Origin of the sequence: Nocardia vulneris, assembly GCF_001613425.1 — a bacterium.
In the GTDB taxonomy this organism is placed as follows: Bacteria; Actinomycetota; Actinomycetes; order Mycobacteriales; family Mycobacteriaceae; genus Nocardia; species Nocardia vulneris.
Window position 1 is genome coordinate 114,945 of record NZ_BDCI01000042.1, and the last position, 115,343, is coordinate 230,287.

Below are 115,343 nucleotides of genomic sequence, written 5' to 3' on the forward strand. Positions count from 1 at the left end.
CCCCGAGGTCACGATGCCCTCCGTTTCTCCGCGCAAAGCCGGGTACTTCCCCGGCAGCGACGACAAACATCCCGTCCTGATCACCGAGGCGCAGCCGTCGCTCGAGGATCAGCACCGCGCCCGGGTGCGCCGCTACACGATCATCATGGCGTTCCGTATCCCCTGCCTGGTGATCGCCGCGATCGTCTACAGCTCGTTCCACAGCGCACTGCTCGCGATCCTGGTCATCGCGGTGTCCATCCCGCTGCCCTGGATCGCCGTCCTCATCGCCAACGACCGCCCGCCGCGCCGCAAGGACGAACCGAGCCGCTGGGACCGCCCCCGCACCGCCATCGAATCACGCCCGCACAACGCCATCGACGGCTGACCTCAGGCATCTCGGCCCCGCTCTCGCCCGCGGAAGCCCGTTACGAAACTGGAGCCCGCCTGCGTCGACCCAGCCGCGGCCGCGCTCCGCCGGCACCGACCGCCCGACCTCCCCGGGACCGCCACCGCACCATCAGCGCCGATCGCCGACCACGTGAGAGTCACCGCCGCATCCCTCTCACGCGGGGACAGCGACCGCTTCGCTCGGGCGGTGGTTGACGAAGGCGGACATCACTGCGGCGGCGGCGCAGAGGGCACCGGCCAGGTACCAGGCGAGGTCGTAGTTTCCGTGGAGGTCGCGGATCACGCCGGCGCCGGTGGCGGCGATCGCGGAGCCGATCTGGTGGGAGGCGAAAACCCAGCCGAAGGCGACGGGCCCGTCGGCGCCGAACAGTTCGCGGCAGAGCAGCACCGTCGGCGGAACAGTTGCGACCCAATCCAATCCGTAGAAGATGATGAACACCCACAGGCTGGGCTGGGTGTGCGGACCGAGCAGCGACGGCAGGATCAGCAGCGACGCGCCCCGCAGCACGTAGTAGCCGACCAGCAGATAGCGCGGGTCGACCCGGTCGGTCAGCCAGCCGGAGAAGATGGTGCCCGCCACATCGAACACCCCGACGACGGCGAGCAGGCTCGCGGCGGCCGTCGGCGGCATGCCGTGATCGTGGGCCGCGCTGACGAAGTGGGTGCCGACGAGTCCGTTGGTCGACGCGCCGCAAACCGCGAATCCCCCGGCCAGCAACCAGAATCCAGGCCGCCGCGCGATCGCGCCGAGCACGGTGAGCGCCCGCCACGCCCCCGCACTCGCCGGCGTGCTCAAACCGACGACGCTGCCTTCTTCCGCGCCGTACGCGGTGACCCCGACATCGCTCGGGAAGTCTCGGATGAACAAGAGCACCAGCGGCACTACGGCCAGCGCGGCCCCGGCGACGATCAGCGACGGCACCCGCCAGCCGTGCGCGTGCGCCAGGGCTGACACGAGCGGCAGGAACACCAGCTGACCGGTCGCGCCCGCCGCGGTGAGCACCCCGGTGACCAGGCCGCGCTGCCGCACGAACCAGCGCCCGGTGATGGTGGCGACGAACGGCATCGACATCGATCCGACCCCGATGCCCACGAGCAGACCCCAGGTGAGCATCAGATGCCACGCCTCGGTCATGAACACGGTGAGCCCGCTGCCCAGAGCGATGAGGACCAGCGCGCACGCCACCACCTTGCGGATGCCGAATCGGTCCATCAGCGCCGCCGCGAACGGCGAAATCAGCCCGTAGAGCAGCAGATTCAACGACACGGCCGCACCGATGGTGCCGTGCGACCACCCGAACTCCGCGTGCAGCGGATCCAGCAGCACGCTGGGTACGGAGCGGAACGCCGCCGCACCGATCAACGTCACGAACCCGACCCCCGCGACCACCCAGGCCGGGTGTAGCCGCCGGCGCTGGATCGAAGCGGTCGGCGGCGTCTGGAGTTCGGTCATCCGCTGAGCGTGCCGGAATTCTGCCCGGGCAACGAGTGGCCGGGAAGCCACAAAACACCAATATCGTGCCACTTCCGACGACACGCCAATGTCCTCGACAGTGGGTGCCGCTTTCCCTAATGTGTCCCGGGGAACAAGACAGGAGAGAACATGATTCGGTGGGTCTGGGCCTTCCTCGACCGCCCCGCACAGCGTTTCGACGACTGCGCCAAGTTCTGGTCCACGGTCACCGGTACCGAACTCTCCGCCCGCCGCGGCGAGCACGACGAATTCCTCACGCTGCTACCCGATCCCGCGCTCTTCGCCGCCGCGGGCGTGAAGATGCAGGCGGTGACCGGACTCGGCGGCGTACACCTCGACTTCGATGTCGATCACATTCCCACCGCGGTGCGCACCGCGCTCGATCTCGGCGCGGATCTGGTCGCGAACCACCCCGACTACGCGGTGCTGCGCTCCCCCGGCGGCCAGACCTTCTGCCTGACCCCGAGCGGTCGCGCCACCAGCACCCCCGCGCCCGCGGTGACCGCCCCCGACGGCACCCTCAGCCGTCTCGATCAGGTATGCCTCGACATCGGCCCCGCCGATCACGCGGTCGAGACCGAGTTCTGGAAGTCGTTGACCGGCTGGACCTTTCAGCAAGGTCGACTGGCGGAGTTCGCCCGGCTGCGCGCCGAACAGCACCTGCCGGTGCAGTTGCTGCTGCAACGCCTCGGCGAAGACCGCACCACCAGCGCACACATAGACCTCGCGTCCAACGACATCGAGGCCACCGCCACCTGGCACGAATCCCTCGGCGCGACCATCGTGCAGCGCTACGACCACTGGATCGTGATGGCGGATCCGGCGGACGCCACCTACTGCGTCACCGCCCGCAACCCGACCACCGGCCTCCTTTAACCACCCGGCCGCCCCCTCAGCTCCCGACACCGGAGCGCAAGCCAACCACGGCCACGTCCCACTCGTCGCGCCGTCCCCGCCCCGTCGTGACCTCTCGCACCCCTTCCGACACTTCGCACGCTCTGTGGCAAGCCACAACGAGTGCGAAAGCACAGAACGGGTGCGAGAACCCATCTCGCATGCTTCCGGCGTGCGTATCGGCACAGCGGACGTGTGCGCGAGTTCGACATTGCGACCACCTCACCGGTTCGGCGCCGGCGCGGTGGCAGAGTACCGAGGTGCCCACGAACCGATCGACCACCACCGAATCCCTGCTCACCGCGCTGTGCCCGGACCTGCGGACGGCGCTGACCCGCGTCCGCTACGACGCCGACACGCTGCTCGAGGTGCTGGGCGAGGACGCGCACGCGGCGCTGGGCCGTTCCGAACCGGTACCGGTGCGCCGCGCGGCCCGCGACGCGGGCGAGCTCGGCACGCTGATCCGGCTGCTGCTGCTCGGCGACCCGATGCCGGAACGCGACGTGGCCGCGGCCCTGGCGCCCGTGGACATCGATCGCGCGATCGCGGCGGGCCTGCTGCGCCGGGCCGGAGACACCGTGCTGGCCGTGCTGGACCTCCGTCCGCTCGACGCGGGCGCGGGCACCCGGTGGATCCTGTCCGATCTCGACGATTCGATGCGCAAGCGCACGCTGAGCGAGGACCACGTGCTCGGCGTCGGCCACGCCTCCCTGTCGCTGTTGCGCGCCACCCCGACCCGGCCTGTCGGTTCCGTGCTGGACCTGGGCACCGGCTGTGGGGTGCAGGCCGTCCACGCGACGTCCTATGCCGACCGGGTGACCGCGACTGACGTGAATCCGCGCGCGCTCTGGCTCGCCGCAGCCACCGCCGCGCTCAACGGCCTGGATCTGGAACTGGTCGAAGGCTCCTGGTTCGAGCCGGTCGCGGGACGCCGCTTCGATCAGGTGGTGGCGAATCCGCCGTTCGTCGTCGGCCCGGCCAGGATCGAGCACACCTACCGGGATTCCGGATTGGCGCTCGACGGTGCGAGCGAGCTGGTGATCGGTCAGGCCGCCGATCTGCTGAACCCGGGCGGCACGGCCGCGATGCTCGCGGCATGGGTGCATGTCGAGGGTGAGGACTGGCGTCACCGCGTCTCGTCCTGGCTGCCCGCGCACGGCATCGATGCCTGGGTCGTGCAGCGCGACGTCGCCGATCCCGCCCTCTATGTCGGCACCTGGTTGCGCGACGCAGGTCTGGACCCGCGCGACACCGCCGCGCAGGCGCGCGCCGATCAGTGGCTCGACGCGTTCACCGCGGCGCAGGTGGAGGGCATCGGGTTCGGCTTCGTCTATCTGCGCGCCATCGACGGACCGACCGAACTGCTCGCCGAAGACCTGACGCACGGTTTCGAGGATCCGCTCGGCGACGAGGTGACGCAGTACTTCGAGCGGTCGGCCTGGCTGCGGGCGGTCGCGGGTGACGAAAACCTGGCCTGGACTTCACGATTCGTGGTGGACCCGGCGACGGCGCTGGAGCGCGTCGCGCTGCCCGGCCCCGAGGGCTGGACGCCGCGGGTGGCGCGGGTGCATCGCGGCGACGGCCCGCGCTGGCAGCACGAGGTGGATGAGACAACCATCTCCCTGCTCGCGGGAATGCGTGCCGACGGCCTGCCGTTGTACGAGCTGATCGAACTGCTGGCGGTTGCCCACGGAGCTGACGACGTGACCTCGGAGTTCGCGGCCGAGGCACTGTCCGTGGTGGCCGGACTGGTTCGCCACGGACTGGTACGGCCGGTGTAAAGACAGCAATCGCGGGTAGGTCGGTGCAGGCATCGGACAGCGACAGTTCCACAACGGCGTGCTTCTCAGGAACTTCTCAGACGAGAGTGATGAAAACCGCACGTCAGAGCGGTTTATCTCAGCCGAGACGGGGAACTTTCTCCCTGTCGGGTCCGTTGTTCGGAGTGAGACACCACCGACAGGAGGCAAGTCATGACAAGCCCCGCCACCACTCGTGTGCGCACCAGCGATCAGGACCTCGACGCCCAGAGCCCCGCAGCCGACTTGGTACGCGTGTACCTGAACGGGATCGGCCGCACCGCACTGCTCACGGCTGCCGACGAGGTCGAGCTGGCCAAGCGTATCGAGGCGGGCCTCTATGCCCAGCACCTGCTGGAGACCGGCAAACGACTGTCGGCCACCCGCAAGCGCGATCTGGCCCTCATCGTTCGCGAAGGCCAGGCCGCCCGGTCGCATCTGCTGGAAGCCAACCTCCGCCTCGTGGTCTCGCTCGCCAAGCGCTACACCGGCCGCGGCATGCCGCTGCTCGACCTGATCCAGGAAGGCAACCTGGGCCTGATCCGCGCCATGGAGAAGTTCGACTACGCCAAGGGCTTCAAGTTCTCCACCTACGCCACCTGGTGGATCCGCCAGGCCATTACCCGCGGCATGGCCGATCAGAGCCGCACCATCCGGCTGCCTGTCCACCTGGTCGAACAGGTGAACAAGCTGGCCAGGATCAAGCGTGAACTGCACCAGCAGCTCGGTCGCGAAGCCACCGACGCGGAACTGGCCAACGAGTCCGGCATCCCGGTCGACAAGATCTCCGATCTGCTCGACCACAGCCGCGACCCGGTAAGCCTGGACATGCCGGTCGGCAACGACGAAGAGGCCCCGCTCGGCGACTTCATCGAAGACTCCGAGGCCACCTCGGCCGAGTCCGCGGTGATCGCCGGCCTGCTGCACCACGACGTGCGCAGCGTCCTGGCCACCCTCGACGAGCGCGAACAGCAGGTCATCCGCCTGCGCTTCGGACTCGACGACGGCCAGCCGCGCACCCTCGACCAGATCGGCAAGCTGTTCGGGTTGTCCCGCGAGCGGGTCCGCCAGATCGAGCGTGAGGTCATGTCCAAGCTGCGCAAGGGCGAGCGGGCCGACCGCCTCCGTGCCTACGCCAGCTGACCCGATATGCCTGGTGCCGAACAGGTTTCGGCACCCGACGACGGCGCGTACCGTCGTCCGACCAGGTGACCCTCGGGGTCACCTTCCAGCGCCGGCCGGTGCCGCGCATCCCCGCCCCCTCCGGGAGTTCGCGCGAGCCGGTCGGCGCGAACTCCACTCCGTGCGGGCCCGCCGATCCGGTCAGGACGCGGCGTAAAACGTTGCGAGCGTGGCGAATGCGGCTTTCGGTTCCCACGGCAGATCCGGATAGGTGGGTCCACCACCGGATTCGAAGGTCTTGACGATGCCGTAACTGGCCAAGTCCAGGTCGTCGCGGGGATCGCCGCCGGGGCGATGCACGTGGTCGTAGAGGGCGAAGACGAAGACGAACGTGGCGGCTACGCCCTCGGCGTCGAAAACCTCCAGTAGTTCGTCGAGGTACGCGGCTTGGCCCGCTTCGTCGCGTTCGTAGTCGCCGTTCAAGCGGACCGGGCCTTGTGAGTCGTACTCGACGATGTCCAAGCCCTGCGCACCGCGATCCCCCGCGCCACGGTAGGTGGCGGAGCCGAATTCGGTGATGGCGACCGGTTTTCCGCACTCCACCAGCGCGCGCACACCATCCTGGAACCGATCTGCGACCTCCGCCGAGCGGTAGAGATCCACCGAGACGATGTCGAACAGGGTCCAATCAATGCGCTCGAACTGGATCGACGCATAGGTGACCGGGCCTTCGAACCGCTCTCGAACCAGTGCGACCGCCTTGCCGAGCACCTCGTTGACGGCCTCGCCTGCCGCGCGCAGCCGTTCGGCTCGCCCCTCCGGTCGCAGCAACGCGGCCAGACGTTCCTCGACCGTGTCGCCGGGCAGGAAACCCGGTGCCATGAGACTCAATTCGGCGCCGGTGACGAAGACCACCTCGGCACCGCCGCGTCTGATCCGCTCTGCGCGTTCGGCGCAGTCGGCGAACAACGCCAGCATCTCGTCCACGGACGATTCCAGCGGATACGGGGAGAACCACACGATCAAGCCGAGCTCGGCCGCGACGGTCGCGGCGAGTTCGAGACGTCCGGCATCGCCGCCGATCAGGCGTACCGCGTTGCAGTGCAGGTCGTCTCGGATGATGCGCAACTCCCGCTCGACGATCACCGGATCGAATCGCGTGCGCGAGAACTTTCCGTCACGCAGAAATCCGGTGTCGTAGCTGATGCCTTTGACCCGCATGGGAACCACCCTTTCGATGCTTAAGGTACAACACGTACCTTAAACATCGATGCGGTGGGCAGGCAAGTATGTTGTTTAGGGTACGATTCTGCGTGTTGATACACGAAGCTTGAGGGAGGACAGGATGCGGCAGCCGCAGGAGCAGCCGATGCGGCGCCGGGGTGCGGCCCTGGAGGAAGCGCTCTTGCGCGCGGCCGCGGACGAACTGCTCGAATCCGGATACGCCGGACTCACCATGGACAAGGTTGCGGTCCGCGCGGGCACCAACAAGAACGCCCTGTACCGGCGCTGGCCGAACCGGCTCGCGCTCGGCATCGCCGCCTACCGGCAGCTGACCACGGCGGTGCCGGCTCCCGACACCGGTTCGCTCCGGGAAGACGCGCTGAGCCTGCTGCGCGGCGCCAACCGCCACTGGAGTTCCCCGCTCGGCGGCATCCTCCGCGACCTCATGGCCGCCGCCGGTGGGGCCACCGAACTCCTGTCCCAGTTGCCTGATCAATCCGGCGACGCCACCGCCGCGCTCTGGCTCACTGTCCTGGGCCGCGCGGTCGCCCGCGGCGAAGCGGCTCCCGAGGCCCTGCACCCTCGCGTCGCCACCGTCGCAATCGTCCTGCTGCGCAACGAGTTCGTCACCCGCGGCGTCCCCACCGCCCCCGACGACATCCTCATCGAAATCGTCGACGAAGTCTTCCTCCCCCTCATCCGGCACCGCGGCCCGTCGCAGACCTGACCCCGGCACCTGCCCGCGGCTCGACGCGACGGGCCCGGTTTTCCAGCGCGACTCGACGGTCAGCCAACGCGACGGGCCGCGCTGTCGCGGCGCGGCTCGACGGGTCAGCCGAGGCGGCGGGGCCCGCGCTGTCGCGGCGCGGCTCGACACCGCGGGGCCCGGTGTCCCAGCGCGACTCGACGAGTTAGCCAACGCGACGGGCCCGCGCTGTCCCAGCGCGGCTCGACACCGCGGGGCCCGGTGTCCCAGCGCGACTCGACGAGTTAGCCAACGCGACGGGCCCGCGCTGTCGCGGCGCGGCTCGACGCGACGGGGCCCGGTGTCCCAGCGCGGCACGGCGAGTCAGCCAACGCGACGGGCCCGCGGTGCCGCGGCGCGGCTCGACGCGGCGGGGGTCGGTGCTTCAGCGCGGCTCGGCGGGTCAGCCGAGGCGGCGGGGGCCGGTGTCGAAGCGGCTGGGTTCGGGGCCGATACGGCCGCGGGCGTACAGGATTTCGGCGGAGTTGGTGGAGGCCAGGACCGGGTCGAAGGCGAGTTCGCGCATTTCGGGGAGGTCGTCGAAGAGGGCCGAGATGCGTTGGGCCAGTTCGGCCAACGCGGCCTTGTCGACGCGCGGACTGGCGGGGGTGCCGGAGAGCAGCGGTGCCGCGCGCGGGGCGTCTATGAGTGCGGTCGCTTCGTCAGAGGTGAGCGGTAGCGCGCGGTAGGCCCGGTCCCCGAGGAGTTCGATGATCAAGCCGGAGAGGCCGAATTCGATGACCGAGCCGAACGACGGGTCGTCCTGCACCCGCAGCACGCAGCCGACGCCCTTGGTCGCCATCTTCTGAATGTGCTGCACCGGATCGCCGCACAGCTCGGCGAGATCGGCGTAACCCTGCCGGACCGCCTCCGGCGTCCACAGATCCAGCCGCACACCGGTGAGATCCGGGCGCCGCCGCCACATTTCGCCGGTCGCCTTGGCCGCCACCGGATAGCCGAGTTCCTGGGCGGCCGCGACGGCCTCCTCCGCGCTGCGCACCTCCCGGAACTCCACGACGGAAATGCCGTAGCAGTCCAGCAGTTCGACGGTTTCCAGGTCGGTGAGCCTGCGGCCGCCCGCCTCGGCCATCCACTGCGCCACCAACCCACGCGCCCGCTCGGTGTCGATCCGATCCGGACGCTGCACCGGCGACACCGGCCGGTTACGCCATTGCGCGTAACGCCGGACCCGGGCCAAGGCACGCGCGGCTCGCTCCGGATCGGGATAACTCGGAATCGAGCCACGGACCGCCGCGGCGCCGTGCCCGCGCACAGCGAGCAGGTTCGGAATACCTTGCTCGGCAATAAAGGTCGTCAGGATCGGCTTGCCTGCGTCGGGCACGGCGGCGGCCGCCGCCCGGATCGCATCGGCGAATCCGGCCATCGGCACCGGCACCGGCGGCGCGAAAACCACCAGCACGGAATCGATCTCGTCGGACCGCAAGGCCGCGACGGTGGCGTCGAGATAAGACCCCGGCGTCGCCTGCGGGCCCAAATTCACCGGGTCCCCGACGGCCAGGCCTTCGGACTGCGCGGCATCGACTGCCAGCCAGTTCAACGCCGCACTGTTGCCGACCACCGCCAAGCGAGAGCCACCGGGCAGCGGCTGATAGCCCAGCAGCGCGGCGCAGTCGAACAGCTCCGAAATGGAGTCGACCTGCACGATGCCCGCCTGCGCGAACAGGTCTCGCACGATCGAGCGATCCATGTCCCCGCCCGGCTGCGCGGCGTGCCTGCCGCTGCTCACCGCGACGATCGGCTTGGTCCTGGCCACCCGGCGCGCGATCCGGGAGAACTTGCGCGGGTTACCGAACGACTCCAGGTAGAGCAGCACCACGTCGGTATCCGGGTCGGTGTCCCAGTACTGCAACAGGTCGTTGCCGGAGACGTCGGCGCGGTCGCCCGCCGAGACGAACGTCGACAGGCCCAGGTTCCGGGCCGCCGCCTCACCGAGGATGGCCGCGCCCAGCGGACCCGATTGACAGAAGAACCCGATTCGTCCCCGGCCGGGCAGCACCGGCGCCAGGGTCGCGTTCAGTGCCACCGCGGCATCGGTGTTGGCGATGCCGAGCGCGCTCGGCCCGACCACCCGCATGCCGTGTCCCCTTGCCGCGGCGACCAATTCGCGTTCGGCGGTACCGCCGCCCACGCCGGTCTCATCGAAGCCGGCGGTGAGCACGACGAGTCCCTTGACCCGCTTGGCCATGCAGTCGTCGAGCACCGAGGCGATCTCGCCGGGCGGCACCGCGACCACCGCGAGATCCACCTCGTCCGGGATCTCCCGCACTGTCGCGTAGGCGCGCACGCCGCGCACCGAGCGCCGATTCGGATTCACCGGGAACACCGGCCCCTGGAACACCCCGGACAGCAGATTGTGCAACACCGCGCCGCCGACCCGGCCGGCACTGGGCGTCGCGCCGATCACCGCGACCGAACGCGGCGTGAGCAGATTGCCGACGCTGCGGGCCTCCGAGGCGCGCTCGCGCGAATCCCGCACGGACAGCAGGGCTTCGGTGGGATCGATGGCGAACTCCAGGTGCAGCACCGAACCGTCCCTGCTGCGTTCGACCTGGTAGCCCGCGTCACGGAATACCGTCACCATGGTGGTGTTCTCGGCGAGCACCTCGGCGACGAACGTCTCGATCTTGTTCTCGGCGGCCGCACCGGCCAAGTGCTCCAACAGGATCGAGCCGAGCCCGCGTCCCTGATGCTCGTCGGCCACCACGAACGCGACCTCGGCGGCACGCCGCCCCACCCGGTCGAGCAGCTCGTAGCGGCCGACCGCGACGATCGCCGTGCCGAGCACCAGCACCAGGCCGACCCTGTCGTGATAGTCGACGTGGGTGGTGCGGTAGAGGTCTTTCGGCGAAATCCGCGGGTACGGACCGAAATATCGCAGATACCGGGTGCGATCGGAGAGCGCGCCGTGGAATTCCTGCAACCGCTCCGCGTCGTCGGGCGTGATCGGCCGCAGCCGCACCACCCCGCCGTCGGAGGCGAGGACGTCGGCGAACCAGTGCTGCGGTGGCGGAGGCGGGACCGCCGGGGTGTCCGGTGTGTCGGCGGGGTCAGTCACGAGGGTCCTCCGGATCCAGGCCGAGCAGTCCGAAACTCGCTCGGCGGGTGGCAAGCACGGCCGTGTCGACGGCGCGTTGGGCGCGGTCGAGGCGCGCGTCCCCAGTCTCCCCCGTCCCGCCGGGGCCATCCCACGGGCGGTAGTCGATGTCGCCACCGTCACCCATGGTGCGCGGCGGATCCGCCTGCGGCGCCACGGCCCGGACCAGATCGATCCAGTCCTGGGGAATCGCGGTCTCCGGCGCGATGGTCCGGTCCAGCGCCGTGGCCAGCAGATGTGTCCAGGCGCGCGGCACCACCCGGACCAGTCCGTAGCCGCCGCCCCCGACCGCGAGCCAGCGCCCTTCGGCGTGGTGGTCGGCCAGATCACGCATCGCGCGGAAGGCGGCGCGCTGGCCGTCCACCGTGAGCTCGAGATCGGCCAGCGGATCATCGCGATGGGTGTCCACGCCGCACTGACTCACCACGATCTGCGGCCGGAACGCCGCCACCGCGCCGGGCACCACCGCGTGGAAACCGCGCAGCCACTGGGCATCTCGGGTGCCGGGCAGCAACGGCAGATTGATCGAGGAGCCTTCCCCGGCACCGGCCCCGGTCTCCTCCGGCCACCCGGTGTTCGGCCACAGCGTCGCCGGATGCTGGTGCAACGAGATGGTCAGCACCCGCGGGTCGCCGTAGAACGCGCGCTGCACGCCGTCGCCGTGGTGCACGTCGACGTCGAGATAGGCGATGCGATCGAAGCCGTGGTCGAGCAGCCAGGAGATGGCCACGGCCGCATCGTTGTAGACACAGAACCCCGCCGCCGAGTCGGCCATCGCGTGATGCATGCCACCGCCGATGCTCACCGCCCGGTTGCTCCGCCCCTCCGCGATGGCCCGCGCCGCGGCCAGCGTGCCACCGACGATCACCGACGCGGCCTGATGCATGCCGGGGAACACCGGATTGTCCGGCGACCCCAGGCCGTACGGCGGCGCGAGCGGGGCGCCTTCGGGCGCTACGGCGTGCTCCACCGCGTCGATATAGCCCGGGGTGTGGATGCGCAGCAGGTCGGCGCGCTCGGCCGCGGCCGGCGCCAATAGTTCGACACCGTCGAGTAATCCGAGACTTTCGGCGAGCGCCATGGTGAACTTCAGACGCGCCGGTTTCATCGGATGCTCCGGAGTCCAGGTGTAGTCGAGGAACCGGTCGGTCCAGACGACGGTTCCGGTGCTGCGCTCTGCGCCGGGTGGCGCCGGGTGTTCGCTGCGCGGTGCAGTGGCCATGGTCGCCACGCTACGCGGGAAGGTACCGACCCCGTTGAACGTTGCTATGCAGTAGAAATACAAGCAAGTGCGATAACGGCGGCTCGCCGTGCGCCGACCGGAATTCCGCAATGCCGCGTCCGATGCGGCGCGACACCATCCGGCGCACGGTCGTGTCGCTGTGCGTAGGTAGAATTCGTGCCGACGAAGGGGTAACAGGTGAAGGATCTTGTCGACACCACGGAGATGTATCTCCGTACCATCTACGACCTCGAGGAGGAGGGCGTGGTGCCCCTGCGCGCCCGGATCGCCGAGCGCCTCGAGCAGAGTGGACCGACGGTGAGCCAGACCGTCGCGCGGATGGAGCGCGACGGCCTGCTGCTTGTCGCCGGAGACCGCCACCTGGAGCTCACCGAGAAGGGCCGCAGCATGGCGATCGCCGTGATGCGCAAGCACCGCCTCGCCGAGCGCCTGCTCGTCGACATCATCGGCCTGGACTGGCAGAACGTGCACGCCGAGGCCTGCCGCTGGGAACACGTGATGAGCGAGGACGTCGAGCGCCGCCTGGTCGAGGTGCTCAACCACCCGACCACCTCCCCCTACGGCAACCCGATTCCCGGTCTGGACGAGCTCGGCATCGTGCCGCCGACCTCCGCCGAGGAGACCCTGGTCCGGCTGACCGACCTGCCGCACGGCCAGGTGCACGCCGTCGTCGTGCGCCGGCTCGCCGAGCACATCCAGACCGATCCCGAGGTCATCGGCCAGCTGCGCGAGGCGGGCGTGGTGCCCGATGCCCGCGTGACGGTGGAGAACAAGCCGGGCACCGTCGTCATCACGGTGCCGGGGCACGCGGGTTTCGAACTGTCCGACGAGATGGCGCACGCCGTCCAGGTGAAGCTGGTCTGATCCGTGAAACTTCTGGTCACCGGCGGTGCCGGGTATGTCGGCGGCGTCTGCGCGCAGGTGCTGCTCGAGGCGGGGCACGAGGTCGTCGTCGTCGATGATCTGTCCACCGGCAACGCCGACGGTGTCCCCACCGCGGCCCGCTTCGTCGAGGGTGATGTGGCGCAGGCCGCGCCGACGCTGCTCGCCGCCGAAACCTTCGACGGTGTGCTGCATTTCGCCGCGCAGTCGCTGGTCGGCGAGTCGGTGCAGCATCCGGAGAAATACTGGCACGGCAATGTGGTGAAGACCTTCGAGCTGCTCGAGGCGATGCGCCACACGGGCACACCACGATTGGTGTTCTCCTCCACCGCCGCGGTGTACGGCGAACCGGAGCAAGTGCCGATCACCGAGGACGCCCCGACCCGGCCGACGAACCCGTACGGCGCGTCGAAGCTCGCCATAGATCACGCCATCACCTCCTATGCGATCGCGCACGGGCTGGCGGCGACCAGCCTGCGCTATTTCAATGTCGCCGGCGCCTACGGTGGCCTCGGCGAGAACCGGGTGGTGGAAACACATCTCATTCCGCTGGTGTTGCAGGTCGCGCTCGGGCACCGCAAGGCCATCTCGGTATTCGGCACCGACTGGCCGACGCCCGACGGCACCGCCGTGCGCGATTACATCCACATCCGTGACCTCGCCCAGGCCCATCTGCTGGCGTTGACCAGCTCCGAGGCGGGCACGCACCGCGTGTACAACCTCGGCAGCGGCACCGGTTTCTCGGTCCGCGAGGTGATTTCGGCCTGCGAACGCGTCACCGGTCTGCCGATCGCCGCCCAGGACGCGCCGCGCCGCCCCGGCGACCCGGCCACGCTCATCGCCTCCAGTGCCCGCGCCATCGCCGAACTCGGCTGGCACCCCGAGCACCACGATCTGGACGAAATCGTTTCCGACGCTTGGACATTCCTCCAGTCACTCGGCTCCCGCGCGCACAGCGCCAAGTAGCCCGCGAGGCCGAGCGCCCGACCTGAACGACTGGTCCGGATGCCCGATCACGGCACCGGGTAACGATCGCCCCACACGCCGTGCTGCCCCGGTGGCAGCACGGCGCACTCCCCGACCGCCCCCGGCGCCGGACCCGTCGGCATCCCGCACCGCTACCCCGGACCGCGAATCATGCACCGCGGCAGGGCTTCACATCGGAGGTTCGCCGAGGTCTATGCCGAGGTCCGCGGCGGCGTGGTAGCCACTGCGGGCGAGGCGGCGCATCTGTTCCGGACGCATGCCGAGCGACAGCGACGTCTCCAGCAGCAATGCCATGGGGTGGTCGGGATCAGCTGTCAGTGCTGCCTCCAGCGCGATCCCGGCCAGTGGACCGTCGCCCCTGGTGTAGGCGCTGTAGCCGAGCAAGGCGGCGGCCTCCGCGCGGTCGCGTCCCCGCAGCGCGCGGGTCAGGACGGCCCACAGTCCTTCGGCCGCCGCGGCATGGTCGCCGACCGCGAGCGCGAACATGGCGTCGCGCACGGACCGATCACGCAGTGCGGCAGCGAGTTCGGCCAGTTCCCGGGCCATCGGCTCGTTGTCGGATTCGAGGTTGGCGACCTGCCACAGCACGTATTCCAGGGCTTGCCTGCTATAGGCATCCGGCTCGCCGCGGCGCACCGCGCGGGCGTACCGATCGCGGGCGATAGCGAGCGCGGTGTCCAGCAGCGCGGCGACCTCGTCCTGGAGCGCGACGTCCTCGGTCACCATCGCGGCCAGCTCGGCGCGGGAGCCGAGGACCGGCCGCCCGTCGAGCACCTGCGACAGCGCCACCGCGGAGGTGGCCGGATCCGCCAGCAGTCCACTGCGTTGCTCGCCGAACAGACTCCACCACCGCTCACCCGGTCGGATCGCGCGCACGGCCCAGGCGCCGGCGAGCGCGATGTCCTGGGCGGCGAGCCGCCGGGCGAGGGCGGCGACCAGCATGTCGAATCGCCCTATGCCGCAACGCTCGACGATGTCGGAGCCGCACAGATCCGGCTCGACGGACCGATCGTCGACCACCACCGCGAGCACCTCGGCCACATCGTCGTGCGCGGATACCTGGGCCACACACCGTGCCACCTGTTCGGCGCGCAGCCGTCCGCGCCCGCCCTCCTGGTCCAGATCGAACCGCATGACCGCGTCGATGATCGCGCCGTCGTCGCGATCCGGCACCGCCCGCAGCACGAGCACGACGAGCGAGCGCTCCGGCGCGAACCCGATCATGGCGGGCACCCCCGCGATCAGATCCCCCGGCTCGTCCACGTGCACCACACACTCCGGTGTCTCGACGCCGAAAGGCGGTGCGGGCTCCGCACAGACCAACGCGAGATCGGCCTCGATATCCGCCGCCCAGTCCGCTCCCTCCGAGCCCGCGGCCCCGTCGCGCCCCGTTGCGTCCTCGCGCCCCGCCAAGTCCTCGCGCCCCACCACGGCCTCGCACCCCGCCAAGTCCTCGCCCACCTCGACGGCGCACTGATCCGCGCCCAGCACCACCTCGTCCGAGCGGGACGGAGGGTTCCCGTCACCTGCCATGCTCACGCCCACCTCGGCAGCGCTCTGATCCGCGCCCGGGACCACCTCGTCCGAGCGGGAACGCGAGTCCTCACCACCCGCCACGGACACGCTTTCGTCCCGCGCGCCCGCCACCGCGCAATCGTCCGGCTGCACACACGTCCCAGCTCGCGCACAGTCGTCCGGGCGCGCGCAGTCGGCCGAGCGCACGGCAGCGTCCGGCAGCGGCCGCCGCTTCAGGAAGCTGCACGAGCGCAGCGCGACAGCGAGACTCACCGGTGCACGAGATGTACTGCTGCGCAACGTGGGACGGGAGCAAGGCCCGCCGGGGACGGCGCCGGGCACCGAATCGGACGCCAGGACGGTGAGGTACGGGTTCACGGGAGTGGTCATGGCAGCGAGCCTGCCCGCGCACCCCGTCGAACGACCCACGCCGACCAGGCAATTCACCGCGCCTGTGGATTCCGCCGAATTGTGGACAACCGCACGCACCGCCGCCGCGCGAGCACTCCCGCTTGTCACCGGACGGTGCTACGACCCCTGTTCGACCCGGTGGGCGGTCGTCACGAACAGCTCGTTCACCGCCGCCGTGTCGGGCTCGGACGCGGAAAAGGACAGATAGGTCACGGTGATTCGCACATCACCGATCTGCCCGGTCACCGCCCGCATCGTCTGCGTCAGACCGGCGCCCGCGACGTCCGGCAGGACCGTCCGCCGCAACCCCAGCGCATCCTCGGCCTCGGACTCCGGGGCGGCGACGAGTTCGGTCGTCACGGTCGTCCCGGCCCCGCTCTGATTCACCCGCATCGACCTGCACTGTGTCAGCTGGCTGCGCAACGCCGCCAGCGGCTGGCGGGTCCGCGCCAGCTCGACGGTGACGGTGGCCCGGGTGGCGTCGTCGGTGCCGACCACGACCGCCCGCTGATCGGCGCCGAATTTCGGTTCCGGCGGTGCGCATTCCGGTGGTTGTACCCGAGCGCCGCGCCCCACCCCGGTGAGGTCGCCCGCGGCCTGCGCGGCGGCCTCCGGCGGCAGCACCACCGCCGGGTAGCGCTTCGGGAACTGCGCAGGTTCGGGCAGCAGCATGGCCAGGGGGCTGCTGATCTGGCGGGTCACCGACGTCTGCTCGGCCGACACCGGATGCCCGGTCACGGTCGACCCGCAGCCGGCGAGTAGCACCGCACACGCCGCGGGCATGGCGAAGCGCACCCGCTTGCGCGTCGAATCCGCCACAGTCACCCGATCCACTGTGCCAAACTCCCGGTGCCCGCCCGCGGTGCCACGCCGCGCGCCGGGAATGCACGGCACACCGGAACTGTTGGCTCGTCGTATGGGTCGGTGTCCGACCGTGCACGGTGGCGGTCACCGGCATGGGGGACAATGGACATGGTCCCGTCCCGGTCGACCGCTCTCGAACGACATCCCTGTCGAGCGCCGAGCGTCGCCGGTGCAGGAACCGCGCAGGAAGGAGTACGCGATGGAGCACGAGTCGCGAATGTACGAACTGGAGTTCCCCGCTCCCCAGCTGTCGTCCGACGATGGCGCCGGTCCCGTCCTGGTGCACGGGCTGGAAGGCTTCACCGATGCCGGGCACGCGGTGCGGCTGGCCACCACGCACCTGCGCGAGAGTCTCGAAAGCGAACTGGTTGCCTCGTTCGATGTGGACGAGCTGCTGGACTACCGCTCCCGCCGCCCGCTCATGACCTTCAAGACCGACCACTTCTCCGAGTACGCCGAGCCCGAGCTGAACCTCTGGGCCCTGCGCGATACGGCGGGCACCCCGTTCCTGCTGCTCGCGGGCATCGAACCGGACCTGCGCTGGGAGAAGTTCACCACCGCGGTGCGCCTGCTCGCCGAACAGCTCGGCGTGCGCCGCAGCATCGGCCTCAGCGCGATCCCGATGGCGATCCCGCACACCCGCCCGCTCGGCGTGACCGCGCATTCCTCCGACCGGGATCTGATCCCCGAGCATCAGCGCTGGCCGGGCGAGCTGCAGGTGCCGGGCAGCGCGTCCTCGCTGCTCGAGTACCGGATGGCCCAGCATGGTCACGAATCGGTGGGCTTCTCGGTGCACGTGCCGCACTACCTGGCCCAGACCGCGTACCCGGAGGCGGCGCAGACGCTGCTGGAGAACGTCGCCGACAACGCGGGCCTCGACATCCCGCTCGCCGCGCTCGGCGAGGCCGCCGCGCGCGTGCGCGAGCAGGTCAACGAGCACATCGCGGGCAACTCCGAGGTGGAGACCGTGGTGCACGCGCTGGAACGCCAGTACGACAGTTTCGTCAGCGCGCAGGAGCGCCAGTCGAGCCTGCTCGTCGGCGACGGCGAGCTGCCCAGCGGTGACGAGCTGGGCGCCGAGTTCGAACGGTTCCTCGCCGAACAGGGCGGCTACGAGGGCGGCCCGGAAACAGACGAGCAGCGGTAACAAGCCTCCGCACACCGGCACGTAGGGTGTGCGGAGTGGATTTGACCGAGCTGCTGGAGATACCGGGAACCGACGCCGACGCGTTGTACGAGTCCTTCGGGGCTTGGGCCGCCGAGCAGGGCACCCCGCTGTATCCGGCGCAGGACGAGGCGCTGCTCGAATTGGCGTCCGGTGCCAATGTCATCCTCGCGACGCCGACCGGTTCCGGTAAGTCGCTGGTCGCCGTCGGCGCCCATCTCATCGCGCTCACGCAGGGCAAACGCACCTACTACACCGCCCCGATCAAGGCGCTGGTCAGCGAGAAGTTCTTCGCGCTCTGCGACGTATTCGGCGCCGAGCGGGTCGGCATGGTGACCGGTGATGCCGCGGTCAACGCCGACGCCCCCATCATCTGCGCCACCGCCGAGATCCTCGCGAACCTCGCCTTGCGCGAGGGCGCGGCCGCCGATGTCGGCCAGGTCGTGATGGACGAGTTCCACTTCTACGCCGACCCGGATCGCGGCTGGGCCTGGCAGGTCCCGCTGCTCGAACTGCCGCGCGCGCAGTTCCTGCTGATGTCGGCGACCCTGGGCGAGGTCGATTTCTTCGCAAAGGATCTCGAGCGCCGCACGGGCCGATCGACGGCGGTCGTCGCGGGCACGGAACGTCCGGTACCCCTGACCTTCTCGTACGCGCGCACACCCATCACCGAGACGCTGGAAGAGCTCGTCACCACCCACCAGGCTCCGGTCTACGTGGTGCACTTCACCCAGGCCGCCGCGCTCGAGCGGGCGCAGGCGCTCACCAGTGTGAACTTCGCCACCCGGGCCGAAAAGGACGCCATCGCCACGGCGTTGGGCGAGTTCCGGTTCGCGTCCGGTTTCGGCAAGACGCTCTCGCGGCTGATCCGCCACGGCATCGGCGTGCATCACGCGGGCATGCTGCCGAAGTACCGCAGGCTGGTCGAACGCCTCGCCCAGGAAGGGCTGCTGAAGGTCGTCTGTGGCACCGACACCCTGGGCGTCGGCATCAACGTGCCGATCCGCACGGTGCTGCTGACGGGGCTCACCAAGTACGACGGCGTGCGCACCCGCAGGCTGAAAGCCCGTGAGTTCCATCAGATCGCGGGCCGCGCCGGGCGCGCGGGCTACGACACCATGGGCACCGTGGTGGTCCAGGCGCCCGAGCACGAGGTGGAGAACACCCGGCTGCTCGCCAAGGCCGGCGACGATCCCAAGAAACAGCGAAAAGTGGTGCGCCGCAAGCCGCCCGAGGGTTTCGTCTCGTGGAGCGAGGAGACCTTCGACCGGCTGATCGCGGCCCAGCCCGAGCCGATGGTCTCCCGCTTCACCGTGACGAACTCGTTGCTGCTCAACGTGATCGCGCGGCCGGGCAACTGTTTCGATGCGATGCGACACCTGCTCGAGGACAACCACGAACCGCGTCCCGCACAGCGCAAACACATCCTGCGTGCCATCCGGCTCTACCGCGCGCTGCGCGACGCCGGGGTGGTCCAGCAGCTCGACGAGCCCGACGCACAGGGCCGGCGCGCCCGGCTCACCGTCGACCTGCAACGCGACTTCGCGCTGGACCAGCCGCTGTCACCGTTCGCCCTGGCCGCCTTCGACCTGCTGGACAAAGACGCGCCCGGCTATACCCTCGATGTGGTGTCCCTCATCGAATCCACGCTCGAGGATCCGCGCCAGCTGCTGATGGCTCAGCAGCACAAGGCCCGCGGTGTGGCGATCAACGAGATGAAGGCCGACGGCATCGAATACGACGAGCGGATGGAACTGCTCGAAGAGGTCACCTGGCCCAAGCCGCTGGCCGAGCTGATCGAGCCCGCCTTCGAGACCTATCGCACCGGGCATCCCTGGGTGTCGGAGTTCGCGCCGTCGCCCAAATCGGTGGTGCGGGACATGATCGAGCGATCGATGACCTTCGCCGAGCTGATCTCGTTCTATGAGCTGGCGCGCTCGGAGGGCGTGGTGCTGCGCTATCTCGCCGACGCCTACCGCGCGCTGCGCCGCACCGTGCCGGATGCCGCGCGGACCGAGGAGCTCGAGGACATCACCGAGTGGCTTGGCGAGCTCGTCCGGCAGGTCGATTCGAGCCTGCTCGACGAATGGGAGCAGCTCACCAACCCCGGCGCCGAGACCGACGCCGAGCAGCTCGCCTTCGGCGCGGAGACGGTCCGGCCGATCTCGGCGAACGAGCGCGCCTTCCGCGTGATGATCCGCAACGCCATGTTCCGCCGCGTCGAGCTGGCCGCGCTGCGCCGCTGGGACCTGCTCGACGAGCTCGGCACCGGCCCGGACTGGGCCGCCGAATTGGCCCCGTACTTCGCCGAATACGAGCGCATCGGCACCGGGCCGGACGCGCGCGGACCGCAACTGTTCCAGATCGAACGAAGACCCGGATTCTGGCAGGTGCGTCAGGTTCTCGACGACCCGGCGGGCGACCACGGCTGGTCGATCGTCGCGCTGGTGGACCTGGCCGAGTCCGATGCCGCCGGTGAGATCGTCTTCGATGAACTCACGGTGTCCGCGGGCTGATCCGCACCGCCGCTCGGCTCCGATCTCTACAGAATCCATACAGGTCATCGACTACTTCGCGCCGCTTTTCGAGGGCAGAGTCGGCCTGTGGTCACCGTGAGGTTTGACGGATTCGTTTCTGGGTAGGGGCCGCTGCTACTCTTCCCGCTGCTGCCCGAGCGAAAGATCAACTATGCCCGAATCACCGTTCCTTGTCATCTACCCCGAGCGAGTGCGCGAGAACTACCGCGCGCTCCGTGCCGCCATGCCCACGGCACGAATTCGCTTCGCGGTCAAGGCAAGCCCGGTGCCGGAGCTGATCCACGTGCTCGACGAGGAAGGCGCCGAATTCGACGTCGCCAGCATCGGCGAGATCGAGCTGTGCCTCGCACTCGGCGTCGAGCCGCAGACGCTCTGCTACGGCAACCCGATCAAGAAGGTCGCCGACATCGCCCGCGCGTACACGCTCGGCGTGCGCCGCTACGCCTTCGACACCGAGGACGACCTGCTGCGCATCGTGCAACACGCGCCGGGCTCGGAGGTCGAATGCCGTTTCCTCGCTGCGGCTCCCGAGTCGCGCACCCCGTTCGGCACCAAGTTCGGCTGCGCGCCCCATGAGGCGTTGCGGCTGCTGGTCCGGGCGCGTGACCTCGGATTGACGGTGGCGGGACCGTACTTCCACGTCGGCTCCCAGCAGCTCGACCCGAACGCCTGGCGGATCGGCGTCGAACAGGCGGGCCACATCGTGCAAGCCTTGGCCGACAAGGATATTCACGTCTCCTCGGTGAATATCGGCGGCGGCCTGCCGATCGCGTACGCCGACCCGGCGCCCGCGCTCGACGAGATCGCCACGGTGGTCGGCGCCGCCGTGGCCGAATACCTGCCCGCCACCGCCGGTTTGGTGGTCGAGCCCGGCCGCGCGCTGGTCGGGTCGGCGGGTGTCATCCACGCCGAGGTCGTCGGCGTGCGCGTCGCGCCGGACGGCCGGCGCTGGGTGTATCTCGACATCGGCCGCTACAACGGCATGGCCGAGACCGAGAACGAGTACATCGCCTATCGATTCGTCACGGATCGGGACGGCGACCCTGTCGACGAGGCAGTGGTGGCCGGTCCGACCTGCGACGGAGACGATGTACTGTATCAACGCACGCGGGTCCTGCTACCGACCACGTTGCGAGCCGGTGATCGCATCCAGATCCTCGACACCGGCGCCTATACCGCGAGTTATTCGTCGGTGTCCTTCAATGGTTTTCCGCCCTTGACCGTGCACGTCTCGGGCGCTGAACCTACCCGCCCCGCCGGCTGACGCCGGCTGCCAACCCCTAGGCGAGAGTGAGTATGCCCATGACGGCAGATTTCACCGGCTGGCATGTGCTGGCCGAGTTCGGTGGTGTCGACGCGGCTCTTTGCGACGACCTCGAACAACTCGAATCGGCGTTGCGCGAGTCTTTGATCGCCGCGGGCGTCACCATCTGCGATGTCGTACACAAGAAGTTCGATCCGCAGGGGGTGACTGTCCTCGCGCTGTTGTCGGAGTCTCACGCCTCGATTCACACCTATCCCGAGTCCGGCGACATCTTCGTCGACGTCTTCACCTGCGGCAGTATCGGCGCCGGCGCGTCGAAAGCCGTCGAACTCCTGCGAGACAAGCTCTCTCCCAAGGATGTTCGCATGCAGGTGATCCGCCGCGGGCACGGCTCGCAGCGGATCGAGGAGCCGGTCGGCGCGGGCCTGACCCGCATCTGGGACCTGCACGAGGTGATCGTCGACACCCGTACTCCGTTCCAGCACATGGTGATCGCGCGGACCGAGCAGGGCATCAGCCTGTTCTCCGACGACGATCGCCAGTCCACCGAGTTCTCCCAGCTGACCTACCACGAGGCCATGATGGTGCCCGCCTTCGTGCTCGCCGAGAAGCTGGACAAGGTACTGATCATCGGTTCCGGTGAGGGCGTGGCCAGTCAGATGTCGGTCGCCGCGGGCGCGAGCCTGGTCGATCACGTCGACATCGACCAGCTCGAGGTCGAGCTGTGCGCCGAGCACCTGCCCTACGGCTACACCAGCGACGAGCTGGCCACCGCGGTCAAGGGCGAGGGCCCGGTCAAGGTGCACTACGCCGACGGCTGGGACTTCCTCGCCGATGCCGCGCAGGCGGGCACCCGCTACGACGTCATCGTGATCGACCTGCCCGACGAGCGGGTGGAGGACGCGCAGCACAACCGCCTGTACGAGGCGGAGTTCCTGTCCCGATGTCGGGCGCTGCTCGCGCCCGGTGGCGTGCTCACCGCGCAGGCGGGCTGCGCGACGATGTGGCGCAACGAGACGCTGAAGCGCTCCTGGGCTCGGTTCCACGAGCAGTTCGGCACCGTCGTCCAGTACGGCAGCGACGAACACGAGTGGACCTTCCTGTTCGGCCTGAACGAGCGCGTCGACGATCCGGTCCAGGGCATGACCGATCGTCTGGTCACCCTCCCCTACCGCCCCGAGACCATCGACGCTCGCGCGCTGGTCCGCGGCGCGATCGAACCGCACGCGCTGCGCGTGTAGCTCGTCACGAACGCCCCACCGGCCGGGAAATCCGTTGGCCGGTGGGGCGTTCGGCTGTTCAGGACCGACCGCGCCGGTACTCCTCGACGTCGACGCCGCCCACACCCCAGTTGGCGAGCGCGACTTCGTCGATCACCACGAACGTGGTGGCCGGGTCCTTGCCGAGGACCTCACGCAGCAATTCGGTGACGCCCGCGATCAGCCGGGACTTCTGTTCCCGGGTGACGCCCTCGTCGGTGACCTTGATGTTGACGTACGGCATCAGGCAGCCCGCCCCGACAGGTAGCCGCCGTCGACGGGGAAGATGTGTCCCGTGGTGAACTCGGCGTCGGCGAGATACAGCACAGCGGCGGTGGTTTCGGCGACCTCGCCGATCCGGTTCAGCAAAGCCAGCCGGGCAGAGGCGGATTCGTCGCCGTCGCCGAAGAGCGGGGTACGGATGACGCCCGGGGCGACGGCGTTGACGCGGATGCGGTCGGCGGCCAGTTCGGCGGCCAGGCTGGTGGTGAGCGCGTGCACACCGCCCTTGCTGACCAGGGCGGCGGAGGCGGGCAAGCCGGCCAGCGCGTGCTCGACCAGCACCGTCCCGATGTTCACGATGCTGCCACCCGTCTGCTGCTCGCGCAGTCGGCGAACCACTGCTTGGGTGGTGAAATAGGTGCCTTTGAGGTTGCCGTCGATGTAGCTGTCGAGTTCGGCCTCGGTGACGTCCACGAACGGCGTCGCACCGAAGATGCCCGCGTTGTTCACCAGCACGTCCACCCCGCCGAACCGGTCGACGGCGGTCCGCACCAGCGCCGAACCCGTTGCGGGGGAACCGATGTTGCCCGCGACGGTCGCCACGTTGGCCGGGGCGCCGAGCGTCGCGGCCACCTCCGCGAGTTTGCCCGCGTCGCGGCCGTTGAGTACCACGTTGTCGCCGCGCGCGATGAAAGCGCGCGCGATGTCCTGTCCGATCCCGCTGGAGGATCCGGTCACGATCACCGTCTTGGTCATGTTCTTCCTCATCTCTCGATACGACCGGTCGTCTTGGAATAGATATAGTGAGACCACCGGGGATTTCTCGCGACCATCAGGGTCGGAAGTAGTCGTCCAGCAGCCGGTTCAGGCACTTGTGCAGCGGGTCGAGCGTCCGGTCGATCTTCATCCGGATCACCGCGCCCTCCCAGGATTCGAGCAACAGATCAGCCAGTTCGGTCGCGTCGATATCGGCGCGGATCTGCCCCGCCGCCTGCGCCGCGCGCAGCTGCTCGGCGACCCGATCCCGCCACGCGCCCCACGCGCTCGACAACGACTCCCGCAGCAGCTCACTGCCTTCCAGCTCGCCGCCGAGATTCGCGATCAAGCAGCCGCCGGTGAAATCCGCCGCGACGAACTCGTCCATCAGACGGCCGAAGAACGCGCGCAGCCCACTGATCGGATCCGCCGCCGCCCCGAACGCCTCGGTCAGGTTGCGCTGCACGCACAGTGAGTGATGCTCGATCACCGCCCGCCCGAAACTCTCCTTGCTGTCGAAATAGTTGTAGAACGACCCCTTGGGCACCCCGACCTTGTCCAGCACCTGCTTGATCCCGGTGCCGTGATACCCACTGCTCAGAAACCCCGCAGCCCCCTCCTCCACCAGCAGCTGCCGAGTATCTCCACTCCGTCGAGGTCGCGCCATGCGCCCAATATACGACCGGTCGTCTACAAACGCCAACTCGGGTTGGAGGTGGGTATTGCCCACTTGGTTCATCGGTGACAAGATGGGCGCGGAGGTAAATGCGATGACAATGTCCTTGGACCTGAGCCACTTCGAGATAGTCGGTGAGAGCGAGGCCGATTCCCGGGGGCGCGTCGCACTGGGACGTGCGGGCGCACGCCCCGGCCGCCGATATCAGGTACGCATCAACAGCGACGGGGTGGTGGTCTTGGTGCCGGTGGTCTCGATTCCGGAACGCGAGATGATGGTGTGGGAAAACCCTCATCTCGCCGAACAGATCCGGCAGGGTGTCACCGACGCCGAGTCCGGAAGCACGGTCGACCTCGGCGATTTCACGCGGTACGCCGACGATCCCGAGGACAAGGACTGACCGGGTGGCGTACGAACTCCGCTTCGCCCGTGCCGCCGCCGACGCATTGCAGAAATTGGCCGAAAAGCCCAACACGGCAACAAAACTGAAGAAGGTACGCAAGGCCTTGGGTCTGCTACAGACAGATCCGCTGTACCCCGGCCTGAATTCGCATCTCTACCAGAACTTTCCAGGTCTGGAGAAGAACAAGGTCTGGGACTCCTACGTCGAGAATCACACACCCGGAGCCTGGCGCGTCTATTGGATGTACGGCCCCGACATCGAACGCGACGGCGAACTCGTTTCCATCATCACCGTGCTGGCGATCGGTCCGCACCTCTGAATCGCGGGAGGATCACTCGCCCAACACGGGCGAGGTCGCGGCGCGCCAGGCAAGGGTGTGCGTGACGAAGGAGGCGAGGTGGGGGCGGGCGAAGGTGGGGGCGTCCCAATTGTCTTGGGCGGCAGGGCCGGTCCACACGTAGGTCCAGGGGGTGGCGGGTGGGTGCGATAGGGGGATGGGGCGGAGGTCGTATTCGTCGTCTTCGAAGGTGTCGAGGATGTGCCACTCCCCCGCGGTGAGACCGGTGATGAGGACCCCGGGGGCGACGGCGTCGGGGTGTGGCACCAAACCGGGGTAGAGCAGGCCGGGCAGGGCGGCGGCCCGCCAGCCGACCGCGGCGGCCGGTGTGAGCGCCGGTACGCGACCGAGCAGCACCTCGAGCATCTCCGGGAACTGCAATGTCCCGTACGCGAACAGCGCATGCCCAGCACCGTTCACCGCAGACAGTCGACCAGCTCCGGCATCCCGCGATCCCATGCAGGGATCGTCTCCCGCATCCCCCCTCCCCGCCAGTCGAAACAGTCCGCATGCACCAGCAACGCAGCTCCGGCGGCGAGACGCACGCCGATCACCGCGGTCATCAGAGACTCGATCAGGAGGAAAGATCTAACAGAACCGCTGCACCGCAGCGGCTTTCGCGGGGTCGGTGCGAGCTACCCCGGGCGCTGGGTAACTACGCCGGGCGCTGGGTGCGGATGATGGCGGCCAGGTATTCGTAGTCGTCGGCGCGGGCGGTGGAGGTGCGGTAGGCGAGGCCGATGGTGCGGCCCGGGGCGGGGGTGGCGAAGTGGGCGGTATCCAGTGTGCCGCGGGCGGTTTCGGCGGCGACGGCCATTTCCGGGATGAGGGTGACGCCGAGACCGCCTGCGACGCATTGCACCACCGTCGCCAAGGACGCGGCGCGGGTGTCGCCGACCGCCGCCGGATGGATCTCCGCGGACCGGCACACATCGAGGGTCTGGTCGCGTAGGCAGTGCCCCTCGTCGAGCAGCAGCAGCGGTAGCGAGTCCAGGACCGCAGGCACGAGATCCTTCCGTCCGGCGAGTTCGTGACCGCGCGGCGTGACCAGCACGAATTCTTCGGTGTACAGGGGTATTTCGACCAGTCCGGGCAGATCGGCCGGTAACGCGAGCAGCGCGACGTCGAGCACGCCGGTGCGCAGCCCGTCCAGCAGCCGCGCGGTCTGATCCTCGATCACCTGCGGGTGCAGCGCGGGTAACTTCTTGCGTAACTCCGGAAGAAGGCCGGGTAGCACATACGGGGCAACCGTCGGGATGATCCCCATCCGCAGCGACCCGCCGAGCCCGTCGCCGGTCGCCGACGCGACGAACCGGTCCGCCGCCTCGAGTGTCGCCATCGCCTTGGGCAGCAAGCGCATCCCCGCCGCGGTGACGAGCACCCGCCGCGTGCTGCGCTCGATCAGCTGCAGCCCCAACCCGTGTTCGAGGGCCGCGAGCGCCTGCGATAGCGTGGGCTGGCTCACACTGAGCCGCGCTGCGGCAGTGCCGAAGTGGCGGTATTCCGCGACCGCTACGAACGCACGCAGCTGTGACAGGGTCGGCTGATAAGTCTGATCGGTCACGGCTATCAGTGTAGTGCGACTGATCACCTTTACCTTTCACTAGCCCTTCGGCAAGATCGAAAGGGAGCTTTTCTGCTTTTCTGCACAGTGCTAGCAAACCCACCCAGAACTGAGGAGATTAGGCATGGCCTTGCTGACCATCGGCGACCAATTCCCGGCATACAACCTCACCGCCGTCATCGGGGGTGACCTGTCCAAGGTCGACGCTCAGCAGCCTGACGATTACTTCACCACCATCACCAGCGACGATCACGCGGGCAAGTGGCGCATCGTGTTCTTCTGGCCGAAGGACTTCACCTTCGTGTGCCCGACCGAGATCGCCGCGTTCGGCAAGCTCAACGAGGAATTCGCGGACCGCGACGCGCAGGTGCTCGGCGCCTCCGTGGACAACGAGTTCGTGCACTTCCAGTGGCGGGCCCAGCACGAGGATCTGAAGACCCTGCCGTTCCCGATCCTGTCGGACCTCAAGCGCGAATTGGCCTCCGCCACCGGCGTTCTCAACGCCGACGGCGTGGCGGACCGGGCCACCTTCATCGTCGACCCGAACAACGAGGTCCAGTTCGTCTCGGTGACCGCGGGTTCGGTCGGCCGCAATGTCGACGAGGTGCTGCGGGTGCTCGACGCGCTGCAGTCCGACGAGCTGTGCGCCTGCAACTGGAAGAAGGGCGATCCGACCATCAACGCGGGTGAACTGCTCGCCGCGAGCGTCTGACGCCACCCCCGCAGAACTACGAAACTCAGTGAACCAGAGAAGGATTACGACATATGAGCATTGAGAACCTGAAGAACTCCCTCCCCGAGTACGCCAAGGACCTCAAGCTCAATCTGTCATCGCTCGCGCGCACCACCGTGCTGAACGAACAGCAGCTGTGGGGCACCCTGCTGGCGTCGGCGGCCGCGACCCGGTCGGCGACCACGCTGCGCGAGATCGCCGAGGAAGCCGCCGACGTGCTGTCCGAGCAGGCCTACAACGCCGCGCTCGGCGCCGCCTCGATCATGGGCATGAACAATGTCTTCTATCGCGGCAAGGCGTTCCTCGACGGGCGCTACGACGACCTGCGGGCCGGCCTGCGGATGCAGATCATCGGCACGCCCGGGGTCGACAAGGCCGATTTCGAGCTGTGGTCCTTCGCGGTCTCCTCGATCAACGGCTGCCAGCACTGCCTGGAAGCGCACGAGCACACGCTGCGTGAGGCGGGCGTGTCCCGTGAGGTGATCTTCGAGTCGCTGCGTGCGGCCGCGATCGTCGCCGGAGTCGGCCAGGCTGTGCAGTCGACCGAAGCGCTGGCCGGCGCCACGGTCTGATCGCTCGGGTACCGGAGGCCGCCGTTTCGCTCACCGAAACGGCGGCCTTCTCGTTCGCAGGCCACTGACCAGCGCCGATTCGCCGCGGAACGCGTGGTGTCCGTCACGCGACCGGTCGCTGTCGCCGGTGCCGAGTAGGCTCGGCGCTCATGGGGACACAGGTAGATGTTGTGCGAGTGTTCACCGACAGCGCGGGGCGTTTCGGGAACGAGCTGGGTATCGCGCGGGCCGCCGACGTGGCCGCCGCCGAGCACCAGGCGCTCGCGGCCAAGGCCGGGTACAGCGAGACCGTCGTGGTCGAGGACGCGGTGAACGGTGTCGCCCGGATGCGGATCTACACGCCGACCGTCGAATTGCCCTTCGCCGGACACCCCAGCGTGGGCACCGCCTGGTGGTTCGCCGAGCAGCACACCCCGATCGAGCGACTCGAGGTCCCGGCCGGGCCGGTCGCGGTGGAACTCGCCGAGGGTCTCACCTGGATCACCGCCCGCGCGGAGTGGACACCGAACTTCACCTTCCACGAACTGCCCGACGCCGCGGAACTCGCCGCGCTGCGACCGGACGACTTCACCGGCGGCCCGCACTATCTATGGACCTGGACCGACCAGAACCGCGGGACGTTGCGTTCGCGCATGTTCGCGCCCACCCTCGGGATCGCCGAGGACGAGGCGACCGGCGCCGCCGCCGTCGCCATCACCGCGCAGCTGCGCCGCAGCCTGATCATCACCCAGGGCCAGGGTTCCCAGCTGTTCACCGGCTGGGACTCCGACGGCTGGGTCCGCCTCGGCGGCCGAGTAGTCGCCGACCAGACCATAGAGATCTGAACCGCTTCCCGCCGGTCCCGAGTCTCGTTGCGCACCAACGGGTATCCGCACGGATCAACGCGCCCGACTCCCCTACCCCCGGCGCGAACATCCGGCATCAACCATCAGGAGCAACACCACCCCGATCGGAGTCGCCGGCACGGCCGACCCATCCGCCAGGGTTCCAACGGAACGCAAGCGACTCCTCGGCGCGCACATGCTGGGCCGTGCGCACCTCCTCCGAGCACGGATATGGTATCCAACGTCGTTGCCGCGAAAGGCGATTCGGCGCGCACATCAACAAAGCGCATCGTCGCGACAGACGCCCCTGCGCGCGACTCAGGGCAGTACCACCCCCGCGATAGGGTCTGTTGTCGGCGCGGGCGATCCACCCAAGGGTTCCACGCTGATCGCGAGTTGCTCGCCTGGGGCGAATGCTGTGACGAATGGTTTTGTGGTGGAGGGCAATTCGGCAAGCACGCCGGCTGAGCGGGGTTGAGTTCCCGCCAGCAACCACACCTGGTAGACGTGGTCGGCGGGGGGTTGCGCTACCCCGTCGAAGGCGACGCGGGCTACCCGCTGCTGGGGTGAGATCTCTACGACGAGCGAGCCGCCGCCGGTGACCGGCCCGGCGAGGGTGCGGGTCGTCTGCTCCGCGCTCGGCACTCGTGCGGGCGTGTCGTTGATCCGGTCGGCGACCACCACACCACCGATCACCAGGCACGCCGCAGCCGCGACCGGGACCGCCCAGCGCATGCGCCGCGACCATCCAGCGGACGGACCCGTCCGTTCATCCGGCAGCGCGGCCAGGATCCGGGCCTCCAGTTCCGGCGGCGGTTCCTGTGCGTCGAGGGCGGCGACCCGCGCCATCACCTCGCGCATCCGCCACACGGTGTCCAGAAAGGCTTGCCGCACAGCCGGATCGGCGGCTTCGAGCCGTTCCTCGATATGTCTGCGCTCGATCTCGGCGACGGCGTCGAGCGCGCACGGATAAGCGAGGTCGAGCAGTTCCGCGTCCGAGCGCGGCGGGACCTCAGCCATCGGCGCCTTCTCCGGACAAGCATTTCTCCAGTCTCTTCAGCCCGTCACGGATGCGGGTTTTCACGGTGGGCAACGGTACCGAGAGATGATCGGCCACTTCACGGTACGTCCGCCCGGAGTAGTAGGCGAGGGCGATCGCTTCCCGCTGGGTCGGGGTGAGCGTATCCAGGCAGTCGGCGACGGTCTGCTCCTCCATCCGCTGTGTCACCGATTCGGCGACCACATCGTGATCGCGGCCCGCGTGCGCGTGCGCGAACGCCAGCTCGCGCCCGGCCGCGGCGGCCTCGGCGCGCACCCGGTCGACGGCGCGGCGATGCGCGAGCATCATCAGCCAGCCGATCGGGCTCGACAGTGCCGGGTCGTAGCGTGCGGCGTGCGACCAGACCTGTAGGTAGACCTCCTGCGCGATTTCCTCCGCGGTGGCGTGGCTGCGCAGGATCCGCACGGCGAGCCCGAACACCCGGGCGCTGGTGCGCCGGTAGAACTCGGTGAACGCGGCCCGATCCTCGGTGCCGATCGCGGCCAGCAGGGCGGTCAGTTCGCGGCTGACGAGCGCGGATCGCTGTCGAGCAGCGACGCTCGGCCGTGGGCACGCGACGAACGCCGCATCTTCGCCGATACCGTCCGGCACCAGGTTCCCGAACCGGTACCAGGGCGCAGAACCGGGCTTGCCGATGGCCGAATCACCTGCCTGCATAGACAGGGGTTCGGTTTGCGATGGCGCGCGGATTGGTCTGCGGCGCCGGTCAACTCGAAACCGCGGCGATCAACATGTACGCGGTGCCCAGGTCCATCACCACGTGCGGCACCATCGCCCAGCGCCGGCGCGGACCGGACAGCACCGCGACACACCCACCCGACCTGAGCACAATGCCCAGGTAGCCAGGCGTGTCGGCACCTGGACGGCCGAATGCGCCCAGCACCGTGACGAGCAGTGCGTCGGCGGCGAACAGCCCGGCGAGCACAAGCGCGGGTACCGGAGCGGGCCCGTCGGCGTGTCCGGAAGGGATATGCCCGGACATGGCGTAGAGCATGGCCGCGGCGGTCACCGTGTGATACCCGAGCGGAACCAGTCGGTCGGTGGCCGGTGACCGCTGCTCCTCGGTGCGCGGTTCCGCGAGACGCGCCAGCAGCAACGCCGCGAAGACCACCGTCAGCGCGGTCAGCACACTGCGCAGGGCGATCGGGCTCGCCTCGGCCGGGAACACCAGCATCGCCAGCATCACCAAGCACATGATCAGGTGCGCGGCGTCGGATTCGGCGTACCCACCGCGCGGCAGCGGTCCCGGGGCACCGTGCTGCCGAACGTGTTCCGGCACCGCGACCGGTGCGACCATCCGCCCCACCACGATTCCCGCCGTGAGCAGGAAGGCCACGACCACCGCCCACCGCAATGCGGCGTACTGCTGCACGAACTGCGCCACACCCCACCACCTTTCGCCGCGGCGACCGGGGATCTGTCCCTCTCCATGCTCGCATTGATCGGAACTGGGGAACGGCGAACAACGTCAGTGGCTCACCGACGTCCGGTACCGATCGGCGGCGGTCCGCGCGAAACGCCCCGGCGACACACCCCGCCACTGTTTGAACGCGTTCGAAAAGCTCGGTGCGCCCGAATATCCCATCCGATAGGCGACGTCCTCGACGGTCAGTCCCGTCGCGAGCAACTCCTCGGCGAGGGTGCCGAAGGTTTCCGCGCAGAGCCTGCGATAGGAAGTGCCTTCATCGGCCAACCGGCGGCGCATGGTGCGCAGGCTCATGTGCAGCCCGGCCGCGACCTCCTCCTGGCTGAGCCGCCCGTTCATCCGGTGCATCAGGACCGAACGCACCGAACCGGCCACGCCTTGGCGCAGGCCGCGACGCTGCAGCAGCTCGTCGCACTGCTCCTCGAAGAGCTGCGCGGTGAGCGGACTCGCCTGCGGCATCGGCGCGTCCACGTCGGCGGCGTCGAATACGGCCAGTTGCAGTTCGGCGGATTCGGTGCTCGGGATCTCGAACTGTGCCAGGATCGGCGCCAGGCGCGGACCCAGTCCCCCCGCGATCTCGGCACGCAACACCGGCGGCGGTACGCCGAACACCAGGAACCAATTCGTCAGCAGCGCTGAGACATCCCGTTCGGCGAGGAACGCGCGCAGATCGGCGGGCAGGTCACGGTCGTCGCCGTAGAGCCAGATCTCGTCGTCGCGGTACACGTGCCAAGCGCGCGCGAAAGAGGTCATCAGGCTGAAGTAGCGCATGGCGACGTCGATGGCCTGACCCATGGTCGGGCTGCTGAGCACCGCGAGCGCGAACACCCCGAGGGTGGTGATGTGCGTACGGGAGCCGGCTTCGAGGCCGAGGCCCGGCGGATCACCGAGCCGGGTGACGAGATTGCGGACGATGCCGAGCTCTTGTGCCGCGGTGATTTCCGCACCGGGCGTCTTCAGCAGGCGGGGGTCGACTTCCGTGCCGTGCAGGCACTGCGACTGGGTCAGACCGTGATCCTCTCCGAGCTCGACGAGGATCACCGCGTGTGTCACCGACCGCCGCCACTCCCATGAGGCCACGTATCCATCGTTGCTTGCTATGGCCGATATGCGCAAGGTTTTTGGCCGGAGATCGTATGTTCCGCTGCCCCAAGGGCATTGGTTACCGGTAACAAAACCGTCCGACCGGTTCTGCATGCGGCACAGCGGTGGCCGCACTTCGCAACCAGGTCGGCCGGTGTCGGCATGGACAACAGCCGCCCGGCTTGCGCTGGCCGGTTTACGCAAACTCATGACCCGATATCGCATGGAACGCCACCCAGCGACACCCTAGCGTTGGACAGAGACAAAGGTGGGCAGAACGAAATGTCTCGAAAAACACTCGCTGGCAAACGGATCGCGATCACCGGGGGCGCGCACGGCATCGGGCGCGAGACCGCACTGGCTTTCCTGGCGGAAGGCGCCGACGTCGTGATCGGGGACGTGGATGTCGGCTCGGTGCGCGCGGTGGCCGACCAGCTCGCCAGGATGCACGGCGGGACCGTGGTGGGGCTGGCCCTCGATGTCACCGACAGCGCCCGGTTCGCGAGCTTTCTCGGCTACGCCGAACGCAAGCTCGGCGGGCTCGACGTCGTGGTGAACGCCGCCGATGTGATGCCCTCGGGCCCGTTCCTCGCCGAGACCGAGGCCGAATCCGATCACCAGATCGATATCAACCTGCGCGCGGTGATCACCGGAACCCGTTTGGCCGCTGAACGATTCGCCGCCCGCGGACACGGTCAGATCGTGAACATCGGGACCGCGGCCGGGGTGACCGCAGCGCTGGGTGTCGCGGTGTACTGCGCGACCAAGCACGGCGTGGTCGGACTCGGCGCGGCACTCGATCACGAACTCGCCGAGCGCGGTGTCACCGTCAGTACGGTGGCGGCCGGGTCGATCACCGATCCTGTGGCGGTCGCCGACGCGGTGGTCGAGGCGGTGGTCCGGCAGCGGGGCGGGCTGATCAGTGTGGCCGCGCCCAGGGGCCTGCGGGCCTTGCGACCGCCGAGCGAGCTGCTGCGCCGCTTCTTCGCGCGCAACGGACAGGCGCGCTGACCTCTGTCACAGCTCGCGCAGCACGCGTTTGAGCACCTTCCCGGTGGGGTTGCGCGGGAGTTCGTCGACGAACAGCACGTCACGGGGCACCTTGAACCGGGCCAGATGCGCTTTCACGTGCTCGCGCACCTCGTCCTCGGCCAGGGTATGTCCTTCCCGGACCACCAGTACCGCGCGCAGCCGCTGCCCGTACCGCTCGTCCGGCACGCCGAACGCGCTCACCTCCGCGACCGCAGGGTGCGCGGCGAGCAGCTCCTCCACCTCGCCGGGGAAGACGTTCTCCCCGCCGGACACGATCATGTCGTCGTCACGGCCATCGATGAAAAGCCTGCCCGCGCTGTCGAAGTGGCCGACATCCCCGCTGGACATCAGCTTGCCGACGCGCGCCTTGTCCCCGCCGCCGGTGTAGCCCTCGAACTGGAAGTTGTTGCCGACGAAGATCCGTCCGGTGTGTCCCGGCGGCAGTTCGTTGCCGTCGTCGTCGAGGATCTGCACGGTGGCGCTGGAGACCGGGCGACCCACGCATCCGGGTTCGACGGCCAGGTCCGCGGGCGTGGCGATGGTCGCGTAGGCCACCTCGGTGGAGCCGTACAGGTTGTAGATCACCGGGCCGAACGCGTCGGTCACCCGGGTACACAGGTCGGCGCCCAGCTGCGAGCCGGCGACGAAGATGATCCGCAGCGCGGAGAAGTCGTGTCCCGCACGGCCGCGAGGCCCCAGATCGACCAGGCGCTGCAGCATCACCGGCACGGCGATCAGCGAGGTGGCCCGATGCCGGTGCATGCTGTCCAGCACCGCCTGCGGGTCGAATCGGCGGCGCAGCACCAGCGTGGAACCGAAACCGAGCGCGAGGGCCACATGCGCGAAGCCGAGCGTATGGAACAGCGGCGCCGGGCATTCGGTGATCTCCTTGGCCCGGAACGGCACCTTGTCGAGCAACGCGCCCAGCGGCGCGAGCGACGTCGGATCACGCCGCGGCGCGCCTTTCGGCGTTCCGGTCGTGCCGCTGGTCAGCAGGATGACCTTCGCGGTGGTGGTGGCGCGGCGCAGCGGGGTCCGCGGCGCGCCCGCGATCAGATTCTCCAGCGTGCCGACGCCGGGCTCCTCGGCCCAGGCCCGGTAGCGCCCGCGCGGCGCGGTGAGATCGCCGAGGATCTCGGTGTACTCCTCGTCGAAGACCAGCAGGTCGGCGCCCTCGCGCGCGACCACCTCGCGCAGCTGCGGGCCCGCGAAATCGGTGTTGAGCAACACGATTCGAGCGCCGCACTTGGCCGCGGCGAACACCGCGTAGTGGAAACCGCGGTGGTTGCGGGCCAGGATCGCCACGGTCTCGCCGTCGCGCAGGCCGCGCACCCGCCAGGCATTGGCCAGCGCGGTGGTGCGCTCGTCGAGTTCCCGGAAGCTGAGCGTGCCCAGCTCGTCGATCAGCGCGGCGCGATCCCGGTAACGCACCGCGGCCACCCCGGTGAGCCCGCCGAGCAGGCCGGATCGATAGACCGCCGCCCCCATCCTGGCGAGCCGGTCCGGCCATTCCGGCGTCACCAGACCGGCCCGCACCGCCAAACTGGCGTAATAGGTTTCGTCGACGGCCCGGCGCGCGACCACCGCGGCCTGGGTGGCGACCTCGGCAAGCTTCATCATCTGACCCCCTGGCCGGACAACCGCGTCCAACGAAAAGTGCGGGCGAGTGCCTTCACAGTAAAGCGCGTCCGGCGGGGTCCCGTCGAGCACCCGTTTTCCGGATGCGAGCGGCCACCCCGCGCGGCATGATCGACGCATGTCCAGCAATACCGACCAGTCCGGTACCGAGCCCGCGCAGACCTCCGGGCTCGCCCTGCGCATCGTCGTCGACGACCTCTCCGGACCGGAGATCGCCGCGCTGCTCACCGAACACCTCACGGACATGGCCGCGAACTCCCCCGCCGAGAGCATGCACGCCCTCGACCTGGACGCGCTGCGCCGCCCGGAGATCACCTTCTGGAGCGGTTGGGACGGCACGGTGCTCGCGGGGTGCGCGGCACTGAAGGAACTGGACGCCGAGCACGCCGAGATCAAATCCATGCGCACCGCCGCCACGCACAAACGGCGCGGCGTCGCCTCGATCCTGCTGCGGCACTTGCTCGCCGCGGCCACGGCGCGCGGCTATCGCCGGGTCAGTTTGGAGACCGGCACGCCGGAGTTCTTCGCGCCCGCGCAAAAGCTCTATGCCGCACACGGTTTCGTGTCGTGCCCGCCGTTCGGCGAGTACCGGGTGGACCCGTACAGCACGTTCATGACGCGCCTACTCTGAAACCACCGCGCCCCTTGCTCTTTCGCACCGCTGCGGTGCGTGCGAGCAGTGGTTCAGCCGAGTGCGGCGGTGAAGCCCGCAACCAGCTCGTCGACCTGTTCGTCGGTCATCACGAACGACGGCGAGATCTGCATCGCGCCCTGGCCCGCCGCGCGGCTGGAAACACCGTGGGCGCGCAGGGTTTTCACCATCGGCAACCCTTCGGCGGGATCCACCAGCTGAACCGCGGCGACGGCGCCCAGTCCGCTGCGCACCTCCGCGACGCGGGGATGCTCGGCCAGCGGTGCCAGCTTCGCGTGCAGGGTGGCCTCCAGGCGCGCGGCCTCGGCCAGGAGGTTTTCCCGCTCGACGATGTCGAGGTTGGCCAGCGCGGCGGCGGCCGAACCCGCGTGCCCGCCGTAGGTGTAGCCGTGCCGCCACCAGACGCCGCCGCTGAAGAACGGCTCGGCGACACGCGGGGCGATGAACACCGCGCCCATCGGGAGGTAGCCGGAGGTGAGACCCTTCGCGGTGGTCATCAGGTCGGGCTCGAGATCGAAGCGCGACGAGGCGAACCACGAACCGCCGATCCGGCCGAAACCGGTGACCACCTCGTCGGCGACGAAGAGGATGTCGTGATCCCGGCAGATCCGCCGCACCTCGGCGAGATAGCCCTGCGGCGGCAGGTAGATGCCGCCCGCGCCGATGATGGGTTCGCAGAAGAACGCGGCGATGCGTTCGGCGCCGATCTCCTCGATCAGCGCGAGCAGTGCCTTGGCGTCGTCCCAGTCGACGGTGCGCGCGTCGGCCATCAGCTCGCCGTAGCCTTCGCGGTTGACCGGGATGCCCGCCAGCGCGGTGCCCGCGACGTGCATGCCGTGGTAGGCCTTGCTGCGCCCGACCACGATCGTCTTGTCCGGGCGGCCGAGTTCGTGCCAGTACCGGCGGGCCAGCTTGGCGGCGGTGTCCACCGAGTCCGAGCCGCCGGAGGTGAAGAAGATCTTGCTGCCCGGCACCGGCGCCAGCGCGGAGAGCCGCTCGGCCAATTCCTGGGTGGCCGGCTCGGCGAAGTCGCCGAAGTTGGAGTAGTGCGCGATCTGGCGCAGCTGCGCGGCGACCGCGTCCGCGATCTCGCCGCGCCCGTGCCCGACGTTGGTGAACCACAGTCCGGCGGTGGCGTCCAGGTAGCGCTTGCCCGCGGCATCGTAGATATAGGCGCCCTCGCCCCGGGCGACGACGAACGCGCCGTCCCGCTCGACCGCACCCATGTCGGCAAAACCGTGCCATAGCGAGTTCATGTGTCCACCTTTACCTCAGGAAGGTGTCGCCCAACGAATCCCGTCGCCCAGGTATGGCCAGTACCACGTTCGTCCGGCCCGCTCATGACGCGCGGTAGCGGGCCCGGCCGCCGACCGCGGCGATGGCGACGGCCAGCAATGTGAAGACGCCGGTCAACACGATCAGGCCGATGGCCAGGGAGATATAGCCCTGACCACGCGGATCGATGAACGGATACGGATACCAGTCCACGATCGGGCCGCGGATCAGGGTGTACGCGCCATAGATCAGCGGGTAGCCGAGCCAGAGCGCGATCAAACGCGGCGACAGCGCCACCCGCGCCCGGGCCGGGACCAGCACCCAATCGGCCACCAGCACGATCGGCAGCACCCGGTGCATGACGTCGTTGATCCAGCGATCGGTCAGCATCACGTCGATATTCGCCAGCAGGACCGCGTAGATCACACCCGTGATGAGCAGATACAGCGTCGTCGCGCCGCGCACCACCTGCCAGCGGTGACTCTGCGGGTCCACCAGGCCGCCGATCAGCAGCACCAGCACGCCGAGCACGTTCGACTGAATCGTGAAGAAGCTGAAGTAGTTTCCGAGGGAGAACGCGTCCTCGTGCAGATCGCGCAGCGGGATCCAGGCCAGCGCGACGGCGCCGAGCACACCGAAGGCGACCCGCAGAATCCGATAGAACAAAGCCGTGCCCGTATCGGCGCTCATCGCCCGATCCTCGCATATCAACCCGTGTTCACCCGGTAGATACGGACGAACCGCACATCTGTGGCAACCCTGGCGCACCGCCTACCGGAAATACCGGTTGCCTTCCTTCGCTACGCTTATCGATGCAATGACCAGGACAGCTGATACCGGACCCCGCGAGCTCCGCACCCGCCTGGCGAATCTCTCCCTCCGCGACGAATACCGGCTGCGCCGCCGGCTCGACCGGGCGCGCGGCGGCGACCTCGGCGCGGTCGAGGCGGAGATCGCCGCCGCGGAACTCCGCATCGACGCGCGCCGCGCGGCGGTGCCGCAGATCCGCTACCCGGAGCAGCTTCCCGTCACCCAGCGCCGCGACGACATCGCCGCCGCCATCGCCGCGCATCAGGTGGTGATCGTCGCGGGCGAGACCGGCTCCGGCAAGACCACCCAGATCCCGAAGATCTGCCTGGAACTCGGCCGCGGCATCCGCGGCACCATCGGCCACACCCAGCCGCGCCGGCTGGCCGCGCGCACCGTCGCCGAGCGCATCGCCGAGGAACTGGGCACCGAACTCGGCGACGTCGTCGGCTACACGGTCCGCTTCACCGACCACGCCTCCGACCGCACCCTGATCAAGCTGATGACCGACGGCATCCTGCTCGCCGAGATCCAGCGTGACCGGCTGCTGCGCCGCTACGACACGATCATCATCGACGAGGCGCACGAGCGCAGCCTCAACATCGACTTCCTGCTCGGCTACCTGAAACAGCTGCTGCCGCGCAGACCCGATCTGAAGGTGATCATCACCTCCGCGACCATCGACCCCGAACTGTTCGCCCGGCACTTCGCCGACGAAAAGGGCACGCCCGCACCGATCGTCGAGGTCTCCGGCCGCTCCTATCCGGTCGAGCTGCGCTACCGGCCGCTCTCGCTCGAACTGCCCGGTGCCGACGAAGACGACGAGGACACCACGGTGGTCGACCGCGACCCGGTGGACGCCATCGGCGACGCGGTCACCGAACTGTTCGCCGAAGGCGACGGCGACGTCCTGGTCTTCCTGTCCGGCGAACGCGAGATCCGCGACGCCGCGGACGCGTTGCGCGACCTGAAACTGCCGCGCACCGAGATCCTGCCGCTCTACGCCCGGCTGTCCACCGCCGAGCAGCACCGGGTGTTCGCGCCGCATCCGGGTCGTCGCGTGGTGCTGGCGACCAATGTCGCCGAGACCTCGCTGACGGTGCCGGGCATCCGCTACGTCATCGACCCCGGGACCGCACGCATCTCGCGGTATTCGATGCGCACCAAGGTGCAACGCCTGCCGATCGAGAAGGTCTCGCAGGCCTCGGCCCGCCAGCGTGCCGGGCGCTGCGGCCGCGTCGCCGACGGCATCTGCATCCGGCTCTACGCCGAGGACGACTTCGAGGCCAGGCCCGCGTTCACCGAACCGGAGATCCTGCGCACCAACCTCGCCGCCGTCATTTTGCAGATGACCGCGCTCGGGCTCGGCGATATCGAGAACTTCCCGTTCGTGGAGGCCCCCGACCGGCGGGCGATCCGCGACGGCATCGCGCTGCTGGAAGAACTCGGCGCGCTGGGCAGGCGGACCGACGGCAAGGCCGGACCCGAAACCCGCACCGACGACTACGGATTGACGCTCACCCCGATCGGCCGGGACATGGCGCAACTGCCGGTCGACCCGCGCATGGCGCGGATGCTGGTCGAGGCGCACGGCACCGGCTGCCTGGCCGAAGTGCTGATCATCGTCGCGGCACTGTCCATCCAGGACGTCCGCGAACGTCCGGCCGAACATCAGCAAGCCGCCGACACCAAGCACGCCCGCTTCGTCGTCGAGGGCTCGGATTTCCTGGCCTACCTGCGACTCTGGGACTACCTGACCGAGCAGCGGAAATCGTTGTCGTCCAACCAGTTCCGGCGGATGTGCCGCGAGGAGTTCCTGCATTATCTGCGCATCAGGGAATGGCAGGACCTGCACGGGCAGCTGCGCACGATCACCCGGGGGCTGGGGTGGGCTGAGGGGGGCGAAGAGGCGGGGCGGGCTCGCGGTGGTGCGGCCGAAGGCGGCGGGGGTGGGCGTGGCCGGGCCGATGGTCGCCGAGGCGGGGCTGCGGGTAGCCGAGGCGAAGGTCGTGGCCGGAACGAGAGCGGACGAGGCGAGGCCGGTAGTGGCCGAAGCGGGGTTGACGGCGGCCGCGGCGAGGGCGACGGCGGCAGCCGTGACCGGACCGAGGGCGGTCGAGGCGAGGCCGACGGTGGCCGAGGCGACAGTGGTGACCGGGACGAGGGCGGCCGGGGCGGAGTCGAGGACGGCGTCGGAAACGATGGGGGCCGAGGGCAATCCGGGGGCGGGCCAGGCGAGGGACGTGGTCGCCGGTCGCGCCGCGGTGGTTCCGTTGCGGACCGGCGCGAGGGCGACGCGGCGGCGGACGCTGCGGGCGGCTCGCGCGGGTCGAGGCGGGGGCGGCGCGGTGATCGCCCGCAGGCTGCGGGTGGCGCGGCGCTCGAATCCGAGGACATGCCTTGGGATTCGGTCAGTATCCATCAGGCGCTGCTGGCGGGCATGCTCTCGCACATCGGCGTGCGCGAGGCGGAGTCACGGGAGTTCCTGGGCGCGCGCAACGCGAAGTTCATGATCTTCCCCGGGTCGTCGCTGGCGAAGAAACCACCGCGCTGGGTGATGGCGGCCGAACTCGTCGAGACCTCGCGCCTGTGGGGCCGGATGGCGGCCAAGGTGGAGCCGGAGTGGGCCGAGCGGCTCGCCGGTGATCTGGTGAAACGCATCTACTCCGAACCGCATTGGTCGGCCAAGCGCGGCGCGGCCAGCGCCTACGAGCGGGTCACCCTCTACGGCATCCCCCTGGTCACCGGCAGGCAGGTGGACTACGGCCGCATCGATCCCGAACTGTCGCGCGAGCTGTTCATCCGGCACGCGCTGGTGCAGGGCGAATGGCAGACCCGGCACGAGTTCTTCCACCGCAATCGCGAATTGATCGACGACGTCGCCGATCTGGAACACCGCGCCCGCCGCCGCGACATTCTGGTCGACGACGACGTGCTGTTCGAGTTCTACGACAAGCGGCTGCCCGCCGACATCGTCTCGGTGCGCCATTTCGACAAATGGTGGAAGGGCGCGTCCCGCAAAGATCCGGCGCTGCTCGACTTCTCGACCGCCACCGTCGTCAACGAGAACGCCGCGGCGCTCGACCCCGCCGCTTTCCCCGACGCCTGGCGGCAGGGCGAACTCAGCTTCCCCCTGACCTATCAGTTCGAGCCCGGCCAGGAGGAAGACGGTGTCACGGTACGCATCCCGGTGGAGCAGCTCGCGCACGTGCGCGCGGTCGGCTTCGATTGGCTGGTGCCCGGCATGCGGGACGAACTGGCCGCGGCACTGATCAAGACGTTGCCGAAAGCGTTGCGGCGCAGCGTTGTTCCCGCACCCGATTTCGCCGCCGCCGCGCTGGCCGCGCTCACGCCCCGCGCAGAACCGTTGCGCACCGGGCTGTCGCGGGAACTGTCGCGCCTCGGCTCGATCACCATCGACCCGAGCGACCTCGACCCGAGCGCTCTGCCCGATCATCTGCGGATGACGTTCGCGGCGGTCGACACCGACGGCCGGGTGCTGGCCAGCGGTAAGAGTCTGCAAACGCTGAAAACCCGGTTGGCCGAACAGGTCTCCGCTTCGGTGGCGCGGGCGACCGCGGGTGCCGAACGCGCGCCCGCCGCCGTGTGGACCTCGGAATCGCTCGGCACGGTCGAAGAGACGGTGCGACGCGAGGTCGCGGGGCAGACCGTCACCGGCTACCCCGCGCTGGTGCCCGAGGGCGACGGCGTGGCCGTGCGCGTGCTCAGTTCGCCTGCCGCGCAAGCCAGTGCGATGCGGGCGGGCACCCGCGCGCTCGTGCTCAACGCCATCCCGACCTCGGTGCGCACCGTCACCGCGAGCCTGCCGCCCACGGATCGCCTTGCGCTGAGCCAGAATCCGTACGGGTCGATCGACGCGCTCGTCGAGGATTGCCGCGCGGCGGCGGCCGACGAACTCATCGCCGCGGCGGGCGGGCCGGTGCGCAGCCCGGACGATTTCACCGCACTGGTCGCGAAGATCCGCCCGGACCTGACCACCGCGGTCGCCCGGTTGGTGCGCCTGCTCGTCCCGATTCTCGCGGAAGCGCACCGGGTTTCGGCCGCACTGGCCGACACCACCGAGCGCGATATCGCCGACGACGTACGCGACCAGCTCGACAATCTGGTGTTCCCCGGCTTCGTCTCCGAATGGGGTAGCACCCGATTGCGGGAACTCCCCCGCTATCTCCAGGGTGCCGTCGCCCGCCTGGAGGCCCTGCCCGGCTCCGCGGTCCGCGACCGGCAGAGCATGGCCGAACTGGATCGCGCGATCGCCGCCTACGACCGCCTCCTGAACTCCCTACCGGAGAACCGGCGCGGCACCCCGGCCGTCACCGAGATCTGGTGGATGCTGGAGGAATTCCGAGTCAGCCTCTTCGCCCAAAAACTCGGCACCCCATACCCCGTGTCCGCCAAGCGGATCGAGCGCGCCATCGCCGCCGTTCGCCGCTAGGCGCGTTGTGGTGGTGACCGCTGGGCGGGTTTTCGCGAGTTCCCGCACTCCGACGCGACAGGCAGTTCACGAGGTTCCCTTGCTGGTGGCGACGCACTTTCGCCTACGACTCAGCTCGCCGATTTCGCGCTCGAACGCCGCCTGCCGTCCCAGCATCACCCGGAAGTCGACCGCGGCATCGGCGGTCGCACGATGACCGCCGCAGGGGTGAGGTCGGCGCGGAGCGGGAAGCGGTTGGCGTGGACATACGCCTCGCAGCATCGTCGTATTCCGCTGTGTCACACCGATGATCCGCGCGCTATGACCGAGGTCGGTAGCCCATTCCGGTGTCCGCCAAGCGGATCGAACGCGGCATCACCGCCGTCCGCCTGGCAGCCCACCACGGCCGTCGCGGGATGGCATCGGCCTCGTACCCGAGTTACAGCATCGTCGTATCCCGCTGTGTCACACCGATGATCCGCGCGCTGTGGCGGAGTTCGATGCCAAGGCGCGCGGTCGCGGCGTGCTGAGGGATCGGCTATTCGGCGGGCACCATGGCGGCGTCGGCGCGCGCCTTGCGCATCTCCTGGATCTCGCGTTCGAAGTCTTCCGCGGAGGTGAAAGAGCGATACACCGAGGCGAAGCGGAGGTAGGCGACCTCGTCCAGGTCGCGCAGCGGACCGAGGATGGCGAGGCCGACCTCGTGGCTGGGCACCTCCGGAGAACCCTTGGCGCGCACCGCGTCTTCCACTTTCTGGGCGAGCAGGTTCAGGGCGTCGTCGTCGACCTCACGGCCCTGGCAGGCGCGGCGCACGCCGCGAATGACCTTCTCCCGGCTGAACGGCTCGGTGACGCCGCTGCGTTTGACCACGGACAGGATCGCGGTTTCCACGGTGCTGAACCGCCGCCCACAGTGCGGGCACGCGCGGCGGCGGCGGATGGCCGCGCCTTCGTCGGCCTCACGCGAGTCCACCACCCGGGAGTCTGGGTGTCGGCAGTACGGGCAATGCATCCGAGAGATCCTTCGTCGATGCGAGCGCTCGCGGCCGGCCCGGCAACCGATCGGGGTGACCGTCCCGGCGAGCACGTGTACAGGGGCCTAGACCCCGGCACCAGGTAAACCTCAGACGATACGCGGAATACCTGCATAGCACTTCGAGGATACCTGTCCGGGTCCCCGGGTTGTCCCACTCACCCGGTAGCGGGACCGTCACTGCCGCATCTGCCGCCCGCGCGGACGGGCCTATCCGGCCACCTGCCACTGCGAGGTCAGGTCGGCGATCAACTCGGGCAGGCGCGGCACGAGCCGCCCGCGGGCGAGTTTGTTCCAGAACGGTTCCCCGAGCACGGCAGGCCCGAGCACCGGATTCTGTTCCAGGTCGATGTGGCGCGGCACGAGATCACCGGTGATATAGGTCCACCGCGTGTCGCGGTCGGCCCAGTTGAAGTCGGGCAGCGGGGTGCGCAGCGCGAGCGTGCGGCCGCCGAGGTCGGCCCGGACCGTCGCCGGCGCGAACACCCCGGGCGCACGCACGCCGGGCACCGCCGGTTTGCCGGCGATCGTGCTCACATAGGTGAGGACACGCCCGATCGGAGCGCGGCCCGCCGCGGTCTCGTCCCACTGGTCGGCGATCACCCGGTTCTGTTCCCGGTCGGTCATCTTGATCAGGGCGTCGACGTAACCGTCCTGGGTTCCGCGGGCGATGGACTGCCACGCGGTGTGGATGTCGGCGTCGAGGATGCCCGCCTCGGTCATCTCGTCGATCCCGCGCATCCCCAGCGCCACGTACGCTTCGTGCATCGGAACCAGGTCGGTGAAGATGTGCTTCTGCATGATCATCAGCCGGGTCTGATACCAGGCGACGTCCTGCGGAGTGAGCCGCGCACCTTCGGCGGCGAGCAGGCGGATGTCGGCCGGCAGGTCGCGCACCAGCTCCGGCGGGGTGCCGCGCAACAGGTCGGCGACCGTGTTGCCGAGCTGCTGGATGCCGGGCAGGTCGAGCACCACCCCCACATCGCTCATGTCGAAGAAGCCGGAGGCGAACGAACCGCCCGCGATCCCGGCCAGCCCCGCCCAGTAGAACTCCGGATGCTGCGTGGTCAGCCGCAGATAGTTGACGTACACCTGATTGAACGTGCGCTCGTTGGCCCGCACGCCGCGCGCCGGATCCCACCCCGCGAGGTCGATATCGGCGTTGCGCGTGGCAACGACCAACCAGTACTGATGCAGCAGGGTCGCGTACCGGCGCGGCGGCATCCCGTCGGCCCGCGCCGCCTCGACCGCTTCGACCAACGTCGATTCATCCAGCGGCAGTGCCGGATTCAGCCCGCCCCCGCCCGTACCTTCCCCGTTCACCGCGGGCAGATCCAGGAACGTCGCGTAAACGGGCGCGGCCTGCGCGACCGGGATCGCACCGATCCCGAACACGAGACTCACAGCGAGCCCGGCGATTCCGGCAAGAAACCGGACCGAACGTCCGGTAGTGGCGAAGTGCGTCATTGCTGGCTGTCCCGACTCGCTCGTCCGACGAAAGAACGTCTGGCAAGAGCCCCTGCCAGATCGCGTTTCAGCACACTAGCAACATGTTCCAGACAGCAATCGACAATTCCGGCCACGTTGCAGGCCGATAACCCGAACCCCCCACGCAGCTCACCGCCCCTTCCCGCACCCCTTCCGCTCCCAATCGCGGCGTGTCACACGGCAAGTCAGGGTGCGGGAACACAGAAAGGGTGCGGGAACGTCGCGCACGCGCAGCCCGGGCCGCCCCGACGCGCACCCTCGCGCGCCGCGCGGCTGACATCGCAGGCACAACCCGATAGGGCCACATCCCACCCTTCCCGCACCCCTTCTGATCCCAAACACGGCGTGTCGCACGGCAAGTCGGGGTGCGGGAGCACAGAACAAGTGCGAGAAGCCACCCACCCTGCAGCCCGGGCCGACCTGACGCGCACCCTCGCGCGCAGCGCGGCTGACATCGCAGGCACAAGCCCGAAAGGGCCACATCCCACCTTCCCGCACCCCTTCTGATCCCAAACACGGCGTGTCGCACGGCAAGTCGGGGTGCGCGAACACAGAACAAGTGCGAAAAGCCACCCACCCGCAGCCCGGGCCGCCCCGACGCGCCCCCCTTGCGCGCCGCGCGGCTGACATCGCAGGCACAACCCCGATAGGGTCACATCCCACCTTCCCGCACCCCTCCCGATCCCAAACACGGCGTGTCACACGGCAAGCCGGGGTGCGCGAACACAGAAAGGGTGCGGGAACGTCGCCCACGCGCAGCCCGGGCCGCCCCGACGCGCACCCTCGCGCGCAGCGCGGCTGACATCGCAGGCACAAGCCCGAAAGGGCCACATCCCACCTTCCCGCACCCCTTCCGATCCCAAACACGGCGTGTCGCACGGCAAGTCGGGGTGCGGGAAGACGGAAAGGGTGCGGGAACGTCGCGCACGCCATCGTTTGCGAGCCTGGGCAGCTTTTACGCACGCGCAGCCTTCAGGATTGCGCCCCTGGAACCTCCGCGCCCACCGCATCGAGCGGATGCACCGGCAAGATCCGCCGCTCGCCGCCCCACGGCACCTCCGTCACAGAGCCAGCCGCTCGCCGCCCCACCGCACCTTCACCACAAAGCCGGCCGCTCGCCGCCCCACCGCACCTCCGCCACAAAGCCAGCCACTCGCCACCGCAGCAGCTGCGCTGCAAGGTGAATCGCCCGACCTCAACCCCGGCAAACCACTGCGAAGCCAAGACTCACTCCCCCGGCCCCCGCACCCCAACTCCAATCCTCAGCAGAACCCTCGATTGCCGATCCGCTCCACCCCGGCACGAACCGCCACCCCTTCAAGCAGCCCGCAGGGCTGCACCACAGCCAAACCCGCACACCCCAGCCCTCAACCACTCCCGCTCGTCCGCCCCACCCCGCAAACCCCCACGAAACCAAGGCTCACCCCCGCCGATCCACCCCACCCGAACCCCGCCAAGCACGCAGCCCGCAGGCTGCACCACAGCCAAACCGGCACACCCGCCCTCAACCACTCCCGCTCGTCCGCCCCACCCCCGCAAACCCCCACGAGACCAAGACTCACGCCCGCCAATCCACCCCACCCGAACCCCCGTCAAACCCGCAGGGCTGCACCACGCCAACGCCGGACGACGCGCCGCAACCACCCCCGTTCGCCCATACCCACCCCACGCCCCCGAACCCTTCAAGCCCGCAGGGCTGCACCACAACCAAACCCGACGACCCGCCGCAACACTTCGTCCGTCCACCCCGCCCTCACCCCCGGGACGCCCATCAACGCACCGCCGGAACACCTTCCGGCAACTCCACTCCCACCCCGCCCTCGACGGACAACGAATGCTCCGCAGGTACCGGGGACATCTCGCTACCCCAATCCCCCGCGCGCAGATGGGCGAGGGTGATCAGCGCCGCCACCACCAATGCACTGAGCAGCGCCGCGACGGCCAGGACCGCGAAACCGACCTGCGCCTGCTCGACCAGCTCGCCGGGGTGCGCGCCACGCGCGCGGCGAACCGCGGAAGTCCTTGTGCCCCGGTCGTACACGACGACCCCGCCGCGGGGGCGCGCACTGGGCGGGCGGCGATCCACGACGGAACGTGTCGAGTCCAGCGCTCGGGTGCGCAGGGTGCCGCGGTGCACCCGGGGCACCGTGGCGAAGGCCTGGTCGATCTCGTCCGCACCGGCCTCGCGGCGATCGAGGTCGTCGGCGACACGCAGCGCGACGCTCTTGCGTGTCGCGCCGATCTCCGTCTTGATATCGCTGATCGCAGTGCTCATCGGACAAACCTCCGTGGTGGGTGCTCCGTCTGTGGTCGAGCTGTATCGGTCGAGCTGGACGCTTCGGTGGGGCTGTTTTTCGGTGCCGCTGCTGGGTGCCATGTTCGATGCTGTTCGCTCAGGTGTTCGAAGAACTGATGTTCGATTTCTACCACGAGCCACCGACAAAGTCAGCAGAAACGCCCGACACTCCTCGAACAGATGTTTGAAACATGGGCTCGACCGGTCTAGATTCAAAAAGACGAAATTCTCGACAAGCCGAGCACGAGATTTGCCGGGCAACGGATCCGCCCGGACACAGCACGGAAGGGCGGTTGCGGTGAGGCAGACAGACGACACGGGCGACGAGAGCGAAGGCGGCGCCGACTCGGCGATTTCCGGGGCGGATCTCACCGTGCGTCAGCGCAAAGTGCTGGAGGTGATCCGCTCCTCGGTGAGCGAGCGGGGTTACCCGCCGAGCATCCGGGAGATCGGTGACGCCGTGGGGCTCACCTCCACCTCCTCGGTCGCCCACCAGCTTCGAGCCTTGGAGCGCAAGGGATTCCTGCGGCGCGACCCGAATCGTCCACGCGCGGTCGATGTTCGCGGCCTGGACGAGGTGGGGCGTGCGGTCACCAGCCTGCACATCGCCCCGGTCGACGAAACCGACGGCGCCACCGCCGATTCGGGCAGGCCGACCCCGACCTTCGTGCCGGTGCTCGGCCGGATCGCCGCCGGTGGTCCGATCCTGGCCGAGCAGGCGGTGGAGGACGTGTTCCCGCTGCCCCGCGAATTGGTCGGCGAGGGTTCGCTGTTCCTGTTGAAGGTCGTCGGTCAGTCGATGATCGACGCCGCGATCTGCGACGGCGACTGGGTGGTGGTGCGCCAGCAGAACGTCGCCGACAACGGCGATATCGTCGCCGCCATGATCGACGGCGAGGCGACGGTGAAGACGTTCAAGCGCACCGGCAAGGACGTCTGGCTGATGCCGCACAACCCCGTGTTCGAACCGATCCCGGGCAACGACGCGCAGGTGCTCGGCAAGGTCGTCACGGTCATCCGCAAGATCTGAGCACGCTCGACAGATGAACGGCCGCACGGCGATCCGTGCGGCCGTTCGCGTGTCCGGCGCGTTCACAGCACATTGCCAGGATGCACCCAGGGTCCTCACCGCTGTGCCGGTCATGCTCCTGCGGTGACCGCGATCAGCGCCGCCCTGGCCCCTGCGCCCGACTCGGCAATCCCCGCCTCATCGGACACGCTGCCACCGGCGCGCCGCTGGGAGCGCGTCGGTCTGGCCGCGCTGCTGATCGGCACGGCGGCCGCCTACCTCTGGCACATCACCGTCAACAGCATGGGCAACAACTTCTACGCCGCCGCCACCTGGGCTGGTTCCCGGAACTGGGAGGCGCTGCTGTTCGGCTCGCTGGACCCCGGCAATTTCATCACCGTCGACAAACCGCCGGTGTCCCAATGGGTCATGGGCCTGTCGGGTCAGCTGTTCGGTTTCAGCAGCGCGAGCATGCTCGTCCCCCAGGCGTTGATGGCCGTCGCCGCGGTGACCCTGCTGTACGCCGCGGTCACCCGCGCCACCGGTAGTCGCGGGGCGGGGCTGCTCGCGGGCACCGTGCTCGCGGCAACGCCGGTGGTGGCGTTGATGTTCCGGTTCAACAACCCGGACGCGGTGATGGTGCTGCTGATGACCGCGGGCGCCTACTGCACGATCCGGGCGTTGCGCCACGCGAGCGTGCGGTGGCTGATCCTGGCGGGCGTCGCGCTGGGGTTCGCGTTCCTGGCGAAGATGCTCGAGGGCCTGATGGTGCTGCCCGCGCTGGGGCTCACCTACCTGATCGTCGCGCCGACCACGCTGCGGAATCGATGGTGGCACCTCGTCGACGCGACGGCGGCGCTGGTCGTGTCGTCCGGCTGGTATGTGGTGCTGACGCTGCTGTGGCCCGCCACGACACGACCGTATCTGGCGGGATCGACGAACAACACGTTCATGGATCTGGTGCTCGGCTACAACGGGTTCGCGCGGTTTCTCGGCCACAATCACCGGGGCGCCAACCCTTTCGAGCTGCCGCCCGGTTACACGATGCCGCGCTCGGTGGGCACCGGTTTCGGCTTCGGCGGCGGATCGGGCCCGACCAGACTGTTCACCGGCGAGATCGGGTTCGAGATCTCCTGGCTGCTGCCCGCCGCGCTGCTGGCGTTCGGGCTCGTGCTGGTGTCGCGCCGGCGCGCGCCGCGGACCGACCCGGTGCGGGGCGCCGCACTGGTTTTCGGACTGTGGTTGCTCATCGACGGCATCGCGTTCAGCACCATGCAGGGCGGCATGCACGCGTACTACACCCTCGCGATCGGGCCCGCCGTGGCCGGGATGTTCGCCCTCGGCGTGCACGAGGTGTGGCGGCAGCGCGCCGTGGCGTTCGGCCGGATCGGTGCGGCGGCGCTGATTTTCGCCACCGGCGGTTGGGCTTTCGTGCTGCTCGGCCGTAACGCCGAGTGGCTGCCCTGGTTGCGCTGGACGGTGCTCGCGGTATCGATGCTCGCCGCGCTCGGACTGCTCGCGAGCGTGTTCCCTGCGGTGTCATGGCGATTGCGCAACCGGGCGATTTCGGTGCTGGTGGTCGCCGGGGTACTCGCCGGACTCGGTGGCACCACCGCCTATGCCGCGGCCACCCTGCCGCAGGAACATGTCGGCGGCAGCCCGTCCGTCGGTCCGGCCAAGCCGGAAAAGCCCGGTCCGGCCAACCAGATCCGACGAGCGGTCACCGCATTCGTGGACGGCACCACCGAGCCGCCGGTCGCCGCGCTGCTGCGGGACACCACCACGCCCTGGTCGGCGGCGGTGGACCGGTCCTCGACCGCGGCGAGCCTCGAGCTGGCCAGTCACACCCCGGTCATCGCGATCGGCGGCTTCACCTCCGCCGACCCGGTGCCGAGCCTGGCCGATTTCGAGAACCTCGTCCGCACCCACCAGGTGACCTACTACCTCGCGCAGGAAGTGAAGCTGCCCGATGCCTGGAAGGTTCCCGACCAGCCGGGCGTCATCCCGACTGTGCCGCCCGTGAACAACGGCCTGTGGCGCCCCGCCGGCCACAAGGACATCGCCGACTGGGTCGCCGCCCACTACACCGCCGTGCACTACGGCAACGTCGCCGTCTACGACCTCACCCGCCCGAAGTCATGACGGATGCCGCACCCGAGGGGATCGTGCGGCCATCGCGACGTGCCGGTGCGGAACCCGAACGCCCCGCGCAGGTTTCGACTGTTGTCGGCAACAGCGACAGCGACGGTTACGCTGGGTGGGTTATGACGACAAATCATGACCGAGCCGCGGCGGTACACGCCGAATTCAGCCGCTACATCGACCGCTGGGTCGAGTTGTTCAATGCCCGCGATATCCCGGGACTCACCGACCTGTACGAGCCCGCCGGGATCGTGGTCCCCAGCCCCGGACATCCGATCTCCGGCGCGGGGTTGTCCGCGGCGCTGACCCAATTCGCCGAGACGACGACGTCGATGAAAGCCACACTGCGCCAGGCATATCAGGCCGACGACATCGCCCTGCTGCTGATCGACTGGACCATGGAGGTTTCCGCGCCCGACGGTCAGCCGGTCACCCGGCACGGCACCGCCACCGATGTCGCGCGGCGTGGCGCCGACGGCCGCTGGCGCTACCTCATCGACAACCCCTCCGGCACCGCGGACCAGTAGCAGGTCAGGTGCGCTGATCCGTTCGGGTGGCGCGGATTCCGGCGACGATCACGCGCAGGCCGTGGGTGAACTCGGCGTCGGAGTCCGCGTCGGCGAAGCGCGCCACCATGTGCGTGGTCAACGGGTAGCGGGCGGCGTCCATCGCCTGCCCGAGCTGGTCCATCCCGTAGGGGTTGCGGTCGTAGTCCGTGCCGAGGCGCGCCTGCTCCTCGATGACGAATCCCGTTGTGTAATGCAGTAGTACCGGAAAGACCCGGCCGGCGTCCACGGTCGAGAAGCCCGCGTCTTCCAGGGTGCGCAACGTCAATTCCACTGTGCGCCACATTGCTTCGTCGTTGACGTAGGTACCCGCGAGCACCTTCGCACCGTCCCGGTAACGCAGCATCGACCGGCGCAGCCGGCCGGCGAGCCGCATCACCCACTCGTCCCATTCCTCACCCCGGCGCGGCGCTTCCACCCCGTCGACGGCGGCGACGAAGACGTTGCGCGCCATGGCGTCGAGCAGTTCACGCTTGTTCGCGACATGCCAGTACAGCGCCGGAGCTTGCACGTCCAGCGCGGCCGCCACTTTCCGCATGGTCAGTCCATCCAGGCCGACTTCGTCGAGTAGATCGAGCGCAGCCTGCGCGATGACCTGCGTATCCAACTTCACGCTTGACAGTTTAACAAAGTTCAGGTGTCCTTAACGACGTTAAGGAATTTAACGTTGTTAAGGAGAGGCTCATGGAAACGACCGAGGTGGTCATCGCCGGTGCCGGACCGACCGGCCTGATGCTGGCTTGCGAGCTACGGCTGGCGGGCATCGACGTGCTGCTGCTCGACGGCCTCCCCGCGCGCACCGGCGAGGCACGGGCCGGTGGTGTGCACGCCCGCACGATGGAGCTACTGGATCAACGGGGATTGCTCGAGCCGCTGCTCGCCCAGGGCCGCCCGATGAACGCAGGCCACTTCGGCGCCCTCCCGCTGGACTTCCACGATTTCGACACCCGCTATCCGTACATGCTCGCCGTGTTGCAATCGGTGGTCGAACGCGAACTCGACCAGCGGGCAACGGAATCGGGCGCGCCGGTGTACTGGGCGTCCCCTGTCGCCGGTTACACCCAGGACGCGCACGGCATCGAGCTCGAAGTCGGCGGGCCCCGACCACGCCGAATCCGCGCCGCCTACTTGGTCGGCTGCGACGGCGGGCGCAGCGCGGTGCGCAAGCTGGCAGGCATCGGCTTCCCGGGCACCGAGGCCACCATGACCGGCATGCTGGCCGATGTGGAACTCGCCGATCCGCCGCCGGAGCCGTTCTTCGGTCGCCGCGGCGGCGCGGGCGATTTCTCGGCGGTGCAGTTCCAGCCCGGCTGGTACCGCCTCGTCGTGCAGCGACACGACTTGGTGCTGGATCGGGGCGCGACAGTGACTTTCGAGCAGTTCCGCGACCACTACCGGGAGATCGCGGGCACCGACTTCGGGATGCACAGCCCCCGCTGGGTGACGCATTACGGCGATGCCGCGCGACAGGCGCAGCGCTACCGTGCCGGCCGGGTGTTCCTCGCGGGCGATGCCGCCCACATCCACTACCCCGCCGGCGGCCAGGGCTTGAACCTCGGCGTGCAGGACGCGGTGAATCTCGGCTGGAAGCTGGCGATCACCTTGCGCGGCAACGCTTCCGGTGCGGTGCTGGACAGCTACGAAACCGAGCGCCTGCCGGTCGGCGCGCGAGTCCTGCACAACACCAGGGCACAGACGGCCCTGCAGCGGTCCGGTCCACACGTCGACGCCCTACGCGACATCCTCGGCGATCTGATCGATGCGGACGTCGTACGGCACCGACTCGGGCTGATGATCACCGCGCTCGATATCCGCTACGACACCAAGGGAACTCACCCACTGGCCGGACGCCGAATGCCCGATCTCGATTTGGACGGCGGGGCCCGCGTCAATCAACTACTGCGGTCGGGTCGCCCGATACTGCTGTGCTGCAACGACAACGGAACCCCTCCGGTGCGCGGCGAAGTGGACGTCGTGCACGCCACGACACCGGCCACGTGGCGGGTGCCCGGCGTCGGCGAAATCCCTGCTGCCGACGCCGTTCTTCTGCGCCCAGACGGCTACGTCGCCTGGGTCGGCGAAGAATGCGGCGACGACGCCTTGGCCGAAGTTCTGACCACTTGGTTCGGCTCGGCCCCGTGACCGCCGCACCCGTCGCGCGAACGCCGGTGCTGCGGACGCCTCTCGACTAGGTCTGGTCGTCGACGGCCGCGCCGGGCGCGTTCTTCTGCACCGATTCGATGCCGTTGCGCGCCGCGGCCTTGCTTTCGTAGGCCTGGCTCGCGGCGATGACCTCACCGTTGGCGGCTTTGAGCCGCCAACGGGTCTTCGCGGCCTTGTCCGTGAACAGTTCGAATTTCGCGGCCATGACTACCTCTTCCTTTCCACTGGACAACAGGTGTCCCTTAGGGAGTAACCGCTCGGTATCAATTCAATCGCGGGCCTCTGAACAGGCAGGATGCGCATGTTTCGCAATTCCCCAGTTGTCGCCAGTCGAGATTGCGGTGCGGGTTGTGGTTCTACTTGCAGGACACACCCGATGCTCATTCGTGCGTGAAAGGTCCACTTGATGCGCAGAATCGCACATCTCACCCTGGGTCTATTGGTCGCTGCGGGCAGCCTGGTCGCCATGCCGGACGCCCTGGCGGACGCGGACTCCGGGCAGCTGGCGGACATCAGCGGCGTCACCGACGACGGCCCCACCACCACTGTGAAATCCGGCGCCGCCGCGGTGCGGGTGAGTTTCCCGCAGGCCGGCGCCGTGCGCGTGCAACTGGCGCCCGACGGGAAATTCACCGATCCGGCCGGCGACAAGATCGTGCTGCCGAGCAAGACCGCACCCGCGATACCGAAACGTAAAGACAAGGGCGACTATTGGGCCCTGTCCACCGGCGAGATCACGCTGCGCGCGTACAAGCGCCCGCTGCGCTTCGCGTTGTACGACGGCGCCGACACCGCGCAGATCTGGGCCGAGAAGTCGCCACTGTCCTGGAAGGGCGACACCACCACGCAGAGCCTCGGCCGCGGGCAGCAGGAACAGTTCTTCGGCGGCGGTGAACAGAACGGACGATTCAGCCACCGGGATCAGACGATCAGAATCTTCGCCGACGACAACTGGAACGACGGCGGCGCACCGAATTCGCAGCCGTTCTACCTGTCCAGCAACGGATACGGCGTGCTGCGCAACACGTTCGCGCCCGGCAGCTACACCTTCGGCGACACCGTGCGCACCACCCATGACGAGCGGCGATTCGACGCGATCTACGTCGTCGGCAAGGGCCCGAAAGGGGTGATCTCCGCCTACACCGCTCTGGTCGGACGCCCCTTCCTGCCACCGATCTACGGACTGGAGATGGGCGACTCGGACTGCTACCTGCACAACGCGAACCGGGGCGAGCGGCACACCCTCGACGCCGTCGCCATCGCCGAGGGCTACACCAAGAATGAGATGCCCAATGGTTGGATGCTGGTCAACGACGGCTACGGCTGCGGCTACGAGAATCTGCAGCAGGTCGGAGAGGGGCTGCGCAAGAACAACATGCAGCTCGGCCTGTGGACCGAGAACGGCCTGCCACATCAGGCCGAGGAGGTCAAAGCCGGTGTGCGGGTGCGCAAGCTGGACGTGGCCTGGGTCGGGCCCGGCTACCAGTTCGCCCTCGACGGTTGCGACAAGGCGCACAAGGGTATCGAGGAGAACAGCGACGCCCGCGGTTTCGTGTGGACGCCGGTGAGCTGGGCGGGCGCGCAACGCTGCGCGGTGCTGTGGAGTGGGGATCAAGCCGGTTCCTACGACTACATCCGCTGGCAGATACCGACTTACGCGGGCGCGACGATGTCGGGTATCGCGTACAACACCGGCGACGTCGACGGCATCTTCGGCGGCAGCCCGCAGACCTACACCCGGGATCTGCAGTGGAAAGCGTTCCTGCCCACCATCATGTCGATGGACGGGTGGGCGCCCAAGGACAAGCAGCCGTGGCGCTACGGTGAGCCGTACACCGCGATCAATCGGAAGTACCTGCAGCTCAAGGAAAGGCTGCTGCCCTACACCTATTCCTATGCGGTGGAGGCGAATCGCACCGGCATCGGCCAGGTGCGCCCGCTCGCGCTGGAGTACCCGAACGACCCGAACACCTGGGGCGACCAGGCACGCTACGAGTTCCTCTCCGGCAAGGACTTTCTCGTCGCGCCGATGTATCGCGACGGTGAGGTGCGCGACGGAATCTATCTGCCGGAGGGCACCTGGGTCGACTACTGGACCGGGCGCACCTGGCAGGGGCCGACCACGGTGAACGGGTATCGCGCGCCGCTGGACACCCTGCCGCTGTTCGTCCGGGCGGGTGCGGTGGTGCCGATGTGGGCGCAGGGCACCAAATCCTGGCAGACCCGCGACCGCGGGGTGCTCGATCTCGACATCTACCCGAAGGGCGCGGGCAGCTTCACGCTGACCGAAGACGACGGTGTGACAAGGGATTACCGGTCCGGCGCGCAGGCCACTCAGCAGTTCGGCGTGCGTGCACCCGATTCCGGGACCGGCACCGTCGAGGTGACGATCGGCGCGTCGACCGGATCCTACCGGGACCAGCCCGCGCAACGCCGCTACCAGCTCGCGGTGCACACCGCCGCCGCGCCGGCCGCGGTGCAGACCTCGACCGGTGCGCTGAACCGCTGCGCCGATCGCGCCGAGCTGGACCGCGCGGACAGCGGCTGGTGGTTCGACCCGAAAGATCGCGGCGGCGTGGTGCACGTGAAGACCGCGCCGATCGCCGCGCGGGACAGCCGGACAGTGACTTTGACCGGCACCAAGGCGGTGGGCGGATAGCCCGTTGCCGCATCAGGAAAGGAAACACGATGAGAAAGTTCTGCCACGGCGCCGCGGGCGCCCGCCGCTCCGGCGTAGCCGGCTGTGGCGCGCACTCCGCGGCGGAGCCACTCGCAGACCGGCGATGCAACGCTTGCAGCTCGCGAATTCGCTTGCGGCCGAGCGTCTTCCGCAGTTCCCCAGTCTCGCTGGGGAGCTCGGGCAGAGCACTACCGTGTCATGCTGCAACGGGACGTCCGGACGCCGACGGAAGATCGTCGGGCTGTCACTGAGATATCCACCCGCACAACTGTTCTCGGCTCCAGCTCAGCTCCGACCCGACGGGCCGCCGCGCGGCAAGTGAACGGGAATGCCGATGTCGCGGTCCGCCGCCGCATCGGTGACATCAGAGCTGACACCCCGCAGGTTCTTCCCGTCGGTGCGTGTCTGTGCCTCGCCGCTCGACCGCTGCGCGAGGTAGCCCCAATCCAGCCTCACCTCAGGGAGGAACCCCATGCGGTTGGCAAAATTCCCCTGGCTCGCGGCCTCCGTCGCGGCCATTCTGATCGGCGTCTCGACGGTCCTGGTGACCCTCACCAACGCGACGCCGGCGCTCACGGCCAGCACCGGCCCGTCCACCGGTGGCGCCAAGATCGCCTACTTCAACCAGTGGTCGATCTATCAGAACGCCTTCTACCCCAAGCACGTCGACACGTCGGGGATGGCAGGCAAGCTCGACTACATCATGTACGCGTTCGCCAACATCCACCCCACCGACCTGACCTGTTTCGAGGCCAACAAGGCCGCGGACCAGAACGAGAACAACCCGAATGCCGGTGACGGGGCGGGTGATTCGTACGCCGACTACGGCAAGACGTTCGACGCGGCCAGCAGTGTCGACGGCACCGCCGACAAATGGGACGACCCGATCGTCGGCAACTTCAAGCAGTTGAAGCAGCTCAAGGCCAAGCACCCGAATCTCAAGGTGCTGCTGTCCATCGGCGGCTGGACCTACTCGAAGTTCTTCTCCGACGTGGCCGCCACCGATGCCGCGCGCAAGAAGTTCGCCGCGTCCTGCATCGACATGTTCATCAAGGGCAACCTGCCCAAGCAGAACGGCTACGGCGGGCCCGGCACCGGTAAGGGCATCTTCGACGGTCTCGACCTGGACTGGGAGTATCCCGGCGGTGGTGGCCATCTCGGCAATCACGCGTCCCCGAACGACCGCGCCAACTTCACGTTGCTGACGGCCGAACTGCGTAAGCAACTGGACGCACAGGGCACGGCCGACGGCAAGCGTTACGCCTTGACCGCCGCGGTGGGGGCCGGCCAGGACAAGATCCGTCACTACGACACCGCCAACCTCGGCAAGTATCTCGACCTGGTCAACCTCATGACCTACGACATGCACGGCGCGTGGGATGCGAAGGGGCCGACCAACTTCCAGGACCCCATCTACAGCAGGCCGGACGATCCGATGAATCCGGTCCCGCCGGGCAACGGGAAGTACAACATCGATGCGGCGGTCACCGCGTGGACCACGGGTGACAGTTCTTACGGCATCCCGGGCGGCTTTCCGGCGAACAAGCTGACCGTCGGATTCCCGTTCTACTACCGCGGTTGGACGGGCGTGCCGGCAGGCAGCGAACACGGCCTGTTCCAGCCCGCGACGGGGCCCGCGCCCGGCGCACCGATGTCGGGCAACGTGCCGGGCATCCGGATGTACAAGGAACTGAACGGGGTCGTCGACAACCCGTCGCGCACGTTCTTCGACACCACCGCACAGGCCGCCTACTTCTACGACGGCACGAACTGGTGGGGCGGTGACTCACCGCAATCCATCAAGGCCAAAGTGGATTACCTGCACTGCAAGGGCCTCGGCGGCGCGATGATGTACTCGCTGGAGAACCTGGGTCCGACGCCGACCCTGTTCAACCATGTCATCGACGGGGTCAACAGTACGCCCGCGAACTGCAACCCGCCGACCACCACCCCGCCCACCACACCACCGACGACCACACCACCGTCGACTACACCACCGACCACGACACCGCCCTCGACCACCCCGCCGACCACGACGCCGCCCGCGGGCTCCGGTGTGGTCAACGGTGATTTCGAGAGCGGCGCGTTGTCCCCGTGGTCGTGTGCGGGCACGCTCGGTTCGATCGTGAGCACTCCGGTGCACGGCGGCAAGAACGCGTTGGGCGGCACGCCGACCGACAGCGACAACGCCCGGTGCTCGCAGACGGTCGCCGTCGAACCGGGGCGCACCTACACGCTGGCGGCGTGGGTGAACGGCAACTACGTCTACCTCGGCGCCTCCGGCACGGGCACGAGCGACGCGTCCACCTGGGCACCCAGCACCGGCGGTAACTACCAGCAGCTGTCCACCCAGTTCACCACCGGCGCCTCGACCAAGAGCGTCACGATCTGGCTGCACGGCTGGTACGGGCAAGGCAAGTACAGCGCGGACGATGTCACGCTGAAGTAGCAAGCGCGGCAACGAAAGTGGGCCTCGCGACCGCGAGGTCCACTTTTCGCGTGTCAGGGTGCGGCCAGCGCCCGGTCGACGAGCGCGGCGAGCACCGGGGTGAGCGCCTTCGCGTAGGTGACGGTCAGGTGGTTGTCGTCGCGATAGATCAGCGCGTTGCCGGTGATGAGCGGGCAGCGCTGCGCGGTACAGAACAGCTCGGTCAGGTCGGCGTACTGCGCCGACCCCGCCACGGTCGCCGTGCGCTCGGCCGCGATGCCCGCGTCGTTCACCGCGACCGGCCGCGCCGGGGCACACGCCACGGCGTCGTCGAGATGGCCGGACAGGCAGGCCGGGGCGGTACTGTGCGGATCCGGAACCGGGCCCAGCACAAGCACGCTCGCTCCGGTCGCGCGCAGCTGGGCGGTCAAGCGGGTCAGGCTGTCGAGCCAGGCCTGGTCGTAGGTGGTGAAGCCGAAGTCACCACCGTAGCGGCGCGACATGCTCACCACGATCAAACGCGGACGCTCGGCGCGCAGCCTGGCTATGACCTGGCCTCGCCACCGCACGCATTCGGTGTACTCCCGGCCCAGGTACGGGCTGGTGATGGGTAGTTCGAGCAGGGGGCAGGTGACCTTGCTCATCGTCTCCAGCCGCCACTGTCGCTGCTCGGCAACCTGTTCGAGGGCCGGACTCCACATGGCTGCGTGCGAATCACCGACCAGCGCCACTGTCGTCGCCGAACCCGGTTCGCCCGCAACGCATTCGGGTTGCCCGACGTCGAGCCAGGAACGGACACAACCATTGCCGAACACCGCCGCCTTGTCGCCGGGGGCCTCGGCCAGCGACGGATCGAGATTCGCTGGGACGGCACGCAACTCGGCCGATGCCGCGATCGCCGCCTGCACCTGCGCGGTCAGCTGCCGCACGGTGACCTCGTGCGGGTCGGTCACACCGGCCGGCGGGGCGGGCGCCGTCGTCACCGCGAGGGCCGGTGCGGCCGCGCCACGACCGACCGGCGCGGGCACGACCGCCAGTAACGCCACCACCACACAGACCACGGCCGCGGTGACGACACCACCGCAGACCAGGCTGAACTCGGCCGAGCGCCGCAGCGGCGCCGCGAACCGCACGGGATCCTCGATCAGCCACAGCGTCAGCATGGCCAGGCCCGCGGACACCGCGACCGCGCCCAGCACGCCGACCGTGCCGAGACCGTGCCCGAGCAGCCGGGGAGCCAGCTGCAAGACCGGCCAGTGCCAGAGATACCACGAGTAGGACAGCCTGCCGATCGCCCGCACCGGCGCGGCGGACAGCGCGCGCCCGGCGCCCCGGCCCGGCGCGGCACAGCCCGCGGCGATGATCGCCGCAGTACCGAGAACCGGTAGGAGCGCGGCAGTTCCGGGATAGGGCGTGTGCTCGTCGAGGCGGAGACAGGCCAGGACGATCGAGCCGAGACCGGCCCAGCCCGCGGCGGCGGCAACCGGCGGCGGCAATCGTCGCCACAGCGGGACCGAGAGCGCGACCAGACCACCGACGGCCAGTTCCCAGGCCCGGGCGGGCAGCGTGAAGAAGGCCCAGGGCGGGAGCGTGCGGGTCCAGTGCAGCGCGGTCGCGAACGACACCGCAGCAATCAGGGCGAGCGCGATCGAGTAGGGCCTCGGCGAACCACCGGCCGCGCGCCGGCGCGACACGCACCAGGCGAGACCGACGAGCAGCACGGGCCACAGCAGATAGAACTGTTCCTCCACCCCCAGCGACCAGTAGTGCTGGAACGGTGACGGTGGTGTGTCGGCGGCCAGGTAGTCGGTACCGTGCACGGCCAGTCGCACGTTGCCCACGTACAGCGCGCTCGCGATCGCGTCGCCGAGCACCGCGCGGGCCTGCAAGGGCGGCAGCGATGAGACCGCGGCGATCGCGGTCGCGAGCAGCACGACGCCCGCCGCGGGCAACAGCCGCCGAGCCCGTCCGCCGTAGAACCGGGCCAGAGCGAGGGTGCCGGTGCCCGACACCTCCCGCCACAGCAGGCCGGTGATGAGAAACCCGGAAATGACGAAAAAGACGTCCACACCCGCGAATCCGCCATCGATGCCGCCCAGACCCGCGTGGAACGCGATCACGGCGAGTACCGCGATCGCCCGCAATCCTTCGACATCGGGCCGGAATTGCGCCCTCGATACCCGCGGCACCGAATCGTCCTGCCGAATAACCAATTCGCGCGTGGCAGTCCGTGTCATGGACAGCATTCTTACCAACGCTCGCCGGTAATGTCCCGACAACTTTCGGCACTTCGAGCCGATCTGAAAACCGCTGTTAGAACTACTTAAAGCGGTGTTCCGAGAAAGTCAGGGGCGGAAGGATTTCGAAAGGAGTCGACGGGCCACGCGGGCGGCCATGAGGGTGGAAATGCCTGCGGGATCCTGGGGGTCGTAACCGGTGAGGTCGGCTATCCGGGACAGGCGGTAGGTGACGGTGTTGCGGTGGATATAGAGGGCGCGGGCCATCGCATTGTGGTTGAACTGATTGGCGATGTATTCGTCGAGCGTGCGAATGAGCAGCGGGTGCTCGTCGAGCGGTTCGAGGGCGGCGGCCAGATTCGGCAGCGCGGCCCCGGTGGTGGAGATCGCGTACTCGAACATCATGTCCTGACGCCGGCAGGCCACGTCGGGCCGGTCGAGACAGCGTGCGGTATCCGCGACGATCCTGGCCTCGGCGTACGCCGCCGGGATAGCGGCATGCGTGGCGGCGGGGGCGACGCCGATCCAGAAACCGGGATGCGGCTGATCGGCGCGCAAGCCGAGCCGGCTGGTGAGCGCACCGACCGGGTCGGCGTTGTCGTCTAGCGGGATCAGCGCGGTCCAGCCGCCGCTGTCGCGGTGCAGGAACGCACCGGGCACCTTGCCGATGCGATAGCGCAGATCGGTCAGCCGTCCCGGAGTGATCTCGCCCTGCCGGACGGCCGCGACCAGGAACGCGTCCGCGAGCGGGTCCTCGAGTTCGCGTGCCCACTCCCCCGGGTCCCGTCCGGCGAGCAGCGCGGCGGCGATCTCGTTCTGCTCCAGCAGATCCCAGCGCGGCTGACGCGCGTCCTCCACCAGTGCGATCGCGATACGGGACATCACCAGGCCCGCGTAGGTGGTCAACCGCAAGCCCAGTTCCGGGACGAACGGATGATCGTCGGCACTCAGCGCGGGCATCAGCTGCGCCCAGAAGAAGGAGACGCCGACGCGATAGTTGGTGAGCACCTCGTCCAGCGGCATCCCGTCGCGTACGAGCCGCACGGCCCGTTCGACGAGCGGACCGGTGTCCTGCTCCGACGGTTCGACGCCCGCGGCGGCGTAGCGGAAGAACAGTTCGACATTGAGTTCGGCGCTCGGCACGAAATCGGCGTCGAACATCGACTGTGGCAGCTCCGCGTAGGGCGCGGCAGCAACCCGGAAGTCGCTGGCCAGTGTCGCGGCCCGCATGCGCAGCTGCGCGATCATCTTCGGCCAGTGGTCACCGTCGCCGGTCACGGCGGCGGCCAGGGAGAAGTGCGTCATCGAACTTCCTAGCTACTCGTCACAACTCCCTCGGACGATACGCGGTCGGACCGCCCGGCAGCACCTGTCGGTGCCGCCGGGCGATATTTCAGCTACCGGGGAAACCAGGAGGCAGCGGCTGGAAGTCCGCCTTGAACTTGGGGCCCGGTGGCAGGCCGCGCAGCAGCGCGCTGGTCCACGCCACCGCCGGCGGCCACCCGGTCACCGCGTTGGTGATGTGCTCGGGCACCGGCACCGTGTAGAAGCGCAGATCGGCGCCGCGTTCCCAGTACGAGTTCACCGTCGGGATCACCACCGAGGGCGGGATCAGCTCGTCCCAGAGCCCGTGCCACCACAGCACCGGGGTGTCGGGGATGTACTTGCCCAGGCTGTTGTCCTGGAGCACCTTGATGATCTCGGGTTGGGTCTCCAACGACTTGCCGGGCTGGTAGTAGGCGCTGATCGGCCGGTAGACACCGGACAGCGCGATGGTCGCGTAGCAGCGGCTCTGGAAATCCCGGAGCAGTTGCTGACCTTCGGTGGTGAGCAGTTCGTCGACCTTGAAAACGTCCGGGTACTCGCGCGCCAGGCTGGCCAGGCCGAGCCACATCGTGAAATTGCTGGTGCCGGTCAGCCCGGGCTGCTCGCGGGTCGCATAGGCCGCTTCGGCGACCAGGTCACCGGGCGTACCACCGATCGTGGTGCCGAGGATTCGTACGTCGGGCGCGTAGGTGGCGCGCAGTTCGGCGGCGCGGATCGAACCGGAACCACCGCCGGAGTAGCCGTACAGCGCGATCCCCGAATCGGCGAGGCCGAGCCCGCTGTCGTTCTTCACCGCCCGCAGGCTGTCCAGCACCATCTTGCCCTCGGCGTAGGTGTTGAACGTGTTGAACTTGCCGTCGAAGTCGGGCACGTTGATCGCGAAACCCTGCAGCAACCAGTACACCGCGAGCGCGGATTCCTTCATGGTTCCGGTCTGCAGCGTGTAGGACGGATTGCAGGTGGAGCTGGTGGAGTCGATCGCCTCCTGGAACGACAGCACCGGGCGGGCGCTGCCCTGCCAGGGAATACCCGGCACGATGACCGTCGTCGCGGTCACGATCGGGTTGTCGTGCACATCGTTCGACCGATACAGCAGCTGCTTGGTGTACACCGGGAACGGGAGGCCGAGCAGGCGGGTCTGCACCTCGCGCGAACGGACGATCGCACCGGGTGCGTAGGACTCCAGGTTCGGCGGGTCGTCGTACCAGGGATCCTCGCTCGGCGTCGGGATCGGCAGCAGGTCGTAGAGCTGCGGTTCGGTCGGCAGCTGCGGCAGCTGGTTCTGATCCGGCGGGAACGTGGGGAAACCGGGCTCCGCCGACGCCATACCGGCGCCACTCACCGCCATGATCGCCGACACCGTCACTACGACGAGCCGCCGCCACCTAGACCTGTCCACTTGTCCTCCAGCACCATTGCCTACCTATCGCCGACGTCACACTCACGCGTCGACAGGATCATGCTCACAGCTGAGGACAGCGATGCGCTATCGGCATAACGCCGACGGTCCGGCGCGGCCGTTGTGCATATGCACGGTTCGCCGCCGACGCCGGAGCAGTTCGGCGCTGACACGCAGACGCGACAGCACGACCAGAATGAACGCCCCGCGACCGGAGCGCACACCGAGCCGCAGTCGCTCGGCACCCGCGCCGACGTCGTCGCGAGTCACCAGCGGCGGCATCGGCCTGCCGTCCACCGTCCGGACTCGCCGGGACGCGATCTCACGTGGCTGCTGCATGGCTGTCTCCTCGAGTACGCAGTCGTAGTCGGTTCGATGTCAGTGCACGACAAGGGGTTCGAGGTCGGGGGCGGGCCGGGCCCGGCCCGGCAGCAGCGCCACGACGATCACGCCGCCGACCAGGAACACCGCGGCGCCGGACCAGAAGGCGGCGACATAACTGTGGATCTGGGACTGCGCGACCGACGTCGTGCTCTGCACGGTCCGCGACAGATACCGCGCCGCCGCGGTCGCGGCGATCGAGTTCAGCAGCACGGTGCCGATCGAACCGCCCACCTGCTGCATCGTGTTCACCATCGCCGAAGCCACACCCGAATCATCGGGAGCGACCCGCGCGGTGGCGTTCTGCATCGAGACCGCGAACACCGCGCCCATGCCGAGGCCGAGCAGCAACAAGCCGGGCAGCACGGGCACGAGGTAGGCGGTATCCAGCCCGATGCCGGTGAGCAGCACCATTCCCGCTGCAGCACTGAGGAATCCGGTGCCGATGGTGGCCTTGACACCCAGCCGCGGCAGCAACCGGGTGGGCGTGAGCGTCGCGGCGGCCATGAGTGCGACCACCATCGGCAAGAACGCGACGCCGGTGCGCAGCGGCGAATACCCGCGCACCAACTCCAGGTAGTAGGTCAGGAACAGGAACAGCGCGAACGCTCCGACTCCGGTGAAGAACACGGAGAGATACGCGCACGCGCGGGTGCGATCGAGCAGAATCCTAAGCGGCAGTAGCGGATTCGGCACCTTGCGCTCCACCTGGACGAACACCGCGAGCAGCACCACCGCGGCCAGCAGGAATCCGAGGGTGAGCGGATTCGACCAGCCGTCGGATTCGGCGTGCGCGAACCCGTAGACGATGCCGAACAGCGCCGCGCTCACCAGCGCGGCCCCAGGCAGGTCCAGCGCTTTCTTCTGTTGCGGCACAGTACGACCCAGCGTCAACCCGGCGCCGATCACCGCGACGGCCGCGAAGATCAGGTTCACATAGAACACCCAGCGCCACGACGCCCATTCGGTGAGCACACCGCCGAGCAGAAGCCCGATCGCGCTCCCCGCGCCTGCCACTGCGCCGAACACGCCGAAAGCCTTGGCTCGCTCCGCCTTATCGGTGAAGGTCGTCGTCAGCAAGGACAGCGCGGCCGGCGCGAGCAGCGCGCCGAACACGCCCTGTACCACCCGGGCACCGACCAGCATCGCGAAATCCTGTGCGGCACCACCGAATGCGGACGCCGCGGCAAACCCCACCAGTCCGATCACGAACATGCGGCGCCGGCCGAACAGGTCACCGAATCGGCCGCCGAGCAACAGCAGGCTGCCGAAGGCGAGCGAGTAGCCGGTGACCACCCACTGCCTGCCCGCATCCGAAAAGCCCAGTTGGGCCTGCGCTTGCGGCAATGCGATGTTCGCGATGGTCGCATCGAGCACGACCATCAACTGCGCTGTCGCCAGGACCGCCAGCGCAGCCCAGCGTCTGCGAGCGCGATTCGTGGCCGGATCCGCACCGACCCGGTCCTGGATTCGATCGAGCACCGTCGCCATGGCACACCTCGTCACATCGGTAACGCTTCGACTATTGGCCGGACCGGCTCGACGGCCGATCGGAGAAGAGCTGGACGTGGCTCGCCGACTGTGTGCGGTCACGTATCCCGATCGCGGTATTCCAATTGCCAGAGTAGGCATATTTGCCAAATCTGGCAAGATTTCCATATGTGGCACTGATCTCAGCGCCTTTTGGGCGCGCAGTCACCCTGAACCCGCCTCGTTCAATGGCCGCCTAGCGCGCCGGAATGCCCGACCGCAGGCCGTCGAGAGCCTCGAGGACCAGCTCGACCGGGCCCGAACCACCCGGGTCGCGCTGCTGCCACACCCGATGTCCGGTTTTCAACGCCGCCTGCGCGGCAGCTGCCAGCAGGTTCGGGTAGAGGTCACGCCGGGCATCGGTTCCGGTGCGCGCCGCGATCGCCTCGGCCATCATCTGTTCGATCTGCATGTCCCAGCTGACGAAGTGCGGCAGCAGCGACGGGTCCGACGCCATGAGATCGATGGCCGCGGCCGCCCGCCGGGTCGCCTCGACCTCGTCCATCGAGGCCACGATCGCGTTGCGGAGGGCATCCCAGATCGGCTCGTCGGCGGGCCGTGCACGCAGCAACGCGATGAGCCCGCCCGTGCGCTGCCGGACCGAATGGACGACCGCCTCTTCCTTGCTGGAGAAGTAATTACGAAAGGTCCGCGGTGAGACGCCGGCCGCCTCGGCGATCGCGTCCGTGGTCACCGCGCCGGGTCCCAGCTCGACCACCAACCGCGCCGCGGCCTCGGCGAGAGCCGTACGCGTCGCTTCCTTCTTGCGTTCCCGCAAGCCCGGCCGTGTCGCCATCCGGCCAGTTTGCCACGCCGCACGGCACGGAACGGCTCACCCGGCGTGTTGGGTCGCCAGACTGGCGGCGTAGGCGAGGACCATGTCCTGGACGACCCCGAGCACGGCCGCGTCCAGGCCGGGCGGCGAGAAGACGGGGCGGATGACCGCCTGGCCCGAGAAGGTGTGCAGCATCGCGAAGAACAGCGGCTCGCGCAATGCCGCGGGAAAGCGCCGTAGTGCGCCGGATTGTTCTGCGGCGGCGAAGATCTGGGCGTAGAAGTCCGCGAGGGCAGGCGCGATCCGGGCGTGCAGTTCCGGATCGGAGCGCGCGGCGACGATCACCTCGCGCAGCGCGTGCGTGAGATTCGAGGATTGGGCCTGCTGGAGATAACGCAGGGCCACGCCGAGCGCTTCGTCGTCGTCCTCGACACCGGCGAGCAGGGTCTGGAACGTGGCGAGCTGGCGGCCGACGATCTCGCGCGCGGCCGCGACGATCAGGTCGAAGCGCCCGTCGAACTGCCGGAACATCGCGCCGACCGACATGCCCGCGGCCTTGCACACGTCCTGCACCTTGGTGCGGTGATAGCCGAATTCTGCGAGCGACTCGATCGTGGCGTCGATCAGTTTCGCCACGGTCGCCGCGCGCCGCTCCTCCTGGGTCCGCCGCTGCGGCTTGGTCGAATTCGCTGCCACGTCATCCATCCTGCCGCTTCGCGGCGGCGTCGGCACGAAGGGCGCGCGCCCACCCGCCGCCGTTGACATTGTGACCCCAGTCACCGTAACTTTAGGAAATTAATATTCTCTTTCTGTGGGGGCTGGGTGACGACGGCCCGGCAGGAGCTCGTTACGCGGAAGGACCCTGCTGTGCGCACCAGCATCTCGAACGCGACCCCTCCGGTCGCCGCCAAACAGTCCCCACCGCGATCTCGCGGTGCCGTGTTCGGCGTGCTCGTCGCGTTGATCTTCGGCTTGCTGACCTGCCCCGGAGTATCGGCACCGGCCGCCAGCGCGGGCCCGCCGCTGCCCGAGAACGATCCGTTCTACGCCGCACCGCCCGGTTTCGAACAGACCGAGCCGGGCACGATCCTGCGGTCACGTCCGGTGACCGTCGCCGCGCTCAACCTGTTCCCCGTCCGGATTCAGGCGTGGCAATTGCTCTATCGCACAACGGACTTCAATGATCAGCCGTATACGTCGGTGACCACGGTGATGGTCCCGGAGGGTCCGGCGAAGCCGCGACCACTGCTGTCGTACCAGACCGCGGTGGACGCGATCGCGGGCATGTGCAGTGCCTCGTATTCGTTGCAACAGGGCTCGCCGATCGATTTCGGCAATCCCGCGGGCCCGCTCACCGCAGGAGCCGGCGCTGCCGAAATCCTGTTGGCCGCCAGCGGTCTCGCCCGCGGCTGGGCGGTGTCGATCCCAGATCAGGGCGGCACCCAGCATCGCTTCGCCACTCCCCGCGAGCCGGGTTACGTTGTGCTCGACGGCATTCGGGCCGCCGAACAGTTCGACCCGTTGGGTCTGGACGGGACCCGCACCCCCGTGACACTGTGGGGCTATTCCGGCGGGGGCATCGCCACCGCCTGGACCGCGGAGATGCAGCCCGAGTACGCACCGGAATTGAACATCGCCGGGGCCGCCGTCGGCGCACCGGTCGCCGACCTGTTCGGCGGACTGAAGGCCGTGAACGGCGGACTGCTCGGTGGGCTCATCCCGATCGCAGTGGCGGCGATCGCCAAGGACTCCCCCGAGTTCGCCGCCGCCATCGACCGGTACATGTCCCCCGAAGGGCAGGCGCTCGTCGCCGATGTGCCCGGCCGCTGCACCTCGCAGACCGCGCTCAACACCACACTGCACGAGCTGCTTCGGCACTTCGCACTGCCGGATGTCACCCGGTACCTGAGCGTGAGCCTCGACGAACTGCTTCAGGACCCGGTCATCCGCACCGCCATCGAGGAACGCACCCTGGGCCGCCGGGCCCCGAGCGCGCCCGTCTACCTCTACAACAGCGTCAACGACGAGGTGAGTACCGCCGCCGGGGCCGACGGACTCGCCGAGTCCTACTGCGCCGCGGGCACTTCGGTCACCTACCGGCGTGATCAGTTCCCACCGGTGGTGAGCCCGCATGTCAACTTCGCGATGCTGGGTGCGCCCGATGCGTTCAACTGGCTCGTCCGCCGCGCCGAAGGGCAGCCCGCCCAACCCGGTTGCGATATCCGGACCGTGCCGTCGACCCTGCTCGACCCGGCCGCGATCGGCACCCTGGGCGGCAGCGTCGGCGCCGCCCTGTCCGCGATGCTCGGCCTACCGCTCGGCGCGGGCAGGTAACCGAGAGTCAGCAGCGCGCTCGTTCACGGGCGAGCGAACGATCGCGCTGCTCCTCGAACCTGGGGATCTTCACCTGCTCCAGGTCATCGAGGTAGGCCCCGAGGCGATCCCGGATCTCGTCACCGCGCGCGGTGAAATCGGTGCGGCCGAAGATGTTCCACTGCCGCAGCACCGGGGACAGCACCTCCTCGAAATGTTGCCGCAGATCGTAGACGCCGTGCTTGGCCATCAGCACACCGTTGCGCCGGAAGTTCGGCATGCCGGCGCCCGGCATCTGAAAGTTCCGCACGATCGCATCGATGGCTTCGATCGCCTGATCCGGAATGAGATCGAGCGCGTTGCCGCAGATCGTCCGATAGAAGATCATGTGCAGGTTCTCGTCGGCGGCGATGCGCTGCAACATCTTGTCCGCGATCGGATCGCCGCACACCCGGCTGGTGTTGCGGTGTGTCACCCGGGTGGCCAGTTCCTGAAAACTCACATACGCGACCGAATGCAGAAAGCCCGCACCGCTTTCCACATCGGCGGCGGTGGCGCCGGACGCGAAACCGTTGGTCATGTGGATCATTCGGGCATGTTCCAGCGCGACCGGATCCACGCCGCGAGTCACCACGAGGTAGTCGCGAATGACGGTGCTGTGGCGCATCTCCTCCGCGGTCCAGCGGCCGACCCAGGTGCCCCACGCGCCGTCGCGGGAGAAGTTCTCGGCGATCTCGCGGTGGTAGGAGGGCAGGTTGTCCTCGGTGAGCAGGTTGGTGATCATCGCCGCCTTGGCGACCTCGCTGAGCTTCGATTGTTCGGCGTGCCAATCGGTTCCGCCCAGCATGGCGAAATTGCGGCCCTCGTCCCAGGGTATGTAGTCGTGCGGGTGCCAGTCCTTGGTCATCGAAAGATGCCGGTGCACACAGTCTTCGGCGATCGGTTCGAGCTCGGTCAGAATCTCGCGTTGGGTCAGCTCACGCGGCACGCTCAATGCCTACCTTTCGATTTCGGATGATGTGACCGAGGTGAGGTCGCCGTCGTAGCGGCGATAGAGCAGCCGTCCTCGGCCACTGACTGGATCGGTGCTGAACACGAACGGCAAGCCGTAGCGGCACAACCGCTCCGCCGCCTCGTGCTCGCTGAGATGCAGTGTCGGATAGGGATTCACGGTGAGCGTGGACGGTGCCGCACCGGCCGGCAGGCCGAGCCGATGCTGCCTGGCCAGCCGCACGCCGCGCGGTCCGGCGCGGTACACCACCGCATCCATCCCGGTCTCCGCGTCGACGAACAGGTGGGCGTCGTAGTCCATGGTGGCGAGCACCGTGGTGGCCTCGGTCACCGTCGCGCGCCACAGCGCACAGCGTTTGCGGCGGACCACCGGCGCGAGCGCGGTGCCGCGCGCCAGCAGCGGTCGCCGCGGATCGGGCCAGCGCGGGCGGAGCGCGCCCGCGCGCACCCCGTCGAGTATCCGATCCAGCCGTTCGGCCGCGAACATCGCCGCGAAACCACCGGGGCCGATCGCCTGCGCACGCACCGGCAGCTCCCCGACATCGAGGTTGACCTGGATCACCAACGGGCCGTCCGGATTCGGAGCCGCGCCGATCCGGACCCGCGCGACGTCCTCGACCCGGTGCCGGCGCAGTACCCAGCCGATCGTCCGCCGCGCCTGCGCGAGCTGCCGCTCGGTCACCGCGCCGCAGGTCGTCACCAGCAGCGGCGTCGTGCCAGGTCCCGCGTACCCGAGCTCGGAAACTGTCATGACGTGGCCCCGCTTCCCTCTTGTCCGGCACTCTCAGCCGCCCCATGCCACCACCGCGGCCCCACCTCCGGACAGAGCCCAAAGTCACGGCCCCCGAGGACCGACGACCCGAACAAGACCCTCCCGAGACCGCGGGAGAGTGCGTCGCGGGGCCGGGGTTCGGTGGACGGACCGATTGCTGTACAGCCACGTTCGCCCGCCACCACGATGTGATCCGACACTGCGCGGGCGAAAGTGGGGACAGCGATGGCGGATTTCACCATTACCGTCGATTGGGGTGCGCGCAGTGAGCAGGTACGCAGGCAGCATTCGGATTTGCGCGCACAGCGGAGTTTCCTGCTCGCCGAGGCGCCATTGCCCGTCGCGGTGGGTGTCGTCGAGGCCGCCCAAGCCGCGCAATGGGATACGGCCACGCTTACTCCGCTGCCGGTGACTTCGGTAACGGGAGCCTCGAAAGCCACCGTGACGATTCCCGGTACCGCCAAGCAGATTCGTCTCGATTTCGAATTGCGGGTAACGATCGGCGGTACGACTTCGACCTGTTTGGCTTTTCGTCAACTGTTCACCGTCGCGACCAGTGGAGCGCTCGCACCACACCAATACTCTTTCGCGCAGATCGAAGTGCATCCGAGTTCCGGCGGATTCCCGCACACACCGACCGTGGTGCCGACGGTCCGACGGTCGTTTCTCGGGGCAAGTCCCCTGGTGACGGTGGCCCCGGGAATGGTGACGATCAATTGCGAATTCCTCGATGTCACCGAGCTGTGGTGGGCGACGTGGGCGGACAAGGATGTCTTCGGGTGGTACCTGAATCCGGCGTTCGGTGGGCGTCCCGGACGACTGCGGGTATTGGCGTGGACGAGCGGCACGGCACCGATGCTGTGGTTCGTCTCGGTCTCCGACAAGGCCGCCGACGGCAACGCGCCCGGCACAATTGGTACGAAACCGGCGGACAAACCCGCTCGGCCTGGTGCCGATATCGTTTTCTTCCGAGCGCCCGCCGGATTCAATTCGTTCTTCTACACCGCGGACAAGAGCGGATTCCTGAACCCGAAACACGGGGACCCGAACCAGAACCGTGGCGGGTCGACGATGTTCCACCTCGCGCGCTGGCTGTTGACGCCGCAACCACCGGCGGTGGTCGCCGCCGAAATGGCCCGCTCGAAGATTGGCGGGCGTCCGATATGGCCGGAATTGGCAGGTATGCGCTTCCTGCCACGCGCGACCACCCCGAAGATCGATCCGGCCGACCCGATGGACTTGATGACGCCGGAGATCCGGTGGGCTTTCCGGCCGGTCGGTGTGGAGTCAGCACTGCAGCACGCACCGGCGGAAGACATCGCGGTACTGCCGTTGTCGTTCGACGGATTCGGCGGCTTCCCGCAGGGTGGGTACTCGGCATTACAGAAGCGCGACACGCTCGATCCGATCCTGCGCAGCATCTGGCACCTGCTGTGGATGCGCGGCGCCGTGCACACGAAAGACACGGCGACCCCGGCACGCAACCGGCAGACCTGGCTACTGGCCAACAGCGGCGCGAACATCCCGATGGCCGGATGCCTGCGCGCGAACGCCGCGACGATCGACCGGGTGATCAGTTGCGATGCCACGCCGCCGGACGGCCCCAAGGGAAACCTTGTGCCGCATGTCATCCCGGCACTCAAAGCCGCGAACGAGCTGCGCGGGAAGCAGTCGAAGCCGTTCAAGGTCTTCATGCTCACCACCCCGAACATGTGGGCGAACAAGGCTGCATACCTGCATCGGAAGAGCCAGATCGACGCCACCGGCGCCGATGTCGGCTACCTGCCCGGTGACGCCGAATGGGACGACTACTGGACCTATCCACCGACCGCGGCCGGCAATCCGTTGCTGTTCGATCTGCTGTCGAGCTGGCATGGCAAGGGTCTGGAAAAGAGCAAACGGTTCGGCACGGTGGCCGGGGGGCGCCAATTCCTGTTCTGGCACGAATGGTCCGTCGACGGCGGGCATTTGGAGATCGTGACCAACCCGGCGCCCGCACCGCCGACACCGCGGGTGCGCAGTTGGCTGGAGGACATTCTCGGCACGTGACCGAGCCGGCGGTGCAACACCTCATGACACACAGATATCAACTCGGGAGGGTCCCATGAAGGTCGACTTCAAGCAATTCGAAGGCACGTTGCCGTACAGCTCGCAGCTGTACGGCGTGTATCAGCCACTGCTCGGGTGGAAGTCGAAACGACTGCAACGCCGATTCCAGGCCGCGCTGAGTTCGGTGGGTGAGGGCGCACTGATCCAAGCGGCCGCGGGCATCGTGCCGGTGGTGCGGCCGGATCCCGGACCTCACGTGAGCGGCGACGGTCCGGATGACCCTGCCGCACTGGCGAACCCGCTCATAGTGAGCTTGGGCGCGGCCGCACCGGCCACCGCGACCAATGCCGCCGACGCGCTGGACAGTGTCTTCGCCAGTGTCCTGCGCGAACAGCTGAAGCCGTACGGCCGCAACGAGATCACCAAGTGGCGCCCGTTGTTCACACCCGAGCAGCTGCAGAAGACCCTCGACATCGCGACAAAGCGGGTCACCAGTGCACACCTGACCGCGGTGCGCGCACTCGACCGGGTGACGCCCGCCGATGCGGCCGTCGACGACGCGCTGCTGCTCAACAAGCTCAATCGCGAATCCGTGGTGGCCGGCTCGGTGCACGCGCTGAACCAGCAGGATCAGGTGGGCACGCTGAGCCAGTTGTTCTTCGCCGACCCTGACCAGAAAGTCGCGCCGACCGACGTCGGCGGCCTGCTCGATCCGCTGAACACCCTGGACCCGACACACGGTGGGCTGAGCCAGGTCTCGCTGTCGCCGATCGGCACCGTCCATCTGTTCCGGCAGTACTTCTTCGAATTCGCGTCGTTCCTGGGTACCCCGGTCCAGCACGTATGGCTCAGTCCCGGCGGCACCGTCGAGTTGATCGAGGTGTCCACCCGAAAGACCACGGTGGACAAGCTCACCGAAATCGCCCTGGAGCAGATCCAGAAGACCGACACCTCGACCATGACGCAGGAGGAACTGTCCGATGCGGTGCGCGAGGAGAACCAGCAGAACTCCAAACTGGGTTACGGCGCGACCGCCTCGGCGAGCGGCGGCGTCGGTTCGGTGTTCACCGCGCAGGGCAGCACCAGCCTGAACTTCGAGCTCGACACGTCGCTGAAGCAGGCAAAAGAGCAGACGCACAAGCAGACCCGGCAACAGACCCAGTCCGCGTCCAGCCAGATCAAGAGCAACTTCAAGTCGACGCTGCGGGTGGTCACCGAGACCACGGACACCAGCAGCAAACGGTACGTGCTGCAGAACACGACCGACCGGCTGGTGAACTACGAACTGCGCCGCAAGATGCGCCAAGTCGGCGTCCAGCTACAGGATCTGGGCACGCAGCTGTGCTGGCAGACCTATGTCGACGACCCCGGCGCCGAACTCGGCGTCGCGAAACTCGTCCACATCGCCGAACCGCCGGACCTCGGCCGGGTGCAACCGCCACAACTGATTCCGGTGCCCGAGCCCGAGGTGAAGGATGCGCCGGTGTCGCTGAACATCGAGTGGTTCTTCGAGGATCGCAAGTACGGTTTCGTGGGCATCGGCGGCAAACTCCAGCTGGTACCGCCCCGCTCGGGCTACCTGTTCGACCGGGCCGAGGTGGTGGTGACCTCGGGCGAGCACTGGGCGTGGGGCTATCAGATCGGCGACTCCCAAGAAGTCGACGACGGCGCGAGCGGCAAAGAGAAAAGCGTCACGTCGATCATCGTCGGGGTGACCACGGCGCCAGGCGGTTTGGAGACCGACGAGCATCCGAAATTCACCCTGCAGGTGACGCCGATCTGGCGACCGTCGAAGAAGCTGATCAAAGACATCGCGACGAAGAACGAGGCGAAGATCGCCGAGGTGGACGCGGAGAAGACCCGCCTGGCCCAGGAGGCCTACATCACCGCGGCGCGGGATCGAGTGAAGGCGGCCAGCAGCATCGCGCCCCGCCCGTATGCCGAACTGCGGGAAGAAGAGCGAATCGTGGTGTTCCGCAACCTCATTCGCCAGCTCACCAAAGAGGTGGGCCTCGACGGGGAGAAGCCGCAGGTGCGCCACGTGGTGGCGGAACTGATCCAGGCGATGTTCGACACCGACTCGATGCTGTACTTCGTCGCCCCCGAGTGGTGGATTCCACGGGTACGCCAGCGCAAGATCTTCAACTGGACCGTCGCCGAACAATCGCCGCAGAACATCGGATTGGACGGAGCCTTCCCCGATTTCGACAAGAAACAGACGGTGTCCTGGGGCGGAGCCAACGCCCATCGCCCCGACAACTACTACATCACCGAGGATTCCACGCCCGCGCGGCTCGGCAGCTCACTGGGCTGGGTGCTGCAGCTCGACGGCGACAACTCCCGCAACGCATTCCTCAACGCGCCGTGGGTGAAAGCCGTGGTGCCGGTGCGCCCCGGCAAGGAACTCGCCGCGGTGAACTGGTTGCAGCGCAACGCGGTCGAAGGCACCGACGGGCTCGACGATCTGTATCAGGCGGGCAGTGCGGCCGCGGCGAAGCAGGTGCTCGACAGCCTGAAAGCGTATGCGTGGCCTGCGGGCAGCCCGCAGCGCCAGCGCTACGACACCATCACGGCCGCCGAACTCACCATCCGCGACGCGATCGCCTATCTGGCGATCCGGATCAACGCGAAATATCAGACCTCGCTGCAAAAGGTGAAGGACCCGGGCGACCCGACGGTCAGCTATCTGCCGACCGACAAGGTCTACGAAACCGGATTCGACCATCTGCAGGGCGGTTTCGAGGCCGCGGGCAGCAAACCCTTCGCGGTGTTCGACGAGTGGATCGAAGTGATGCCGACGGACCAGATCGTCGCGGTCGAGGTCAAGTACGACCCCAGGACCGGCCAGCAGCTGCCGCCCGGTCCGTTCCCAGCGGTCTGAAAAAGCCTGGGGTCAGGACAGTTTCAGGGAACGACCGATGATCTCCTTCATGATCTCGGTGGTGCCGCCGTAGATGGTCTGGACGCGAGCGTCCATGTACGCCTTGGCGATCGGGTATTCCTTCATGTAGCCGTAGCCGCCGTGCAGCTGCAGGCAGCGGTCGATGAGCTCGACCTGCTCCTCGGTGCTCCACCACTTGGCCATCGCGGCGTCCTCGACGGAAAGCCTTCCGGCATTGAGGTCTTCGATGAAACGGTCGACCAGCACGCGCACCGCGGTGGTCTTGGTGGCCAGCTCGGCGAGCACGAAGCGGGTGTTCTGGAAGGTGCCGATCGGCTTGCCGAACGCCTTGCGGTCGCGCACGTACTGACAGGTCATGTCCAGGCAGGATTCCATCGCGGCGGCCGCCATGACGGCGATGGACAGCCGCTCCTGCGGCAGGTTCTGCATCAGGTGGATGAAGCCCGCGCCCTCCTGCCCGAGCAGGTTGGCGGCGGGCACCCGGACATCGGTGAAACTGAGTTCGGCGGTGTCCTGCGCCTTGAGGCCGAGCTTGTCCAGGTTGCGGCCGCGCTCGAAGCCGGGCATGTCGCGCTCCACCACCAGCAGGCTGAAACCCATCGCGCCCTTGTCGGGATCGGTCTGCGCGACCACGATGACGATATCGGAGTTGATGCCGTTGGTGATGAACGTCTTGGCACCGTTGAGCACCCAGTCGTCGCCGTCGCGGACCGCGCGGGTCTTGATGCCCTGCAGGTCCGAGCCGGTGCCCGGCTCGGTCATCGCGATCGCGGTGATGATCTCGCCTGCGCAGAAGCCGGGCAGCCAGCGCTGCTTCTGCTCGTCGTTGGCCAGTTCCAGCAGGTAGGGCGCGATCACGTCGTTGTGCAGGGCGAAACCGAGCCCGGAGTACTGACCGCGCACCGACTCCTCGGCGACGATGGCGTTGTAGCGGAAGTCCTTGACCCCGCCGCCGCCGTACTCCTCGGGCATGGCCATGCCGAGGAAGCCCTGCTTGCCGGCCTCCAGCCAGACCGACCGGTCGACGATCCCCTGCTCTTCCCACTGCGCGTGGTTCGGTGCGACGTGCTGATCGAGAAACTTGCGGAACGACTCCCGGAACAGCTCGTGCTCGGGTTCGAACAGTGTGCGCTCCACACCAACCTCCTAGTGACCACAGCGGCCGGACCACACCGACCCGTCGTTCTGACCTACGGTACCCGGAACCAGAATCGCTGTTCACTTCTGGGGCAGAATTGTTGCCCGACCAGGCATGGCGCGCCAGGCGCCGGAAGAAGACAGAGATTCGCCGCAAACCGCGGTGTCCTGGCCCACACAATTGCGACGCGGTGTTAACCCGCAGTCCAACTCCCGGTGAACACCGCCGTGCGACCGTTGGGCAATGGCGGCGACCCTCATCGCGACGGCACCGACCGGTTCCGTTGCCTCCTCCCCCGATCCGGTGGACCAGCCTCCGGCGCGCCCGGTCGAACGACTCGGACTCGCCGTGCTGCTGCTCGGCACCGCGATCGCCTACCTGTGGCACCTCACGGTCAACGGTATGGCGAACAACTTCTACGCCGGCGCCACCTGGGCCGGCTCCCGGAATTGGCAGTCGCTGCTGTTCGGGTCGCTGGACCCGGGCAACTTCATCACGGTCGACAAACCACCGGTGTCGCAGTGGATCATGGGCCTGTCCGGACAGCTCTTCGGCTTCAGCAGCGCGAGCATGCTGGTGCCGCAGGCGCTGATGGCGGTGGGCGCGGTCGCGCTGCTCTACGGCGCGGTCACCCGCGCCACCGGCAGCCGCGGCGCGGGACTGCTCGCCGGTGCGATCCTGGCGGCAACTCCGGTGGCGGCCATGATGTTTCGGTTCAACCACCCCGACGCGGTGATGGTGCTGCTGATGACGGCGGCCGCATACTGCACGATCCGCGCCGCCGCCCACGCGCGCGGCCGCTGGCTCGTGCTGGCCGGTGTCGCACTGGGATTCGCGTTCCTGTCGAAGATGCTCGAAGGGCTCATGGTGTCGCCCGCGCTCGCGGTGAGCTATCTGCTCGTCGCGCCGACCTCGCTGCGGAACCGGTTGTGGCACTTGGCCGGTGGCGCAGTCGCACTGGTCGTCTCGGCAGGCTGGTACGTGCTGCTCACCGTGCTGTGGCCCGCATCCTCGCGGCCCTACCTGGCGGGCTCGACGGACAACACGTTCATGAACACGGTGCTCGGCTACAACGGCTTCGGCCGCTTCCTCGGCGACACCGCGCCGAGCGGCAGTATCGCCCTGCCCGACGGATATCAGGCGCCGGCCGGGCTGCTGCAAAGCTTCAACGATTTCGGCGAGCCCGGCGCGGGCAGGCTGTTCGCGGGCGAGAGCGGATTCGAGATCTCCTGGCTGATTCCGGCCGCGCTGCTGGCGTTCGCGCTGGTCATCGCATCCCGATGGGGCAGCCCGCGCACCGATCCGGTACGCGGCGCGGCGCTCACGTTCGGGCTGTGGCTGGTCACGATGGGCGGGGCGTTCAGCGTGATGGGCGCGATCGAGCACTCGTACTACACGCTGGCGCTCGCGCCCGCCACGGCCGGAATCGTGGCCGTCGGCGTACACGAGCTGTGGCGCCGGCGCGACGAGGCGTTCGGCCGGCTCGGCACGGCCGCCCTCGTCGCCGCCATGGGCGGCTGGGCTTTCGTTGTGCTGCAACGCAATTCCGAATGGTTGCCGTGGGTGCGGTGGACCGTCGCCGGGGCGAGCGCACTGGCCGTGCTCGGCTTGCTCGGCACCGCGATACCGGCGACCGCCGGATGGCAGACGGCCCGCACGCGCGGCACGGCGGTGCTCGTGATCGTCGGAGTGCTTGCCGGACTGGGTGGTTCGACCGCTTACGCGGCGGCGACCCTGCCGCAGGAGCATACGGGTCGCAGTCCCGTCGTCGGTCCCGCCAAACCCGTGGAGACCGGGATCGCGGCGCTCATCCGGCGCCAGACCCAGAACTTCGCCGACGGCGGCGCGTTCACCAACCCGCAGATCGTCTCACTGCTGACGAGTTCGACCACCACCTGGTCGGCTGCGGTGGACCGCGGATCCGTCGCCGCCGCACTCGAATTGGCCAGTCGCACACCGGTGATCGCCATCGGCGGGTTCGCCGAAGCGGACCCGGTCCCGACCCTCGAACAGTTCCAGGGCTACGTGCGCGACCACCGACTCGGCTACTACCTGGTACAGGAAATGCAACTACCCGCGTCCTGGCGCACCGGCGGCCAAGCCCCCACCACGCCCACACCCCCCTGGCAGGTAACCGGCAAACCCGAAATCGCCGACTGGGTCTCCCACCACTTCCCCGCCACCCATATCGGCAACATCGCGGTCTACGACCTGACCGCCCACCCCAACTAGCCCACCCACAACCTGCGAAGCCCGCAACCGCCTGCCCGCACAACGGCAAAACCGCCCAGGCAGACACCTTCTCCACCGAAGACGTCGTCGCAGCGACGCACCACTCGAAGCAACCGCAGAGCGCTCGCGGACGCGAAAGGTCAACGGCCGCCCAGCCCAATGGCGACACCGACTAACCCGCAGCTCAACTGCGGGCGCAGTCGCAGCGGCGAAGCGGCCGTGCACCAAATCAGCGGCGTAGCGAACCCGGACGGCGGCGGCGACACGGAAGAATCCACCGCAGCGGCGAATCAATCACCGCCCCGGCTCGCCGGACCAGCCGCGGCTCAACGGGGACCGATCGCTAATGAGTTCAACGACGGAGCGAGCACGACCGCGGCTCAACAGGGACCGATCGCGGATGAGTTCAACGACGGAGCGAGCACGGCCGCGGCTCAGCAGGACCGGTCGCGGATGGGGCTCAGAGGCGGAGCCAGTCGCGGAGGCGACCGGTCAGGTGGCGGCCGGAGTCTCGGGCACGCTCGGCGAAGAGGAACTCGAGTTCTCCCTCGAGGGCTTTACGGGTGACGTCGCGCAATTCCTTTGCGGCCGTGGTGTGGTCGGGGGCGTCACGCCAGGGGGCCGGGTCGATGGGGGTGCCTGCGGAGAAGTAGAAACGTTCGGGGCGGGGCAGGACGGTGGGGCCGAGGCCGCGCAGCAGGGGCGGGGTCAGGTCGGGGTGGAGGCCGAGGGCCTGCACGGTCCAGCGCAGGGGGCGCAGCACCGGATGGTCGCCGTCGACCACGATGTCGTAGGCGTCGTCCACTCCGATCATCGCGACCGGCACGATCGGGGCGCCCGCCTCGATCGCCATGCGGGCGAATCCGCTGCGGCCCTCCCATTTGAGGACGTACTTCTCGTTCTTGCGGCGCACCGCTTCTCGCCCGCCGCCGGGGAACACGATCACGGCGTCACCGCGCTGCAGCATGGCGAGGCAGTTGCCGCGGGTGCCGCGGACCGCGCCGTAGCGGTGCAGGAAATGCCGCAGCCCTGGGACGGAGATGAGCACATTCTCGGCGAGACCACGGATCAGCCTGCCGCGGCGGCGCAACACCTCGGGCAGCAGCAGCGGAGCGTCGATTCCGCCCATCAGGTTGTGATTGCCGACCAGCAGCACGGGACCTTCGGTCGGAATGTTGTCCAGGCCGTAGAACCGCGGGCTGGTCCACGCGCGCAGCGGTGCGAGCAGCGCCTCGATCACCCGTACGTCGGTGTCGGACAGCGACACGTGCAACGGCGCCCCGTCGCTCAGCGTCTGCTGCTCGAGTACGTCCGAGTGCCGATCCCCGTGACCGGCCGACCCCGCGCGGTCGTGCGACATAGCACCCTCCTGATGTCGTTGCGACCGACGATATCGTAACGAAAACCACTGTGTCGCATCACATGTGAGCCCCGACACAGTCTGGACGGTCTGCCGAGCACCTCGACGGCCCGCCGCACGAGCCACCCTGTGCCACGCGGATACACGCGCAACGCCGTGACGTCGCACTGGGCGAACAGGTTTCAGTGAGAGACCGAGGCAGGACCACGTCCGCCTACGGGCAACGATGTGAGCGAGTTAACGCTCGCCGAGGTACGCCCAGGATGGACCATCCGAAGCTTCGAGCTGAACGCCCGTCCGCGACATCCACGGTATCCCGACATCTACCGCGCTACCTCCGCTACCCCATATTCGAGTCCTGCTCAGTCGACCCAGCCCACCACACCGGCTGCGGATGGGGCGCAAACCGATGAGCCGTATTGGTCAGCCGATCACCAGGTAATGGTGGCGACAGCCTCTCGACCGATGCCGCCACCATTACCTGGTGATCACCCGACCAGCTCAAACCCGGCGCGTCGACGTGCGTGTCACGAGCCTCCGTCGGCAGACTCCCCCGCAAGCCACGTCGCGCGCGGAAGTCCACCTTCGGCCCGCTGCCGAATGCGATCCGCGCCGCGCAGCGGCGGTGTCGGTCACTCGATCAGGAGGAACTGGTGGCGGAGGCCTCTCGACCGATGCCGCCACCAGTTCCTCGTGATCACCCGACCAGCTCAAACCCGGCGCGTCGACGTGCGTGTCGCAAGCGTCCGTCGGCGGACTTCCGTGCAAGGCACGTCGCGCGCGGATGTCCACCTTCGGGCCGCTGCTGGACGGGGTCCGCGCCGCGCAGCGGCGGTGTCGGTCACTCGATCAGGAGGAACTGGTGGCGGAGGCCTCTCGACCGATGCCGCCACCAGTTCCTCGTGATCACCCGACCAGCTCAAACCCCGCGTGTCGACGTGCGTGTCACGAGCGTCCGTCGGCAGACTCCCGCGCAAAGGCACGCTCGCAGACCCCCGCGCAAGGCACGTTCCGCAGACCCCCGCGCAAAGCACGCTCGCACACTCCCGCGCAAAGCACGCTCGCACACTCCCGCGCAAAGCACGCTCGCACACTCCCGCGCAAGGCACGCTCGCACACTCCCCCGCAGGGCACACTCCCAGACTCCCCCGCAAAGCAGTTCGCGGTGCGGACCTCAGATTTCGGCGTGCCCGTTCGTCTCAGGTCCGCCTGCGTGTGCGTATTCCGCGAGGGCTGCGGCCAGCGAATGTGGGACGCGGGCGCGGACTCGGGTGCCACCCTCCTCGTGGGTGGAGGTGATGATGCGGCCGTCCGCGTGGATGCGGGCGAGCAGGTCGCCGCGGGTGTAGGGCAGCAGGACGCCGACTTCGACGTCGAGACCGCCGAGCACCTCGGCGAGCCGATCACGCAGGGCGTCGATGCCGAGATCGGCGTGCACCGAGACGAACTCGGCGTCAGGGAGCTGGCCGCGCAGGCGGGTCAGCGCCAGCTGGTCCAGCGCGTCGATCTTGTTGACCACCAGCAGTTCCGGCGGCGCCACCGTGCCCTGCTCCTTGATCACATCGGTGATCACCTCGCGGACCGCCTTGATCTGTTCGGCGGGCAGCGGGTCGGAACCGTCGACCACGTGCAGCAGCAGGTCGGCACCGGTCACCTCTTCCAAGGTGGACCGGAACGCCTCGACCAACTGGGTCGGCAGGTGCCGGACGAAACCGACGGTGTCGGTGAAGACGACCTCGCGGCCGTCGTCCAGATCGGCCCGCCGGGTGGTCGGGTCGAGGGTGGCGAACAGCGCGTCCTGCACCAGCAGCCCCGCGCCGGTGAGCGCGTTCATCAGGCTGGATTTGCCCGCGTTGGTGTAGCCGACGATCGCGACCGACGGGATGCCGCTGGAATTGCGGCGCGCCCGCATGGTGTCGCGCGCGGTTTTCATCTCGCGGATCTCGCGGCGCAGCTTGGCCATTCGCTCGCGGATACGGCGGCGGTCGGTCTCGATCTTCGTCTCACCGGGACCACGCAGGCCCACACCGCCGTTGCTGCCCGCGCGACCACCGGCCTGGCGGGACATGGACTCACCCCAGCCGCGCAGTCGCGGCAGCATGTATTCCATCTGCGCGAGGGCGACCTGGGCTTTGCCTTCTCGCGAGGTGGCGTGCTGAGCGAAGATATCCAGGATCAGCGCGGTCCGGTCGATCACCTTGACCTTGACGACCTTCTCCAGCGCGGTCAGCTGCGCGGGGGTCAGTTCACCGTCGCAGATCACCGTGTCCGCACCGGTTTCCAGCACGACGGCGCGCAGCTCGTCGGCCTTGCCGGAGCCGATATAGGTGGCCGGGTCCGGCTTGTCGCGGCGCTGGATCAATCCTTCCAGCACCTCCGAGCCCGCGGTTTCGGCGAGCGCGGCCAGTTCGGTCATGCTCGCGTCGGCCTGCGCGGCGCTGCCCGCGGTCCACACACCGACCAGCACGACCCGCTCCAGGCGCAGCTGCCGGTATTCGACCTCGGTGATATCGGTGAGTTCGGTGGACAGCCCGGCGACGCGACGCAGCGAGCTGCGTTCGTCGAGCTGCATTTCGCCGACCGTCGGTTCGGCCGGAGTCCATCCCCCGGAACGCTTCATCCGTGCCGCGTGCTGGGCCACGACATCACCGGTCTCGGCATCCTCGAACTCGCCGCCGGTCATATCGTTGTCGAAATCAGAGGTACTGATGTCCTCGGCCCCCTCGGTGAAATCTTCGGCACGTGTGAATTCGTAAGTGTTTTGTTTCGTCATACAGGTTCCATGGTCCCACGAGATACCGACATGGCGCATTCGGATATTCGGCACCGCCGTGCCCCGCGTGTCCCGATCCGAAATCGCGTCAGAGGTGCTGCCACCAGCTCTCGGCGATGCGGCCGGCGGCGAGCAGCACCGAGGGCCCGCGCAGCGTCGCAACGCCTTCGACCAAGCCGACGGTCACTTCGCCGCCCGGGATGCGCACCCGCACCTCGCCGCTGTCGGTGCCGACGCGGAAGCCTTCGCGCAGCAGCGCCGCGGTCGCCGCGGCGACGGTTCCGGTTCCGCAGGAACGGGTTTCGCCGACGCCGCGTTCGTAGACCCGCATGTCCACGGCGCGGTCGGCGTCCAGCGCGGTCAGGATCTCCACGTTGACGCCGTGCGGGAACAGGTCCGGGTCGTAGCCCGGCGGCACGCTGAGGTCGAGCTTGCCCAGGGCGTCCACGGTCAGCTCCGGGTCGACGCAGGCCAGGTGCGGATTGCCGACGTCGATGCCGACGCCGCGATAACCCCAGCCCGCGATGGTGGCGGTGGATTCGCCGAGTTCCCGGACCCGGCCCATGTCGACGGTGACGTCGCCGTCGACCGCGGTCGCGGAGTGGACCACCACCGGCCGTCCCCCGGCCCGGCTGCCCACCACGAACGTGTCGCTCGTCTCCAGTCCGGAGGCCACCAGGTAGTGCGCGAACACTCGCGTGCCGTTGCCGCACATCTCGGCGATCGAACCGTCGGCATTGCGATAGTCCATGAACCAGTCGGTGTCGCGTACGCCCTCGGGCAGGTCGGCGAGCACGCCCGCACGGCGCAGCGCCTCGGCGCGCGCGACCCGCAGCACGCCGTCGGCGCCGAGACCGCGCTGCCGATCGCACAGCGCGCTCACCCGTTCCGGGGTCAGGTCCAGCCGAACCTCGGGGTCCGGCAGCACCACGAAATCGTTCTGGGTGCCGTGCCCTTTGGCGAACTCGAAATCCGACACGTACGTGTTCTCCCTAATTCGTCGTCATTTGGCAAACGTCCGGCGCTGCCGGGAAATTTCGTAGAGCGCCACGGCCGCCGCGGACGGCGCGCCGAGCGAGCTCGCGGTGCCGCCCATCGGAATGTGCACCATGTCGTCGCAGGCGTCCTGCCAAGCCGCGCTCATTCCGCCGGTCTCGTTTCCGACCACGAGAATGGTCGCCTCGGTGAAGTCGTGATCATAGGCCGCACGCGGTCCGTGTTCGTCGGTACCGACGATCCGGGTCGGGATACCGCGCCGCACCTGCCGATCCCGGAATTCGAGCACCTGCGCGGGACCGGCCGCGCGCAGCACCGGCATCGCGAACAGCGAGCCGGTCGAGGCGCGGACCGCCTGCGGGTCGTACTGGTCGGCGCCGTGCCCGGTGACCACGACACCGCTGGCGCCGAACGCGTCCGCGGAACGGATCAGCGTGCCGAGGTTGCCCGGCGAATTCGGCCGGTCGAACACCACGACCACGGGCGCGTCCTCGCCCGGCTCCCCCGGTTCGAACGTGGCCAGCTCGTCCTGGCGCGAGATCGCCACCGCGACCACTTCCGGTATGCCGCCGGACTTTTCGCCGAGTTCGGCCATCAGCTCGGGGACCAGCCCGACCTGCGGGACGTCGCTGGTATCCAGCAGTTGCCTGGCCCAGCTGGACAGGTCGGGCGTGCCGAGGCGGTAGAGCAGCGTCTCCAGTGGCCAGTCGTTGGCCAGGGCCTGGGTGATCGGCCGGACGCCCTGCACCAGGAAACGACCGTCACGGTGGCGTTTGGTGCGGTTGTTCAGGTAGGCCTGCCACACCTGGACGGAGGCGTTTCGGGTGCTCACACGTCGGGTCACTGCGGAGTCCGTTCTTTCTCGTCGAGCAGGGCGAGCGTCGTCGCCACCAGGTCGGGCGCGGCGCCGTCCACCCAGCGCACCCGCGGGTCGCGGCGGAACCACGAGCGCTGCCGCCGAACGTAGCGCCGGGTCCCGATCAGGGTGCGTTCTTGCGCGTGTTCCAGGTCGTATTCGTTGTCGAGGTACGACAGGACTTGTGCGTAGCCGATGGCGCGCCGGGCGGTGACGCCCTCGCGCAGGCCGTGCTCGAGCAGCGTGCGTACTTCGTCGACGAGTCCGCCGTCGAACATCCGCGCGGTGCGCCGCTCGATCCGTTCGTCCAGTTCGGCGGTGTCGCGGTCGACGCCGATGATCACGGTGCCCCAGCGCGGGGTGCCGATCTCGGGCGCGGAGGCGGCGAAGGGCCGGCCGGTGAGCTCGACGACCTCGAGCGCACGCACCATCCGCCGCCCGTCGGTGGGCAGGATGGTGGCGGCCGCGGCCGGATCGGCGGCCCGCAGCGCGGCGTGCACGGCCGCGACACCACCCTCGGCGAGCACCGCCTCCCAGCGGGCGCGCACCTGCGGGTCGGTGGCCGGGAACGCCCATTCGTCCAGTAGCGCTTGGACATACATCATCGACCCGCCGACGATCACCGGGACGCGACCGCGCGCCATGATCGCCGCCACATCGGCACTGGCCGAACTCTGGTAGGCCGCGACCGTCGCGGTCTCGGTCACCGCCAGCACGTCGAGTTGGTGGTGCGGGATGCCGCGGCGTTCGGCGGGGGTCAGTTTGGCGGTGCCGACGTCCATGCCGCGATAGAGCTGCATCGCGTCGATGTTGACGATCTCGCCGCCGAGCCGTTCGGCCAGCGCGAGGCCGAGGTCGGATTTGCCGGTGGCGGTGGGGCCGACCACCGCGATCGGGGTGATCCGCTCGCTCACCACGCCCCCTCACTCGGCCGCGGGCGGTGACGCCGTCGCGGCCAGGCAGAACGACCGGCTGTGCTCACGCCACCTCCGCTCCGGACGGATGCCACAGGCTCACGTGATAGCCGACGCCGAAAGGCGCCGCGCAGTACCGCGTCTCGACCTCGGGATCGCTGCCGAACAGCCCGGCGAGCACCTGATAGGCGGCCCGGCCGGACAGGACCAGCTCGGCGCACAGCGCGGGATCCAGCGCGCGCAGCGCGGTCAGATCACCGGCCGACAGGGCGCGGTCCAGTTCGTCCTGCACCGGGACGGCCCGCTCATCGAGGTATCCGGGCGCCTTCAACGACAGCGTGGCCGCGCCGTCGGCGACCACGAGCACACCGTGCCGCACCGCTGAATTGTCCGTTTCCGCGCGCAGTTTCGCGCCGAACTCGACACAGCTGTCCATGGGGGTATCCGCGGCGACGAGGCGAACCTCGGCGCGCACCCCCGGCGCGACCTGTCCCCGCAACCACCCGGCGATCAACACCGGCAGGGGAAGCTGAGGATCCGGCTCGGCCGCGGCGGAGCCGGACAACGCGACGCGCACATCGGCGCCGAAACCGCGGAAGGTACCGGCCACCTCGGGACCGAACACCTGGTCGGCCGCGCCCACGCCGACCACGGTCCACCGGTCCGCCGCTGCCGCCAGCTCGTGCGCGACGTCCAGAACCGCAGCGCGCAGCTGCGCGCGCGGGTCACCGTCGTGACCGGGGATCGCGCTCGTCCCGGCACCGCAGAGCTCGGGCACCAGGATCGGTGGCGACGGGATCAGGGCGGCAATCGAGAACACGTCGTAACCGTAACCGTTGCCTCGGCCACCGCCGCGCACCGCGGGTACCGCCCCGGTTCGAGTGTCTCTGCCGCAAAGTGCGCCGAGATTGATACTGTTCGAGAAGCTACAACCCAGGTCATCAGGGGTTGCAATCCCCGAGATTCCTCCGAGTGAAGGCGTGGGTCGATGGTCACAAGAGCTCGGACCGGGTTCAATGGGATGAGCTAGGGCGTAACCAGGCAGCCGTGACGCGCGGCAGGGACGAGGAGCAATGACCGACAGCAACGGAACCGCGAAAGCCAGCCCCGGCAAGATGCCGCGCTCTTCCGGTGCCCCGAAACCCGGCGGTTCGATCCAGCCCCCCAAACCGCACGCGACGCCGGGCCCGGCACAGCAGCACCCGCACCCGGTCGTCGTGCCGACCGTCACCGACCCCAGCGCCTGGGGCCGCGTCGACGACGACGGCACCGCCTGGGTGAAAACCGCCGACGGCGAACGCCAGGTCGGCTCCTGGCAGGCCGGTGACGCGGCCGAGGGGCTCGCCCACTTCGGCCGCCGGTTCGACGACCTGGCCACCGAGGTCGCGCTGCTCGAAGCCCGCCTGGCCGCGGGCGCGGACGCGCGCAAGACCAAGGCCGCGGCGCTCGCCATCGCCGAATCGCTGCCCACCGCCGCGGTGATCGGCGATATCGACGGACTCGCGAAACGGCTCGACGCCATCGCCGAACACTCCGAAGAGGCGGCCGCGCACGCCAAGGAGGAGAAAGACCGAGCCCGCCACGAGCACACCGAGCGCAAGGAAGCGCTCTGCGCCGAAGCCGAGAAGATCGCCGCCGAATCCACCCAGTGGAAAGCCGCCGGCGACCGGTTACGCGAGATCCTCGACGAATGGAAGTCGATCCGCGGCGTGGACCGCAAGGTCGACGACGCGCTCTGGAAGCGGTACTCGAAGGCCCGCGAGGCGTTCAACCGCAGACGCGGCGCGCACTTCGCCGAGCTCGATCGGGAACGCGCCGCGGCCAAGACCCGCAAAGAAGAGCTGTGCGTGCGCGCCGAAGAGCTGTCCGGTTCCACCGACTGGGTCGGCACCGCGGGCATCTTCCGCGACCTGCTCGCCGAATGGAAAGCCGCGGGTCGCGCGCCCCGCGAGGCCGACGAGGCGCTGTGGCGGCGTTTCAAGAGCGCGCAGGACGTGTTCTTCGCCGCGCGCAACGCCGCGGTCACCGAGCGCGACGCGGAATTCGAGCAGAACGCGACCGCCAAGGAAGAGCTGCTCGCCGCCTACGAGCACATCGACCCGGCCAACGGCCTCGAGGCGGCCCGCGCCGGTCTGCGCGAACTCCAGGACAAGTGGGACGCCCTGGGCAAGGTGCCGCGCGAACGCATGCAGGAACTCGAAGGCAAGCTGCGCGCCATCGAGAAGCGGGTCCGCGACGCCGCCGACGCGCAATGGCGGCGCACCGACCCCGAAGCGATGGCGCGCGCCGCCCAATTCCGCGAACGCGTAGCGCAATTCGAGGAGCAGGCCGCCAAAGCCCAAGCCGCGGGCAAGGCGCGCGACGCGGAGAAGGCGCTCGAGCAAGCCAAGCAGTGGCGGGAGTGGGCCGAGGCCGCGGAAGGCGCCGTCACCAACCGCTGAAGTCCGTCAGCACTGCCGACGGCCGTGAGCACATGCGCCGCAACGGACACACCTGTGCACGACTACCGAGCGCGCACCCGGTACCCGGCTGATCGGCGCCGCCAGATCGATGCGCCAGTCCCGGTGCCGGCCGGCAGATCGCCGGGTCGTGGCGACCCCCTCGACGCGGTGGGGTCGTACCGATCGTGGACGCGTTCGTGGCAGTGCGCTGGCTGTGCTCGTTGCATCGCGGGCAACGGTCGACCGCGACGCTGATCGTGACCGGCGGGTTGCCGCACCCCATCTGCTGCGACGCACCACTTCTGACCTCCCGCACCCGCTGTGGCCTGGCAGAACGCGTGCGGGAGAGCAGAACTGGTGCGTTCGGCCAAGGACCACGCGCCGGTCAGGCGGGGGGAGGATTACTCGCCGCTGAGGCGGCGGCGGTCCTGCTCTTCCTGGGCGGCGGTGGCGTTGCGGCGCTGCTCTTCGGCGGCCAGCTGCAGCGCGGTGCGGCTCCAGACGACGCGAATCCAGTGGAAGGTCAACACGATCGCGGCGATGACGCCGAGGATGAGGCCGATGCCGGGGCCCGCGCCGTGGTAGTTGCCGATGCCCGGAGTCTGCCGGTGCCAGATCGAGAAGACGCCGAACACGCTGGTGATGGCGGTGCCCGCGACGGCGATCCAGGCGAGGATCCAGCGGCGGGTCATCAGGGCGAGCGTCGAGAAGCCCACCGCGAAGATCACCGCGAACCACACGAAGATCCGCGACGGCAGGCCGATGTGCTCGGTGCGGGCGATCTCGGTGCCGAGCAGCACGTCGAAGCCGCGCGCACCGCCGGCGTGCGGCAGCACCAGCGAGAACAGCAGGACGAACACCGCGCCCGCGACCACCATGGCGCGCACGCCCGGGTCGATTTCGCCCGCGATGCGGCGTTCCACCGCGTCCAGGTCGTCACGGAACTGCTCGAAATTATTGGTCTCGACCGAGTTCACGGATCCCTCGTTTCGTTCGGCTTCGTGGTGCGCCGCGCCGGATTGCACCGCCGCCGCACCGGGTTCCTCTGTCGCTGCGCTGGGTTGGTCTGCTGCGCTGGGTCGGTCTGCTGCGCTGGGTTGGTCTGTCGCTGTAGTGGGTCCGTTCTTCGCCGCATTGCGGTCGGCCTTCGCCGCGCCGAATTCGGTGGCAGCGGCATCCTGTCCGTGCTCGGCTCCGCCGGACCCGCCGCCCGCGTCCACTGTGCCATCACCGGATCCAGGCGCCACACCCGACCCACTACTGCCGGTAGTAGGTTCCGGCGTTTCGGACTGCCCACCGCCTCGAGCCGAGTCGTCGCCCGCGCTGCCGCCTGCCTCCGTCATGACCGAACTCCATTCCCGTTGTCTCGCACGCACCTCGTCCCAGCCCCCGCGACAACGCACATCACGGACGAGCCGGCTCGGTACAGCACGCCCCGGCACAGACGCCCGCACTCGCCGAAGCCATGGTGCGCCACTTGCTCCGCCCGCGCCAGCACCCCGGCTTCCCGCACCCCTTCTGACGCCGCGCACCCCGAATTGCCGCGCAACACGCCGCGTTTCGGCACAAAAGGCGTGCGGGAAAGCGCCCGACCTTACGTCCCGCAGCCGGTGGCGCAGCCGGCGGTGGCTACGGGCTCGACGGCGGGGGCGCCGATGCGGGGCAGGCCGAGGCCTACGCCGATGGGGGCGGTCTTGGGGGTGATGCCGCGTTCGTGGGCGTCGCCCGCGGGGGTGCGGCGGTGCGACTTGATCGGGGCGTCGGCGATCAGGTGGTGCGGGGCCGCCTCGGTGATGTCGACGGTGATGATGTCGCCGGGCCGGATCGCCTCGGGGGTGCCGCCCGGCCGGAAGTGCACGAGCCTGCCGTCGCGGGCACGACCGCTCATCCGCGCGGTGGCCGCGTTCTTCTTGCCCGCGCCCTCGGCGACCAGCAACTCGACTTCGGTGCCGACGAGCGCGCGGTTCGCGTCCAGCGACACCTCTTCCTGCAGCGCGATGAGCCGCTCATAGCGTTCCTGCACAACGGCTTTGGGCAGCTGGTCGGGCATGTCGGCGGCGGGGGTACCCGGGCGCTTCGAGTACTGGAAGGTGAAGGCGCTGGTGAAACGCGCCTGCCGGACGACGTCCAGGGTCTCTTGGAAGTCCTCCTCGGTCTCGCCGGGGAACCCGACGATGATGTCGGTGGTGATCGCGGCGTGCGGCATCGCGGCCCGCACCTTCTCGATGATGCCGAGGTAGCGCGCCTTGCGATAGGAGCGGCGCATCGCCTTGAGCACCTTGTCCGAGCCGGACTGCAGCGGCATGTGCAACTGCGGGCAGATGTTCGGGGTCTCGGCCATCGCCTCGATCACGTCGTCGGTGAATTCGGCCGGGTGCGGCGAGGTGAAGCGCACGCGCTCCAGGCCGTCGATGCTGCCGCAGGCGCGCAGCAGCTTGGCGAAGGCACCGCGATCACGCGCTTCGTCAGGGTCGGCGAACGAGGCGCCGTAGGCGTTGACGTTCTGCCCCAGCAGCGTCACCTCGAGCACGCCCTGGTCCACCAGGGCCTGCACCTCGGCGAGTACGTCACCCGGACGACGGTCGACCTCTTTGCCGCGCAGCGACGGAACGATGCAGAAGGTGCAGGTGTTGTTGCAGCCCACCGAGATCGACACCCAGCCGGCGTAGGCGGACTCGCGCTTGGCGGGCAGGCTCGACGGGAAAGCCTCGAGCGCCTCGAGGATCTCGACCTGGGCCTCGGCGTTGTGCCGTGCCCGCTCCAGCAGCACCGGCAGCGAACCGATGTTGTGCGTACCGAACACCACGTCCACCCACGGCGCCTTGCGGACCACGGTGCCGCGGTCCTTCTGCGCCAGGCAGCCGCCGACGGCGATCTGCATGCCCGGCTGGTCGGCTTTGATCGACGCCAGGTGCCCGAGGGTGCCGTAGAGCTTGTTGTCGGCGTTCTCGCGCACCGCGCAGGTGTTGAGCACGACCAGGTCGGCCGTCGCGCCCGGCGCGGCCTTCACGTATCCCGCGTCCTCGAGCAACCCGGACAAGCGTTCGGAGTCGTGCACGTTCATCTGGCAGCCGAAGGTGCGGACCTCATAGCTGCGGGCGCCCTCGGCGGGGTCGAGGGTGGGAGTCAACACTGCCTGTCCGATCGAATCCACCCGTCCAGGGTACGGGCAGGGCCAACCCCAATTTTAGGGGCATGCGGACGGCGAACGCGCCACTAGATGACGGCACGTTGGGCGTCGGCCCGCTTCAGTACGGCCCTCGGGTCGGGAACCAAAGTGCCCTCTGATCAGGCACGCTGTCGCGTCGACGACGGCGCGGGTCGGTGCGAAATGCGATCTTTGGGACGAACCAGTCGGCCAGGTTAACGTGACGTGTCATCTCGGCGCGGCAAAAAAGGGTGGTACCGAAACTCTGGCAAATCCCCGATTTGCCCTTAAGGTCTTGGACCATGACCGACGACGCCGCCGCGCCCGATACAACGGGGGACGCTTCTACAGGGGACGCCAGCGCCGCCAACAGCGCGCCGATGATCTCGATGCGCAATGTGCAGAAGCATTTCGGTGAACTGCATGTACTGCGCGATATCAACCTCGAAGTCCCCAAGGGACAGGTCGTCATCGTTCTCGGGCCCTCGGGCTCCGGGAAGTCGACGCTCTGCCGCACCATCAACCGCCTGGAACCCATCGACTCCGGCGATATCGCCATCGACGGCGTCCCGCTGCCCGCCGAGGGCCGCGGACTGGCCGCGCTGCGCGCCGACGTCGGCATGGTGTTCCAGTCCTTCAACCTGTTCGCGCACAAGACGATCGTCGAGAACGTCATGCTCGCGCCGCTCAAGGTTCGCAAGATCAAGAAGGATGACGCGCGCAAGCACGCCATGGAACTGCTCAACCGCGTCGGCATCGCGAACCAGGCCGACAAGTACCCCGCCCAGCTGTCCGGTGGTCAGCAGCAGCGGGTCGCCATCGCCCGGGCGCTGGCGATGAATCCGAAGGTGATGTTGTTCGACGAGCCCACCTCGGCCCTGGACCCGGAAATGGTCCAGGAGGTGCTCGACGTGATGGTGTCGCTCGCCAAGGAAGGGATGACCATGCTGGTCGTCACGCACGAAATGGGCTTCGCCCGGCGTGCGGGCAACCGGGTTCTGTTCATGGCCGACGGTCAGGTCGTCGAGGACGCCGAGCCGGAGGTCTTCTTCACCGCACCCAAGTCCGACCGTGCCAAGGACTTCCTCGGCAAGATCCTGAGCCACTGAGCCATCCGGCGACGAGCTCACCACAGACCAACAACCCACCAGAGAAGTAAGGAAATTCGATGAGGTTCAACCGTGCCCTGCGACTCGGTGTCGGAGCGATCGCTCTGACGCTCACCGCCATGACCGCCACCGCGTGTGGCGGCGGCGAGACCAAGTCGGCCCTGGACAACGCCAAGGGCGGCAAGCTCACCATCGGCATCAAGTTCGACCAGCCGGGCCTGGGCCTGCGGGACAAGGACGGGTCCTACAGCGGATTCGACGTCGAGGTCGCCAAGTACGTGGCGGACAAGCTCGGCGTGAAGCCCGACGGCATCACCTGGAAGGAAGCCCCGTCCGGCCAGCGCGAGACGCTGATCGAGAACGGCCAGGTCGATTACATCGTCGGCACCTACTCGATCACCGACGCCCGTAAGCAGAAGATCGACTTCGCCGGCCCGTACTACGTTGCCGGACAGTCGTTCCTGGTGCGTGCGGACAACAACGACATCTCCAGCCCGGAAAGCCTCAAGGGCAAGAAGGTCTGCTCGGTGAAGGGCTCCACCCCCGCCCAGAACATCGAGAAGAACTTCAAGGACACCCAGCTGCAGACCAACGACACCTACTCGCTGTGCCTCGAGGGCCTGCGCGCCGGTTCGTGGGACGCGGTGACCACCGACGACATCATCCTGGCCGGCTACGCCGCGCAGAGCACCGGCGCGTTCAAGGTCGTCGGCAAGCCGTTCACCACGGAGAACTACGGCATCGGCCTGAAGAAGGGCGACAAGGAGTTCCGCGACAAGGTGAACGACGCGATCGAGGCGATGTTCGCCGACGGCTCCTGGAAGAAGGCGTTCGACGCCACCGTCGGCAAGTCCGGCTACCAGGCGCCGGAGCCGCCGAAGGTCAACCGGTACTGAGCATTTCCTCCTGCACGGGTGGCCCGGTCCTACCGGTCCGGGCCACCCGCCGCATTTCCCTGGCACATCGAGACCCGATCGGAGGGACGCGTACGCCGTGTTCGACCTGATCTCGAGGTATGACGACCAAATCCTCGACGCCTTCTGGGTGACCATCAAACTGACCGTCGCGTCGGCGGTCGGCGCGCTGATCCTGGGCACATTCGTCGCTGCGTTGCGCGTGTCCCCGGTGCCCATCGCTCGCGCGGTCGGCACAGCCTACGTCACCATTTTCCGTAACACCCCACTTACGCTGATCATCGTGTTCATGTCGCTCGGCCTGTACACCACGATGGGCTGGAAGCTCGCCGGCGAAGGACCGAATTCGGTCGCCGAGAACAACTTCCGGTTCGCCGTGCTCGGACTCAGCATCTACACCGGCGCATTCGTGTGTGAATCGCTGCGCTCGGGCATCAACACCGTGGCCATGGGCCAGTCCGAGGCCGGCCGTTCGCTCGGCCTGACCTTCACTCAGAATCTGCGGCTCATCGTGCTGCCGCAGGCTTTCCGGTCGGTCATCGCGCCGCTGGGCAGCGTGCTCATCGCGCTGACCAAGAACACCACGATCGCCTCGGCGATCGGCGTGGTCGAGGCCGCGACCCTGATGGCGAACATCAACGAGAACGAGGCGGCGGTGGTCGCCGTCGGCGCCATCTTCGCGCTCGGCTTCGTCATCCTGACCCTGCCCACCGGCCTGTTCTTCGGCTGGCTGGCCAAACGATACGAGGTGGCTCGATGAGCGCTGCGTCTTCGGTGCTGTTCGACGCACCGGGCCCCCGCGGACGTATCCGGCACTACATCTACTCGGTCGTGGTCGTCGCCGCCGTAGCGGCGTTCCTGTGGGTGCTCTACAGCGGCTTCGCCGACAAGGGACAGTTCACCGCCGAGAAGTGGAAGCCGTTCCTCGAGGCGGACGTCTGGACGACCTACCTGCTGCCGGGTTTGCGGGGCACGATCGTCGCGGCCTTGCTGTCGATCGTGTTCGCGCTGATCATCGGCATGGTCTTCGGCATCCTGCGGATGTCGGATCACCGATGGGTGCGCTGGATCGCCGGCGCGATCGTGGAGGTCTCCCGGGCCATCCCCGTGCTGATCCTGATGATCTTCCTGTTCGCCCTGTTCTCCAAGAACAAGGTGTTCAAGGTCGACGATCTGGCATTGGCGGCCGTGGTGATCGCGCTGACCGTCTACAACGGCTCGGTCATCGCCGAGATCGTCCGGGCCGGCATCAAGTCGTTGCCGCGCGGCCAGACCGAGGCCGCCGTGGCCCTCGGCATGCGCAAGAACCAGCTGATGCGGCTGATCCTGCTGCCGCAGGCGATCACCGCGATGCTGCCCGCGCTGGTCTCGCAAATGGTTGTCGCGCTGAAGGACTCGGCGCTCGGCTACCAGATCACCTACACCGAGATCGTGCGCTCCGGGCAGCAGCTCGGTGCGGCCGAACAGAACACGATCCCCTCGCTGATCATCATCGCGATCGTGATGATCGTGCTGAACAGCGCGTTGACCTTCGTGGCGACGAAGCTGGAGCAGCGGTTGCGGGCTCGGAAGAAGGCCAAGAACGGCGGCGGCGTCGTCGCGGCCGACTCGATTCTCACCGACGCGGCACCCGGAGTGGACCTCGCCGGTAAGAAGTAATTCGACAAGCCGAATGCGCTGGAACGGTAATCCGTTCCAGCGCATTCGCCGTTTCCGGGCCGATGCGCAGCTACGGCGGGTCGTCATTTCGAGTGACGCCGTGCGATCGAGACCGTCGATACGATCAGACGTGTGCACATAGGACCGCGGGTCTCCGGTTTACTGGCGTTCGTCGTGCTGCTGCTGGTCGCCGGCGCGACCGCGTGGGAGCAACAGCCACACGGGCATCGCCCCGAGTCCGCGCCGGCCGCGGAGTTCAGTGCCGCACGGGCGATGCGGATCGTCGAGGAGATCGCGCAGCGGCCGCATCCGGTCGGCACCCCCGAACACGACCGGGTGCGCGACCATCTCGTCGGCGAGTTGCGCTCGCTCGGTGTGGACACCGAGATCCAGGAGGGCGTCGGCCGCTACCCCACCGGCGTCGTGCGCGACGTGCTCGGCATGGGCCGCGTCGCGAACATCATCGCCCGGCTGCCGGGCACGAACTCGACGGGCACGGTTTTCCTTACCGCGCACTATGATTCGGTCGCGTCCGGGCCCGGCGCGAACGACGACGGCGTCGGCGTCGCGGCGATCCTGGAGACCGTACGCGCCCTCCGCGCCGCGGGCACCACGGTGCGCAACGACGTGGTCGTGCTGCTCACCGACGGCGAGGAACCGGGACTGCTCGGCGCGGAAGCCTTCGTCGCCGCGGGCATGGACGGCCGCAAGACCGGCGTGGTCGTCAATCACGAGGCGCGCGGCGCGGGCGGTCCGGTCCTGATGTGGCGGGTCACCCATCCCGACGGCGCGCTGGTGCGGGCCGTCGCCGACGCCGCCCCGCACCCCAACACCGACTCGCTGACCACCACGCTGGCCGGCGCGCAGACGAGCAGCAACACCGACTTCGCCTCCTTCGAACCGGGTGGACTGCGGGTGCTCGACTGGGCCTATGCCGGGCGAAGTGCCTACTACCACAACCGATTCGACGATCCCGCCCAGGTGGATCCGGCGACGATGCAGCAGATGGGCGACAACAGTCTGGCCCTGGTCCGCGAACTCGGCGACGACGACCTCACCGTGGCCGATGACGTGGATCGCTCGTACTTCCAGCTGCCGTTCGGGGTGCTGATCGTCCTGCCGATCTGGATGATGTTCGCCCTCGCGGCGGCCACCGTTGTAGTGGTGGCGCTGGTGGTGCGGCAGTTCCTGCGCGCGGGCGAGACCAGCCTGCGCCGCGTACTCGGTGCCGGTGCGACGGCATTGCTCACCGCGCCGATCGCCACCGGTGCGGTGTACGGGATGTGGGAGCTGCTGAAGGTCATCCGGCCGGAATACCGTCCACTGTTCGTCGACCCGTATCGACCCGAATTCTTTTATGTCGCAATCCTTGCCGTGTCGGCCACGGTGCTGTTCGCCTGGTTCGCGCTCGCCCGGCGACTGTTCGGCGCCGACGCGACGGCGGCGGGATTGCTGAGCTGCCTGGCACTGCTGGGCGGCGTGCTCACCGTCCTCGCCCCCACCACCGGCCATCTGCTGGTGGTGCCCACCTTCGCGGCCGCGGTGGGCGTGGGGATCACCTTCGCGGTGCCCGAGCGGTGGCGGCTGCCCGTGCGCACCGTGTTCCTGATTCCGGCGGCGATCTTCCTCGGCAGCGCGACCTGGCCCGCATTGCAGACCGGCATCACCACCGCGCCGTTCCTGGTGGCGCCGGCGGTCGCGCTCGTCGGCGGTCTACTGCTGCTGACACTCACGAAAACCTGGCCTGCACAGCGCGGTTGGGCTATCCCCGGTGCCGCGCTGCTGCTCGCTGTCGCGCTCGCGGCGACCGGATTGGTGGTCGACCGCTTCGACGAACAGCATCCACTGACCTCGCAACTCGTCTACGCCTTCGACGCCGACCGCAATGAGGCGCAATGGATTTCCCGGGAATCACCCGACCGTTGGACGCGTGAGCTGGTCGGCACGGCGACTCTCAACCCTCGGTTCGCCCAACTCTGGCCGAACACCAGCGCCAGCGGCCCGGCGCCGGTTACGTCATTGTTGCCGCCGGTCGCCGAAATCCTGTCCGATACCACGGCTTCCGATCAACGCACCGTGAAGCTGCGGATCCGGTCACAGCGCGACGCCCCGATCATCGACCTGCGCTACGAAACCGCCCCGCGATCCCTGCGCGTCGCGGGCCGCAACGTGACCGAACCGCCCGCGAAAGGCATTCACTTCAACGCGCCTCCACGCGAAGGGATCGAAATCGAACTCACCGTCCCCGCGGGCCCACTCGCACTCGACGTAGTCGACTACACCTACCTCCCCGACTCCCAACTGACAGTGCTCCCGCCCGTCCCCGACGACATCTACTTCCGGCAGGACAGCTCGGCCGCCGTGTTCACCGCGGTCCGCGGGTTGTGATGCCGGCGGGCCGCGCCAGTCCTCTTGATCCTCACCAGTTCCCTTGGCCCGCAACGGCTCCCGCAGCGCGCACCGGTTCGGCCCTGAGTCAAGCACCCGGAACGGGTCCCGATCACCGGCATCGCGACCATCGTCGCGGGGCGCTGATCGTCGCGGCCTTCGCCGCGGTCGCGATCAGCCTCGGCTCATGGCGATCGGTTAGCCGACTCGCGGCGCAGCGCGTTGCGACAGTTCTTCGCGTTCCGAGGACCCGCACCATCTCCAGGGTCCGCACCTGTTCCCCGTGCCCGCAACAGTTTCAGGAGCAGCACCGATTCTCGGAATTCGCACCAGTTCTCGGGCTTCGCACCCTCTCTGGGGGTACAGAGCGAGTGCGAAGCCATAGAAAGGGTGCGGGTTCGCGGGCGGCTACCAGGGGAGCGCGACGCCGTCGCGGAAGAAGCCGCCGGTGGGGCCGTCCGGTCCGAGGGTTGCTGCCCAGACGACGCCTTTCGCACTTTTCTTGGGGCTGCGGGCGTTGTCTTCGTCGCCGGTCTCGGGGTGGGTGGCCGTCTCGCCGGGGCACACGGCGTTGACCAGTACACCGGTACCGGCGAAAGCGGTGGCCAGTTTGGCGGTCAGCGCATTGAGCGCGCTCTTCGACAGTGAGTAGCCCGGCAACAGGCCGCCGATCCCGGGATCGGACAGGCCGTCCGCGAACGACCCCGCCGCGCTCGACACGTTGACGATGCAACCTCGGCCGGACTTACGTGCTCGCCTGGACCGCGAGCCGTCGTGAGTTGCCACCCTCGCCTGAACCATTTGAGCGACAAGGTGTTTCGGCCGAGACCGGCTTCCGATGGATCGCACGGTTGTCAACCCGTGCAGGCCAGGACTTCTTCGATCGAGGTCACCGATTCGAGCTCTTCGTCGCTCAACCGGTTGATCTTCGCCTTCAATGCTTGCGCTTCCGGCGTGGTCGGCAGACCACCGGACCACACCCACGGCAGGCACAATTCGTAGCCGCAGCGCGCACGAGCACTGTAGCGATGCCGATTGCGCGCCACCACCGACGCCACCCGCACCGCATGCTCGTTCCGCGGCGGAACCCCGGGCCGATCGATCTCCCGCGCCGAATACCGGAACCCGTCCATCAATTCGCAACGCGCACAACCACTCGGCCCCGACCCCAGAATCTCCCCGCATTCCGCGCAGTCGAGCAGGTCCAGCGCCGCATCCACCACCCGCCACTCGAACGCCCCCGGATCGTCGGCCACCAGCCGAGCCAACTCGACCTCCTCCGCACTCCCCGCCCGCACCCCTTGCTCCCCCAACAACTCCCTCCATCCCCGATCAATACTCTCCTCCACCTCCCGCAACGCCACTGCCGACGCACCCCCGCGCGGCAACACCCCATAACGCCTCATCCCCCGACCGTACCCACCCCACCCGAACCCCCACCCACGATTTTGCGCCACCCCTGAACAGCCATGAGTGACAGGGACACCACCTGTCCCTCGCTTCGAATTCTGCCGATAACCAGGTGGTTCATGCTGCGTGGAGCACGCATCACACCCTGCCCGTGCGCTATTGTGAACGCGTGAGCGCCGAACGTGACGAGCTGCTGCGCCTGGTCCGTGAGATCCCGGATGAACAGGTGCCGGAGGTTCTCGCCGATGTGCGTAAACATCTCTATGCTGTGCCGTCCCCCACGTGGCCGCCGGACTGGTTCGGCAGCGCCGAAGGTGACGGCACCGCGTACGGCGCCAGAAGCGAGGAACTGCTGGGTGACGGCTTCGGCCAGTCCGCATGATCGTTTGCGATACCGGGCCACTCGTCACGGCTGCTTTTCAGAAGTGATCCCGACTATCACGCCTGTACTGAACTGTTCACGTCACTCTTCCTCGCCAACCGACCTATCCTCATCCCGACACCGATCCTCGGTGAAGTCGGCTACCTCCTGGGTCGCCTGGCCGGTGCTAAAACCGAGGCAGGGTTTCTCCGATCCTTGGCTTCAGGGGTTTTCGCTCCGATCGCACCGGAGAGCGAGGACTATCAGCGGGCAGCGGAGTTAGTCGAGCAGTATGCAGACTTCCCGCTGGGAACGTGTGACGCGACGGTGATCGCTGTCGCCGAACGTCTCGGCATCACCGAGGTCGCCACTCTGGACAAACGACATTTCAGCGTCGTACGGCCACGGCACATGGCGGCGTTGACATTGCTGCCGTGAAATCCTGAACACAGTGGCCGGTCAGAGAGAGCGTGGCCGTAGCGCACTTCGCATGCGAACTGTTGCGGTAGCAACCTGGTCGACAGCGACGCATCGGGTTGGCCGCCGAACTGGCCGAGGACGCCGTACCGACCCGCCTCGACATAGCGCCCGAGATGGGACACGTGTGGCATCTGCTCGCCGGGCATATTCCGGCCGCGGACAAAGCTGTCGCCGACGCTGTCACGTTCGCCGAACAGCACCTCGCCGCGGCATGAATCCGGCAGCAGCAGCACAACTGCCCTGCGGAAGTCTGCAATTCCGAGTCAGGCGTCGTAACGCGTGTCGAGGTCGGCGGTGTCGAAGGAGGCTTCGGCGAGTTCGGATTTGACTACGGCGAAGGCGGTGGATTGGTTGTAGCCGCGGCGGGCGAGCATGCCGACGAGGCGGCGGAGGGCTTTTTCCCGGTCGAGGGTGGTGGGGAGGGTGCGGAGTTTGCGGCGGACCAGGTCGCGGGCGCGGGATTCTTCGTCGTCGTCGGTGATGGCGTCCAGGGCGGGGGCGGCGTCGGCCGGGTCGACACCTTTGCGGCGAAGTTCTTGGGCGAGCGCCTGTTTGCCCTTGCCGGAGAAGGTGTGCCGGGAATGGACCCACTGTTCAGCGAAGGCGGCGTCGTCGATGAGGCCGACCTCGGTGAGACGGTCCAGCGCGCGATCGGTGACGTCGGCGGTGTAGCCCTTGGCCGCCAGACGCTGAGCGAGTTCGGCACGGCTGCGGGCGCGGACGGCGAGCAGGCGCAGACACGCCTCTTTGGCCTGCTCGACCGTCCCGCCTGGCGGAGTCTGCTCCGTGGAGCGCGCACCCCGCTCGGATCCGGCCGCCACCGGATCCGCCCATCGGCTTTCGGTACTTTCGGTATCAGCCGAATGGGAATCTGTGTGCGGGAACGCCTTCCGGCGTCCACGACGGGACGAGCCCGCGCGGGACCCGGTCGAACGCGCCCGCTGCGGATCGGGCGCGCTCGACCGAGTTCCCATGGTGTCCTGTTCGGCCGAACCACCTTCGGCCGACGGGACTCGTCCGGGTTCCTGTCCGCCGAGCCGAGATCCGACCGGATCGGTGGCGGCACCAGAGGCAGACAGGAGTTCTTGGAGCCGGCGCCGCATCTCCTGCACCGGTTCGGACCGCGACTCATCGGGCGCGGTCCGGCGCGGTCGGGGCGAGCGCCGGCCGTTCATCGGATCAGAAATCGGCGGGAACCTCGGCGGCCGGGGCGCTCACATCGGCGCCGATGCCGAGCTTCTCCTTGATCTTCTTCTCGATCTCGTCCCGCACATCGGTGTTCTCCAGCAGGAACTTTCGGGCGTTCTCCTTGCCCTGGCCGAGCTGGTCGCCCTCGTAGGTGTACCAGGAGCCGGACTTGCGCACGAAGCCGTGCTCGACGCCCATGTCGATGAGCGAGCCTTCCTTGGAGATGCCCTGGCCGTAGAGGATGTCGAACTCGGCCTGCTTGAACGGCGGGCTGACCTTGTTCTTCACGACCTTGACGCGGGTACGGTTACCGACCGCGTCGGTGCCGTCCTTGAGCGTCTCGATGCGGCGCACGTCGAGGCGGACCGAGGCGTAGAACTTCAACGCCTTACCACCCGTGGTGGTTTCGGGCGAGCCGAACATGACGCCGATCTTCTCGCGCAGCTGGTTGATGAAGATCGCGGTGGTGTTGGAGTTGCTGAGCGCACCGGTCATCTTGCGCAGCGCCTGGCTCATCAGGCGGGCCTGCAGACCGACGTGGCTGTCACCCATCTCGCCCTCGATCTCGGCGCGCGGCACCAGCGCGGCCACCGAGTCGATGACGATGATGTCGATAGCGCCGGACCGCACCAGCATGTCGGCGATTTCCAGCGCCTGCTCACCGGTGTCCGGCTGCGAGACGAGCAGCGCGTCGGTGTCGACACCCAGCTTCTTCGCGTATTCCGGGTCGAGCGCGTGCTCGGCGTCGATGAAGGCCGCGATGCCGCCCTGCGCCTGCGCGTTGGCCACCGCGTGCAGCGCGACCGTGGTCTTACCCGAGGATTCCGGCCCGTAGACCTCGATGATGCGGCCGCGGGGCAGGCCGCCGATGCCGAGCGCGACATCCAGCGAGATGGAACCGGTGGGGATCACCGCGAGCGGCTGACGTACTTCTTCGCCGAGGCGCATGACCGCACCCTTGCCGAAGCTCTTCTCGACCTGAGCCAGTGCGAGTTCGAGCGCCTTGTCGCGGTCGTACGCCTGTGGTGCCATGTCCTGATCCCCTTTTCGACGGGTAAGTCTCTGCTGTGGTTGGCGCCAACATTAGAGGGCGGCACCGACAAGTTCTGGCGCCAAGGTTAGACGAACAGATGTTCGAGTCAAGCGACGCGCCCGGCAACACGCGATCCGAGTTTTGTGTACTCGGCAAACGCGGCGCGATCACCGCCCCGGCGCGACCCGGTCGCTGTCGAGCAGCGTCTGCGCCTGCTTCAGGACCCGCAGCGAGGGCGTGACCTCCAAGTCGGTGATGCCGTCCAGCGCGCCGAGCCGCTCGGTGATGTAGCGGTAGAGATGGGGCGTGTCCCGGCACAGGACGGACGCGAACAGGTTGGTCGGCCCGGTGGTCGCGGCCACGAAAACGATCTCCGGATGCGTCGCCATCGCCCGCCCCACCGCGTCCAGCTCGGCCGGGCGCACCCGCAGCCACAGGCCGCCGCGCACGGTGAACCCCATCCGTTCCACCGCGAAATCGAGATCGAAGTACAGCACGCCCGCCCGCTCCAGCTCGGCCATCCGGCGCGCGACTCGTGGTGCGGTCCAGCCGGTTTCGGCCGCGATCTGAGCGTAGGGCGCGCGTCCGTCCCGGCCGAGCAACGCGAGCATGGCCTCATCCTCGGCGGACAGGTCCACCGGCAGGTCCGGCCCGAACTCCTCGCCCAGGGAGCGCGCCGAGCCCGACGCGCAGCCCGATCGCTGCCCCAGCGCGCACAGCTGCGGCGCGGTGAACAGGTGACCGAAGCGCGGCCATTCCTCGTCGGCCGGGAACCGGTGCATCACCTCGTGCGCGGTCACCCCCAGCACCTGGCTCGCCTTCGGCAGCGTGTGCAGCAGCAGCGCGTCGCGCCGTTCGATCGAGCGCGGCCGGCTCACACACGTCACCTCGGAGCCGGTGGACAACAGCGTCACCCAGCTCAGATCCGGGAATCTGGCCAGGGATTCGGCCAAGCGCAGCGCTTTGTCGGGCGTCGAGCGGATCCGCAGCACCCAGCGCGCGTGCCCGAGCGGCACCGCGTTCACCTGCCCCGAGACGTGCAGGATCCCCCGCTGGCGCAGCGCGCGATAGCGGCGCGCGACCGTCTGCTCGGAGACGTCGAGGAGGGCGCCGAGCTTGGCGAAGGGAATTCTGGCGTCGCACACCAGCGCGTGCACGATCTGCTTGTCGAGCACGTCGAGTACGGAGGATTCCACGGACCCATCGGACTGCATGGGAGGAATCTAACGCAAGTCCCCGCCCGGCTAGGTGGATGCGTTCGATTGCCGCACGCTTGGCGACGATATCGTTCGATTCCGCCATGGAGGCTCCTGTGAGGAAATGGCTCCCCCTGTTCGCCGCGTGTCTCGGCACGTTCATGTTGCTCATCGACGTCACGATCGTGAACGTCGCACTGCCCGACATCGCCGTCGATCTGCGCGCCGGGCTGTCCAGCCTGCAGTGGGTGGTGGACGGGTACGCGCTGGCGCTGGCCGCGCTGCTGCTCGTGCTCGGCTCGCTCGCCGACCGGGTCGGCGCGAAACGCGCCTACCTCGCCGGGCTCGTCCTGTTCGCCGTGGCCTCCCTCGGCTGCGGTATCGCCGGTACCGCGACGAATCTCATTGCAGGAAGGGTACTTCAGGGCGTCGGCGGCGCGGCCATGTTCGCGACCACGCTGTCGCTGCTGCACGCCACCTACACCGGGCGCGACCGCGGTATCGCGTTCAGCATCTGGGGCGCGGTGACCGGCGCCGCGGCCGGTATCGGCGTGGTGCTCGGCGGCGTGCTGACCGACCTGTTGTCCTGGCGCTGGATCTTCTTCGTCAACCTGCCGATCGCGGTGGTCGCTATCACGTTGACCGCCACGGTGTTTCCGGCCTCGGCCCGCCGCGGTGATCGCGCGGTCGACGTACCGGGCATGCTCACGTTCGCCACCGCCGCGACGGCACTCACCTACGGGGTGATCCGCGGCGGCGAGCACGGCTGGTCGGACGGTCTCGCCGTGCTCGCGCTGGTACTGGGCGTCGCGGCGCTCGCGGGTTTCGGGCTCGTCGAATCCCGCAGCACCGCACCGATGTTCCCCTTGGCCCTGCTGGGCAATCGCGTCTTCGGGGCGACATTGCTCGGGGCGAGTGGGCAGACCTTCGCGGCTTTCGCGTGCACGCCCCTGGTGTCGCTCTGGCTGCAACAGCAGTTGCGGATGACGCCGCTGCACGCGGGACTGGCCCTGTTGCCGATGGCCGCGACCGCTTTTCTGGTCGCCGCGGTGTTCGGCCGCTTCCTGCACGACGTCGAGCCGAAGTGGACGATCGGCGCCGGGCTGGTGGTGATCGGCGCGGGGACCGGGCTGCTCACCTTGATCGGGCCCGGGTCATCTTGGCCCGCACTGATTCCCGGCTTCGTGGTGCTCGGCGTCGGCGTCGGCATCAACGCGCCCGCGCTCGTCTCCGTGGGTATGGCCGCGGTGCCGCCGCAGCAGGGCGGTACGGCGGCGGGCGCGGTGAACACCGCCCGCCAGCTCGGCCTCGCCCTCGGAGTCGCCGTGCTGGGCACGGTGTTCCGCGGCGTCGCGGGACCGGCGCAGCCGCTGTCGTTGTCCCGGTTCGTCGCGGGCCTCGACGCCGCGTTCGTGGTGGCCGCGGGCGTCGGCCTGGCCTTCGGAACGGCCGCCTTCGTCCTCTTCCACCGGGCGCGGACCGCCGCCACCTCCGGCGCACCGGATCGGGAAGCGGTCGCCGCCTGACGGTTTCGCGCGGATGCCGCCGTCCCGGCCGGGACGGCGGCACGGTCGTCACTGTTGCGGGAGCACCGAGGTGTCGCCCGCGGGGCGGGGCCCGTGGATGCGGCGATCGGATTCGGCGATGGCGACATCGTTGATGCTGGCTTCACGACGCGACATCAACCCCTCCGGGGTGAACTCCCACTGTTCGTTGCCGTAACTGCGCCACCACCGGCCGGATTCGTCGTGCCATTCGTATTGGAAGCGCACCGCGATACGGTTGCCTTCGAACGCCCAGAGATCTTTGCGCAGGGCGTAGCCGTTCTCCACCGACCATTTGCGGGTGAGGAATTCGACGATGGCGGCACGGCCGGTGAAGAACTCGTCGCGGTTACGCCACACCGAATCCTCGGTGTAGGCCGCGGCCACCCGCTCCGGATCGCGGGTGTTCCAAGCGTTCTCGGCGGCCAGCACCTTCGCCTTGGCGGATTCGAGATCGAAGGGAGGCAGTGGGGGTCGCATGGACGTTTCCTTTCTCAGGGGTTGGCCGGGGACAGTTCCGGCGCGGTCCACCGGAGCGGGCCGGCCGGGTGGTCGACCACCTCGGTGAGGGTGAAGTCGATCGAGCATTGCGCGCCGGGCGCGGAAGTCCGCGGCGCCCAGACCAATTCGGCGGTGCCGGTGAGCTGGAGCGCCCCGCCGGTGGCCCAGTTCGGGACGAGCAGCCCGCAGCGCGGATTGACCTCGATATTGCCGAGCGTCATGAACATCGAGTTGCCGCGATAGTCGGGCCAGCGCAGCCGGGTCGGGGAAAGCACCTCCAGGAAGCCGGGATTGCCGCCGCGGTGCGAGGCGTCGGCGTTTCCGTCGGCGTCGGCGGTGGCGGTGAAGAACGCGTCGGCCGCCGTGATCGCCGCCCGCTGTCGCGCATCGAGTGCCGTGCTGTGGCGCGGCGACTGCGCCGCCCCCGGCTGGTAAGACTCGATCTCTCGGCGGGATATGTACTTCGGGCAATTGGAGTAGACCTGGTCGGTCACGATCCGCAGGCCCGCACCGTCCGGAGTGACCGTGCCGTTGACGCGCATCCGCCTGCGCCGCTGCGGTTGCAGGGCGATCATGCCGATCCGCGCGACGCCGGTCAGCGTGTCCCGCAACGGATCCCCGGCCGCGGGCCGCGCCGCGACGGTGATCGTGCCCGCGTCCACGGCGTGGATGAAGCCGGGCGGGCCGACCAGCTCGCTCGCCCACAACCTGCCCGCCGCGTCCGCGGCGGCGATCACCAGCATCGGCTGCTCGGCGAGGAAAGCCGCGGCGACGGCCGGGATGTCGGCTCGGATCATCCGGCCGACCCGTCCGGCGATCTCCGCCTGGCCCATCCGCTGCTGCACGGCCAGCTCACCGGAGTGGAAGGGGGCCATCGCATTACTCCTGTCCGAGAGGTACCGCGACGGGCGGAACTGCCCGTCGCGGCGTGCAACGGTCTTGCGGCTCAGAAGAATCCGCAGGTGGGTGCGGAACCGGTCGGCGCGGGTGCGCATTCGGCACCGGCGGGCGCGTAGACCTCGAGCCGGATGCCGTCGGGGTCGGTGAAGAAGATGCCGCCCGAGCTCGCGCCCTCGCTGTGCGCGACGACGCCGTCGTGCGCGAACGACACCGAGCGCTCGCGCAGCACCGCCTCGACCGCCCGTACCTGGTCCATAGTGTCCACTTGAAACGAAAGATGATGCAGGCCGGGCGTTTCGGTAGCGAACTCGCCGGTGCTCTGCTCCCACAGGGTCACCATCACCTTGCCGTCGATCCCCAGGAAGGCCCACTTGCGGTCGTCGCCGGTACTCGCGGCCACCTGATCGAAACCCAGTGCGCTGCGGTAGAAGTCGACCGAACGTGCCAGATCGGCGACGTTGAGCCCGATATGCCCGGTGACGAGCGTGGGTGCGGCGACTGCGGTCATATGTTCCTCCTCTAACCGGCCAAACCGTCTTTATCAGTTTGACTGGTTAGAACATAACCAGCGCAGGACTCGCCGTCAACTAGTAAAAAGTAGATAGACAGTTAGAATGACACTGACGCCCTGACCGACCGCAGGAGGTGGATACCCTCAGTCATGCACGATCCCCGCCCCCACCTCGGCGAACCGCTGGCCCTCGATCTGCTGGACACGCGGTGGAACAAGCACGGACAGCTGCAGGACCTGCTCACCGACGTGACCGGTCTGGCCATCTGGCTGTCCTCGGCCGGGCTGACCGAACGGGCGCAAGCCGACGAGGCGACCCGCGCCGCGACCCTGGCGGCACGCGCCGCCATCTACGACGTCGTCCGGCACGCCACGCACGACGCGCTGAACGAGGTACTCGACCACGGCCGCATCCGGCGCACCCTCACCGACACCGGCCCCGCGGAGGTCGTCGACGTGCCCGATCCGGCCTGGCTACCCGCCTGGCTCGCGGCCGACAACCTGCTGCGGCTACTCGCCGACGCGCCGGACCGCATCCGGCAGTGCGCGCATGCCGACTGCGTGCTGTTCTTCTTCGACACCTCGAAGAACGGCACCCGCCGCTGGCATTCGATGGCGACCTGCGGCAACCGCACCAAAGCGGCGCGGCACTACGCGAAAAAGACCTGACCTCAGAACAATTCGTCGAGCAGGCGGTAGTACTCCAGCCGCACGGGATCCGGCTCGGCCAGGCCGTAGGCGGCGAAGAACGCCGTTACTTCCGCCGCACCGAAATCGTCGCGCAGATCCCGCACCGCCAGCGCGAGATCGCGGTAGCGATCGGCGACGCCGAGCGCGCCGACGTCGAGCAGGATCGCGCCTTCGAGCACATTGGGCGGCGTGAAATCACCGTGCGCCACCACGAGATCCGTTTCCGCCGGGCGCTCGGCGAGCAGCCGCTCGAGTACCTGCTCCGGCGAGGAATCCTGGTTGTCGTCGTCGAAATCGCCGGCGTCGACCAAGCCCTCGATCACCTGCCGGCGGGCCTGCGCCAAGACGAGGTCGAGCCGTCCGTCGAACGGGCACTCGGCGATCGGGATGCTGTGCAGGGTACGCAGCAGCGTGCCCATGATCGTGCCGACCGAGTCCGCGCCGGTGCCGGATTCGCCGCGCGCGGCCAGACTCGGCACGCCCGCGTCGGCGAGCACCAGCACGTCCTCGGCGTAGACGGTGCTCTCGGGTAGTCGAATCCCGCGCTCGCGCAACCAGTTCAGCCGTTGCTGTTCGGCCACCGCGCGCGGTCCCCGCTTCACCCAGTAGGTCCCGTTGACGAACGAGACGCCACCGCTCATCCCTTCGTGCTCGTCGGACCAGCTCGGCGCCTCGCCGAGCACCGCGGCCACCGCGGGCGGCAGCGAAATCGGCAGCGCGGACAGGGTTTCCAGCGCCACCCTGGTGGATTCGATCTCCTCCGGATCCCCTTCCGCGATCCGCAGCTCGAGCGCTTCCCGCAGCAGGGTGTGCGCCTCGTCCAGCCGATTCTGTTCGGCCAGCGCCTTGCCGAGATGCTGCACGGCGAACGACAACACGTCGGGCGCGGCGGCCCGCGCGTGCGTCACGGCCCGCGTGTACAGCGTCTCCGCGGTCGCCGCGTCGCCCTGGTAGCGGTACACGTCGCCCAGATTGATCCACACGGTGATCCGGCGCTGTTCGGTGTCCACGAGTTCCAGCGCGCGATCCAGGTGGTCGAGCGCCTCGGCGTAGCGGCCGAGCAGCATCGCCTCGATCCCGGTCTGCCGGAACCCCGCGAAATCGACCGGCGCGGCCGCGGCAAGGCGCGCGGCCAGCCGCTCCGGATCCACCGGGATCATCCGCTGCCGCTCGTCGAACCGATACAGCGGCTCGTCGTGGCCGACCGCCCGGCCGGACACCGTCACCACCGTCCCCGCGGCACATCGAACTCCGCGCACAGGGCCCGCCACACATCACGCGGGTCCACGCCCGCTTCGATGGCATCGGCTCCCGTCCGCCCCAGCGATGGGATCACGTGATCGGCCAGCAGGGCGTCACCCCTGGCCGACCCGAACTCGGTATGCAACAGTTCCTGGAACTCCGTCAACCGCACTGTGCCCAAGATACCCGCGCTCGCCCGGCCGTCCCACGGCCCCCGTTCGCGGCGGCCCGGCACCGCGCTATCCGGCCCGCACCCCGTCGAGCACGCGGTGACACAGTTCGACCGGGTCGGCCACCTCGTTCGCCGACTCTGCCGCGGCCCGCGCGGCAACGGCGAAACTCTCGGTGGACAAGATCTCCAGGACGGCCGCGCGGACCGCTTCCGTGGTCAACGGCCGCACCAGCAGCGAACTGCCTTGGCGAGCCGCCCGGTTGGCGAGTTCCCATTGGTCGCCGCCGCCGGGAACGGTCACCAGCGGAACCGCCGCCGAGAGCGATTTCGCGAGCAAGCCGTGCCCGCCGCCGCCCACCACCACCGAGGCGTGGGTGAGCAGTTCGTCCTGACGGCCCAAACCGGCGGTGGCCCAGGCGGGCAGTTCGGCGGGCGGGGTGTCGAGCATCGAGATCGCCACGCGGACACCGGCATCGGCGAGCGCGGCCAGGACGGTCTCGACCATGCCGGTCACCCCGGTGTGCGCGGTCGAGGGCGCGACCATCACCAAAGGGCCGTCCCCCGTGGGTGGTTGGAGAATTTCCGCGGTGGGCTCCCAGAACAGCGGCCCGATGACGTGCGCGTTGTCCGGCCAGTCCGGGCGCGGCACCTCCAGCGCGGGCAGCGTCGCGATCAACCGCGCGGCCGGGCCCGGATCGGCGGCGGGCAGCCCGACGCTCTCGCGCGCCTGTTCGCGCTGCCGCAGGCCGTGCCGGATGTCGCGGGCGGTCATCGTGCGCAGCATGCCGTCGCGCATCCGGCCGCGCAGACCCGTGCCGGGCGCGAGGCCACTTCCGATGGGCGGCAAGGCTTTCGACGGGAGATACAGCGGGTGCGGGGACAACTCGACCCAGGGCACGCCGAGCCGTTCCGCGGCCATGCCGCCGCCCGCGGTCAGCACGTCGGAGACCACCAGCTCCGGGAGCATCGCGCTCAGGTCGGGCAGGATCTCGGTGGAGATATGCGCGGCGCGCTCGTGAATCCGCTGGCCGGCGTCGGTGTCGTCGTCGGCCGGGCGCGGGGCCAGGCCCTTCAACCGGCGCACCCCGATACCGGCGTCGCGGGCCGCCTCGAACCAGCGCGGACCCGTGAACAGCACCGGTTCGTCGCCGGCGGCCAGGAAACGCAAGCACAACGCGATGGCGGGAAACGCATGCCCGGGATCGGGCCCCGCGACTACGGCTACTCGCATCGGCCCAGCCTGCCACACCACATAACGGCCGGGTCACACCCAGCCCCCACTTGGTCACCTGCTCGACAGCAGAACTTCACGTGACCTCGCACCGCACCGGCGATATGGTCTAGACCAATCGAGTGCGGAGGTGGGAACGATCGTGCAGGTGTCCACGGTGGACGAACTCATGGTGCTGCTGGCGAACGGCGCGGACGTCTGGGACATGCCGGACCGCAGCGGCGATCCGGTCGACATCCTCGACCACGACCGGCAATGCGCGGAACTGCTGCGCCTGCACTGCCCGGACGACGAGGAACTCCAGGTCGCCGGGCTGGTGCACGACATCGGCCACCAGCTCGTCCCCGGCGACGACGCGGGCCATGGGCGCCACGGCGCCGCGGCGATCCGCGGGCTGCTCGGCGCGCGGGTGGCGCGGCTGGTCGAACTGCACGTCGTCGCGAAACGCTATCTCGCAGCGACAGATTCAGCACATGCCGCGGAGCTGTCGCCGTCCAGCCGCCGCACACTGGTGGCGCAGGGCGGACCGATGGACGACGCGGAGATCGCGGCGTTCCGCGCCGACCCGGACTTCGAGTCCGCCCTCACACTGCGCCGCGCGGACGACGCCGGAAAGGTCGTCGGCCTCGCGGTCGCACCGCTGGCGTCCTGGCGTCCGGTGCTCGACCGAGTCGCCGCCCGGCACGGCTAGCCCCTATTCGCGCACCACTTCTGTTTTCCCGCACCCGATTTCGCAGGCCAGAGCGGGTGCGGGAAGTCAGAACGGGTGCGTCAGTGGCCCGCGGCAAAGTAGTACAGTTCGAAGCCGACCGCGTGGGGGGCCGGAAATCCGTCGATGGGGGCGGTGGCGCGCTCGACGATCGCGCGCACCTGGTCCTCGACCGGTTCGGCGCTGAGCACCTCCAGGTAGCGGCGGTGCTCGGACAACGACGCCTTCGCCTGATCGACGTGAGCCGAGACGTCCACGGCGTGCGTGGCTTTCGGACCGGCCACCGCGCCCCAGCGCGCCGACCACGGCGGATCGGTGAGGTCGGGGAAGATCCACTCGTTGCCCGCGTCGGCGATGGCGTCCAGCGCGGCCCGGCCGACGGCCCGATGGTCGGCGCTGTTGGCGAAGCCGGGCGCCCAGGTGTCGCCGAAGTTGAACAGCACCACCAGTTCCGGTCGATGGCGACGGATCGCTGCCGCCAGGTCGCGCCGCAGCTGTAGGGTTTCCTCCACCCTGCCGTCCGGATAACCGAGGAACTCGACCTGATGCACGCCGACCGCCGCGGCGGAGGCGATCTCCTCGCCCTCGCGCAACGGGCCCGACTCCGCGGGTGGCGTTCCGGCGATACCGGCCTCGCCGCTGGTGACCAGGACGTAGCGAATGTCCTTGCCCTGTCCCGTCCACCGGGCCACGGCGGCGGCCGCGCCGTACTCGATATCGTCGGGATGCGCCACGATCACCAGCCCGCGCTGCCAATCCTCGGGTACCTGCTCCACTGAACCCCTCTTTCGGATGAGTCAGGCCAGCGTACGCAAGTGGGCCGTGCGCTCCCCCCATCCGGGGAGCGCACGGCCCATCGGTCGGTCGGCGCGCGACTTCGCTCGCGCTACCCGGTGGCATCCCGGCCACACCTGGTTCCGCCGACCTCCGCCCGCGACGTGGCTCCGCAGCGCCCGACGCGCGCTGAAGCCACTGCGCGGCCGGAAACTACAACTTGCTCACGGTGGACTTGTCCGAGCCCGCCACCGCCTTGTAGAGCAGGTACAGCCCGAACACGATGGCGCTGATCACCAGGATCGGGAACAGCCCCTTGATCAGCGCACCGATGATGGCCAGCGCGATCCAGACGACCGCGACGATACCGATGATTTTCCAAAGCATTGCCAGCCTCCGAGGTCTCGTGAACCGCCCCTCCGACGATCCGACATGTTCCATGCTGGCACCTCGACACCGAGAAATCACCAGGTCAACGCCGATATCCGGGGAAAATCAGGGTTCACCCTGAGCCCGGATCACCCGTGGGTCGCGCGTGGCCACCGCGGCGACCGTGGCCGCCGCGAGCGCCACCACCAGCACCGCGGCCAAGGGAGCAGCGCCACCCGTGCCGAAAAGACCCACGAGCGGCGAAGCCGCCGCGCCGAACAAGAACTGCCCGCCGCCCAGCAGCGCCGACGTGGCGCCGGGCGCGGCACGACCACGCTGCTGCGCGAGGGTGACCACGGCGGGAAAGAAGACACCGAACGCGGTGAGGGAGAAGAACAGGCAGAACCACGTGACGGCGAGCGAACTGCCGACGGTGACCGAGACGGCGAACAGCACCGCGGACCCGGCCAGCGCGAGCGCCGAGCTCGCCACCAGAAGTGTTGCCGCGGACCGGCGTTTCACCAGCCGGCCGTACCCGAGGCTGCCCGCCATATTGCCCACGGCGTTGACGCCGTAGACGAGGCTCGCCGCGGCCGGCGTGAGCCGGTGGACGTCCTGGAAGACGAACGTGGTGCCCGCGATATAGGCGAAAACCGCTGCACCGCCGAAGGATATGACCAGCACCGGACCCAGGATGTCGCGCCGGGCGAGGAGCTCGGTCATGGCCCGCAAACCCGCGGTGATGCCGCCCGCCGAACGCGCCTGCGGTGGCCGCGATTCCGGGACCCAGCGCCGCACGCCCACGGCCAGCACCGCGCCGAGCGCGGCGAGCACCACGAACACGGCCCGCCACGGAAACACCAGTAGCAGTAGCCCTCCGGCCAGCGGCGCGAGAATCGGTGCGGCGGCGGTGATCGCGCCGAGCCTGGCATACACGCCGGCGAGATCTCGATCGGCGAAGAGGTCGGCGACCACGGCGCGGGCGAGCACGATGCCCGCCGCCCCGCTCACGCCCTGCCCGAATCGGGCGGCATCGAGGACCGTCATCGTCGGCGCCGCCGCACAGATCACCGAGAACACGACGAAGAAGACTGTGCCGCAGAGCAATACGGGGCGACGGCCGACGGCATCGCTCAGCGGCCCCAGAATCAGTTGACCTACAATGATTCCCGCCAGGAAGCCGGTCAACGACAGTTGCGCGGCGGCGGCATCGGCACCCAGCGACGTCGCCAGCTCCGGCAGTCCCGGCACATACATATCCGTCGCCAACGGTGCCGCACCGCTCAACCCGGCGAGCACCGCCAGGAGCCGAATCCGCTGCCCGGCAGGCAGACTCGTCGAGGGCGACACATCGGTCAGGGCGTGCCGCGTCACAGCGCGGGCGCCGCCCCGTCGGTCCGGGCGGCCGGTGGCCTGTCGCTGCCGGTTTCGGCGGCGGCCAGCTCGCGCAGCAGATCGGCGGCGATGCCGAGCATCGCCCGTTCGGCCTCGGTCAGTGTATGACGCAGCGCGGCGGCCAGCCACGCGTTGCCGTCACGCACGTGCTCCCGCAAGGCTTCCCGGCCCCGGTCGGTGAGCACGATGTGCTGCTGTCGCGCGTCGGTGTCGCTGCGCGAGCGGCGAATCCGGCCGTGCTCATCGAGTTCGTTCAGCACTCGGGTGAGCGACTGTGGTTGCAGCCCTTCGATGGCCGCCAATTCGGAGGCGGTGAGCGCGCCGCCGTGTGCGAGGTTCGCCAGCACCGACGCGGCCAGGCGCGGGAGCGGCCGAGCGCTACCGGGTTGTTCGGCTCGCAGCCGGGTGGCCAATCGCGACACCGCCCACCGCAGCGACTCGGCGACGCGCAGATCGTCCTCGGTGTATTCACCCACATCGACCATAGTTCCAAGCTAAAGCTTGGTATCTGCCGCGTCAATGTCGGTGTTTGCGAAAATTTACTAAGCTAATGCTTCATTACAGTGAAATCAGCCCGCACCTGACAACGAGTGGAGCCCCGGCTACCTCGGGCTCCACTCGTGCCGATCCGGCGGCTACCGGTCGCGCCTACGCTGGCGATCCTTGTCGATGCCCTCCGCCTCGATCTGCTCCTTGCGGACCGTGCCGGAGACCGTCTCCGAGTCCTCGACCTGATCGACGGCCAGACGGACGCGTTCGACCGGGACGGTTTCCTTGTTGACGGTCACCCGCTCCTCGTGCAGGGTCACCTCGCGTTCCTGCTCGCCGATGTCGGCCCGGCCCACGGCCGACGGGTCGGTGATCGGCTCGCGCTCGATCCGGACCTCCTCGTGCGTGGTCGGCACGGTGACGGACTGCTCCTCGGTCACCACGTACTTGTGCAGCCGCGCGGTGCCGACCTCCTCGGTCTCCTTGCCGACGGCCAGTCGCTCCTCCGAGCGCACCAGGCCCGCGGCCTCGTCGGGGCGCATACCGCCGCGCATCTGCTGCTTGCCGCCCATGTCCCAACCGGCCCGATTCGGGTCGATGTGGTAGTGCGCGAACAGTTCTCGTTCGGACTCGGCGCTGATCAGCCCGTCGTGATCGAGATGCGGCGCGCTCTTCACCTCCGACTTCTCCACCCGGACCTGCAACGTCTCCGGGTCGTGCCGCAACTCCGCACCGGCCAGCGGGACCAGCGAGTCGTCGCTGAACATGCCGGTGGAGACGGCCACCCAGGTCGGCGAGCCGGAGGTGTTGTCGACATAGACCCGCTTGACCTTGCCGATCTTGTCACCGCCCTGATCGAGGACGGCACTTCCGATGAGTTCTTCCAGCATTCCGGTCATGGTTCGATTCCTCCGCGTGCATTCGGTGCGGACGCAGGCCGACGGAACACGACCCGGCTGCCGCATTCGATGAAAAATATTCAGGCACTTGTCTTGTGCTCGGACTGGTCGAGATCGTCGGCGAGGCGCCTGGACCGCCGCGTGCGGCGGACCGGATCTGCGACGTTGCCCCAGGCCAGATATCGGCTGATATCGAGCCGCTGCGTGTCCTGGTCGATCGCGGACTTTCGGTAGGCAATATCAAGCATTGTCTGCTCCTGCCCTTGTAGTGAAGATTCCCGATCTCGTGTCCGAGGTCAGGCCGATCAGCTACACGATGGCAACTACCCGGGTCCGAGGGGCCCAAACACCTCGGCGCAGAATCGGCGATCGACCGGGGGAACAGCGACGACGCTGCCGGACGCGCCCGGCGGCGGGACCCGCGCGCACCGCGTGCCGAAGCCCGGGCATACTGCGGGGAACGTCCGCGAACAGCGTCGCTCGGGACCGTCGGATTCCGCTCTCCCGGCCGTGACCTGGTTCAGTGTACGGTTGTACTCTGATCTTGCGGTAGCGCTCGGTGGAGCGGAAGTCGAAGGGATGGTCGGCCGCCTGATGGAAAACGAACTCGCACAAGAACTCGCCGCCGCGGCGCGCAGGCACGGCGGCGCCATCGCAGGCATCGTGGGCGGTGCCGCTCGCAAGGCGTCCTGGGAAGTACTCGATCTGATGGCCGAGGGCCGCGAGCTGGTGGGGGCCGCACTGCGGGCCCGTGCCGAGGAGTTGCGCCGCCGGGACCGGCTGCGCTGAGGCGGGGAAACCGGCTGGTTCGAAACCGGTAAAAGAAGATGCCATCCGGTACAAAATGACGAATACCCTTGGCAGCCAGGCTGCTTGATGATTCAATCCGACGCATGGGGATTCGCCGGCTACTCGCCATGGCAGGCGTGGCCGTCACGGATCTGCCGGGCGCGTACGCGATTCCGGGCCAGGTCCGCCGCATCGGCTGTGTCGAAGACCATCAGGCCGTCGCCGTCGGGCTGGCGGCCATCCTGTCCGAACAACCCGACCTGACCGTCGTCGCCATGGCCCCGACGGTCCCCGAACTCCTCGCGCAGACAACGCAATTGGATCTCGCCATCTTGGATCTGCGGCTTTCGGACGGGTCCAGCCCGCGGGCGAACGTCGAGCAGCTGCGCGAACACGGCATCGACTGCCTCGTCTACACCACCGGCGACTGGCGCGACCTGATCCGCTCCGCCGCCCAGGCCGGCGTGCTGGGGGTGGCGTTGAAGAGCGACCCGGCCGAGAAGACCACGGCCATGGTGCGGGCGGCGGCCTCCGGGCGACATGTGGCCACGTCGGTGTGGGCCTCCGCGATCGACAGCGACCCGGCCCTGACCAATATCGATCTGCCGCCCCGGCAGCGGCAGGTGCTCGAGCTCTACGCCAACGGCGAG

General features: G+C 68.5%; 102 protein-coding genes (1 of these 102 only partly in view). 43 read left to right on the plus strand and 59 right to left on the minus strand.

Features of this window, described 5'->3' with window-relative positions; genetic code table 11:
* Positions 1 to 13: 13 nt before the first annotated feature.
* Entirely contained in the window at positions 14 to 367 is a 354-nt protein-coding gene (locus NVU01S_RS36300; RefSeq protein ID WP_029903614.1) for a DUF3099 domain-containing protein, read from the plus strand.
* A gap of 177 nt (positions 368 to 544) precedes the next feature.
* Here NVU01S_RS36300 and NVU01S_RS36305 read toward each other — a convergent pair whose 3' ends face one another.
* Positions 545 to 1,843 (minus strand): MFS transporter, encoded by a 1,299-nt coding sequence (locus NVU01S_RS36305; protein ID WP_175068940.1) that lies wholly within the window; start codon positions 1,841 to 1,843, stop codon positions 545 to 547.
* A 150-nt stretch (positions 1,844 to 1,993) separates the two neighbouring features.
* On the opposite strand from NVU01S_RS36305, the gene NVU01S_RS36310 reads away from it, so the two are divergent.
* The 3 genes from NVU01S_RS36310 (at position 1,994) to NVU01S_RS36320 (ending at position 5,700) form a co-directional block, all read left to right on the plus strand.
* On the plus strand, positions 1,994 to 2,740 hold the full coding sequence (locus NVU01S_RS36310) for a VOC family protein (protein ID WP_043679536.1): 747 nt from the start codon (positions 1,994 to 1,996) through the stop codon (positions 2,738 to 2,740).
* Between the two features lie 278 nt (positions 2,741 to 3,018).
* The gene (locus NVU01S_RS36315) at positions 3,019 to 4,539 is read left to right on the plus strand and encodes a DUF7782 domain-containing protein (RefSeq protein ID WP_052281240.1); all 1,521 of its coding nucleotides are present in this window, start codon (positions 3,019 to 3,021) and stop codon (positions 4,537 to 4,539) included.
* Positions 4,540 to 4,731: 192 nt separating this feature from the next.
* Positions 4,732 to 5,700 carry a sigma-70 family RNA polymerase sigma factor gene (locus tag NVU01S_RS36320; RefSeq protein WP_014986732.1) on the plus strand — a complete coding sequence of 323 codons (969 nt, stop codon included), beginning with the start codon at positions 4,732 to 4,734 and terminating at the stop codon, positions 5,698 to 5,700.
* Between the two features lie 180 nt (positions 5,701 to 5,880).
* Here NVU01S_RS36320 and NVU01S_RS36325 read toward each other — a convergent pair whose 3' ends face one another.
* Positions 5,881 to 6,900: a glycoside hydrolase family 113 protein gene (locus NVU01S_RS36325; protein ID WP_043679539.1), complete on the minus strand. Its 1,020-nt coding sequence runs from the start codon at positions 6,898 to 6,900 to the stop codon at positions 5,881 to 5,883.
* 124 nt (positions 6,901 to 7,024) lie between these two features.
* On the opposite strand from NVU01S_RS36325, the gene NVU01S_RS36330 reads away from it, so the two are divergent.
* On the plus strand, positions 7,025 to 7,630 hold the full coding sequence (locus tag NVU01S_RS36330; protein WP_043679542.1) for a TetR/AcrR family transcriptional regulator: 606 nt from the start codon (positions 7,025 to 7,027) through the stop codon (positions 7,628 to 7,630).
* A 421-nt stretch (positions 7,631 to 8,051) separates the two neighbouring features.
* Here the strand turns inward: NVU01S_RS36330 and NVU01S_RS36335 are convergent, their stop codons facing one another.
* Positions 8,052 to 10,724: a bifunctional acetate--CoA ligase family protein/GNAT family N-acetyltransferase gene (locus NVU01S_RS36335; RefSeq protein WP_043681053.1), complete on the minus strand. Its 2,673-nt coding sequence runs from the start codon at positions 10,722 to 10,724 to the stop codon at positions 8,052 to 8,054.
* Entirely contained in the window at positions 10,717 to 11,985 is a 1,269-nt protein-coding gene (locus NVU01S_RS36340) for an acetoin utilization protein AcuC (RefSeq protein ID WP_043681050.1), read from the minus strand. The genes NVU01S_RS36335 and NVU01S_RS36340 overlap by 8 nt, the downstream gene beginning before the upstream one ends.
* 198 nt (positions 11,986 to 12,183) lie before the next feature.
* Here NVU01S_RS36340 and NVU01S_RS36345 point away from each other — a divergent pair, with 198 nt between their 5' ends.
* Positions 12,184 to 12,870, plus strand: a complete 687-nt coding sequence (locus NVU01S_RS36345; protein WP_029903602.1) for an iron-dependent transcriptional repressor DtxR — start codon at positions 12,184 to 12,186, stop codon at positions 12,868 to 12,870.
* Positions 12,871 to 12,873: 3 nt separating this feature from the next.
* Complete coding sequence (gene galE / locus NVU01S_RS36350) at positions 12,874 to 13,854, plus strand: UDP-glucose 4-epimerase GalE (protein ID WP_043681045.1); 981 nt, start codon at positions 12,874 to 12,876, stop codon at positions 13,852 to 13,854.
* A gap of 189 nt (positions 13,855 to 14,043) precedes the next feature.
* Here the strand turns inward: galE and NVU01S_RS45105 are convergent, their stop codons facing one another.
* Complete coding sequence (locus NVU01S_RS45105) at positions 14,044 to 15,780, minus strand: DUF4192 domain-containing protein (protein WP_244467525.1); 1,737 nt, start codon at positions 15,778 to 15,780, stop codon at positions 14,044 to 14,046.
* A 138-nt stretch (positions 15,781 to 15,918) separates the two neighbouring features.
* On the minus strand, positions 15,919 to 16,626 hold the full coding sequence (locus NVU01S_RS36360) for a sensor domain-containing protein (protein ID WP_244467524.1): 708 nt from the start codon (positions 16,624 to 16,626) through the stop codon (positions 15,919 to 15,921).
* A gap of 238 nt (positions 16,627 to 16,864) precedes the next feature.
* On the opposite strand from NVU01S_RS36360, the gene NVU01S_RS36365 reads away from it, so the two are divergent.
* From NVU01S_RS36365 to speD, 4 genes are all read left to right on the plus strand, one after another.
* A complete protein-coding gene (locus NVU01S_RS36365; RefSeq protein ID WP_014986742.1) occupies positions 16,865 to 17,812 on the plus strand; it encodes a PAC2 family protein in 948 nt (315 codons plus the stop codon).
* Positions 17,813 to 17,847: 35 nt separating this feature from the next.
* Positions 17,848 to 20,346, plus strand: coding sequence for a DEAD/DEAH box helicase (locus tag NVU01S_RS36370; RefSeq protein ID WP_043681042.1), 2,499 nt, complete (start codon positions 17,848 to 17,850; stop codon positions 20,344 to 20,346).
* 172 nt (positions 20,347 to 20,518) lie between these two features.
* A complete protein-coding gene (locus tag NVU01S_RS36375) occupies positions 20,519 to 21,631 on the plus strand; it encodes a type III PLP-dependent enzyme (RefSeq protein WP_043681039.1) in 1,113 nt (370 codons plus the stop codon).
* 38 nt (positions 21,632 to 21,669) lie between these two features.
* Entirely contained in the window at positions 21,670 to 22,872 is a 1,203-nt protein-coding gene (speD, locus tag NVU01S_RS36380; protein WP_043681036.1) for an adenosylmethionine decarboxylase, read from the plus strand.
* A 58-nt stretch (positions 22,873 to 22,930) separates the two neighbouring features.
* Here the strand turns inward: speD and NVU01S_RS36385 are convergent, their stop codons facing one another.
* From NVU01S_RS36385 to NVU01S_RS36395, 3 genes are all read right to left on the minus strand, one after another.
* Positions 22,931 to 23,134 carry a tautomerase family protein gene (locus tag NVU01S_RS36385; protein WP_043681033.1) on the minus strand — a complete coding sequence of 68 codons (204 nt, stop codon included), beginning with the start codon at positions 23,132 to 23,134 and terminating at the stop codon, positions 22,931 to 22,933.
* A complete protein-coding gene (locus NVU01S_RS36390) occupies positions 23,134 to 23,868 on the minus strand; it encodes an SDR family NAD(P)-dependent oxidoreductase (RefSeq protein ID WP_043681030.1) in 735 nt (244 codons plus the stop codon). The genes NVU01S_RS36385 and NVU01S_RS36390 overlap by 1 nt, the downstream gene beginning before the upstream one ends.
* A gap of 76 nt (positions 23,869 to 23,944) precedes the next feature.
* Positions 23,945 to 24,535, minus strand: a complete 591-nt coding sequence (locus NVU01S_RS36395) for a TetR family transcriptional regulator C-terminal domain-containing protein (protein WP_043681028.1) — start codon at positions 24,533 to 24,535, stop codon at positions 23,945 to 23,947.
* Positions 24,536 to 24,638: 103 nt separating this feature from the next.
* Between NVU01S_RS36395 and NVU01S_RS36400 the strand changes: the two genes are divergently transcribed.
* Positions 24,639 to 24,944, plus strand: coding sequence for a hypothetical protein (locus tag NVU01S_RS36400; protein WP_209444890.1), 306 nt, complete (start codon positions 24,639 to 24,641; stop codon positions 24,942 to 24,944).
* 4 nt (positions 24,945 to 24,948) lie between these two features.
* On the plus strand, positions 24,949 to 25,266 hold the full coding sequence (locus NVU01S_RS36405; protein WP_043681022.1) for a hypothetical protein: 318 nt from the start codon (positions 24,949 to 24,951) through the stop codon (positions 25,264 to 25,266).
* A 12-nt stretch (positions 25,267 to 25,278) separates the two neighbouring features.
* Here NVU01S_RS36405 and NVU01S_RS36410 read toward each other — a convergent pair whose 3' ends face one another.
* The 3 genes from NVU01S_RS36410 to NVU01S_RS36415 form a co-directional block, all read right to left on the minus strand.
* Positions 25,279 to 25,704 carry a gamma-glutamylcyclotransferase family protein gene (locus tag NVU01S_RS36410; RefSeq protein WP_209444889.1) on the minus strand — a complete coding sequence of 142 codons (426 nt, stop codon included), beginning with the start codon at positions 25,702 to 25,704 and terminating at the stop codon, positions 25,279 to 25,281.
* Positions 25,701 to 25,847: a hypothetical protein gene (locus tag NVU01S_RS44365; protein WP_167829462.1), complete on the minus strand. Its 147-nt coding sequence runs from the start codon at positions 25,845 to 25,847 to the stop codon at positions 25,701 to 25,703. The genes NVU01S_RS36410 and NVU01S_RS44365 overlap by 4 nt, the downstream gene beginning before the upstream one ends.
* Before the next feature lie 92 nt (positions 25,848 to 25,939).
* A complete protein-coding gene (locus NVU01S_RS36415; protein ID WP_043681020.1) occupies positions 25,940 to 26,848 on the minus strand; it encodes a hydrogen peroxide-inducible genes activator in 909 nt (302 codons plus the stop codon).
* A 124-nt stretch (positions 26,849 to 26,972) separates the two neighbouring features.
* On the opposite strand from NVU01S_RS36415, the gene NVU01S_RS36420 reads away from it, so the two are divergent.
* The 3 genes from NVU01S_RS36420 (at position 26,973) to NVU01S_RS36430 (ending at position 28,977) form a co-directional block, all read left to right on the plus strand.
* Positions 26,973 to 27,560 (plus strand): peroxiredoxin, encoded by a 588-nt coding sequence (locus NVU01S_RS36420; RefSeq protein WP_043681017.1) that lies wholly within the window; start codon positions 26,973 to 26,975, stop codon positions 27,558 to 27,560.
* Between the two features lie 53 nt (positions 27,561 to 27,613).
* On the plus strand, positions 27,614 to 28,153 hold the full coding sequence (ahpD, locus tag NVU01S_RS36425; RefSeq protein WP_029903584.1) for an alkylhydroperoxidase, AhpD family: 540 nt from the start codon (positions 27,614 to 27,616) through the stop codon (positions 28,151 to 28,153).
* Between the two features lie 149 nt (positions 28,154 to 28,302).
* Positions 28,303 to 28,977, plus strand: coding sequence for a PhzF family phenazine biosynthesis protein (locus NVU01S_RS36430; protein WP_043681013.1), 675 nt, complete (start codon positions 28,303 to 28,305; stop codon positions 28,975 to 28,977).
* A gap of 318 nt (positions 28,978 to 29,295) precedes the next feature.
* Here NVU01S_RS36430 and NVU01S_RS36435 read toward each other — a convergent pair whose 3' ends face one another.
* The 4 genes from NVU01S_RS36435 to NVU01S_RS36450 form a co-directional block, all read right to left on the minus strand.
* Positions 29,296 to 29,997: an anti-sigma factor gene (locus NVU01S_RS36435; RefSeq protein WP_043681010.1), complete on the minus strand. Its 702-nt coding sequence runs from the start codon at positions 29,995 to 29,997 to the stop codon at positions 29,296 to 29,298.
* Entirely contained in the window at positions 29,990 to 30,694 is a 705-nt protein-coding gene (gene sigK, locus NVU01S_RS36440) for an ECF RNA polymerase sigma factor SigK (protein WP_043681007.1), read from the minus strand. Before sigK ends, NVU01S_RS36435 begins: the two co-directional genes overlap by 8 nt.
* A 49-nt stretch (positions 30,695 to 30,743) precedes the next feature.
* Complete coding sequence (locus NVU01S_RS36445) at positions 30,744 to 31,421, minus strand: DUF5134 domain-containing protein (protein ID WP_043681002.1); 678 nt, start codon at positions 31,419 to 31,421, stop codon at positions 30,744 to 30,746.
* Between the two features lie 84 nt (positions 31,422 to 31,505).
* Positions 31,506 to 32,543, minus strand: coding sequence for an AraC family transcriptional regulator (locus NVU01S_RS36450; RefSeq protein WP_063776065.1), 1,038 nt, complete (start codon positions 32,541 to 32,543; stop codon positions 31,506 to 31,508).
* A gap of 285 nt (positions 32,544 to 32,828) precedes the next feature.
* Here NVU01S_RS36450 and NVU01S_RS36455 point away from each other — a divergent pair, with 285 nt between their 5' ends.
* The gene (locus NVU01S_RS36455; protein WP_052281334.1) at positions 32,829 to 33,557 is read left to right on the plus strand and encodes an SDR family NAD(P)-dependent oxidoreductase; all 729 of its coding nucleotides are present in this window, start codon (positions 32,829 to 32,831) and stop codon (positions 33,555 to 33,557) included.
* A 6-nt stretch (positions 33,558 to 33,563) separates the two neighbouring features.
* On the opposite strand, the gene NVU01S_RS36460 is transcribed toward NVU01S_RS36455, so the two are convergent.
* Positions 33,564 to 35,195, minus strand: a complete 1,632-nt coding sequence (locus NVU01S_RS36460; RefSeq protein ID WP_082032421.1) for an acyl-CoA synthetase — start codon at positions 35,193 to 35,195, stop codon at positions 33,564 to 33,566.
* A gap of 139 nt (positions 35,196 to 35,334) precedes the next feature.
* Here NVU01S_RS36460 and NVU01S_RS36465 point away from each other — a divergent pair, with 139 nt between their 5' ends.
* Positions 35,335 to 35,847 carry a GNAT family N-acetyltransferase gene (locus tag NVU01S_RS36465; RefSeq protein WP_244467523.1) on the plus strand — a complete coding sequence of 171 codons (513 nt, stop codon included), beginning with the start codon at positions 35,335 to 35,337 and terminating at the stop codon, positions 35,845 to 35,847.
* 53 nt (positions 35,848 to 35,900) lie between these two features.
* Here the strand turns inward: NVU01S_RS36465 and NVU01S_RS36470 are convergent, their stop codons facing one another.
* Both NVU01S_RS36470 and NVU01S_RS36475 read right to left on the minus strand, forming a co-directional pair.
* Complete coding sequence (locus NVU01S_RS36470; RefSeq protein WP_043680993.1) at positions 35,901 to 37,124, minus strand: aminotransferase family protein; 1,224 nt, start codon at positions 37,122 to 37,124, stop codon at positions 35,901 to 35,903.
* Between the two features lie 82 nt (positions 37,125 to 37,206).
* Positions 37,207 to 37,833, minus strand: coding sequence for a Pr6Pr family membrane protein (locus tag NVU01S_RS36475; protein ID WP_043680989.1), 627 nt, complete (start codon positions 37,831 to 37,833; stop codon positions 37,207 to 37,209).
* A 127-nt stretch (positions 37,834 to 37,960) separates the two neighbouring features.
* Between NVU01S_RS36475 and hrpA the strand changes: the two genes are divergently transcribed.
* Positions 37,961 to 42,403: an ATP-dependent RNA helicase HrpA gene (hrpA, locus tag NVU01S_RS36480; RefSeq protein ID WP_043680985.1), complete on the plus strand. Its 4,443-nt coding sequence runs from the start codon at positions 37,961 to 37,963 to the stop codon at positions 42,401 to 42,403.
* A gap of 517 nt (positions 42,404 to 42,920) precedes the next feature.
* On the opposite strand, the gene nrdR is transcribed toward hrpA, so the two are convergent.
* The 3 genes from nrdR to NVU01S_RS36495 all read right to left on the minus strand — a co-directional run bounded on the left by nrdR (position 42,921) and on the right by NVU01S_RS36495 (position 47,178).
* Positions 42,921 to 43,394, minus strand: coding sequence for a transcriptional regulator NrdR (gene nrdR, locus NVU01S_RS36485; RefSeq protein ID WP_029900639.1), 474 nt, complete (start codon positions 43,392 to 43,394; stop codon positions 42,921 to 42,923).
* Positions 43,395 to 43,625: 231 nt separating this feature from the next.
* Entirely contained in the window at positions 43,626 to 44,882 is a 1,257-nt protein-coding gene (locus tag NVU01S_RS36490; protein ID WP_043680982.1) for a hypothetical protein, read from the minus strand.
* A gap of 1,792 nt (positions 44,883 to 46,674) precedes the next feature.
* On the minus strand, positions 46,675 to 47,178 hold the full coding sequence (locus NVU01S_RS36495; protein WP_156161978.1) for a hypothetical protein: 504 nt from the start codon (positions 47,176 to 47,178) through the stop codon (positions 46,675 to 46,677).
* A 373-nt stretch (positions 47,179 to 47,551) separates the two neighbouring features.
* On the opposite strand from NVU01S_RS36495, the gene lexA reads away from it, so the two are divergent.
* The 3 genes from lexA to NVU01S_RS36510 all read left to right on the plus strand — a co-directional run bounded on the left by lexA (position 47,552) and on the right by NVU01S_RS36510 (position 50,877).
* Entirely contained in the window at positions 47,552 to 48,229 is a 678-nt protein-coding gene (gene lexA / locus NVU01S_RS36500; RefSeq protein WP_042253714.1) for a transcriptional repressor LexA, read from the plus strand.
* A 123-nt stretch (positions 48,230 to 48,352) separates the two neighbouring features.
* On the plus strand, positions 48,353 to 50,350 hold the full coding sequence (locus NVU01S_RS36505; protein ID WP_043681591.1) for an ArnT family glycosyltransferase: 1,998 nt from the start codon (positions 48,353 to 48,355) through the stop codon (positions 50,348 to 50,350).
* A gap of 122 nt (positions 50,351 to 50,472) precedes the next feature.
* Positions 50,473 to 50,877 (plus strand): YybH family protein, encoded by a 405-nt coding sequence (locus NVU01S_RS36510; RefSeq protein ID WP_043681594.1) that lies wholly within the window; start codon positions 50,473 to 50,475, stop codon positions 50,875 to 50,877.
* A 4-nt stretch (positions 50,878 to 50,881) separates the two neighbouring features.
* Here the strand turns inward: NVU01S_RS36510 and NVU01S_RS36515 are convergent, their stop codons facing one another.
* Positions 50,882 to 51,529 (minus strand): TetR/AcrR family transcriptional regulator C-terminal domain-containing protein, encoded by a 648-nt coding sequence (locus tag NVU01S_RS36515; protein ID WP_043681597.1) that lies wholly within the window; start codon positions 51,527 to 51,529, stop codon positions 50,882 to 50,884.
* A 71-nt stretch (positions 51,530 to 51,600) separates the two neighbouring features.
* Between NVU01S_RS36515 and NVU01S_RS36520 the strand changes: the two genes are divergently transcribed.
* The gene (locus tag NVU01S_RS36520) at positions 51,601 to 53,058 is read left to right on the plus strand and encodes an FAD-dependent monooxygenase (protein ID WP_043681600.1); all 1,458 of its coding nucleotides are present in this window, start codon (positions 51,601 to 51,603) and stop codon (positions 53,056 to 53,058) included.
* 46 nt (positions 53,059 to 53,104) lie between these two features.
* On the opposite strand, the gene NVU01S_RS36525 is transcribed toward NVU01S_RS36520, so the two are convergent.
* Positions 53,105 to 53,284 carry a YegP family protein gene (locus NVU01S_RS36525; RefSeq protein WP_014986775.1) on the minus strand — a complete coding sequence of 60 codons (180 nt, stop codon included), beginning with the start codon at positions 53,282 to 53,284 and terminating at the stop codon, positions 53,105 to 53,107.
* A gap of 201 nt (positions 53,285 to 53,485) precedes the next feature.
* Between NVU01S_RS36525 and NVU01S_RS36530 the strand changes: the two genes are divergently transcribed.
* Positions 53,486 to 55,738, plus strand: coding sequence for a glycoside hydrolase family 31 protein (locus NVU01S_RS36530; protein ID WP_043681603.1), 2,253 nt, complete (start codon positions 53,486 to 53,488; stop codon positions 55,736 to 55,738).
* Positions 55,739 to 56,231: 493 nt separating this feature from the next.
* Positions 56,232 to 58,208, plus strand: coding sequence for a glycosyl hydrolase family 18 protein (locus NVU01S_RS36540; protein WP_043681609.1), 1,977 nt, complete (start codon positions 56,232 to 56,234; stop codon positions 58,206 to 58,208).
* A gap of 53 nt (positions 58,209 to 58,261) precedes the next feature.
* Here NVU01S_RS36540 and NVU01S_RS36545 read toward each other — a convergent pair whose 3' ends face one another.
* The 7 genes from NVU01S_RS36545 to NVU01S_RS36575 form a co-directional block, all read right to left on the minus strand.
* Positions 58,262 to 60,424 carry an acyltransferase family protein gene (locus NVU01S_RS36545; RefSeq protein WP_052281375.1) on the minus strand — a complete coding sequence of 721 codons (2,163 nt, stop codon included), beginning with the start codon at positions 60,422 to 60,424 and terminating at the stop codon, positions 58,262 to 58,264.
* Positions 60,425 to 60,532: 108 nt separating this feature from the next.
* Positions 60,533 to 61,729, minus strand: a complete 1,197-nt coding sequence (locus NVU01S_RS36550; RefSeq protein ID WP_043681612.1) for a PucR family transcriptional regulator — start codon at positions 61,727 to 61,729, stop codon at positions 60,533 to 60,535.
* Between the two features lie 88 nt (positions 61,730 to 61,817).
* The gene (locus NVU01S_RS36555) at positions 61,818 to 63,098 is read right to left on the minus strand and encodes a lipase family protein (RefSeq protein ID WP_052281376.1); all 1,281 of its coding nucleotides are present in this window, start codon (positions 63,096 to 63,098) and stop codon (positions 61,818 to 61,820) included.
* Between the two features lie 138 nt (positions 63,099 to 63,236).
* Positions 63,237 to 63,488: a hypothetical protein gene (locus NVU01S_RS36560; RefSeq protein WP_043681619.1), complete on the minus strand. Its 252-nt coding sequence runs from the start codon at positions 63,486 to 63,488 to the stop codon at positions 63,237 to 63,239.
* 39 nt (positions 63,489 to 63,527) lie between these two features.
* Positions 63,528 to 65,021: an MFS transporter gene (locus NVU01S_RS36565; protein WP_082032442.1), complete on the minus strand. Its 1,494-nt coding sequence runs from the start codon at positions 65,019 to 65,021 to the stop codon at positions 63,528 to 63,530.
* Between the two features lie 235 nt (positions 65,022 to 65,256).
* Positions 65,257 to 65,856 (minus strand): TetR/AcrR family transcriptional regulator, encoded by a 600-nt coding sequence (locus NVU01S_RS36570; RefSeq protein WP_043681622.1) that lies wholly within the window; start codon positions 65,854 to 65,856, stop codon positions 65,257 to 65,259.
* Between the two features lie 36 nt (positions 65,857 to 65,892).
* A complete protein-coding gene (locus NVU01S_RS36575; RefSeq protein ID WP_082032443.1) occupies positions 65,893 to 66,531 on the minus strand; it encodes a TetR/AcrR family transcriptional regulator in 639 nt (212 codons plus the stop codon).
* Positions 66,532 to 66,702: 171 nt separating this feature from the next.
* On the opposite strand from NVU01S_RS36575, the gene NVU01S_RS36580 reads away from it, so the two are divergent.
* Positions 66,703 to 68,169: a lipase family protein gene (locus tag NVU01S_RS36580; protein WP_244467536.1), complete on the plus strand. Its 1,467-nt coding sequence runs from the start codon at positions 66,703 to 66,705 to the stop codon at positions 68,167 to 68,169.
* A 7-nt stretch (positions 68,170 to 68,176) separates the two neighbouring features.
* Here the strand turns inward: NVU01S_RS36580 and NVU01S_RS36585 are convergent, their stop codons facing one another.
* Complete coding sequence (locus NVU01S_RS36585; RefSeq protein WP_043681628.1) at positions 68,177 to 69,136, minus strand: acyl-ACP desaturase; 960 nt, start codon at positions 69,134 to 69,136, stop codon at positions 68,177 to 68,179.
* 9 nt (positions 69,137 to 69,145) lie between these two features.
* Positions 69,146 to 69,910 (minus strand): sigma 54 modulation/S30EA ribosomal C-terminal domain-containing protein, encoded by a 765-nt coding sequence (locus NVU01S_RS36590; RefSeq protein WP_052281373.1) that lies wholly within the window; start codon positions 69,908 to 69,910, stop codon positions 69,146 to 69,148.
* 246 nt (positions 69,911 to 70,156) lie between these two features.
* Here NVU01S_RS36590 and NVU01S_RS36595 point away from each other — a divergent pair, with 246 nt between their 5' ends.
* Positions 70,157 to 71,980 carry a hypothetical protein gene (locus tag NVU01S_RS36595; protein WP_043681631.1) on the plus strand — a complete coding sequence of 608 codons (1,824 nt, stop codon included), beginning with the start codon at positions 70,157 to 70,159 and terminating at the stop codon, positions 71,978 to 71,980.
* A gap of 55 nt (positions 71,981 to 72,035) precedes the next feature.
* The gene (locus NVU01S_RS36600) at positions 72,036 to 74,861 is read left to right on the plus strand and encodes a hypothetical protein (RefSeq protein ID WP_043681634.1); all 2,826 of its coding nucleotides are present in this window, start codon (positions 72,036 to 72,038) and stop codon (positions 74,859 to 74,861) included.
* Positions 74,862 to 74,873: 12 nt separating this feature from the next.
* On the opposite strand, the gene NVU01S_RS36605 is transcribed toward NVU01S_RS36600, so the two are convergent.
* Entirely contained in the window at positions 74,874 to 76,019 is a 1,146-nt protein-coding gene (locus tag NVU01S_RS36605) for an acyl-CoA dehydrogenase family protein (RefSeq protein WP_029900652.1), read from the minus strand.
* A gap of 244 nt (positions 76,020 to 76,263) precedes the next feature.
* Between NVU01S_RS36605 and NVU01S_RS36610 the strand changes: the two genes are divergently transcribed.
* The gene (locus NVU01S_RS36610) at positions 76,264 to 78,252 is read left to right on the plus strand and encodes a glycosyltransferase family 39 protein (protein WP_043681637.1); all 1,989 of its coding nucleotides are present in this window, start codon (positions 76,264 to 76,266) and stop codon (positions 78,250 to 78,252) included.
* A 460-nt stretch (positions 78,253 to 78,712) separates the two neighbouring features.
* On the opposite strand, the gene NVU01S_RS36615 is transcribed toward NVU01S_RS36610, so the two are convergent.
* The 6 genes from NVU01S_RS36615 to NVU01S_RS36640 form a co-directional block, all read right to left on the minus strand.
* Positions 78,713 to 79,612, minus strand: a complete 900-nt coding sequence (locus tag NVU01S_RS36615) for a lysophospholipid acyltransferase family protein (RefSeq protein WP_052281374.1) — start codon at positions 79,610 to 79,612, stop codon at positions 78,713 to 78,715.
* A gap of 1,174 nt (positions 79,613 to 80,786) precedes the next feature.
* Positions 80,787 to 82,232 (minus strand): GTPase HflX, encoded by a 1,446-nt coding sequence (hflX, locus tag NVU01S_RS36620; protein ID WP_052281315.1) that lies wholly within the window; start codon positions 82,230 to 82,232, stop codon positions 80,787 to 80,789.
* Between the two features lie 241 nt (positions 82,233 to 82,473).
* Positions 82,474 to 83,364, minus strand: a complete 891-nt coding sequence (gene dapF, locus NVU01S_RS36625; protein WP_043680666.1) for a diaminopimelate epimerase — start codon at positions 83,362 to 83,364, stop codon at positions 82,474 to 82,476.
* Between the two features lie 24 nt (positions 83,365 to 83,388).
* Positions 83,389 to 84,225, minus strand: a complete 837-nt coding sequence (locus NVU01S_RS36630) for a TrmH family RNA methyltransferase (RefSeq protein ID WP_043680670.1) — start codon at positions 84,223 to 84,225, stop codon at positions 83,389 to 83,391.
* Positions 84,222 to 85,154: a tRNA (adenosine(37)-N6)-dimethylallyltransferase MiaA gene (gene miaA, locus NVU01S_RS36635; protein ID WP_043680677.1), complete on the minus strand. Its 933-nt coding sequence runs from the start codon at positions 85,152 to 85,154 to the stop codon at positions 84,222 to 84,224. Before miaA ends, NVU01S_RS36630 begins: the two co-directional genes overlap by 4 nt.
* A gap of 61 nt (positions 85,155 to 85,215) precedes the next feature.
* Positions 85,216 to 85,971, minus strand: a complete 756-nt coding sequence (locus NVU01S_RS36640) for a class III extradiol ring-cleavage dioxygenase family protein (RefSeq protein ID WP_043680737.1) — start codon at positions 85,969 to 85,971, stop codon at positions 85,216 to 85,218.
* A 253-nt stretch (positions 85,972 to 86,224) separates the two neighbouring features.
* Here NVU01S_RS36640 and NVU01S_RS36645 point away from each other — a divergent pair, with 253 nt between their 5' ends.
* A complete protein-coding gene (locus NVU01S_RS36645; protein ID WP_043680680.1) occupies positions 86,225 to 87,592 on the plus strand; it encodes a DUF349 domain-containing protein in 1,368 nt (455 codons plus the stop codon).
* Between the two features lie 401 nt (positions 87,593 to 87,993).
* On the opposite strand, the gene NVU01S_RS36650 is transcribed toward NVU01S_RS36645, so the two are convergent.
* The gene (locus NVU01S_RS36650) at positions 87,994 to 88,569 is read right to left on the minus strand and encodes an Rv2732c family membrane protein (RefSeq protein WP_043680741.1); all 576 of its coding nucleotides are present in this window, start codon (positions 88,567 to 88,569) and stop codon (positions 87,994 to 87,996) included.
* A gap of 617 nt (positions 88,570 to 89,186) precedes the next feature.
* Entirely contained in the window at positions 89,187 to 90,746 is a 1,560-nt protein-coding gene (gene miaB / locus NVU01S_RS36655) for a tRNA (N6-isopentenyl adenosine(37)-C2)-methylthiotransferase MiaB (protein ID WP_052281309.1), read from the minus strand.
* 374 nt (positions 90,747 to 91,120) lie between these two features.
* Here miaB and NVU01S_RS36660 point away from each other — a divergent pair, with 374 nt between their 5' ends.
* The 5 genes from NVU01S_RS36660 (at position 91,121) to NVU01S_RS36680 (ending at position 96,810) form a co-directional block, all read left to right on the plus strand.
* A complete protein-coding gene (locus NVU01S_RS36660; RefSeq protein WP_014986798.1) occupies positions 91,121 to 91,849 on the plus strand; it encodes an amino acid ABC transporter ATP-binding protein in 729 nt (242 codons plus the stop codon).
* Positions 91,850 to 91,908: 59 nt separating this feature from the next.
* Complete coding sequence (locus NVU01S_RS36665) at positions 91,909 to 92,745, plus strand: glutamate ABC transporter substrate-binding protein (RefSeq protein ID WP_029900663.1); 837 nt, start codon at positions 91,909 to 91,911, stop codon at positions 92,743 to 92,745.
* 97 nt (positions 92,746 to 92,842) lie between these two features.
* Positions 92,843 to 93,523, plus strand: coding sequence for an amino acid ABC transporter permease (locus NVU01S_RS36670; RefSeq protein WP_014986800.1), 681 nt, complete (start codon positions 92,843 to 92,845; stop codon positions 93,521 to 93,523).
* A complete protein-coding gene (locus NVU01S_RS36675) occupies positions 93,520 to 94,422 on the plus strand; it encodes an amino acid ABC transporter permease (RefSeq protein ID WP_043680685.1) in 903 nt (300 codons plus the stop codon). Before NVU01S_RS36670 ends, NVU01S_RS36675 begins: the two co-directional genes overlap by 4 nt.
* Positions 94,423 to 94,554: 132 nt before the next feature.
* Complete coding sequence (locus tag NVU01S_RS36680; RefSeq protein ID WP_052281310.1) at positions 94,555 to 96,810, plus strand: M20/M25/M40 family metallo-hydrolase; 2,256 nt, start codon at positions 94,555 to 94,557, stop codon at positions 96,808 to 96,810.
* Between the two features lie 408 nt (positions 96,811 to 97,218).
* On the opposite strand, the gene NVU01S_RS36685 is transcribed toward NVU01S_RS36680, so the two are convergent.
* Positions 97,219 to 97,611: an SDR family NAD(P)-dependent oxidoreductase gene (locus NVU01S_RS36685; RefSeq protein ID WP_082032406.1), complete on the minus strand. Its 393-nt coding sequence runs from the start codon at positions 97,609 to 97,611 to the stop codon at positions 97,219 to 97,221.
* 53 nt (positions 97,612 to 97,664) lie between these two features.
* The gene (locus NVU01S_RS36690) at positions 97,665 to 98,123 is read right to left on the minus strand and encodes a hypothetical protein (protein ID WP_244467510.1); all 459 of its coding nucleotides are present in this window, start codon (positions 98,121 to 98,123) and stop codon (positions 97,665 to 97,667) included.
* Positions 98,124 to 98,389: 266 nt separating this feature from the next.
* Here NVU01S_RS36690 and NVU01S_RS36695 point away from each other — a divergent pair, with 266 nt between their 5' ends.
* The 3 genes from NVU01S_RS36695 (at position 98,390) to NVU01S_RS43780 (ending at position 99,276) form a co-directional block, all read left to right on the plus strand.
* Positions 98,390 to 98,602 carry a hypothetical protein gene (locus NVU01S_RS36695; protein ID WP_141691623.1) on the plus strand — a complete coding sequence of 71 codons (213 nt, stop codon included), beginning with the start codon at positions 98,390 to 98,392 and terminating at the stop codon, positions 98,600 to 98,602.
* Between the two features lie 72 nt (positions 98,603 to 98,674).
* Positions 98,675 to 99,019, plus strand: coding sequence for a type II toxin-antitoxin system VapC family toxin (locus tag NVU01S_RS36700; protein ID WP_244467516.1), 345 nt, complete (start codon positions 98,675 to 98,677; stop codon positions 99,017 to 99,019).
* A gap of 98 nt (positions 99,020 to 99,117) precedes the next feature.
* Positions 99,118 to 99,276: a hypothetical protein gene (locus NVU01S_RS43780; protein WP_156161933.1), complete on the plus strand. Its 159-nt coding sequence runs from the start codon at positions 99,118 to 99,120 to the stop codon at positions 99,274 to 99,276.
* A 48-nt stretch (positions 99,277 to 99,324) separates the two neighbouring features.
* Here the strand turns inward: NVU01S_RS43780 and recX are convergent, their stop codons facing one another.
* From recX to NVU01S_RS36715, 3 genes are all read right to left on the minus strand, one after another.
* The gene (gene recX, locus NVU01S_RS36705) at positions 99,325 to 99,882 is read right to left on the minus strand and encodes a recombination regulator RecX (RefSeq protein WP_043680695.1); all 558 of its coding nucleotides are present in this window, start codon (positions 99,880 to 99,882) and stop codon (positions 99,325 to 99,327) included.
* 358 nt (positions 99,883 to 100,240) lie between these two features.
* On the minus strand, positions 100,241 to 101,281 hold the full coding sequence (gene recA, locus NVU01S_RS36710) for a recombinase RecA (RefSeq protein ID WP_043680697.1): 1,041 nt from the start codon (positions 101,279 to 101,281) through the stop codon (positions 100,241 to 100,243).
* A 168-nt stretch (positions 101,282 to 101,449) separates the two neighbouring features.
* Positions 101,450 to 102,496 carry an Lrp/AsnC family transcriptional regulator gene (locus tag NVU01S_RS36715; protein WP_043680699.1) on the minus strand — a complete coding sequence of 349 codons (1,047 nt, stop codon included), beginning with the start codon at positions 102,494 to 102,496 and terminating at the stop codon, positions 101,450 to 101,452.
* Positions 102,497 to 102,594: 98 nt separating this feature from the next.
* On the opposite strand from NVU01S_RS36715, the gene NVU01S_RS36720 reads away from it, so the two are divergent.
* On the plus strand, positions 102,595 to 104,004 hold the full coding sequence (locus NVU01S_RS36720; RefSeq protein ID WP_244467511.1) for an MFS transporter: 1,410 nt from the start codon (positions 102,595 to 102,597) through the stop codon (positions 104,002 to 104,004).
* Positions 104,005 to 104,052: 48 nt separating this feature from the next.
* On the opposite strand, the gene NVU01S_RS36725 is transcribed toward NVU01S_RS36720, so the two are convergent.
* From NVU01S_RS36725 to NVU01S_RS36735, 3 genes are all read right to left on the minus strand, one after another.
* A complete protein-coding gene (locus tag NVU01S_RS36725; protein ID WP_042256904.1) occupies positions 104,053 to 104,502 on the minus strand; it encodes a nuclear transport factor 2 family protein in 450 nt (149 codons plus the stop codon).
* A gap of 14 nt (positions 104,503 to 104,516) precedes the next feature.
* Complete coding sequence (locus NVU01S_RS36730) at positions 104,517 to 105,398, minus strand: pyridoxamine 5'-phosphate oxidase family protein (protein ID WP_043680753.1); 882 nt, start codon at positions 105,396 to 105,398, stop codon at positions 104,517 to 104,519.
* 71 nt (positions 105,399 to 105,469) lie between these two features.
* Complete coding sequence (locus NVU01S_RS36735) at positions 105,470 to 105,931, minus strand: VOC family protein (protein ID WP_043680701.1); 462 nt, start codon at positions 105,929 to 105,931, stop codon at positions 105,470 to 105,472.
* A 153-nt stretch (positions 105,932 to 106,084) separates the two neighbouring features.
* Between NVU01S_RS36735 and NVU01S_RS36740 the strand changes: the two genes are divergently transcribed.
* Positions 106,085 to 106,603 (plus strand): CGNR zinc finger domain-containing protein, encoded by a 519-nt coding sequence (locus tag NVU01S_RS36740; protein ID WP_043680704.1) that lies wholly within the window; start codon positions 106,085 to 106,087, stop codon positions 106,601 to 106,603.
* Positions 106,604 to 106,605: 2 nt separating this feature from the next.
* On the opposite strand, the gene NVU01S_RS36745 is transcribed toward NVU01S_RS36740, so the two are convergent.
* The 3 genes from NVU01S_RS36745 to NVU01S_RS36755 form a co-directional block, all read right to left on the minus strand.
* The gene (locus tag NVU01S_RS36745; protein ID WP_244467512.1) at positions 106,606 to 107,844 is read right to left on the minus strand and encodes a phosphotransferase; all 1,239 of its coding nucleotides are present in this window, start codon (positions 107,842 to 107,844) and stop codon (positions 106,606 to 106,608) included.
* A 2-nt stretch (positions 107,845 to 107,846) separates the two neighbouring features.
* The gene (locus NVU01S_RS36750) at positions 107,847 to 108,038 is read right to left on the minus strand and encodes a DUF3046 domain-containing protein (RefSeq protein WP_029899185.1); all 192 of its coding nucleotides are present in this window, start codon (positions 108,036 to 108,038) and stop codon (positions 107,847 to 107,849) included.
* A gap of 67 nt (positions 108,039 to 108,105) precedes the next feature.
* Complete coding sequence (locus NVU01S_RS36755) at positions 108,106 to 109,269, minus strand: glycosyltransferase (protein ID WP_043680710.1); 1,164 nt, start codon at positions 109,267 to 109,269, stop codon at positions 108,106 to 108,108.
* A 130-nt stretch (positions 109,270 to 109,399) separates the two neighbouring features.
* Here NVU01S_RS36755 and NVU01S_RS36760 point away from each other — a divergent pair, with 130 nt between their 5' ends.
* Positions 109,400 to 109,960 carry an HD domain-containing protein gene (locus NVU01S_RS36760; RefSeq protein WP_175068941.1) on the plus strand — a complete coding sequence of 187 codons (561 nt, stop codon included), beginning with the start codon at positions 109,400 to 109,402 and terminating at the stop codon, positions 109,958 to 109,960.
* 80 nt (positions 109,961 to 110,040) lie between these two features.
* Here the strand turns inward: NVU01S_RS36760 and NVU01S_RS36765 are convergent, their stop codons facing one another.
* From NVU01S_RS36765 to NVU01S_RS43785, 6 genes are all read right to left on the minus strand, one after another.
* Complete coding sequence (locus NVU01S_RS36765; protein WP_043680712.1) at positions 110,041 to 110,754, minus strand: PIG-L deacetylase family protein; 714 nt, start codon at positions 110,752 to 110,754, stop codon at positions 110,041 to 110,043.
* Between the two features lie 211 nt (positions 110,755 to 110,965).
* Positions 110,966 to 111,139 (minus strand): hypothetical protein, encoded by a 174-nt coding sequence (locus NVU01S_RS44370; RefSeq protein ID WP_014986821.1) that lies wholly within the window; start codon positions 111,137 to 111,139, stop codon positions 110,966 to 110,968.
* 108 nt (positions 111,140 to 111,247) lie between these two features.
* On the minus strand, positions 111,248 to 112,495 hold the full coding sequence (locus tag NVU01S_RS36770; RefSeq protein WP_043680715.1) for a multidrug effflux MFS transporter: 1,248 nt from the start codon (positions 112,493 to 112,495) through the stop codon (positions 111,248 to 111,250).
* A complete protein-coding gene (locus tag NVU01S_RS36775) occupies positions 112,492 to 113,001 on the minus strand; it encodes a MarR family winged helix-turn-helix transcriptional regulator (protein WP_052281313.1) in 510 nt (169 codons plus the stop codon). Before NVU01S_RS36775 ends, NVU01S_RS36770 begins: the two co-directional genes overlap by 4 nt.
* Before the next feature lie 150 nt (positions 113,002 to 113,151).
* Complete coding sequence (locus NVU01S_RS36780) at positions 113,152 to 113,904, minus strand: PRC and DUF2382 domain-containing protein (RefSeq protein ID WP_043680717.1); 753 nt, start codon at positions 113,902 to 113,904, stop codon at positions 113,152 to 113,154.
* Positions 113,905 to 113,984: 80 nt separating this feature from the next.
* Positions 113,985 to 114,152 carry a hypothetical protein gene (locus NVU01S_RS43785; protein WP_156055100.1) on the minus strand — a complete coding sequence of 56 codons (168 nt, stop codon included), beginning with the start codon at positions 114,150 to 114,152 and terminating at the stop codon, positions 113,985 to 113,987.
* A 346-nt stretch (positions 114,153 to 114,498) separates the two neighbouring features.
* On the opposite strand from NVU01S_RS43785, the gene NVU01S_RS36785 reads away from it, so the two are divergent.
* Together NVU01S_RS36785 and NVU01S_RS36790 are read left to right on the plus strand one after the other, a co-directional pair.
* Complete coding sequence (locus tag NVU01S_RS36785) at positions 114,499 to 114,693, plus strand: hypothetical protein (RefSeq protein WP_141691625.1); 195 nt, start codon at positions 114,499 to 114,501, stop codon at positions 114,691 to 114,693.
* Between the two features lie 128 nt (positions 114,694 to 114,821).
* A protein-coding gene (locus NVU01S_RS36790; RefSeq protein WP_052281314.1) for a response regulator transcription factor crosses the window boundary here: on the plus strand, positions 114,822 to 115,343 show its 5' portion. It continues 174 nt past the right edge of the window; the window shows 522 of its 696 coding nt (coding positions 1–522); the start codon lies at positions 114,822 to 114,824; the stop codon falls past the right edge of the window.

Excerpts from the sequence above, each read along its gene's own strand:
- NVU01S_RS36660 (WP_014986798.1), top strand. The coding sequence starts at position 91,121 with ATGATCTCGATGCGCAATGTGCAGAAGCATTTCGGTGAACTGCATGTA.
- NVU01S_RS36320 (WP_014986732.1), top strand. The coding sequence starts at position 4,732 with ATGACAAGCCCCGCCACCACTCGTGTGCGCACCAGCGATCAGGACCTC.
- NVU01S_RS36390 (WP_043681030.1), bottom strand. The coding sequence starts at position 23,868 with ATGACCAAGACGGTGATCGTGACCGGATCCTCCAGCGGGATCGGACAG.
- NVU01S_RS36490 (WP_043680982.1), bottom strand. The coding sequence starts at position 44,882 with ATGACGCACTTCGCCACTACCGGACGTTCGGTCCGGTTTCTTGCCGGA.
- NVU01S_RS44365 (WP_167829462.1), bottom strand. The coding sequence starts at position 25,847 with ATGACCGCGGTGATCGGCGTGCGTCTCGCCGCCGGAGCTGCGTTGCTG.
- NVU01S_RS36565 (WP_082032442.1), bottom strand. The coding sequence starts at position 65,021 with ATGGCGACGGTGCTCGATCGAATCCAGGACCGGGTCGGTGCGGATCCG.
- NVU01S_RS36460 (WP_082032421.1), bottom strand. The coding sequence starts at position 35,195 with ATGAAGCTTGCCGAGGTCGCCACCCAGGCCGCGGTGGTCGCGCGCCGG.
- NVU01S_RS36715 (WP_043680699.1), bottom strand. The coding sequence starts at position 102,496 with ATGCAGTCCGATGGGTCCGTGGAATCCTCCGTACTCGACGTGCTCGAC.
- NVU01S_RS36340 (WP_043681050.1), bottom strand. The coding sequence starts at position 11,985 with ATGGCCACTGCACCGCGCAGCGAACACCCGGCGCCACCCGGCGCAGAG.
- NVU01S_RS36470 (WP_043680993.1), bottom strand. The coding sequence starts at position 37,124 with ATGAACTCGCTATGGCACGGTTTTGCCGACATGGGTGCGGTCGAGCGG.
- NVU01S_RS36740 (WP_043680704.1), top strand. The coding sequence starts at position 106,085 with ATGCACGATCCCCGCCCCCACCTCGGCGAACCGCTGGCCCTCGATCTG.
- NVU01S_RS36300 (WP_029903614.1), top strand. The coding sequence starts at position 14 with ATGCCCTCCGTTTCTCCGCGCAAAGCCGGGTACTTCCCCGGCAGCGAC.
- NVU01S_RS36310 (WP_043679536.1), top strand. The coding sequence starts at position 1,994 with ATGATTCGGTGGGTCTGGGCCTTCCTCGACCGCCCCGCACAGCGTTTC.
- NVU01S_RS36730 (WP_043680753.1), bottom strand. The coding sequence starts at position 105,398 with ATGGCCCCCTTCCACTCCGGTGAGCTGGCCGTGCAGCAGCGGATGGGC.
- NVU01S_RS45105 (WP_244467525.1), bottom strand. The coding sequence starts at position 15,780 with ATGACCACTCCCGTGAACCCGTACCTCACCGTCCTGGCGTCCGATTCG.
- NVU01S_RS36560 (WP_043681619.1), bottom strand. The coding sequence starts at position 63,488 with ATGCAGCAGCCACGTGAGATCGCGTCCCGGCGAGTCCGGACGGTGGAC.
- hrpA (WP_043680985.1), top strand. The coding sequence starts at position 37,961 with ATGACCAGGACAGCTGATACCGGACCCCGCGAGCTCCGCACCCGCCTG.
- recA (WP_043680697.1), bottom strand. The coding sequence starts at position 101,281 with ATGGCACCACAGGCGTACGACCGCGACAAGGCGCTCGAACTCGCACTG.
- NVU01S_RS44370 (WP_014986821.1), bottom strand. The coding sequence starts at position 111,139 with ATGCTTTGGAAAATCATCGGTATCGTCGCGGTCGTCTGGATCGCGCTG.
- NVU01S_RS36755 (WP_043680710.1), bottom strand. The coding sequence starts at position 109,269 with ATGCGAGTAGCCGTAGTCGCGGGGCCCGATCCCGGGCATGCGTTTCCC.
- NVU01S_RS36595 (WP_043681631.1), top strand. The coding sequence starts at position 70,157 with ATGGCGGATTTCACCATTACCGTCGATTGGGGTGCGCGCAGTGAGCAG.
- NVU01S_RS36325 (WP_043679539.1), bottom strand. The coding sequence starts at position 6,900 with ATGCGGGTCAAAGGCATCAGCTACGACACCGGATTTCTGCGTGACGGA.
- NVU01S_RS36520 (WP_043681600.1), top strand. The coding sequence starts at position 51,601 with ATGGAAACGACCGAGGTGGTCATCGCCGGTGCCGGACCGACCGGCCTG.
- NVU01S_RS36615 (WP_052281374.1), bottom strand. The coding sequence starts at position 79,612 with ATGTCGCACGACCGCGCGGGGTCGGCCGGTCACGGGGATCGGCACTCG.
- NVU01S_RS36675 (WP_043680685.1), top strand. The coding sequence starts at position 93,520 with ATGAGCGCTGCGTCTTCGGTGCTGTTCGACGCACCGGGCCCCCGCGGA.
- NVU01S_RS36435 (WP_043681010.1), bottom strand. The coding sequence starts at position 29,997 with ATGGCTGAGGTCCCGCCGCGCTCGGACGCGGAACTGCTCGACCTCGCT.
- NVU01S_RS36665 (WP_029900663.1), top strand. The coding sequence starts at position 91,909 with ATGAGGTTCAACCGTGCCCTGCGACTCGGTGTCGGAGCGATCGCTCTG.
- NVU01S_RS36785 (WP_141691625.1), top strand. The coding sequence starts at position 114,499 with ATGGAAAACGAACTCGCACAAGAACTCGCCGCCGCGGCGCGCAGGCAC.
- NVU01S_RS36550 (WP_043681612.1), bottom strand. The coding sequence starts at position 61,729 with ATGACGCACTTCTCCCTGGCCGCCGCCGTGACCGGCGACGGTGACCAC.
- speD (WP_043681036.1), top strand. The coding sequence starts at position 21,670 with ATGACGGCAGATTTCACCGGCTGGCATGTGCTGGCCGAGTTCGGTGGT.
- NVU01S_RS36780 (WP_043680717.1), bottom strand. The coding sequence starts at position 113,904 with ATGACCGGAATGCTGGAAGAACTCATCGGAAGTGCCGTCCTCGATCAG.
- NVU01S_RS36495 (WP_156161978.1), bottom strand. The coding sequence starts at position 47,178 with ATGAGCACTGCGATCAGCGATATCAAGACGGAGATCGGCGCGACACGC.
- NVU01S_RS36590 (WP_052281373.1), bottom strand. The coding sequence starts at position 69,910 with ATGACAGTTTCCGAGCTCGGGTACGCGGGACCTGGCACGACGCCGCTG.
- NVU01S_RS36540 (WP_043681609.1), top strand. The coding sequence starts at position 56,232 with ATGCGGTTGGCAAAATTCCCCTGGCTCGCGGCCTCCGTCGCGGCCATT.
- NVU01S_RS36735 (WP_043680701.1), bottom strand. The coding sequence starts at position 105,931 with ATGACCGCAGTCGCCGCACCCACGCTCGTCACCGGGCATATCGGGCTC.
- hflX (WP_052281315.1), bottom strand. The coding sequence starts at position 82,232 with ATGAAGCGTTCCGGGGGATGGACTCCGGCCGAACCGACGGTCGGCGAA.
- NVU01S_RS36455 (WP_052281334.1), top strand. The coding sequence starts at position 32,829 with ATGTCTCGAAAAACACTCGCTGGCAAACGGATCGCGATCACCGGGGGC.
- NVU01S_RS36570 (WP_043681622.1), bottom strand. The coding sequence starts at position 65,856 with ATGGCGACACGGCCGGGCTTGCGGGAACGCAAGAAGGAAGCGACGCGT.
- NVU01S_RS36365 (WP_014986742.1), top strand. The coding sequence starts at position 16,865 with ATGGAGCACGAGTCGCGAATGTACGAACTGGAGTTCCCCGCTCCCCAG.
- NVU01S_RS36530 (WP_043681603.1), top strand. The coding sequence starts at position 53,486 with ATGCGCAGAATCGCACATCTCACCCTGGGTCTATTGGTCGCTGCGGGC.
- NVU01S_RS36395 (WP_043681028.1), bottom strand. The coding sequence starts at position 24,535 with ATGGCGCGACCTCGACGGAGTGGAGATACTCGGCAGCTGCTGGTGGAG.
- NVU01S_RS36610 (WP_043681637.1), top strand. The coding sequence starts at position 76,264 with ATGGCGGCGACCCTCATCGCGACGGCACCGACCGGTTCCGTTGCCTCC.
- NVU01S_RS36555 (WP_052281376.1), bottom strand. The coding sequence starts at position 63,098 with ATGGCGGTGAGTGGCGCCGGTATGGCGTCGGCGGAGCCCGGTTTCCCC.
- NVU01S_RS36420 (WP_043681017.1), top strand. The coding sequence starts at position 26,973 with ATGGCCTTGCTGACCATCGGCGACCAATTCCCGGCATACAACCTCACC.
- NVU01S_RS36305 (WP_175068940.1), bottom strand. The coding sequence starts at position 1,843 with ATGACCGAACTCCAGACGCCGCCGACCGCTTCGATCCAGCGCCGGCGG.
- NVU01S_RS36465 (WP_244467523.1), top strand. The coding sequence starts at position 35,335 with ATGTCCAGCAATACCGACCAGTCCGGTACCGAGCCCGCGCAGACCTCC.
- sigK (WP_043681007.1), bottom strand. The coding sequence starts at position 30,694 with ATGCAGGCAGGTGATTCGGCCATCGGCAAGCCCGGTTCTGCGCCCTGG.
- NVU01S_RS36725 (WP_042256904.1), bottom strand. The coding sequence starts at position 104,502 with ATGCGACCCCCACTGCCTCCCTTCGATCTCGAATCCGCCAAGGCGAAG.
- NVU01S_RS36645 (WP_043680680.1), top strand. The coding sequence starts at position 86,225 with ATGACCGACAGCAACGGAACCGCGAAAGCCAGCCCCGGCAAGATGCCG.
- NVU01S_RS36400 (WP_209444890.1), top strand. The coding sequence starts at position 24,639 with ATGACAATGTCCTTGGACCTGAGCCACTTCGAGATAGTCGGTGAGAGC.
- NVU01S_RS36330 (WP_043679542.1), top strand. The coding sequence starts at position 7,025 with ATGCGGCAGCCGCAGGAGCAGCCGATGCGGCGCCGGGGTGCGGCCCTG.
- NVU01S_RS36525 (WP_014986775.1), bottom strand. The coding sequence starts at position 53,284 with ATGGCCGCGAAATTCGAACTGTTCACGGACAAGGCCGCGAAGACCCGT.
- NVU01S_RS36545 (WP_052281375.1), bottom strand. The coding sequence starts at position 60,424 with ATGACACGGACTGCCACGCGCGAATTGGTTATTCGGCAGGACGATTCG.
- NVU01S_RS36385 (WP_043681033.1), bottom strand. The coding sequence starts at position 23,134 with ATGCCGTACGTCAACATCAAGGTCACCGACGAGGGCGTCACCCGGGAA.
- NVU01S_RS36430 (WP_043681013.1), top strand. The coding sequence starts at position 28,303 with ATGGGGACACAGGTAGATGTTGTGCGAGTGTTCACCGACAGCGCGGGG.
- NVU01S_RS36685 (WP_082032406.1), bottom strand. The coding sequence starts at position 97,611 with ATGGTTCAGGCGAGGGTGGCAACTCACGACGGCTCGCGGTCCAGGCGA.
- NVU01S_RS36475 (WP_043680989.1), bottom strand. The coding sequence starts at position 37,833 with ATGAGCGCCGATACGGGCACGGCTTTGTTCTATCGGATTCTGCGGGTC.
- NVU01S_RS36375 (WP_043681039.1), top strand. The coding sequence starts at position 20,519 with ATGCCCGAATCACCGTTCCTTGTCATCTACCCCGAGCGAGTGCGCGAG.
- NVU01S_RS36510 (WP_043681594.1), top strand. The coding sequence starts at position 50,473 with ATGACGACAAATCATGACCGAGCCGCGGCGGTACACGCCGAATTCAGC.
- NVU01S_RS36775 (WP_052281313.1), bottom strand. The coding sequence starts at position 113,001 with ATGGTCGATGTGGGTGAATACACCGAGGACGATCTGCGCGTCGCCGAG.
- ahpD (WP_029903584.1), top strand. The coding sequence starts at position 27,614 with ATGAGCATTGAGAACCTGAAGAACTCCCTCCCCGAGTACGCCAAGGAC.
- NVU01S_RS36600 (WP_043681634.1), top strand. The coding sequence starts at position 72,036 with ATGAAGGTCGACTTCAAGCAATTCGAAGGCACGTTGCCGTACAGCTCG.
- nrdR (WP_029900639.1), bottom strand. The coding sequence starts at position 43,394 with ATGCATTGCCCGTACTGCCGACACCCAGACTCCCGGGTGGTGGACTCG.
- NVU01S_RS43785 (WP_156055100.1), bottom strand. The coding sequence starts at position 114,152 with ATGCTTGATATTGCCTACCGAAAGTCCGCGATCGACCAGGACACGCAG.